The organism is Aurantibrevibacter litoralis (assembly GCF_034651555.1).
GTDB lineage: Bacteria > Bacteroidota > Bacteroidia > Flavobacteriales > Flavobacteriaceae > Aurantibrevibacter > Aurantibrevibacter litoralis.
This window is the reverse complement of record NZ_JAYEEQ010000011.1, coordinates 1-115343: the sequence shown is the minus strand read 5'-3', so window position 1 is coordinate 115343 and position 115343 is coordinate 1. Positions and strand designations below refer to the sequence as shown.

The following is a 115343-nucleotide window of genomic DNA, read 5'->3' as shown; positions in this document are numbered from 1 at the left end:
CCTTGCGATGTTTTTAAAGCTTCAACAGCCGATTTAAGGGTATAGAAAACCCCGGTTAAATTCGTGTTTATCATATCGTGCCATTGCCCCTCTGTAAGCTCATCTACAGCCGCAAAATGTCCAACACCAGCATTGGCCAAAACAGCATCAAGTTGCCCCCATTGGTTCAAAATTGCCTTTACAGCGGCGATTTCATCACCCAAAACAGTAACATCAGAGACCAAAGGAAGTATATTTTCACCACCGCCTAATGCCTTGGCAGCTTTGGAAATGGTCTCTTGGTTTCGGCCACTAATGGCCACTTTCATGCCGGCATCTAGTAGCGATTTCGCTACACCAAATCCAATCCCCATGGAGCCTCCGGTAATATAGGCTACTTTTCCTTTTACATCCATAATTATCTAAATTTTAGGTGAAATTAGCGGGATAAATGCAAATTTAAAAGTATAAATCGTTATTGTTTTCCTAAATTGTAAGGAGGCTATTGTTTTGATTGTTGGTACAGGGAGGCTAGATCAATTCGGACTATGTGCTAAAAAGATTTTGATCTATTCCTACTATATTTTGGGTGCAATTCCCTTGGCCGTACCTAGCTCTTAGTGCAAATTTTATACTGTTTTAAATGCTCATGAAGAACTTTTAAGTTTATTTTTATAAAAATTAGATTTGTGGAAAAAATAATAGAGATCACCTTAAAAAATCGGAGTCGCTTCGCACAGGTACTACAGGAAACCCCCAAAGCACAACTCCTTGAAATTCCGGAAGGTTTTAACAACAGTATTTTATGGAATGTAGCTCATTTGGTAGTTGTACAACAATTGTTGGTCTATACCCGCAGCAAACTCCAAACCAAGATTAGCGATGAATTGATACAAATGTATCGGGGAGGTACCTTCCCTGCCGATACGGTATCGGATGCCGAACTACAACTAATAACCCATTTGTTGTTAGATACCATAGTGCAAACTCAGAAAGACTATCGAAAAGGTATTTTTACGGTCTATCAGGAATTTACAACCATGTCAGGAGCCATTCTCAAAGACGTGGACGATGCCATTGCGTTTAACCTTTTTCACGAAGGGCTGCATTGGGGTGCCGTTTTGGCGTTACAAAAAAAAGTGCGCAAGGCTTAGGTTTATTCTTGTACTAAGGGCAGGCTAAGATAAGGTTGCACTTCCTTGTAGGGAAGCACCAACGAAACAGGGCCGTCTGCGTAAGAAGCAATTTCATATTGTTCGTAAATAAGTTGTATGCCTTTTTTAGTATACCCTATGGTTTCGGGAAGGTAAAAGGTAGCTTCTTCAAACATAAATCCGGTACTGTTTATGGAGGCTCCGGCAGGAATACCCTCTTGCAATCGAAATTTTTGTTCTACATAGCTCAGAAAGCCTTCACTTTCCTTAAAAAGTTCCCAAGTGCTCAATTGAACCCCCTTTTTTTTGTCGAAATTTAAAAAACGTGTAGTCGATTGTCCATGGGCACCTCCCGTAAAGAGGTACGCATCTATTTTAATGGAAAGCACGTTCTGATCTTCATAACTAGGCGTGCTCACTATTTGCGCCTCCCAACCTAAAGATTCATCGGGATACATTTTTTTCAATTCCAAAAAACCGTTTTTAAAAGAGGCCATGGCTTCTTCTGGCGTTCTAATGCCTAAGGAATCGTCATAAATCAATTCTAAAATTACAGCTTGTGTAACCGCTTCGTTAATAAGATTCCCGAGTTCTGAATCTTCCACTACCTGAGGCATTTCTATAAAGATGGATGGGCAATGCTGGCAGGGCTCTGTTTGGTACGTTTTGGTCGTAAACGAAAGCTGCTTTTTTTCGTCGCTACCACAGCTGGCAAGAAGGCCCACTATCAAAATAAAAATGCCCAAATACTTCATATTATTCGTGTTAAAATTCGTTGTGCAAAGGTAGGCTTTCATTGGTATCTCCAAAAGATAACGATACATTTGTAGGCGAAAGTGCTAAGCATGGAAAAAAGGAATCTAAAATTTAACAGTAAGACCATACACGGGGGTCAGGCGCCCGATAAGGCCTACGGAGCCGTTATGCCACCCATTTATCAAACATCTACCTACGCACAAACCACCCCGGGAAAGCACCAAGGCTACGAGTATTCCCGCAGTGCGAATCCGACTCGAACAGCGCTGGAAAATGCTTTGGCAAGCATAGAGAATGGTAACTATGGTCTGGCATTTGCCAGCGGTCTTGCGGCCATAGATGCAGTGATTAAACTACTCTCGCCGGGTGATGAGGTAGTTTCTACCAACGATTTGTATGGGGGTAGCTACCGATTGTTCAAGCAAATTTTTGAAAAATACGGTATTATATTTCATTTCGTCGGCATGCAAGACATCCGCAGTATAGAAAGTTATGTAAACCAGCGTACGAAACTTATATGGGTAGAAACACCTACCAATCCTATGATGAATATCATCGATATTGAAGCCGTAGCTGCAATAGCCAAACACCACCGCCTACTTTTAGCGGTAGATAATACCTTTGCGACGCCTTTTTTGCAAACACCCTTAGATTTGGGTGCCGATATTGTGATGCATTCAGCAACGAAATATTTGGGAGGTCATAGCGACGTGGTATTGGGCGCATTGGTGGTAAAGGACAAGATTTTAGCCGATAAATTATATTTTATTCAAAATGCCAGTGGTGCAGTCTGTGGCCCAATGGACAGTTTTTTGGTACTACGCGGTATAAAGACATTGCATGTGCGCATGCAACGGCATTGCGAAAATGGAAATGCCATTGCCCATTATTTAAGAAATCACCCTAAAATCGAAAAGGTATATTGGCCCGGATTTCAGGATCATCCTAATTACGAGGTGGCAAAAAGGCAAATGAAAGATTTTGGAGGAATGATTTCTTTTGTCCCTAAAGGAGCCAATTTCGCAAATGCTATAGCCATTGTAGAACACCTAAAGCTATTTACCTTAGCGGAATCTTTAGGTGGCGTAGAAAGTTTGGCAGGACATCCGGCGAGTATGACTCACGCCAGTATCCCCAAAGAAGAACGAGTAAAAAGTGGCGTGGTAGATGCCTTAATTCGTTTAAGTGTAGGTATTGAAGATGAGACCGATCTTATTGCCGACTTAGCACAGGCTATTGGCAAATAATTAGATCTAATTTAAGGTGAAAACCTGTTCGCATAGGTAAAATAACATAATTTTACCGTTATGTTAAAATATTTTAAATTTCATCAATATTTGAATGTTTATGGAAGCAGAGATTAATGCATTTATGGAAAAGGTGAAGGTTCGTAATGGACATGAACCCGAATTTATCCAAGCAGTTCATGAGGTGGCCGAAACGGTAATACCTTATATTGTTAAGCACAAAATATATAAGGGCAAAAATATTTTGTCGCGTATGGTAGAGCCAGAACGTTTAATTTCGTTTCGGATCTGTTGGGTTGCAGATAACGGAGAAATTCAGGTAAACAGAGGCTACCGCATTCAAATGAACTCTGCCATTGGCCCCTACAAAGGAGGTTTGCGTTTTCACCCATCCGTAAATGCCAGCATTTTAAAATTTTTAGCTTTTGAACAGGTGTTTAAAAACAGCCTAACGACGCTGCCAATGGGAGGTGGCAAAGGAGGCGCTGATTTTGATCCCAAAGGCAAATCCGACGATGAAATCATGCGATTTTGCCATGCGTTTATGATAGAGTTATGCCGGCATATTGGCCCTAATACCGATGTGCCAGCCGGAGATATCGGCGTGGGCGCTCGGGAAATAGGGTATCTTTTTGGGATGTATAAAAAAATACGAAATGAATTTACCGGGGTGCTTACCGGAAAAGGCTTGTCCTGGGGTGGTTCATTGATTAGGCCCGAAGCTACAGGATACGGTACTGTTTATTTTGCGCAAAGCATGCTAGAAACCAAAAAACAGGAGTTATCAGGAAAACAGGTGGTTATTTCAGGATCCGGAAATGTTGCCCAATACGCGGCCGAAAAAGCACTTCAATTAGGAGCCAACGTACTTACAATGTCAGATTCTGAAGGCTATGTGTACGATAAGGAAGGTATTGATGAAAAAAAACTAAGCTTTGTAATGGATCTAAAAAACAATAAACGAGGTCGAATTTCAGAGTATATTAAAAAATATCCCTCGGCAACCTTCCACAAAGGCCAAACACCTTGGAGTATTCCTTGCGATATAGCCCTGCCCTGTGCTACCCAGAACGAATTAGATGGGGAAGGCGCAAAACAATTGATTAAAAATGGATGTATGTGTGTGGCAGAAGGAGCCAATATGCCGGCTACTCCAGAAGCCATACATGAATTTCATCACGCTAAAATACTGTTCTCGCCGGGCAAAGCTTCAAATGCTGGAGGTGTAGCCACTTCGGGTTTGGAAATGTCCCAAAATTCCTTGCGTATTAGTTGGACAAGGGAAGAGGTAGATGAACGATTAAAGGGGATTATGGAAGATATTCACAATTCTTGCATAACGTATGGTAAAGAAAAGGATGGGTATTGCAATTATGTCAAAGGTGCTAATATTGCGGGTTTTGTGAAGGTGGCCGATGCCATGTTGGCACAGGGCATTATTTAACTTAGCCGTTGTGAATTTTGATTATTTAGTGCTTATTTGATACTAAAATCTTCATTAGTTGCCCCGAACCTGAAGGAAGTAATGAAGGTTTCTTCGATGTGTGTCCTTTAGACGAAGGCAAAAATTGAAGAAATCAAGTCAAAATGAACAACAGGTGAACATTGTTTTTCCTTTAGAGCATGTGCCGTCTCCTTTTGAAACTTTTGGAGCCTAGTCAAGTAGGCTTTACCCTATCTTTGTGTGTTTCTAAGCTAAACCATGCAAGTTACTACCAAAGCCATAGTATTTTCGTCACTTAAGTTTGGAGATACCAGTTTAATCGTAAAAGCATTTACTGCTTCAGACGGATTAAAATCCTATTTACTTAAGGGCATTTTAGCCTCGAAAAAGGGAAAATTAAAGGTCGCATATTTCCAACCACTTACGCAATTAGAATTGGTTGCCTTACATAGAAACAAAGGCACTTTGGAGACCATTAAAGAAGCAAAAATACAGTATGCATATGTTTCAATACACTGTAATTTGGCTAAGAATGCCCTTGTGCTTTTTTTAGCCGAACTGTTGGGGAACGCTATTCAGGAAGAAGAACGCAATCCCGAGTTGTTCCAATTTATGGAGTCCGCTTTTCAATGGTTGGACCTAAATACGGAAGTGGCCAACTTTCACTTGGTTTTTTTGCTGAGACTAACCCAATTTCTGGGCTTTTATCCCGAAACTTCTGAAATAGCGGGTGCTTACTTTGATTTGGAGGAAGGCAGATTTACCGATAGCCCTACACTGTACACACAAATTAAAGGGGATAATTTGACGCATTTTAAACTTTTTTTAGGCACAGATTTTGATACAATGAACACCATAGGAATGTCCAAATACAGTAGGCAAGAGCTCCTTAAAAGTATAATGCTGTACTATGAGTTACATATTCATGGATTTAGAAACCCTAAGTCGCTGGCTATTTTGAACGAGGTATTCAGTTAGGATGCAAAAGATTTTTTTTAGTGTTTTTTTTCTTTTTTTCGGATTTGTATGGAGCCAGCAGTGCTTGTTGTTAGATGCGGAGACTGGCATGCCCATTTCCGATGCGGCTATTTATGTAAAAGACAGGTCCAAAATGGTACTTACCGACGGTTTTGGAAGGGCAGATCTTTCCATTTTTAAACGTAATGAGGAAATAATTATCAATCATATCGGCTATGAATTGTATATAACCAACCGCAACAAGATTAGTAGAAGTAAAGGTATTGTATATCTTACCTTAAAACCGGAGGTGTTAAATGAGGTAGTGTTGTCTGTCTCTAAGTGGGAGCAACAACGAAAAAACATTCCTCAAAAAATAGGGACTATTGAAGCGCGTGACGCAAGCTTTGGAAGCCCCCAAACAGCAGCAGATTTGCTTCAAAACAGCGGAAAAGTCTTCGTTCAAAGGAGCCAATTGGGTGGCGGAAGCCCTATGATTAGGGGGTTTTCTACCAATAGATTGCTAATTGCAGTAGATGGAGTACGCATGAATAATGCAATCTTTAGAGGAGGAAATCTTCATAATGTGATTTCCATAGATCCCTTTACCATAAAAAAAACTGAAATTATTTTTGGCCCCGGATCGGTAATCTATGGAAGCGATGCCATTGGCGGTGTAATGAATTTTTATACGCAAACACCTCAATTTTCAAGAACAGACAGTCTTGTTTTCTCCGGAAATTCCACGTACCGATTTGCGTCGGCTAATTCGGAAAACACTGTGCATTTGGATTTTAATTTTGGATGGAAAAAATGGGCTCTTCTAAGTCATATTTCCTACACTAATTTTGAGGACTTAAGGATGGGAAAACATGGCCCACAAGAGTATCTAAGAAAAAACTATGTACTTACCCAAAACGGAGTCGATATTTTGGCCGAAAACAAGAATCCCAGAGTTCAGGTACCTAGTGGGTACAATCAAATTAACCTGCTGCAAAAACTATCCTTTAAACCCAATAATGCTTGGAATTATAATTTGGGACTGCATTATTCGGAAACTTCCGATTTTTCAAGATATGATCGTCTAATCCGTCCAGACAGGGAAGGAACAGGACTGCGTTCCGCAGAATGGAATTACGGCCCGCAGAAATGGTTCTTGGGAAATTTGCAGATCGTGGGAAAGAACCGAGGGAATTTTTATGATGGGGTAAAACTAACCACAGCCTATCAAAGGTTTGAAGAAAGCAGGATGGAGCGCAATTTTCAAGACCCAAACCGCCTAATAACCCGTGAAAAAGTTGATGCGATTTCTACGAATATCGATTTTGAAAATAAAAGAACAGGAAATTTCCGATTCTACTACGGAGGGGAATATATTTTTAATAAAGTGAGTTCTGAAGGACTGCAACGCAATATAACTACAGGGCAGCAATCCGGCGCAGCTTCGCGCTACCCCGATGGTGCCACATGGCAAACAATGGCCGCCTATCTCAATACAGAATATTCAGCCAAACCCAACCTCACTTTTTTGTCGGGTGTGCGCTATAGTCATGTTTTTATTGATGCCACTTTTGACAAGACCTTTTTCCCTTTGCCTTTTGACAACGCCAATTTAAGTACTGGCGCTTTTACGGGGAGTATAGGGCTAAGCTGGTTTCCTACTGCTGATCTTCAGATTACGTGGAATGGTGCTACCGGATTTAGAGCACCAAACATTGATGATGTGGGAAAAATATTCGATTCTGAGCCAGGTGCAGTGGTGGTGCCCAACCCTAATTTAGAGCCCGAATATGCGTATACTACAGAGTTAGGCGTGCGTAAAAATTTTAAAGACAAAGTGGTAGTCAAGGGAACTGTTTTTTATACCTATTTAGTGGATGCCTTGGTTCGACGCGATTTTCAGCTCAATGGCCAAAACGAAATACAGTTTAACGGGGAATTAAGTCGGGTACAAGCCATTCAAAATCTGGCTAATGCCTACGTGTACGGCTTGGAGTTTGGTATGGATGTTTTTCTTTCGGAGCATCTTTCCGTAGCATCTAATATTACCATTACACAAGGTGAAGAGGAAGAGGAAGACGGCACAGACTCACCGGGTAGGCATGTGGCTCCCACCTTTGCCGACCTACACCTCATTTGGAAGAATCAAAAATTAAAAGCCGATATTTTTTTGAATTACAATGGAGAAATTTCATTTGAAAATATGGCGGCATCAGAACGAAGTAAGCCCTATATCTATGCCATAAACGCCGATGGCAATCCGTATTCTCCTTCTTGGTATACCCTAAACTTCAGATCCCAATATCAAATTTCAAATGCACTTAGGAGCACTGTTAGTCTAGAAAATTTAACCAGCCAGCGCTACCGGCCGTATTCTTCGGGAATTGTTTCTCCGGGGACTAATCTTATCTTAGGTATCGCCTATCGCTTTTAAAAAAGTAAAGTAAAAGATGGAAATGCTAGTGGCGTTTCTCCGCATTGGGTACAATAGCACCTCATGGATCAGACAACTATCCTTTGTAACGCTAAAGGAGCATTTTATTTACTGTCTGTGAAGAAATATGTGATGAGGATTTCGCTATGCTTACATCGACAGCGTAGTGTTGCAAGTCCTTTTTTAGGCTTCTTTTAGAGCCACCTTCTATTTGGCAGAAATACCCACCGCTAATTCAATCTAAATTTATAATTTTGCAGCCTTTAATATTAGGAATTAAGCGGTTACTATGAAGTTTGCGGAATACAAAGGTTTGGATTTGCCCAAGGTAGCAGATGAAATTCTTGCCTATTGGAAGGAAAATCATATTTTTGAGAAAAGTGTATCCAGCAGAGAGGGTAAAGAAAGCTATGTGTTCTACGAAGGCCCTCCGTCTGCCAATGGGATGCCGGGCATTCATCATGTAATGGCTCGCACCATAAAAGATATCTTTCCCAGATATAAAACCATGAAAGGGCTTCAGGTAAAACGAAAAGCCGGATGGGATACGCATGGCTTACCCATAGAACTTGGCGTAGAAAAGGAATTAGGGATTACCAAAGAAGATATTGGCACCAAAATTTCGGTGGCCGAATATAACGAAGCTTGCAAAAAGGCAGTGATGCGCTACACCGATGTATGGAACGCAATGACGGAAAAAGTAGGCTATTGGGTTGATATGGAGAATCCGTATATCACCTATAAATCAAAATATATGGAATCTGTTTGGTGGCTACTAAAACAGATTTACAACAAAGGTCTTATGTACAAGGGCTATACCATACAGCCCTATTCACCAAAGGCCGGTACTGGTCTAAGTTCGCATGAGCTAAACCAACCGGGTACCTACCAAGACACCACCGACACTACCGTTGTGGCTCAGTTTAAGGCCATAAAGGCAAGCCTGCCCACAGCGTTAGCGGCATTAGAAGGCGATATTTATTTCTTAGCCTGGACAACTACTCCATGGACTTTGCCCAGCAATACGGCCCTTACGGTAGGGTTAAAGATAGATTATGTGGCAGTAAAAACGTATAACCAATATACTTTTGAGCCGGTTACCGTTATTCTGGCCAAAGATTTGGTTGCGAAAGTGCTGGATGGAAAATTTGTTGCGGTAGAAAATGAGGCTGCGTTGGCCCACTACCAAGCTGGTGATAAGAAAATACCATTTGTTCTGTTGAATGCGTATCTTGGCAAAGAATTGATAGGTGCCCGATACGAGCAACTACTGAAGTACGCATTGCCCTATCAAAATCCTGAAAATGCCTTTCGGATTATTGCTGGCGATTTTGTAACTACAGAAGATGGTACCGGAATAGTACACACAGCGCCCACCTTTGGTGCAGATGATGCTTTTGTGGCCAAACAAGCCATTCCGGAAGTGCCTCCAATGTTAGTGTTAGATGAACATGCCAATCCCGTGCCTTTGGTAGATCTTCAAGGAAAATTTCGCCCCGAACTTAACGAATTGGGCGGAAAATATGTTAAGAATGAATACTACGAGGAAGGTGAGGCTCCCGAGAAATCGGTCGATGTAGAAATCGCCATCAACCTAAAGGAGGAAAACAAGGCGTTTAAGGTAGAAAAGTATGTCCACAGTTACCCCAATTGCTGGCGTACAGACAAACCTATTTTATATTATCCTTTAGACTCGTGGTTTATAAAAGTTACCGATATTAAAGATCGGATGTTTGCCTTGAATCAGACCATTAACTGGAAACCCAAAGCTACCGGAGAAGGGCGTTTTGGCAATTGGTTGGCAAATGCGAACGATTGGAATCTTTCTCGCTCTCGGTATTGGGGCATTCCCTTGCCCATTTGGCGGACTGCCGATGGCAAAGAAGAGATCATAATTGGCTCGGTAGCCGAATTAAAGGCAGCGATAGAAAAATCGATAGCGGCCGGAATGCTTTCAAGCGATATATTTAAAGATTTTGTAGTGGGCGATATGAGCGAAGCGAACTATGAAACCATAGATCTACATAAAAATATCGTAGACCAAATAGTTCTAGTTTCGCCTTCGGGAAAAATGATGACCAGAGAAGCCGATTTAATCGATGTTTGGTTTGACAGCGGTGCCATGCCCTATGCCCAATGGCACTACCCCTTTGAAAACAAAGAATTGATAGATAATGGAACAACGTTTCCGGCACACTTTATAGCCGAAGGTGTAGACCAAACACGAGGCTGGTTTTATACCTTACATGCCATCGCAACGATCGTTTTCGATTCGGTAGCTTATAAAAACGTTGTATCTAACGGCTTAGTACTAGACAAAGAAGGGAAAAAAATGTCCAAGCGCTTGGGCAATGCCGTAGATCCTTTTGAGACCATTGCCCAGCATGGCCCCGATGCCACGCGTTGGTACATGATTTCCAATGCCAACCCTTGGGATAATCTTAAATTTGATGACGAAGGTATTCAAGAAGTAAAGCGCAAGTTTTTTGGCACTTTATACAATACGTATTCCTTTTTTGCCTTATACACCAATATTGATGGGTTTGCGTACCGGGAGGCAGACATCCCCCTTGCGGAACGCCCCGAACTGGATCAATGGATACTTTCCGAATTGCATAGCCTTATTGCCCGTGTAGACGAGGCCTATGCCGATTATGAGCCTACCAAGGCCACAAGAGCGATTTCCGAGTTTGTACAAGAAAATCTCAGCAATTGGTACGTGCGTTTAAGCCGAAGAAGATTCTGGAAAGGAGACTATCAGAAAGATAAATTGGCCGCCTATCAAACCTTATACACCTGTTTAAGTACCGTAGCTAAACTATCGGCTCCGGTGGCTCCGTTTTATATGGATCGGCTTTACAAAGATTTAACAAGCCACACCAATAAAGAATTATTTGAAAGTGTACATTTGTCTGATTTTCCGGAATATGACAGTACTTTTGTAAATAAACCTTTGCAAAGTAAAATGGAAAAGGCGCAACTAATTTCTTCTTTAGTGCTGTCTATTCGTCAAAAGGAAAAGATAAAAGTGCGGCAACCCTTGCAGAAAATTATAATACCCGTCTTAGACGAGGAGCAGCGAAAGGAGTTGGAGGCTGTAACAGATTTAATAAAGTCCGAAGTAAATGTAAAGGAAGTAGAACTCCTAAACGACGCCTCCGGAATTTTGGTAAAACAAATAAAACCAAATTATAGGGTTTTAGGCCCTCGATTTGGACAGGATATGAAACGAGTCGCAAAGGCCATTGAGGCGTTTGGGCAAGAAGACATCAAGAAAATAGAACAACAGGGCGAAATTTCGTTACAATTAGAAAATAAAAGTATTATCTTACAGTTACAAGATGTGGAAATCATGTCGCAAGACATCGAAGGGTGGCTGGTGGCCAGTTCAGGTTCGCTGACGGTTGCCCTAGATATTACCCTAAATGATGATCTTGTAAAGGAAGGAATTGCAAGAGAATTGGTAAATAGGATACAAAATCTAAGAAAGGATTCCGGCTTTGAGGTTACCGATAAAATTGACATTAAAATTTTAAAAGACGGCATGGTAGAAGCCGCAGTACAAAGTAATTTAGAGTACATTAAAACGGAAACATTGACTGCTGATCTCAGTTTTGAAGAAGCTTTAGAGCAGGGCAACGACATAGTCTTTGACAGCATCAATACAAAATTATGGATACAAAAACACTAAAATTATGGCCGAGGATTTAAAAATAAGGTACTCCGATAAGGATCTAGAAGAATTTAAAGCACTCATCGAAGATAAAATAGAGAAGGCAAAAAATCATTTGGAACTCTTGAGAAGTTCGTATATGAACGATGGTAATAATGGCACCGACGACACTTCGCCTACGTTTAAGGCTTTTGAAGAAGGTTCTGAAACCATGAGTAAAGAGGCTAATACCCAATTGGCTATTCGTCAAGAAAAATTTATCAGGGATTTAAAAAGTGCACTTATGCGTATAGAGAATAAAACGTATGGCATTTGTAGGGTAACCGGGAAACTTATCAATAAGGAGCGCTTAAAACTGGTGCCTCATGCTACCTTGAGTATCGAGGCCAAGAATATGCAAAAATAATTGCGGTACCAACCGTGTCTTTCGGGTCTGTTGGAACTATAAACCAACAGACCTTTTTTATAGCCCGTATGACTACAAACAATACCAGAACAACAAGGAATTGCAGTAACGACAAGGGCGTTATATTCTTTCGCGGTAGCATGCAATGCAATGTTGTTCTGGGGTGCTTTTTGTGGGTCACATACCTAGTTTCATACGGGCAAAAAATTACACATAAAACTCTTATAGATCCCGAAACCACCAGCATACACCTTAATGCTGCGAACGTGTATCAGGTACAATTGGCTACAAGGGAGACTAAGGAAATGAACATAGAAGCCTTCATTGACGGTGAATATAGTGGTGAACAGCTAGTACAAATAACCAAGAACGGAGGCACTTCGGTGGTGAGTGTCGAATTTCAGCCCAATTTTGAAATGCCAAATGATAAACTAAGTGCGCACAAAGTGCTCTCGGTAGCCTTAAAAATTGAAGTGCCACAAGGTAAAAGGTTCTATCTATATGGTTCCGAAGCCAATGTAAGTATTACAGGCGTATACAGTCATTTAAAAGTGGTACTCAATGATGGAAACTGTACGTTATACCATGTTCAGGCGCCGGTAGTGGTACAAACCCAATCCGGAGTTATTACAACAAAAGGGGCTTATGCAACCATAGAGGCATTCAGTAAATATGGAGCCGTGTTCGGCGAAGCACATACATCGGGTAAATATTCGTATCACCTTAGCACTGTAACCGGAAACATCTACCTTAACAAAACCGAATAATATCCTTATTTTTGCCCAAATTATATTTTTTAAAATGAATTTAAAGAAGTCGTTACTGCTTATTTTGGCGATATTAGCGGTTGATCAAATTAGTAAAATATACATAAAAACCCATTTTGAATATCAGGATTCGGTAGAAGTTTTCAGTTGGTTCAAAATTCTTTTTATAGAGAATGAAGGCGCCGCATGGGGAACAAAACTAAGTGATATCCTTCCCGTGTCTGATGCGGTTGGAAAACTGGTGTTAACCATTTTTAGGCTATTTGCTATTTTCGGGATAGGGTATTGGCTTTATGATACCATTAAAAAGGAAGCTTCAAAAACGTTAATTGTAGCTGTTTCCCTAATTTTTGCAGGCGCATTAGGCAACATAATAGATTCTGTTTTTTACGGTATTATTTTTAACGATAGTTATAATCAGGTGGCTACATTATTCTCTTCGGAGCCTTATGGTAAATTGTTCTACGGCAAAGTGGTAGATATGTTGTACTTTCCACTAATAGACACCACCTGGCCGGCTTGGGTTCCCTATGTGGGAGGCAACCAATTTCGCTTTTTTGAGCCCATTTTTAATATAGCAGATACGGCGATTAGTACCGGAGTGGGTATTTTAATTGTATTTAACAAAAGCGCTTTGGGTAAAAAGCAAATAGCCGAACAGGAAATGGATACAGAAGAACAAGAGCAACAAAATGATCAGGATCAAAATGTATAGATTTTGTCTGGAGTAACACCGTAATCCAAAGGAATATCCCCTCCCCTTAGATCACTAATTAAGGGTTCTGCTGCAAAGAATGAAAGGCCTATTTTTAATACAGAGGGGTTGCATTGCTGCAAAAAATTATCGTAATATCCTTTACCATAACCAACGCGGTTACCGTAAATATCAAAAGCTAACAATGGCAAAAAAACAACTTCAATGTGCTGCGTTGGCACCTCAATACCCTCAATAGGCTCTGGAATACCCCATTGGTTTTCTTTAAATAGGATGGTATCTGTAAGCAAGTAATTTAGAAAGGAATGGTCGGTAGCCACTTTGGGGACAACCACATTTTTGTCCTTACCCTGCAGTATAGACAAGATAAAAGAAGTGTCGATTTCATTTTTTGTAGTGGCAGATAAAAATATATGGTAATAGCTGTAGGACCAAATCGGAATTTCTAGAAGTTTATTAGAAATCGTAAGGCTTAATGCTTGTACTTGTTCGGATGAAAGGTTATTTCTAAGGGCTTTGTATTTGGTGCGTAATGCTTGTTTTAACATTAACTAGGATTCCTTATTTTTGATGAAGAGGATTTCTTTATCAACTTATTCCTTAGAAGCTACGGCATAGTATATCTTAAAGAATAACATCAATATTAAATAGGTTCCTAAAGTGATGATATAATTTTCCATGCCAACAGTTATTTTTGATTTTTTAAATATAAAAAATATTTTGTTCATATTTTCTATGAATGGATGCATTTTATCGGTGAAATACGCATTTTTAGTTAAAAATTAACATTTATGCCCGCACTAAAAATTGTTTTCAGAAGCATGTTTTACATATAAAATATTGATAATGAATTTATTACACCTAAATTATTGATGAAATCTGGTATCTAGGAAAAAGGTATACAAAGCCTTAGATTATAACAAAGTTTAAATTTTAATACGTTTTTTTATCAAAAAATTGTTTTTCGGGGCATTATGTTACGACTTATACGACAACAGACAACCGGTTAACAAATAGTTTAGACACAGTTTGTACCTATTAACAAGTTAGAAATTATAAAAAAATTCATTTTTAAGACCTAAAAGAATTCTAATTTTTGGGTAGCTTTAACCAAAACGATGTAATTTAACATTGAAATTAAATCACATAAAATTAGACCCCTCAGTAATGTCAGAAGTGCCCATTGAAATTCAATTACGTGGTTTACCATCGCAACCTGGGGTATATCAGTTTTATGACCAAACTAAAAAACTGTTATACGTAGGGAAGGCCAAAAACATAAAGAAAAGAGTATCTTCTTATTTTTCAAAGAACCACGAAAATGGGAAAACTAGGGTACTTGTAAAAAAAATAAAGCATATTGAACACATCGTGGTGGCTACCGAATCGGATGCACTGCTTTTAGAGAATAATCTCATAAAAAAGCATCAACCAAGATACAATGTATTGTTAAAGGATGATAAGTCGTATCCGTGGATTTGTATAAAGAATGAACCTTTTCCCAGAATTTTCCCAACCCGTCGCTTTATAAAAGACGGCTCCGAATATTATGGCCCCTATACCAATATGAAAACTGTTTGGACACTATTAGAGCTCATAAAAAGTGTATATGCTCTTAGAACTTGCAATTATGACCTATCGTCCGATAAAATTAAATCTGGTAAATACAATGTGTGTTTAGAATACCATTTAAAGAACTGTAAAGGGCCTTGCGCCGATCATCAAGGGGCCGAGGAATATATGGCGCATATTGCCGAGATTAGAGAGATCATAAAAGGCAATTTTAAATTGGCGATACACTATTTTAAAAATCAAATGAAATTGCTTGCCAACGCCCTTCGTTTTGAAGAAGCGCAATTAATTAAAGAAAAATTAGAAATACTGGAAAACTATCAGGCGAAATCAATGGTTGTACACCCCAAAATTACCAATGTCGATGTTTTTTCAATACTTTCTGATGAAACCTATGCCTATGTTAATTTTTTGCAGATTTCGCATGGTGCTATCGTTTGCGGCCATACCATAGAAATTAAGAAAAAATTGAATGAGTCCAACAAGGATCTTTTGCAGCTTGCCATTGTAGAAATAAGGCAGCGATTTAAGTCGCAATCGAACGAAGTTTATGCGCCCTTTGAACTTACCCTCGAAGAAGGATTAAAACTTACCGTGCCTAAGTTAGGGGATAAACGGAAATTAGTGGAGCTTTCGGAGCGCAATGCCAAATACTACCGCCAAGAACAACTCAACCAAATCAAAATAACCGATCCGGAAAGACACAATAACAGAATATTGTTGCAGATGAAAAAAGATTTGCGGCTTTCGGAAATACCCACCCACATTGAATGTTTTGACAATTCCAATATACAAGGCACACATCCCGTGGCAGCCTGTGTCGTTTTTAAAGACAGCAAACCTTCTAAGAAGGAGTATCGCCATTATAACATAAAAACCGTAGAAGGACCAGACGATTTTGCCTCGATGGAGGAAGTGGTCTACAGACGCTATGCGCGCTTGCTGAATGAAAATGAAGCGTTGCCCCAACTTATTGTAGTAGACGGCGGGAAAGGGCAACTGTCATCGGCCTTAAAAAGTCTTGAAAAATTAAACTTACGCGGGAAAATTGCCATTATCGGAATTGCCAAACGACTTGAAGAAATCTATTATCCCAATGACCCAATCCCGCTATATTTAGACAAAAAATCGGAAACCCTTAAAGTGCTTCAGCAGTTGCGAAATGAAGCCCATCGCTTTGGAATAACATTTCATCGCAACAAGAGAAGTAAAGCTGCAATTCATTCAGAATTGGAGGCCATAGCCGGCATTGGATCAAAAACTTCGGCCGAATTATTGAAGACTTTTAAATCGGTAAAACGCATTAAAGAAGCCAACATAGACGATCTCGCAAAGACCGTGGGAATAGTAAGAGCTAAAAAAATATTTGAAAACTTTCGTTAAAAGTGGACCCTAACCCTATGCAGAAATTTATTGTTTTCTTTTGTGTTGCATTACTTCCATTGTTCGGAATTTCGCAAGACCCTATTACACAAGACAAAGACGTAAAGGTGGGTCTAGTGCTAAGTGGTGGCGGAGCTAAAGGGTTGGCACATATTGGTGCTTTAAAAATAATTGAATCTAAAGGCATAAAGATCGATTATATAGGCGGCACCAGTATGGGTGCCATTATTGGCGGCCTTTATGCCGCGGGGTATTCGGCCAATGAGCTCGATTCTATTTTTCGCAATAAAAATCTTTCCGAACTTATACAAGATAACCTGCCGAGAGGTGCAAAATCATTTTATGAAAAGGAAGACTCGGAGCGGTATGCCTTGTCGTTACCGTTTACCAATTTCAAGGTCTCGGTACCCCAGTCCTTTTCCAGCGGTCAGGATATTTATAATGAATTATTGCGACTGCTCTATCACGTAAGGGATGTAGATGATTTCAACTATTTGCCAATTCCCTTTTTGTGTATGGCCACCGACATAGAAACAGGGCAGGCTGTTTTGTTGAACAAGGGCTACTTGCCAGAGGCTATTTTGGCCAGCGGCACCTTACCTTCGCTCTTTGGGCCGGTGGAAATAGACGACCGGGTATTAATTGATGGAGGAGTGGTAAATAATTACCCGGTAGAAGAAGTACGTAAACTTGGTGCAGACGTAATTATTGGGGTCGATGTGCAACACGAACTTCGTGACCGTACATCCCTGAATACGGCCACTGAGATTTTACTTCAGATCAACAATTTTAGAACGGCCGAAAATATGAAGCTTAAATCTAAATTGACCGACATTTACATTCAACCAGACGTTGAAAATTATTCTGTAATTAGTTTTAACCTAACCAATGAGATTATTTTGGCAGGGGAAGTTGCTGCCATTAGCAAATTTGATGAATTAGATGCCTTAGCCATACAGCAAAAGGCAGTGTTTACCAAAACCGCACCCATTAAAACCCAGGATTCCTTAACCATTAATCAATTAATTATTAAAGGAAACAGCAACTATTCCAGAGGATATATAAAAGGGAAAATAAGACTTAATTTAGACAAGAAAACCACCTTCGAAAAATTAGAACAAGGCATAGGCAATTTGTCCGGTACAGGGAACTTTCAAGCCATACGCTACAGATTAATATCTTCCGAAGAAGGCGTGGATTTGGTGTTAGATTTAAAAGAGAATCCCACAAAAACATTACTTCGTTTGGGGGCTCATTACGACGATTTGTACAAAAGTGCTGCCCTGATAAATTTCACCAAAAAAAACATCTTTGTAAAGGACGACGTAGGATCAATAGATTTTATGATAGGCGATAATTTAAGGTATGATTTTCAGTATTATGTCGATAAGGGTTTGTATTGGAGTTTTGGTGTAAATTCACGATTCAACGATTTTGAAAAAGAAGTTGATTTTGAGTTATTGCGATCCAATTTCGGATTTTTAGGAAACGATAACATCAAAAACATCAATTTTTCGGTAGTAGACTTTACCAATCAATTGTACCTTCAAACGGTAGTAAAAGAAGAATTTGCTTTTATTTTAGGGGTAGAGCATAAGTTTTTAAAGTATAGTTCAAGAACTTTTTCAGAACTAATAGATCCGAACGACCCCTCTTTAAACAGTGAAGAAACGGAGCGAACCCTATTTGAAAAAAGCAATTATCTAAGTACCTATGGCAGGCTTGTTTTAGACACCTATGACGACAAGTACTTTCCTTCAAAAGGACTACTTTTTGATGGCGATTTTCACCTATACCTACTGTCCTCAGATTTTAACAATAATTTTCAAGAATTTGCCATTGCTAAGGCGAGAATGGGTGCTGCGTTTCCTCTTAGCCGCAATGTATTTCTTAATTTGGAAACAGAAGGCGGTTTTAAACTTGGGGTTTCGCAAGTTGCTTCCTTCGATTTTGTCTTGGGCGGTTTTGGTACTGATCTTATCAATAATTTTATTCCCTTTTTTGGGTATGATTTTTTGGGACTTCCGGGGAATAGTTATGTAAAAGCCTACAGTAGGGTAGATTATGAATTTTCTCCTAAAAATCACCTCCTATTTTCAGTGAACTTTGCCAATGTAGCCGATGATATTTTTAGAACCGGTGAGTGGTTTACGTCGCCTGATTTTTCAGGCTACGGAATTGGCTACGGTTGGGAATCATTTTTAGGTCCCATTCAAGTGCATTATTCATGGTCTCCGGAACGAAGTAAAGGAGAACTGTTTTTTAGTGTGGGATACTGGTTTTAATGTGATAAAGTAAATGTATCTAAACCCGTTGTGCATTTTGATTATGTAGTGCTTATTTGACACTAAAAGCTTCATTATTTGCCTCGATCCTGAAGGACGCAATGAAGATTTCTTCGATTTACCCCTAATGCAGTGTAAAAATTGACGAAATCAAGTCAAAATGAAAAACGAGGTATCTAAATATGTTGCTATTGTACACAGCAAGAAGGTATTAGGCCCATTGAATACCAAAAGCGACTTATTTTTACGATATTTGTATACACAGTGTGAACTTCGGATTATGCAAGGAACAAACTCATTAGGGGTAGCAGGTATTGCCATTCTTTAAGGATAGAAGGTATATTTTCAGGTTTACGATAAACACGTTGTTATGGACGCATTAGATAAAACGTCATTACGCTTGCCCAAGGAGAATAGATCTGCCGAGGACTTTTTGCCGTTATTGGGCACCGATTATGTAGAACTCTATGTGGGTAATGCAAAACAAGCTGCCTATTATTATATGGCGGCTTGGGGTTTTCAAGCAGTGGCTTATGCCGGTTTAGAAACGGGCCTTCAGGACAAAGTCTCCTACGTGCTCCAACAAGGTAAAATTAGGCTGGTACTTACATCACCACTTAAGGCAGGGGGTGCTATCAATGCACATATAGAGGCACACGGAGATGGTGTAAAAGCTATTGCACTCTGGGTAGACGATGCCTCTAAAAGTTACAAGGAGACTACAAAAAGAGGCGCCCAAGGATATTTGGAACCCCAAATACGTAAAGACGATGACGGAGAAGTTGTTATTTCAGGGATACATACCTACGGAGAAACCGTGCATCTCTTTGTAGAACGTCATAATTATAAAGGCGTTTTTTTGCCCGGGTATCGGCCGTGGCAACCTTTTTATCAACCCGAATCGGTAGGTTTAAAATTCATAGACCATATCGTAGGGAATGTGGGTTGGAATGAAATGAATAAGTGGTGTACCTTTTATGCCAAAGTCATGGGATTTGCCCAAATCGTTTCCTTTGATGATAAAGACATTTCTACCGACTATACTGCCTTGATGAGCAAGGTAATGAGTAATGGAAATGGGCGCATTAAATTTCCGATAAATGAGCCTGCAAAAGGCAAACGAAAATCCCAAATCGAGGAATATATCGAATTTTATAACGGTGCAGGTGTACAACACATGGCCTTGGCGACCGATAATATTATTGAAACGGTAACCGCTTTAAAAAACAGAGGTGTAGATTTTTTGACCGTACCCGCCAGTTATTACGATAATGTATTAGAAAGAGTTGGCGAAATAGATGAGGAATTAACCCCTTTAAAAAATCTTGGAATTTTGGTGGATAGGGACGAGGAAGGATATTTGTTACAAATATTTACAAAACCGGTTTTAGATAGGCCTACTATGTTTATAGAAATTATCCAAAGAAAGGGCGCCAAATCGTTTGGAAAGGGCAATTTCAAGGCGCTTTTTGAAGCTATAGAGCGCGAACAATTGGCTCGAGGAACCTTATAATGCTTGATTTTCTTAAGGATGTATTAATTCGGAGCCGACCCCTAAATTACTGTTAAGAGTATAGTTAAAGTACGTTAAAATGAAAAAAAGATCCTGAAAACCGTGGTATATTTGTTCCCAGTAAGGGGTGGTTCCCTTACAACTTTAAGTATTGGTTTTTCATAATTTAAAGTTTGGTTGGTTATTTAGGAAAGCCCAGTTTTAGAACTGGGCTTTTTTTTGTGCGCTACCCATTTCATATATCTGCCTATACCCTGAGTTCGATTAATCCAAAATGGGTGTCTCAAGTGATCCCTAACTCGGGATTAAACTGGTTCGCCAACAAAGTACAAAAAAACAGTATTTTGGATTTAAAAAATCAAACCAATGGCCAGTAACGCCGGCAATGCCTGCACAAAGAAAATTTTTTTGTCGGCTGTAAGCGCCCCATAGATACCGGCAATAGCTACACATCCTAAAAAGAAAAGCGAAATATTGGTTTTCCAAATAGGGTCTTCTATGAACAAAGTCCAAAGTAGCCCACCTGCTAAAAATCCATTGTATAGGCCCTGATTTGCAGCCAGTTTTCGTGTGGGCACAAACAATTCTGGCGGAAATTTTTTAAAAACCTTAGGTCCCCTAGTCGTCCAAGCAAACATTTCCAACCAAAGAAAATAGAGATGTAGCAATGCCACAAACCCTACTAAAAAAGCCACCACAACTTCCATATACTATGTTCTTAATTTATGTAATCTTGTGCTTGGAGACCTTCTTACTCCTTGGCAATAAATCGTTCATCTGTGGGCATTACGGTACCGCAATTGTCGCATGTTCTTAAATTTTCAGAACTGTAAAAGGTCTTAAAATGGTCTAAAAAATCCTTCTCAATATCGTTTAATGTAAAATAAGCCTCGTAAAGTTTGTGGTTACAATGATCGCAAAACCATAGCAAACCATCATCTACGTTCATACCGGCTCTTTTTCGTTCTACAACCAACCCTATAGAGCCTTCATGCCGTACGGGAGAATGCGGAATTTTAGCCGGGTGCAGGTACATATCACCGGGGCCTAGCGTAAATGTTTTCTTTTTACCCTCGTCTTGAATATGTATTTCAATAGTACCTTCTAATTGATAAAACAGCTCTTCGGTTTCGTTATAGTGATAGTCTTTACGCGCATTAGAACCCGCAACAACCATAACGATATAATCGCCGGCATCTTTGTACAAATTCTTGTTGCCTACCGGAGGTTTTAGAAGGGATCTGTGTTCGTTAATCCACTGTATAAGGTTAAAGGGTGGTTGTACCGGCATTCTTAAAAATTTTTGATATTGGCTTACGCTTATGACCTAGAATACAGCCCATAAGGCGATGGCATTGATTCCCTCAAATGTAAGAAAACAAATGTAGACCTAAAATTTATCGATAGAACAATTGGGTAAAATAGAAATTTCCCTCAGCGTCTTTCTTTATACTCACCGCCGTATGCGTAAACTGACCTTCTATGGCCTTTCGGTGACTGGGACTGTTCATCCAATTGGTGAAGGCTTCTACTGCAGAATCGTAATCTTTGGCCACATTTTCAGAAACTTCAGATGCATGTACCTCAGCAGTTAAGTCCTCGGCTCTTGAATTAAAGTTATCATGACTAATACTGCCTCTAGAAATCATATAATCGGTATGCGCACTAGCGTATTCATAAGCCGTGGCACTAAAGGTTAATGCTTGAACTCCGGAGGACACTCTATGCATATTAACGATATCTAACAATTCCTTTTCCACATCGGGAGCACTCACGGCCGTAAGGGTCGCAACAGATTCTACAGGTTCTGTGCTACAGGAACCAAACATAAAAAAAATCATTAAAGATAAAATATGCCTTACAACTTTCATACAGTGTTCTTAACTGCATGTAGGCTAAGCGGAAGAATGGGGGATTCTTATGGGGTCGATCTTTGGGAAATCAACATGTAATATTAGAAAATATGGTGCCTTCAAGCCTTGTTAAAATTTCCTTATTCGACAAATGGTTTCATATATCAGATCAATTGCCGTATATGACCTAAAAACAGCCTAAAAAGTACAACTAATGAACTGCCAAAAGAGCTTTTTTTTATCCAAAAAAGGTATATTTACATCAATTATACATACCATCCATGCGCTCTAAATACCCTCTACTGTTTGTTTTTATAATTTTTTTTGCTGCCTGCAACCCAAAGACGAACAACGAAGCGTTTAGTAATCTAAATCTGTATCAGGAATATATTTCTGAGGTGTCGCAGGGTATTATTTCTGCCAAAGGAGATATTCGGGTGGTACTTCAGCAACCTATTGAAGCTTGGGGTAACGAAATGCAATTGCCCCATAGTTTTCTAGAGATTTCCCCCACCGCCAAAGGCAAGGTAGTTGCACTGAACCAAAGAACCCTTGCTTTTGTTCCGGACGAAGGTTTTGATCAAGATACACCCTATAAAATTACGGTACGCTTAGATCAGATAGTAAAAGACTTGCCAAAGGAATTACGCAGTTTCACTTTTGGGGTGAAGACCTTAAAACAAGAATTATCTATCCATACCAACCCATTGCAATCCTATGCGCAAGGAATGCCTTACATAGAAGGGCAACTATACAGTGCGGATGTAGTAGCGCTTTCAACTATTAAAAACATAGTTGCCGCAAACCAGAATGGAAAATCGGTTGCCCTTAGCTTCGATGAATCGGTAAAAGAAGGAACACAATTTCAATTTAAAATTGATAGTATTCAACGCTATTCTGAAGATACGAACCTTACTATTTTATGGGACGGAACAAAAAATAAGATTGATAGCAAAGGTCAGAACGCCATAGTAATTCCCGGAATCAACAATTTTGTGGTGCTCCATGTGCGTACAGAAACAACAGACAACCAAGTGCTACGCATCAGTTTTTCGGATCCCATAAAGAAAGGTCAAGATTTAAAGGGATTGGTCGTTTTAGAAGGCGATAACGCACCAAAATTTTCAGTAGATGGCAATACCCTAAAAATGTATCCTTCCATAGAGGTCTCCGGAGTGCGGACTATTGAAGTGTTTCAAGGCATTGAAAGTGCCGATGGTCGTAAATTAAAAGCGTCATTTACAGAGCGTATCGCTTTTGAAGATCCAAAACCAGAAGTACGCCTTCTTTCTAATGGAACCATTCTTCCGTCTTCAGAAAATTTGAAAATTAATTTTGAAACCGTGAATTTAAAAGCCGTAGATGTGGCGGTCTACAAAATTTACAAGAATAATGTTCTTCAATTTTTACAGCAAAATAATTTAGATGGGGACTATGATCTCAGAAGTGTGGCTCGACCCATTGCTACGAAAAAGATTGAATTTGTACATGCAGGAGCGCCCTATAATAGAAAATGGACGGCTCATGCCTTAGATCTTAAAACCCTGATAAGTCCGGAAGTCGGTGCTATGTACCGGGTAGAACTTAGTTACAAACCAACCTATAGCCTTTACCAATGTGAAAGTACCAATTTTACAGAAGCCATTGACGCCAACGAACACTATGATACCGATCAGGAAAGCAGTGCATGGGATGGTGTAGAAGGGTATTACGACTATGTTGACTACTACAATTACGACTGGACCGAACGCGAAAATCCCTGCCATACCTCATATTACTTAGATACTAAAGTGGCCATTAATGTACTAGCCTCCAATCTTGGGGTCATCATTAAAAAAGGACTACGCAACACCTACTTTGTAGCTATTAACGATATTGTAAGCACACTACCAATTGCTGGAGCCAAGGTGAGCTTTTACAATTTTCAACAGCAAGAGCTGGGAAGTACCGTTACCTCAGCGAGTGGTACAGCTAGCTTTTCGTCCGAAGATCCGGCCTATTTTGCAGTTGCAGATTATAACGGCCAAAACACCTATGTGCGCTTAAACGATGGCAATGTTTTGTCGGTTAGCAAATTCAACGTTTCCGGGGTACAACTGCAAAAGGGAATTAAGGGATATCTCTATGGTGAGCGGGGGGTTTGGCGTCCCGGAGATATGCTTCATTTGTTTTTCGTATTAAATGACAATGCCCATACCTTGCCCGAAAATCATCCGGTAAAATTAGAACTACTAGATCCTTACAACAAAATAATCCATCGAGAGATAAAAACTACCGGAAGCAACAATTTCTACGATTTTAAGCTCAAAACCGATGAAAATGCCCCCACGGGCAATTGGATGGCAAAAGTTTCGGTTGGCGGCGCATCCTTTACAAAAACGATAAAAATTGAAACGATAAAGCCCAACCGACTTAAGATTAATACCCGCTTCGAAGATGAAATTTTATCGGGTTTCAATCCCATAAAAGCCGAAATGGAAGTAAAATGGTTGCACGGCGCCGTGGCAAAAAATTTAAAGGCAGACGTAACCGCTAAATTCAGCCCAAAAAACACCACATTTAAAACCTTTCCAAATTATGTTTTTGATGATCCTACGCGGCTAGTTTCAATAGAAGACCAAATCGTTTTCAATGGGAGGGTAAATGAAGAGGGTAAAACCACTTTTCGTATAAATCCGCAGCTGAACACTAAAGCCCCCGGAATGCTCACTACCGCCTTTGTAGCAAAAGTGTACGAAAATGGCGGTGATTTTAGTACGGATGTCTTTACCAAAACGTATTCGCCTTATACAACCTATGTGGGGATCAATGTGCCCAAAGGCGATGCCGCAAGAGGGATGTTGTTAACCGATGTAAAACATAAATTTGAAGTAGCCACCGTAGATGACAAAGGAAACCCAAAAGCCACGGCAAATCTTAAGGTAGTGGTTCACAAGATACATTGGAGGTGGTGGTGGGAAACTTCTGCAGACAACCTTTCGACCTACAGCAGCAGTAATTACCGAGAAAAGGTATACGAAGAAACTATAAACACCAACACCGAAGGAAAAGGTTCCTTTACATTCGAGTTAAAGTACCCCGACTGGGGCAGGTATTTGGTTTCTGTAGAAGATCCTAATGGGGGGCACGCTACCGGAAAAGATGTGTATTTCGATTGGCCGGGCTGGGCCGGAAAATCGCAAAAAAATGATCCATCGGCGGCTACGATGTTAGTTTTTTCAACAGATAAGGAAACCTATACTGTAGGCGAAACCGCAACGGTTACCTTTCCAAGTTCTGAAGGTGGCAGGGCATTGGTAACGCTTGAGAATGGTAGTGAAGTTTTAGAATCCCTTTGGGTAGAAACCACAATGGGAGAAACTATCTTTACATTACCCATTAAGGAAACCTATACACCGAACGTATACCTCACCCTATCTTTGCTGCAACCACATGCCTCTACTTTAAATGATTCTCCTGTTCGCTTGTATGGTATGGTGCCCCTTTTAGTGGAAAACCCTGCAACAAAACTTCAGCCCGAAATTGAGATGCCCAAGGTGCTGCGACCACAAGAATCTATCACTGTCAAGATAAAAGAGAAAAAGGGCAAACCTATGACCTATAGCATAGCCATAGTAGATGAAGGACTTTTAGATCTTACGCGATTCAAAACTCCTAATCCTTGGGATGCTTTCTTTGCCAGAGAAGCCTTAGGTGTTAAAACCTGGGATGTTTATGACGATGTTATAGGGGCTTTTGGCGGACGCATAAACCAAGTATTTGCCATTGGTGGCGATGATGATTTGGCAGGAGCCAAAAACAAAAAGGCTAACCGTTTTGAACCTATGGTAGTGGTACTGGGGCCTTTTAGCTTAAAATCCGGAGAAACCAAATCGCATAAAATAGAAATTCCTAAATATGTAGGAGCCGTGCGCACCATGGTTATTGCCGGAGATCCACAAAACGACGCTTATGGGATGGCAGAAAATACTACCCCGGTGCGCAAACCCCTAATGGTGTTGGCTTCCCTTCCGCGAAAAATTACCCCCGGTGAAAAAGTAACGCTTCCTGTAACGGTTTTTGCAATGGAGGACAACGTAAAAAATGTGAGCATCACCCTAAAGCCAGATAACGCCTTTAAAATAAGTAGTGCTGCTACGCAACATATTACGTTTTCTGAACCAGATGAAAAAATGGTGTATTTTAATTTGGAAGTGGCCGATTTTGAAGGAATTGGCAACGTTATAGTGGAAGCCAAAGGCAATGGGGAAACGGCCTCTTTTGACATACCGATAGACATCTTCAATCCCAACCCGGTAACCACTACAATTCAGGATCTTGTTTTGGAACCAAATGGGAGTAAGACCCTAAATCTGGAACCCTTTGGCATTGCCGGCAGCAATATGGCACAGATAGAATTGTCTACCCTACCCCCAATGAATTTTAATGGAAGAATGCAATATCTCATTCAATATCCGCATGGGTGTGTGGAACAGACCACAGCAGCGGCTTTCCCACAATTATTTCTTACACGTATTTTTGATGTTCCTTCTAATAAGAAAGCAGAAATTCAACAACATATTCAAAATGCGGTACGTAGGATAGGAAGTCATCAATTGCCCAATGGGGGATTCTCTTATTGGCAGGGCGAAAATTGGGCGAATGATTGGGGCACCTCTTTTGCTGGTCATTTTTTATTGGAAGCAGAAAAGCAGGGGTACGTGTTGCCAATTGGTTTTAAATCGGGGTGGATACGTTTTCAGCAAAATAATGCCAAACAATGGCGTGCAGGAAGCGAAAATTCGGACTTGGCACAAGCCTATCGCTTGTATACCCTAGCTCTTTCCGGCAACGCAGATATGGCCTCGATGAATCGTTTACGGGAAACAACAAATATTTCTAACGAAGCCAAATTCCGATTGGCAGCTACCTACGCCTTGGTAGGGCAGCCTTCTGCGGCACAACAGCTGCTAAATAGTAGTTCTTTAAATTTTAAAAGTCAGAAGGCGGACTACCAAACCTACGGGTCGGAAGATCGAAACAGGGCAATGGCGCTGGAAACCTATGTCTTGTTACAGGATAAATCCAAAGCTCAGGAAATAGCGAAGACCGTCGCACAACAACTGGCATCCAGCGAATGGATGAGTACACAAACTACCTCGTATAGCTTGTTGGCCATGGCCAAATTTGCAGAAATGATTGGAGGTAAAGGTATCAAGGCAAGCATTACCCTAAATGGAAAAACCGAATTGGTAAGTACCGAAAAAACGCTTGCAAACCAAGCGCTCGCCATCAAAAATGGAAGTAATACCCTTCAAGTTAAAAATGAAGAGGCCAATACGGTATACGTGAGCATCATTAACAGCGGTATTTTGCCTGTGGGCTCAGAAAAAGAGGTGCAACGCAATTTATCTGCTCATATACGCTATAAAGGGCGTGATGGCTCCACCATGGATATAACAAATCTAGCTCAAGGCACTGACTTTGTAGCCGAAGTAACGCTGACCAACACCACCGGAAATGACAGTAAGGATATTGCCTTACAGCAGATTTTTCCTAGTGGCTGGGAAATTGTAAACACCCGTTTTACCGATTTTGGTGAATATGCCCAGAACGACGTTACCTATACCGATGTGCGAGACGATCGCGCCAATTTCTATTTTGATTTGAAAAAGAATGAGTCGAAAACCTTACGCATCTTGCTGAATGCATCCTATTTGGGTCGCTATTATTTACCCGGCATTCAAGCGGAGGCGATGTATGACAATGATTATATTGTTCGTACAGGTGGACAATGGGTTGAGGTGAGGCAATAAGTACTGAGTATTCAGTTTTACGTTTTTTAAGGTGTGCAAATGTATAAACAATGAAACGAATCGTACTATTGGTTGGTATTGGATTAGCTGCTTTAAGTTGTTCGGACAAAAATGACGCACAAATCACAAATGTGAAATCCATACTTGTGCAACAATTAAAAAATACCCATACAAATCAAGATTGGTTTGTACCTACTAAAATTGCGATTGAAGGGCTTACTTTTGACCAAGCGAACTGGAAAGACAGTGCAGAAAATCATTCTATTGGGGAATTGGTATCTCATTTGGTTTTTTGGAACGAGATGAATTTAAAAGCATTTAAAGGAGAAAAAACGACAGAGGTTACTATTGATAACAAAGAAACTTTTGCAATGAACAGTACAAAAGAATGGATAAGTGCGGTCGAAAAATTAGATAGTATTCAAAACGAGTGGGAACAACTGACACAAAAAGCATCCAATCAAAAGCTATTGGATTGGAGTACCGAGATTGCAAACATGACAGCGCATACGGCGTACCATACAGGGCAAATTATGTACATTAGAAAACGAAATGGATGGTGGAAGTAAGTAGTAGGTATAAGAGATATACAAAACATCTTCGGCTTCACTAAATAAAAAAGACAAACTATTCTTGCTCCCTTTCTTCAAAATCTCCTCGTAACACCTTACTAAATACCAATGCCCCAATGGCTTTAATGGGTTTATAGAGTTTGGAGGCTTGCAGCGTTTCCTGAGGTACAAAATCCAACCTTCTGTTGCTTCGCTCCATAAAAATTAAGACTGCGCCTAGGAGTACCGCAACTTTTAGAATACCAAACAGGCTTCCTGCAATTTTATTTAAAAGACCCAGCATGGCGAAATCGGCAATTTTTGTCAGGAGCTTTCCAGCCAGTGAAACGACAATGACAATAAGGATAAAGGTGATGATAAAGGCTGAAAGATTCATATAGGCATAATCCCACTGCATTGTATTGGAAAGGTAATCACCGGTAATGTACGAGAAATGAATGGCGCCATAAAGTCCGGCGATCAAGGCAACAAGAGATGCAATTTCTACAAAAAGTCCATTACTTAGACCTTTAAAAAGACCATATAACAAGAGAAGCCCTATGATGATATCTACGACATTCATGGTGGTGTATTTTCACAAATATAGTACTTTGATTTGTACCTTTGGTTTTTTAGAAACCCGACGGGTTTTTTAAAACGCAACACACAACACTTAAATTTGAACCATGTCTAGAGATGTACTTTTAAAAGAGCGTTGGAAAGAATTGATAGCGAAATTATCTGCTCAGTTTTCAGACGGGGATCCATTAGATTTGGATGCGATAATTTATTTGGTAGGGGTGCAAGAATTAGGACAATACCACAGAACGTACAAAAAGGATGAGAAGATTAACCTGATGCATATTGCTATTTGTCGCTTGCTGGAACCTTATGGGTATTATGAATTTCATTATTTTGACGATGAAGGCTGGCCGCACTACACCATAAAAGAAGCCTTGCCACCGCTTAAAGCCGGAGAACAATCCGTGTTGATGAAAGAGGCCATTGTAAGCTATTTTTTAGAAAAGGAATATATTTCCTAAGCCGAAACCTTTGATTATTTTCCCATTTCAAAACTCCTTTACTTCAATAACCTATTTGGAACGGAAGCGGTCTATATACCGTATTTCAAAATTCCGTTGGGTTTTTTATGGCTTAATCTGGCATTGTCGTATAGAAAAAGAACGTGTGCGCTCGTGGTTTAGCATTTGATTTTCCTTATAGAATGCCATGATAGTACACTTTGGCTGCAATTGCCAAATAGAGAACGCATAAAATATCCTTTACAGTAATACCGTTGTTCTTAAGTGATACTATATCATCAAAACAATACTACCATTATAACCGCTCAAGACCCGTTAAAAAACTATGATGTTATTGATTTAATCTTTATCTCAAGCTCCTTGTAATAAGACCTAAGGGTACACTTTTTCATACCTTCATAAAAAAATACAACCATAGGAAATCCCTGTTTCTGATGTGTTTCCAGTGACGTAACTACAATAGTCATCCGTTTTTTAATCACACTAATAGGACAGTGCTATTCCAAAAAGGCAAGAATCTCGTCGCCACTTCAAAAAACTAATACATTCTATCTATTACAAGTATTAACGACATTCTCTGAATGCAATGACGGCTTCATTTGCCACAATTTCAATACTAAAATACTCATTATTAATAGGCTATATGACTTATATCATGAAGTACAACCTAATTTGATCGGAACTTGCAGCTATAAAACAGTACCCTTTTGGTACACATGAAACAAAACTTAAATACAAGTATATATGAAAACAACAGGAAAACCAATCGCCTTTTTAATAGTAGGACTTCTACTTATGGGTGCCCAAAGCTGTACCCATGATGATCGTGAATTTGTAGATATTGTCCAGGAAAATGAAAATCAAATTGCGTACGATGCAGCCGATGTTATCGTTGGCAGTATGCTTTATAATGATTTTACGCTGACCCCGGGCTTTGATGGCCCAAATGACCCTTCGGTAGATATTGCCAATATTACAGGATTTAAAGATTTTTACAGATGCAAACAATGCCACGCATGGGATCAAAAAGCGAAGTTTGCTTCTTATATTAACAGGGCACCCCGTGTAAATAGGCCCGATGTTTCCGGAGCTCAACTCACCAATCTTAAGTTTGCAGACATCAGTATTTTGTTTGATAAAATTAAAAATACCGGCGGTGGTGCGGTAGATCCTGCAAGAACAGCAGATGGCACCAATCCTGCCTTAGGAGGCAATGACCATCCCGATTACGGAACCATACTTACCGATGCTCAAATTTGGGATTTGGTAAAATTCCTAAGAGAAGGAGCACTAGATACGGATGAATTATACGCCATAACCACTGTAGGCAGTTATCCCACGGGATCCCGCACCTATTCCGATCTTGGTCGTAATGGAAACGCTGCGGCAGGTGATGTCTTTTACACCTCCAAATGTGCCTCATGCCATGGTGCAGATGGGAGCAATATTCCCTTAGGTGGCAATACATTAGGAAAATTTACTAGAGATAATCCGCATGAAGTTCAGCATAAAATCGTTTCCGGACAGTTAGGTTCATCCATGGGGCCAACCCCAGCAACATTGGAGGATATGAAAAATTTCTATAAAGCAATTAATGACACCATTAAATATCCAAATTAAGGATTTCAATAAAATCTTTGGATAGGTTATTTGCTTTCTTTCAATCTATTTTAATGATGATTTTAAAAAAACCATCCGAAGATTTTACTGGCAAAAAGGATGAGAAGTGCCGACATAACCGTAGTGTTCATTGGCGAATTACATCGAACCACCTAAAACACCTAAATATAAACTGATGAAAAAAATTCAAAAATATATTATAGCATTGGCCTTGGGTATTGTGAGCTACTCTTGCTACTATGACCAGCTACCTGATGAGGACACCATACCACTACCTACAAATGTTTCATTTCAAGGTCAAGTACAGCCCATATTTAATAGAGCTTGCGTAAGTTGTCATGGCGGTAGTTTGGCGCCAGATCTTAGAGGCAGTAATGCTTTCAATGCATTGCTGAACGGAAACTTTGTGATCCCCAACAATGCAGAAGAAAGCACTTTGTTCAAAACCTTACTTGGGCAAGGTGCCCCTTTGATGCCGCCCGGCACTCCTCTAAACCTAACGGATATTAATGTAATCCGACAATGGATTAACGAAGGCGCACTTAATAACTAATTAAAAATGATCGACATGAAACTATATCCATATCTTTTGAGTCTCGTATTTGCGCTTCCAAATATGGCACTATCTCAGGAAGAAACTGATGGCAGCACCGAACCACAAGAAATTAAATTAGAGCGCGAGGCCTTTGAAAGTACGGCTCTTATTGAAAACCAGACCAATGTACTTAATTCTAAAGGTACCTTAGAAATGATCATGAACCACCGCTTCGGTGTGGTCAATGCCGGGCCGGAATCTAATGATCTTATTGGCCTTTGGGGGCCCGCAAACATTCGTGTAGCACTTACCTATGCCTTGCACGACAGGATAACTGTGGGCGCAGGAACTACCAAAGATAGCCGTTTACAGGATTTTAGCCTAAAAGGTGCCATTCTAAGGCAGACCAGAGAAAATGAAATGCCGGTGAGCGTTACCTATTATGGAAACTTTACGGTGGATGCCCGACGAAAAGAAAACTTTCAATATACCGAAGATCGCTATTCTTATTTTAACCAAATTATCATTGCTCGCAGGTTTAGCAGAAACCTCTCCTTTCAAATTGCGCCTAGTTTATCGCATTTTAACCTTGTAAAAAGCAATATGAAGAATGACATGTTTGCGGTGGCTTTTGGAGGAAGGGCAAAAATAACACCCACAATATCCATGATCGCAGATTACAGTCAGCCAATTACCAGCTTTTCATCGGGCACGCCTGATCCGGGCGTAAGCATTGGGCTAGAATTTTCTACAGGTTCGCATGCATTTCAGGTATTCATCACCAATTACAAAGGAATTGTACAACAACAGAATTATATGTTCAATCAAAACAATTTTTTTAGTGGCGATTTCTTAATTGGGTTTAATATTACCAGATTATGGCATCTTTAAAAAAGCTGGTGAAAGACCAAAATGGGAATTAAAAAAGGAGAAAACTCTACATGCCGACACCATGTGATCGGCAAGATATACCACAAGTAGTAACCAATGTTTTGTAAATAGTAGCAGCGATGAAAAAAAGAACTAAAAAAGAAAATGTTACAACAGGTCGAAGAAAATTTTTTCCCATACTTGGAACTGGGCTATTGCTCCCCTTAATGGGCTTTGGAAAACCGCTCCCTACGCCACTAGAAGAACCTGAGGACGCCTACCAGACCCTTTTAAAACCCGATGGCACCACAGTAAAAGTTAAAAAAAGTGTCGTGGCTAAGGCCAAGGTGGTTGAAAAAAACATATCGAACATCTCTTTTTTAAAGTGGTTGAATAAAGCGAAATAAAAAATTATGATTGAAGATAAAAAAACAACGAGACGTAATTTTTTCGATATAGGAATCAAATTCGGGCTTTTCGCAACGGTAGGCACCGTTGCCGCCGTAAAAGCCCTCGAAAAAGAACCGAGTCCTTCGGGCATGGTAGAACTGATGTCTACCGACGGAAACATTGTGCAGGTACCCGCCTCGGAGGTACATGAATATCATCATACCCCGGTAGGCTATGACCCCCGGGAAGGGTTTCCCAATAAAAAATTTGTAATGGTTGTAGATTTGGCCAAGTGCAAAAATGCCCTTAAATGTCAATCAGCTTGTAACAAAGGACATTATATTACCGGCGACAATGCCTGGCTAAAGGTGTATAAAATGCAGGAATCGGAAAAAACGGCACCCTATTTTATGCCCACCCAATGCCAGCACTGCGATAAGCCTCCCTGTGTAAAAGTCTGTCCGGTAGATGCTACTTTTAAACGAAAAGACGGCATCGTACTCATAGATAATGAACGCTGTATAGGCTGTCGATTTTGTATGGCCGCATGTCCCTATTCCACTAGAGTCTTTAATTGGAACGAACCCGAACAGCCTGAAATGGTACAAGAAGAACCCTATACTCCGGATTATTGTGGCAAACCCAGTATAAAAGGCACGGTTGATAAATGTGATTTTTGTCCGCACCAAACCCTGAAAGGAGAACTCCCCTTTTGCGTTTCTGCCTGCCCTAATGATGTTTTTTCGTTTGGAGATCTTTATGAAGATGTTGTAACGAATGGCAGTGGGCAAACGGTTAAGCTGAGTACACTGCTAAAAGATAGAGCCGGACACCGTTTACTGGAAAGCCTCGGGACAGAACCTAGTGTTTATTATTTACCGCCCGTTGATCGGTTGGTAGAATTTGAGGAGGGAATGGAAAACTACAACGAATTTCAGTCTGTTGACAAAACCGAAACATTATGAGCGCCTACGATAAATTAGTACAAGATTTAGCGCCTCGCAAATTTGGTAAACTTGGCGTTATATGGATGAGTTTCCTAGTGGTTATCATTGTTGCAGCCCTTTATGCATATATTCAGCAATTGGATAAAGGCCTAGTTATTACCGGTATGCGCGACTATGCCCTATGGGGAGTGTATATCTCCAACTTTGTGTTCTTTGTGGCCATTAGCTTGGTAGGATCCCTTGTTACTGCTATTTTGCGCTTATCTGGTGTAAAATGGAGCACACCTCTTACCCGAATTTCAGAAGTAATCGCCGTGGCTGCGATTATTATGGCGGGGCTTACTATCATCATAGATATGGGTCGTCCGGAGCGCCTTTATTATTTGTTCATGCACGGTCGATTACAATCGCCAATAATTTGGGATGTATTGGTTATTACGACCTATTTGTTCATTAGTTTGTTGTTGCTATACTATCCTTTACTACCCGATTTTGCTATCTTGAAAAAACACTTTAAAGCCAAGCCTAAACTAGAGAAATGGTATGGCAAATTGTCGTTGAACTGGTCTGGCTCCCCAAAACAGAAAGAGTTGTACCAAAAATCGATAAAAGCACTTTCAGTTATGATTATTCCGGTGGCCTTTGGTATTCATACGGTAACGGCATGGTTATTTGCCACAACGTATAGGCCCGGCTGGGATAGTTCTAACTTTGGCCCTTATTTTATAGCAGGAGCCTTTGTAGCAGGGGCAGGAGCTGTTGTTGTTATTATGTATGTTCTGCGAAAGGTATATCATTTGCAAGGGTATATTACCGACATGCATTTTGATAAAATGGCAAAATTATTGGTTTTGCTTTGCTTAGTTTATTTATACTTTAATGTGAATGAATATTTAGTACCCGCATATAAAACCACTGCTGATGAAGCAGCACATTTGGAAGGCATGTTCACCGGTAGTTACGCGCCCTTATTTTGGACGGTTATTGTAGGAGGATTAATCGTTCCTGTACTTGTATTATTATTTCCCAAGGGAAGAAAACCTTTACCCCTGTTTATAATGGGGTTGCTGGTAGTTATTGGCGCTTGGTGGAAACGCTATCTCATTGTAACCCCAACCTTGCTTCACCCATTTTTACCTATTCAAGGAGCTCCGGAAAGTTGGCATCAATATTTTCCTACTGCTTTAGAGTGGATCATAACTTTCGGTACTTTAGCATCCGCCTTACTTATTATGACCCTCTTATTTCGGTATTTGCCCATAATTCCCATAGAAGAAACTGCCGAGGAACGAGGTATTATAGAAACCCATAAAACAGAAAAATTATGAAAATGCCGATGTATCCTATAAAGATGTTGTTGTGTGCTTTTGGACTGTTGGGCGCACTTAATCTTCAGGGACAAGAAAAATTAAGTGCCCGAATAACTGTTGAATATGTTAAGGTAATGCAGCAGCACAGTTTTCTAAAGCTGTCTGCCATATATCGTGGTGAAAGTGGTTTTGAACCCTGCAAAAATTTAACATTCAATATCTATAAGGTAATCGAGGATACCTCTACTGAGGAAGTCTCAGAACTAAAACTGGGATCGGCAAATACGAATGAAAATGGGAATACAACCTTTACCTTACCACAAAAATACATTTCAAACGAAAACGAGTTTCTCGTGAAAATTGAAAATAGTGAGGTCTATGAGGAAGGCGAAGAATCCATTTCGGTAACCGATGCACTATTGGAAGCTTCAATTGTGACAATAGACAGTCTGCATACTATTAATGCCCAACTACTGTCTGCTACCAATGAGCCCATTCCAGAACAAGAATTACTGGTAGGGCTTAAAAGACTTTTTGGGAATTTAGCCGTCGGTGACGAGGATGCCTATGAAACTGACGATGAAGGCGCTATTGCAGTTGCACTCACAGAACCCTATTCCGGTGTTGACGGAAAGCTGCTTTTTGAAATTTCATTAAAGGATAGCGATGTCTTTGGCACAATTATAGCACCTGTAATAGCGGATATGGGCGTACCTATTGTTGACACCTCTACGTTTGACCAACGAACTATGTGGTCGCCACCAAACAAAACACCACTGTTTTTATGGATAGTACCCAATATCATCTTAATTGGTATTTGGTCTGTACTGGTGGTATTAGTGCTTAATCTATTCAAAATCTTTAAATCTTAAATACAAACATTATGAAAACGTTAAATTATGTATCACTTATAGGAATTGTAGCCTTGGTTACCCTTTCTTTTACCCCTTCAGTTCAAGAGGAATGGGTAGTTCCTGCGAAATTTAAAACCATGAAAAATCCGACGGATGCAAAAGATAAAGAAAATCTAGCTATTGGAAAAGCGTTGTATGCAAAACAATGTGCTTCATGTCATGGCAAAAAGGGTTGGGGAGATGGCCCTAAAGCAAAAGAAATGAAAGGGGATTTAGGGGATTTTTCTGCGGCTTCCACCCAAAAACAAACCGACGGAGAGTTATACTATAAAATAACAGAAGGTAGAGATGATATGCCCGGCTTTACAAAAAAAATACCTTCAGAAGAAGATCGCTGGCTTGTGGTAAATTATATGCGTACACTAGCAAAATAACCCTTACGTTTCATCTAAAAATGGGACTATAACCTATAGCCCCATTTTTTATTTGAAGCCAATTACTCCACCATAGTGGCGCCTTGGGGCGGATCAAAATAGCGCTGATCTATTCCTTGATCAAAGGAAACCTCACTCAGTGTTATGGAGGTGATATATTCCCCAGGTAAATCCTTGTCAGAAAGCCAATGCGTTTTATAGCTTTCAGGAAGTGTAATACCCGCTACGGTTTGTTCCCCAAAAAGATCCATAAATTTTTCGGGCATGTGGCCACCCTCAGGAAAATAAGCGGGATAAGAAACAATATATCGTATAACTCCCATTTTATGTGTGGCGGCATGAAAGTATAGAATGTAATAGTCATCAGGAGCATCGCCCGTACCTGAAGCAAAAGTTACCTTAACCACATCCCAATTTTCATTCTTATATTGCGTTTGCGGCAAAAGCTGTAATTGTACCCCGGCACCATCCAAAACAAAGGGTAATCCAGCAAAATAAAAGGGTGTTAGCGCCCAAAATTTGGTGTCGTAGGCAATGGAAGTGCTATCCCTTACGAGTTTCCAATGTTCCTTCCCGTTCCATCCGTATTGTAAGGTGGTGTCTAAGGCCTCCTTCTGCCTTACCTTATTGCGCCACGTATCTACCGTATTATATGTATTTCTCGGTGTTCCTTCTCCCAAAGGTTGATAGTTAAAATGAAACGAAAAAAATCCGTTAGAAAACCATTTTTCCAAACCGCCGTGTGCCTCCATAGCATTCCAAACAACCGTTCCTGCCTCCGATGCTTGCAACTGTTCCTTTGCCTTTGTTACCCTACTTTGTATCCATGATGCCGGAACCATTGTGCCGGCTGTGGCCTCTGCATTCGTAGGTGCAGCCGCCTTCTCTTGCGCTTTTTCTTTACAGGCTAAAAAAAATAGTACTACGCCAAATATGGCATACAATTTTGTTCTCATATCTATTTATTTATTATTCTTTTATTTGTCAGACCTGCCTTTATCGAAAGGCAAATCGAATTCGCTAATGTGTTTAAAGACTATTTTAATGATGTCGGATTCCTTTGTGTTTTTATTGGTATTTCCGAGGATCAAAAAATGCTTTGAAGAGGCTGTACCGATTTTTTGTTATGCCTTGTTTCTAGGGTAAAGTTACAAAAATTACTCCTAGGGTCGTATTACTCTATAACGCATCCGTTTTGAAAGCAGGAAATTGAACGTAAAAAACCGATGCGAGGCACATCGGTTTTAACTAAACAAACTCAAACTCAGCTAACTCAAACTACTCTGACAAAGATCGAACTCTTTTTACGTAAGCGTGTTAAGGCAACTTCAATAAAACCTTAGTTAATTCCTATTTTGAATTGATTTTTAAAGGATTGGTATCAAATGATGTTGTATCGAATTCCACATGAAGCACTTGTAAAACTGTCGGCGCAATCTGATTGGCATATAGTTGTTCGTTCGTAGTCGCTTCTCCCAAAGGCTTTACGCCATTACCAAAAGCAACCAGCCACACCTGATCGGACCCTTCAATACTACTTCCATGACTTCGCCATGTATCTAAAGGTAGGGTACCCCGTCCATGGTCTGTAGTTATAATAAAGGTAGTCTGGTCTTTGTAAAAGGGATCGTTTTGCGCTTTATTCCATAAATCTTTAATAAAAGCATCTGTGGTCTGGGCAGATGTCAGATACGCATCGTAGTCACCATCATGCGCAAAATCGTCGGTTTCTCCATAGGCGATATATACCAATCTTGGTTGTGCCTTTTTCATATACTCTAACGTATAGTGATGGGTAAAAGCATCTAAGCGAACGGTACTCCAAGGGCTTGGGATTTGAGACTGTAGTTCATTTAAAAATTGTTCCCGTTCAGATAGGGTATCCCCCAACGCATTTTCGAAACCTGCATTTACAGGGACGCCAGAACGTTCCTCATTTACAATATAGGGAAATACATCCCAGCTGCCAAAAGCAGCTACTTTGCCTTCAAAACCGGGTTGTTGATTTACCAATTCTAAAATGGTTTTGTTAGGATTATTCATTTTGTCATTGCTGGTAATATGTTCATCATCAGCCTTGCCTGTGAGAATCTCATTGTATCCCGGATACGAAAACCGCATGGTGTTGGTTAGGTTCATCTGGCTTCCAAGATTCCGGTTTCCATTCAATTGTCCTATTTCTTGTACTTTACTCCAAAAAAAAGGCATCAAGACTTTCCGGCGTTCTTCAGGAGAATTCCGCCAAAATTTTTGCTTTAAATCCGTGGTATCGCTTACATAATCTTTGTTAGAGACCAAAAGGGAATCGGCTCCCGTAAACAATTCTTGCCACCGCAGACCATCCACAGTAATCAAAATCACCTTAGGCGCAAAGGTTTCCGAAACTGGGGTTGCGACTTCCTGTTTTGGGTTGCAGGAAGTTAATAGAAAAAAAAGGAAAGTGCCATTTAAAAGAGTGTTTTTCATCGTATTTTAATTTTGATTAGTTATGAGTTTGAAATTGTGCGGTTGCAGACCAATCGCTCCAATGCAAGTTTTGATCCCGGTAACGGACGCGCCAAAAATAGGTAGTGTTGGGTTTTAGTCGTTCTGTTGGTTCATCCGTAAGATCATCGCCTTTTTGTCTGTTTTCTAAATAATACCAATTCTCATGTTGCTTCCATCGATCTAAAATTGGTTTTTCAAAACTTTCTGTTTCCGAAATCTGCCAGTGCGATGCGGCATGAAAGGCATTTTTATAGCTGCTGCTAAAAGCTGCGGCTTTCAACATGGTACCCGTAATGGCTACTGTATTATTATTGGGTGATATGGTTTTTGGAGTAGCGGGTTTTCGTTCGTTCTTGTAAATGGTAATGCTATCGGTAATTTTATTCTCATGTGTATTTAAATCATTACCTCTACTGATGCGTTTAACGGTGAATTTAGGATCATTAACATCTGCATCTACCTCAACCAACACAAAACCATAATCGTCTTGGGTAACGGTAAACTCGTCATAATCCCTGCCTTCAAATTCACCCCAATTATCAATGGCTCCCCCGGCAGATGCTACATTAATCCATAAATGTTTATGGTCTTTAGATTGTCCTCTGGAATAGCCATGAGTATGGCCAAAAAAATGCAGACTTGGTTTTCCGGATACCAAACTAAATTTTTCTAATAATTGCACCACTTTCCCGGTGCTTTCTTCTTCCCCGGGAATCCATAATTCCGATTTATGAGGATGGTGCAATTGTGCAAATACAAAATCAATATTGGGATTTGCAGCCGTTTCTTCCAAGACCTTTTCCAGCCATTGGTACTGTTCTTTAAGATCTCTGTATCCCGAATTGGAATCGAGTCCAATAATTCTTGTATTGCCGTAATCTTTGTACCACCAATGTTCAGCGTAGGCCGGCGTTCCGTTTTCCGGCAGACTAAAATAATTAAAGTAAAACTGGGAGTTTTTTTCATGGTTTCCCGGAGTAGGATATAAAGGGACCTGTGAAAACAAATTTTCGGCCGGATTAAAAAAATCATTTTTCCACTGCTCGTATTTGGTGCCGTTTTCTACCAGATCTCCCGGAATCATTATTAATGCCAAATGGTCCGAAAGTGTTCCGTCATTGTTGTTTTTTAGATACGCTATTACGCCCTCGTTGGCTATCTCGTGCCATTTATCGGGTTGGTTGTGATCCTTTTGCATATCGCTCATAGCAACGATATTAAACGACTCATGATCATCTGCAAAAGGTGGGGTTTTAAATTGAAATACCTCGGAAACAGCTTTTCCGGTTTTAACCCTGTAATAGTAGGTAGTAAAACGTTGTAACCCTTCCAATTTTACCTCATGGATTCGGGAAGCGGTAAAATTGATGCCATAAGCTATTCCCTGTGCTTTCTTTCCTAATTTTGTGGTGAGGCCATATTCTACCAGACTTTCTTCTCCTGAGCTGGTCTCCCACATAATTTTAATAGAATTTGGGGTAGCATCCTGTAAATAAGGCTGTATCAAAATATTTGGTAAACCCTCCTGAGCTATAAGTCCGGTCGCTAAACCAAAAAAAAGTAATACTGTAACCGTGTGTGTTTTCATTTCAATGGATGATTGGTGGATACTTTTATAAGACTGTCTTCTAGTATTTGAAGAGCCGTGTTCAATTCGGTTCGTGAAATGGTCAAAGCGGGTGAAAGCTGTAAAACGTTACCGGCGGAGACTTTAAAACTGAGCCCTTGTTTAAGACAGGCGTACATCACTTTTTCTGCCTCATCTACTGCCATTTCTTTGGTCATTCTGTCTTTGACTAATTCTACTCCCCATAGCAGCCCTTCTCCTCTTACATCTCCTATAATTTGATGCTTTTGCTTCATCTTTTCAAGTGCTGTCATCAGGTACAAACCGTCGATATTTGCTTTTTCCAGAAGTTTTTCTTCTTCAATAATTTGCAACGTAGCTAGTCCTGCTGCGGCTCCAAGCGGACTTTTTTCATGGGTGTAGTGGCCCAGAGAAATATCCCCGAACCGATCGTATTCTTCCCGTGCAACGATGGCTGCTTGTGGTATAATGCCTCCGCCTAATCCTTTACCCAAACAAAGCATATCGGGTTCAATACCATAATGCTCATAAGCAAACATCGTTCCTGTTCTGCCTAGGGCAATTGGAATTTCGTCTAGGATTAAAATGACCCCATGCCGGTCACAAATCTCACGAGCCGATCTCCAAAAGCTTTTAGAGGGAATCTGTACATCCGTATTTCGTATCGTTTCTGCCAGAAAGGCACCGATATCCCCTTCTTTTTTTATAACGTATTCTAAATACTCCAAACATTTGTCTTCATCGCCTTCAAAAATTCCGCGATAGGTTATGGGGGGCGGAATACGCTCAACCCCGGGCATCATTGGCCCCATATACTCACGGAAAACGGCCTCTCCGCCAGCACTAATGGCATCCAAAGAAGCTCCGTGAAAGGCATCCCAAAAAGAAATCACCTTAAACTTTTTTGAAACGGCTCGCGCCAATTTTAAAGCGATACCAATGGCGGAACTACCATTGGGCGTCATTAAAATCTTATTCAGCCCCGGAGGTGTCAGCGATGTTAGTTTTTCAGCAAAGGCTATAGCGGTCTCATTGGTATAGCGTCGTGTAGAAAAGGTAAGCCCTTGTAACTGTTCAGTAAGGGCTTGTATTACTTTTGGATGGGAAAACCCGATTTGATGCACATTATTGCCGTGAAAATCGAGGTATTTCTTGCCGGAAAGATTCTCAATATAAGCCCCTTCACAGGTTTTTAAAACGTCTAAACAAGGGGTAGAAAGTGCCTGATGCAGGAAGTATTTTGCGTCTTTTTCTAAGATTTTTTTTGTGTACTCATCTACTTCATGATTGTTCCATTCCTTTCTTGCTGCGGTAAAATTGATGTCGCCTTCTACCTTCTTGGAAAAAGACTTCTGATCTGTGTTATCGTGATACATAGGGCCCAAATTTAGCTATGACCTCTCGCTTCTCAGATTGATCATTAAGTACATAAATATCGTACTTTTTCCCTGAATCGTACACGCGAACTACAATATGCCCTTGCTGACTTTTATATCGATTGGTAAGTCCGCCGATAACCGAGATATTGGGTTGTAACAACGCGGTTGCAAAAATATCCCGGGATCCCGGATAGAGTTCCTCTGAGAGAATGCGTCGTAACACATTGTTATCCGGATGATCCGAGGACCAGCTTTGACCAATCCATACTTTTGGGCGCAGCGTTCTCACATAAAAAGTGTTTTGGGAATCTCGGTTGCCATGGTGGTTTAGCGTTGCTACATCTACGGAGCCAACTACAGGAGCAATATGCGATTCTACGAAATTAAAATCGCTTTCGCCGAAGCCATTTACGCCACTGATGTCGCCACCGGTAAAATAATCGAAATCACCATAAGATATTTTAATACAAGCACTTAAAGGGTTTTCACCGGGATATTGCTCTTTTTTAAAAAGTGAAAAATTTTCTTCACCTTCTCCAGTCCAAACTTCTCCGTTTACTGCAATATTCTGGACATAAAAATTTGGAAATTTCTCAGGAAAATTTGTCAATCGGATTTGATTTAAAGCACCTGGCAGCAATGCTTCATGTACCAGTCCGTTTTGTTTGGATTGATAGGCAATAAAATTCCAGTAATTCTTTAAGGTGGCGATCATGCCATAGGCATCGTCTTTATTCAAAGCGAATTGAATTTTGGCATCTTTTAGGTCGATGGGATAGGTGCTGCCCCTGTCTATCATTTTTTTGATAGGCAATTTATCCCCTACGGCTGTAATTCCTGTTAAAAAATAATCTCCATGAACTGCCTTTATTCTAGTGGAGTCCATTTCCCCAAAATGATCATCGTGATAATGGGTAATAAGGGCGTAATCTAAGTGCTGTGACTGCTTTTTTGGTAAAAATTGATCTATATAATCTACTATCCACTCCGGTGCTGTTTTCCTACGGTTTGGTGTTAATTTAGTATTTCTATCAGATAGGGTTCTGGGATGCGTTTCCGACATATCGCCCGCATCAATAAGGATGGTAGTGCCATCCGGGAAAATACCAAAAGCGGCATTGCCTCTACCTGTTGCGATATGATGTAGCTCTAACACCCCTTCTTCCCAAGCAGGAAAAACGTCCTGTTGGGAATAAAGAAGTGCCCTTGAACTAATGAAACAAAACAGAAAAAAAACCTTAAAAAACATTTATTGTAATCGTGTTGTTGGTAAAATTTGTTTAGGCATACCTTCGGTTTTATAAAATACATCTAACCAGCCTTCCCCGCCTCCATTAAACCAAACAACTTCCAAAGGATAGGTGCCGGGCAATAAACGAATACTTCCCTCCTTTTCAAGGACCCCATGGTCCCCATCATTGTCTACCACAAGGGTATTATTGATCGAGAGCTTGCTACCGTCGTCGGATCGGGTGTAAAAATGATATTTTCCTTCAGTTTCGATAACCAAGTTGGTTCTAAAGCGAACCACTGTATTATTTTTAATTTCTTCTTTTACCTCATCGGAGGTAATTTCAAAAGAATTTCCTTTGGCATTTGCCGTTTTCCCTTCCAATACAGGGATATTTTGGAGGTTGTTCAAATAGAAAACCTCGTACTGCACCGGAGCTTTTTTTGCATTTTTCTTTACTCGTATATAGGCGTCACTAATGTTACTGGCCACCTGCCCATCGATAAAAACAGCGCTTCGTATCACCGCGTTTTTATCTAAACCCACAACATTTTCAGCCAGTTCAGAGTTGGCATTGGGCATAGAACCATCTACCGTAAACCGAATTTCTCCGTTGGGATTTGGGTTTTCAAAGCGAATGGTGGCTGAATCAGTAAATAATCCTCCTGCTTTTTTATACCCCTCCGCTTTTGGAAATAGTACAGGTTTTTCTACCCGCTCTACGATAGGATAGGCGTCTATAATTTCAAAGCCTTCGAAAGCAGTTTTTACCGGTTTTCCAATCCATGCTAAAGGCATGTCCAAACCTAAGGCAAATGCTACCGTTGCGGCATTATCGTACTGATAAACCGGGTATTTTACCCTTTGTCCCTTTTTTATTGATTTTCCCCATAAAATAAAGGGGATTTCCATTTCCTGCAGGGATTCTCCTCCATGGCCTTTTCCCATCCCACCATGATCTGAGCTTAGGATCACCAAGGTCTCCTGTGCAATGCCTGCTTTTTCTATAGCTTGCATGAGTTGTCCAAGAAGCGTATCACCCGTTTCTACAGCATCAAAATATTCCTTTGTACCATGCCCAAACTCATGCCCGGCATGATCTATATGATCTAAGTGAATAAATGTGAAATGTGGTTTTTTGTCCTGGATGTAAGCACTTGCCAAGGCAGCTGTTTCTTCTTCCGTGTCGGGGCTCACATCGTAATCTACGGCACTTTTTTCGAACAATCGGCCAAAACCGCCCCAATGATATATGGCTCCAATTTCGGCATTGGGTATTTGGTTATCAATGAGATGAAAAATAGTGGGAAACAAAAAGTCTTCCTTTTGGGAGATGGTGGGAAGTATAAAATTATCTCTTTCCCAGGCATTAGAAGTAATTCCATGCTGCTCCGGCCCTGCTCCCATAATCATAGAAGCCCAGTTTGGACTGGAGGATGTAGGCATCACAGATCGGGCATGGAATGTATAGGATCCCTCAGCTATTAATTTATCAAAATTTGGCGTCGAGGCGTTTTGTAAGCCATCCGGACTTAATCCATCAAAACCAATAACAACGACATGTTTTATGCCTAAATCATTTTGTGGCTTCTGCTCAAAACAAGACCACAGGGAGCACATCCCTATGGTCATGAGTACATAAAAAAGTAGGCTGTATTTCATTTTAATATCTGGTATAACCGTTTATTGCTCCCACCAGCCCTTTATATTAATATCATTGCCTCCAATTTTGGAGACTACTGCCTCAAAATTTTGACTATTAAGGGTTTGTTCCGAATCGGGATACAGGAAACGCACCGGCACACGATCATCATTAACATTGTCAGAGCCGGGAACGATAAAGGATGGCAATCCGGTTCGTCTAAAATCGTACCAACCCTCGAATCCTACCAGAAATGAGGCCAGCCATTTTTGCGTTATAATGGTTTCCAATTGGCCATCGTAGGCAACCCCGTTCTGGGACAGGTACGCACCCAAATCCTGAGTAATATCCCAATACTCAAAAGAAAGTCGTATCCCTTCGTTGTAAAGCGTTTCCGCATCTCCGGAAATAAGACCGCGTTGCATGGCCTCAGCAAAAATAAAATGAACTTCGGCGCTTTGAAGTATGGCTGCCTTAACGGAGTTGGGCGAGTCAAAGAAAAACGATTGCCTAAGGCGAGACACATTACTTGCACCACCATTAAAATTGGATGCATTGTCCTCACTTAAACCATTAGGTAAACCAACAAAAAGATTAGGATCGTCTGATGGGTTGTCTGTAGGTTGAAACCACTTTTGTAAACGATTGTCATTAAACCCTTTCAGTACGGACTCAATAGTTTCGCTCATCCTAAACTCGTCAAAACTGCCGACCCGACCGCGACTTACAGGCCAAGAATCGATCAGGGTCGTTGCCGGATAGATCATAACCGCATTGTCTTGGTTGGTGGCAAAAAAGACGCCGCTATTAAAAATAGCCTGAATGTCGGCAGAAACATCTCTTCTTCCGGAAATTCTCAAAAGAAAACGTAATCGCAAGGAGTTTGCAAATTTTCGCCACTTCTCGGTGTTGCCACCATAAATAAGATCGCCACCAAAGACCGGATCTCCTGCTCTTAGGAGTACTTCTGCGGTTTCCAAATCATTTATAATGGCATTGTAAATAACCTCCTGATCATCATAGGCCGGTGTGAAATTACCATTGATACCGTCTATTGCTTCTAAAAATGGAACATCTCCCCAATTGTCTGTAAGAACCGAAAAAACATAAGATCGCATAATAAGCGCAATACCTTCGTACGAACTGTTCTTGGTTGTTTCAGCTCTGGCCGATTCAAGTATGATATCTATTTCTGGAAGAATTCCGTAATGTTCGTTCCAAATACCAGATTCTGAACCCCAATCATAACGGTCGAAACCAGTGAAATTAATTTTTGCCGTAAGTTGCGCAACTATATTCCCGTTTCCCCAACCTGTTGTTACGGCACTATTTGCCACGGTGCTCAAAACGGTGGCAAGCAACAAATCTGAGCTAACTTCCTCCGGTTGGTTCGGGTTGGTGTTGGTTTCCTCAAAGCCTTCGGTGCAACCCATTAAAGTCGTTACTATAATACTACTGAGTAAAATAAATCTTTTCATTTCCGTAAAATTTAGAATGTTACATTAATATTGAAACCTACGCTTCGAGAACTTGGCGTTGCCATATCTTCTACACCGGGAACAATGGTGCCCCCACTAAAGGATAACGTTTCGGGATCGAAATGAGGGTTTTCTGTCCAAAGTGCAAGATTTCTTCCTACTAACGATAGATTTAGCGTTCTTATAAACGTATTCTTCAACATCTTGGAGGGGAAATTATAACCTAAACGCACCTCTCTAAGCTTTAAAAAAGACGCATCGAACATCCCTATTTCTTCATTTGTACGGTTGAATTTCCACCAGTAAAAATCCCTCCCGCTAAGGCGTACATCATTGGGTCTAAAACTGCCATCAGGATTTTGAATAACCCCTTCTGAAATGATTCCTTCTTCCCTGCCTACGGCGGTAAAATCCATTAATCCAGACGTTCCACCAATAAGAACAGTTCTAGAATTAACCACTCCGCCATGTCGCCAATCAAAAAGCACACCTAGATTAAAACCCTTATAGGTAAATGTATTTTGCCAACCTACCATAAAATCAGGATTGTAGTTTCCTAATTTTTTAAGTTCCGGATCACGTATAGAGAATCCGTCCGAATTATGTATAACTTGTCCAAAAAATGGACTATTCGGATCATCTACAGTAAGCAAACCTGTTCCGTAAACATCGCCCATTCTTCCGCCTACTTTGGCAAGAACGTTAATGTAATTCGATGATATCTCTAGGGTTTCTAGCCCATCAATCAAAGATTTAACTTCACCTCGGGCAGCGGTAAAATTAACATCGCTATTCCACGTAAACCCTCCCTTGGTTTTAACGGGTACCGTATTTAATACTACTTCTATACCGTAATTCCGTATTTCACCTGCATTAATAATTCGTGAATTAAATCCGGACGTATTAGACACCGGAAGGGTAATAATCTGATTCTCTACGGTAGAATTATAGTAGGTAACATCGAGTCCCAATCGATTATTAAAAAATCGCAAATCGGCACCCACTTCAATAGAGGTAGCCTCTTCGGGTTTTAAGTTTTCGTTCTTCAATACATTAGAGGCACTTACCCTTTGGGAGTTGCCAAAAGGCTCATTGAAAGAAAATGTGTTGCGAAGCGCAAAAGGATCGGTATCGTTCCCTACAACGGCCCAACCTCCACGCAATTTAAGGAAGGATACGGGGCCGCCCATCTGAAACATGTCGGAAAGTACTGCACTTACCCCCACGGAGGGATAAAAATAAGAATTGTTTTCTCTAGGCAAGGTACTAGACCAATCGTTTCGACCCGTAACGTCTAGAAACAAATAGTTTTTGTAAGATAGGTTGGCAAAGGCATAGAGGGAGTTTACTTTTCTACCATCTATAAACTGTGTTTTAGACAATGGTTCTGCCGAATTTTCAAAACTAAAAATTCCTGGAATAGACAATGAATTAGCACTAATACGCTTATAGCGATTCTCCTCGTCCCTTAAATTTCCTCCGAAGGAAAATCCTAAACTAACATCTTTATTTACGTCTTTATTGTATTGAAAAAGAAAATCAGTGTTTTGTTCCTTAAAGAAAATATCGTCCTCTCTATATTGTCCTCTGGCAAATCGCTGCGAACTGAAAGCTCGTTTCCCGATTCTTAATTCATTGAAGTAATCGATACCTGTCCGTACCATTAAGGATAAATCCTTGGTTAGGTTCATATCTACTCGGGCATTGCCAAAAATTCGATGCTTGTCGAAAGCATTGGTATTCTCGAACATGGTAAAAAACGGATTGTCGTGCCAGTTATAGTTAAAATTGAACTGTTGCCGTCCTTCTAAACCGGGCTGCCAATAGTCGCGTAGCGAATTCATATTAATTTGACGACCAAACCAAACCCATAAGTACATGATATTCTCTGTGCCGTAAGAATTATTGGGTCTGTTATTACTACTGCTGTTTACATAATTAAGGGAGGAAGACACCTTTAACCAATCGCTTAACTTGTAGGAACCACTAAGGGCATAGGTTTTTCGATCAAAATCGGCATTGGGTAAAATACCTTCGCTTGTAAGGTTGGTTAACGAAAGTCGCAAATCGCCAAATTCATTGCCTCCGGTAACAGAAATGTTGGTTGTACTGGTGGTGCCGGTTCTAAAAAAATCTTCTATGTTACCGGGTTGTGGTTCCCAAGGTGTCGGAATAATTTCATCCGCAAAAGTGCCATCGGCATTTCTTGGACGTACAGCAAAATCGGCCGCCCTAAATCCACTGGTTGTTGGGCTATCGTGTTGTGCTATTAATCTGCCGTCTAGCAATGGCCCCCAGCTCTCATCAATATTATCATTAATTCCGCCCCCAAAACCATCTAAAAAGGCAAATTCCCCGCCGGCACCTTGTCCGTATTGGTTTTGATATCTAGGAATCCGCAAGGGATCTTCAAAGGTCATGTTTTGTGTTATACTTACTCCAAGACCCTTGTTGTTCTTTCCCGTTTTAGTAGTTACCAAAACAACACCGTTCATACCCCGCGAGCCATACAAAGCGGTTGCGTTGGGCCCTTTTAAAATTGATATAGATTCTACATCATCGGGATTAATATCTTGTGCGCCATTTCCAAAATCGGTTTCTAAATTTCCTTCCACAGAATTACTGACGGTACGATTGTTAATAGGTATGCCATCTACCACAAAAAGCGGTGAATTGTTTCCGGGAATTAATGATCCTTCTCCCCTAATAACGATCAATGAGGTAGATCCTACCCCCGAACTGCCGCCGGTTACTTGCACACCGGCAGCCCTACCTGCTAGTGAATTGGTTACATTGGTTTCCCTGGCCGTTACCAAATCGTCTCCTTTTACCTCCTGTACCGCATAGCCCAAACGCTTCTTTTCCTTTTTAATGCCTAAAGCGGTAACCACTACCTCATCCAATTGTTGCGAATCGGGTTGCAATACAACAACCAAATTGTCTTGAATGCTTGCACTGATTTCTTTGGAAAGGTATCCTATATAAGATACCACCAAATTTTCGGTTGAATTGGAAATTGAAATTGCGAAATTTCCGTCGAAATCCGTAGCCACACCTGTGCTACTTCCTTTTATAACCACAGATGCCCCGGGCAACGGTATGTTATTTTCATCTAAGACCTTTCCACTAATTGTATTTTGGGAATGGCCTATGGCACATACCAAAAAAGCAAATACCGTGATTAACAGTTTTTCTTTCGTTTTCATATTTGTAAACTTTGGTTAATTATTACTTGGCAAATATCTATTGAATAGATTAAGTTATGCCAATAGAAATATTACCATATTGTAATAATTACATTATGTACATTATGAAAAAGTTAACAACATAAGTTTACAAATAATCAAAAATAATTTTTTTTGAAAGTTCCTATAAAAATGGTGTAGGTCTTGATGTAAATTGAAAGTTGCCTCTAAAAAATAGTAAAAATAAAATGTTCTATTTCGGTTTATTGGTATGTTTGTAACAGACTTAAAAGTATGCAAGACTATCTTATAGGTATAGGGAAACGAATTAAGGAAATTCGGAAAGAAAATAAAAAGACAATCAATGAAATTGCCCAAAAAGCGGCAGTTACCGGTGGTCTCATTTCACGCATTGAGAATGGCAGAACCATTCCGTCTTTGCCCGTTCTCTTAAAAATCATAATGGCGCTAGAGGCAGAGGTGGTCGATTTTTTTGGAGGAATGCCGCAAGTAAATGGTGCCAATTTTATAGTAGCCCGAAAAGAGGAAAATACACTTATTGAGAAAGAAGATGATGCCGAAGGCTTTGTGTATAATTACATTTTTGGAAAACAACTCTCCTGTTTGGGATTTGAGGCGGTTTTATTGGAGGTAAAACCGAACTCTAAACGAGAAAAAGTAACTACAGACGCATTTGAGTTTAAATATATAATTTCAGGAGAATGCTATTACAGTATTGGAGAGGAAGAGGTTTTGCTCAAAGAAGGCGATGCTATTTTCTTTGATGGGAGAATTTCACATGTGCCCATCAATAGAAGTAGTGCCTCATCAAAAATGCTCGTCTTGTATTTCTTTTTATAACACTACTTTTTCCCAAGCAAAATAGCTTTTAAATCGAATAAGCTATTGAGAACATAGGTGGGTTTTGCCGAAGCAAGCTGTTCTCTGGTATGGGCACCGGTGGTAACACCAACCGTAATTCCACAATTGGCATTTTTTCCCTCTTCAATGTCAATAATGGAATCACCGGCTTTTAGCACATGAGTGGGATCCGATACTTTAAGAAATTCCATAGCCTCAAAAATCATATCCGGATGCGGTCTGCCTCGTTTTACATCATCAGCCGTTATTAGAGCATCATAATGCACTCCTAATTTCCATTTCATCTTATATAGCAATAGTTGCGCGGTGTTATTATCGTAACCTGTGTTTAGCGCTACTTTAATTCCGGATTTTCGCAATGCAGTTATTAAATCTTCTACGCCGGAATAGGTGGTCACCTCCAAAGCTTGATATTCCTGTTCTAAAAGTTGTTTGAAATCTTGAAAAATTTCATTGGTCAATGCGGATATATAAGATCCCTCTTCTTCGGTGAGAATGTCTTTTATTGCTTGGTGTTTTTCCTTTCCAGCTCCGTGTTCCAGAACAAAATCTAAGGTGAGTAAGTACCCTTTATTATTGATGGCTTTTTGTAAGGTTTTATAGACTACATTATTTTCGTTTACTACGGTTCCGGCCATATCAAAAACCACCAGTTCTATATTACGCATGCTTAAAAATTAAAAATTGATTGTATATTGTGTTTCGAAAATCCGGCACTTCCCGTCATACCTTTACCGCCTATACCTGTAATAATATGTATATTACTGTCTATGGTATGTTGGTATAGGTCTGAGTTTTCGCATTGGGAATACATTCCAAACCACCTTTTTTTTATAGTATAATTAGGCAATTCTACGATTCTTTTTGCTTCTTCTAAAATAAAGTCATCCACCTCCATATGAAGGTCAAAACCCAGCGTATCACTATTTTTTACTGCAGCATACTCATGAGAATCTCCTATAATTACCGAACCATCTACGGCTTGCTTAAATAAAATGTGAATCCCCCATTGTTTTACAAAACTGTGCTGCGGTTCATTTTGCTTTATGGAAGCAAAAGAAGGGCATTCTTGAAAGGCCTCATACCTGCGGATAGAGAGCCCTGTTAAAACGGATCCTTTCAACATATAATTTTTTTGAGGTGCCGTTTGCATCATTTGCAATTTAGAAACCACCAGATCACTTTCATTAAAAAGCTTAGGAAATAAGGTTTTAAATTCACTGCCATTGCAAATAAGCACTTTTTTAGCCGAAAACGATTGATTTTTAGCGGTGTGCACTACCACATCATTTACTAGAGCATGGCATTCTAATATCGCAGTGTCCATAAATATAGCTACACCTAAATGCCTTAAATACCCATGAACCTTAGTGATCATTATTCTAGGTTCTACCATTACTTCCTCAGGAAAAAACAAGCCCATTTTTACATACTCTCTTTTTAATCCCGAATATTGCTTTAAACATTCGGACTTTGTCAGTAAATGGGAAGGATATTCATTGGCTTTATTTATTAACGCCAATTCTTCGAGCAATTGAACTTCCTCCTGATTAGAAGCAATGTACACAGAACCTTCTTGACGTACTGAAATATCGAATTGGGCTTGAATTTCCTTATAAATCCTTAAACTTTCCCGGCCATAGGTTTGCCATTTGGCGTTCATGCCTGAAGGAACAACCTGCCCAAAATTGCGAACGGTAGCCCCTTGGGGTTGTTTGTTTTTTTCGAATAAAGCCACCTTTAGTCCTTTTTTAACGGCATGATATGCATGAAATGTGCCTAAAACACCCCCTCCAACAACAATTAAATCGTACGTATCTTTCATGGTTTCATGGTGAGCATAGTTGGTTCCAAAACAGCTTGCTCTTTCTTATATTTTCTCTTAAAATAAATAAGGGACATGATTGCTATTCCACATCCGAAAATCGAAATTACATAGGTGCCAAGGATAAAAAAGTGTAGCCAAGACAAACTTCCTTGCCCAAAATTTTTGTAAAGCAATACCGCTACACTAGCCAAATAACCGAAGGCATCGGCGATATAAATAAGGTATCCCGCATTGCCACTAATCCGAAAAGTGGCAATCATACGGTCAAAAAAGATACCATTAAAAGGAACGTAACAGACATAAAGACCAAACCCTACCACCACCATCCACAACATCGGGGAAATAAGCTGTGCTTGATATAGCAATGTGCCCAAACCAATAAGAATGGCACCAAGGATAAGCAAATAATGATACGAAATAAATGCTTTCTGGTTATTCTTTATAAACCCCATAGAACCTACCAAACAAAGCACCAAAATAGCTATCGGAACTTCGGAGAGGGTGTACACGGAGGCATTTCCCTCAAAGCCCACCGCATCCCAAATTTCTCTTGAAAAATTATCTCTAAAATCGCGCATTGCCGTAAGTCCCATATAAAAGAACACTAGAATCAGGATGGGGAACATAAAGGTTAAAAACACTTTCTTTCGTTCTACTCCTGTCATTGGCTTTCGTTCCTTTCTTAATATTTTATCTTCAGCGGTTGGTACCGGCATTTTTTCCAAAAGCCAGGCAAAAACTGTAAATGGCACTAAAAAGATAGCCCCCGTAGCGGCAGGCATCCAAAACTCTGAGATACTGAGATACTCCATCACCACTAACCCAACCGATTTTACTGCGCCACTGGAAAGTATAAAACTGGAACATAAAGCGATGCTTAAAATTTCTGTAAACTTACGCCCCTCAACATATGAAAAAACAATACCCCAAATCATCCCTAAAGAAAGCCCATTGACAAACAGGAACATAAAATTATACGGTATCGCTACTAGACCGAAGAGCACTAAACTGATTTCTGCGACAAAAATCATTGATAATAGATTCCTTAATCTGCGGTGATGTTTTAATTCGGATATCCATTTAATACCAATAAATTTGGAAAGCATATAGCCCAGTACCTGTGCTATAATTAGCATAATTTTATAATCTACCCCAAAAACAGTAAGATTTTCAAACGTACCCACCGCAAAGGGCTTACGAAAAGCATACATACAAAAATAGGTTCCAAAGGAGACAAAGGAGCCATAGAGCAAAAAGCGAATATCTTTCTTTGAGATGGTCAAAACTATCTTTTGTTTACAAATAGTAATTATTAAAAGCAATATTAGGGCTATTTTGATTACAAATAATCAAAATATGTTTATTTGATGGTTACGAAACGTTTAAGAAACACTAACAACTTACTCCTTTTTTTTCCTATTTCATTTTCTCTCTCTTTCAAATATAACCGATTGTTTTTAATCGTAACAAACGTATATATGTCCTTATTCTTTCTTTTTAAAACATTTATGTAGTATGCCAACGGATTCAACTGTTTTTTATCGACAAACACGGCATTTCAACTAATTTAATAACAATAGATTAACTTAAGGTTAAAGCTTTCCTTACACCTATGAAAATTATAAATTATAATCTTTGTATACTTCAATTTTCTATTGAATGAAAATGATTCCGATATTACGGTATACAGTAATCCTTTATCCCTTATTAGGCCTTTTAGGCAGGGTCTTTTCGCCCTTATTGTGTAAACGATTTCAAACCAACTTATACGCTCATGCAGTATGAAAAAAAGACCGGTTGATATTGTCGTGATTTCCGATGTTCACTTGGGAACGTATGGCTGTCACGCCAAAGAACTTATCAAATATCTGAAATCAATAGAGCCAAAAAAAGTCATCCTAAACGGAGATATTATTGATGTCTGGCAATTTAGCAAACGGTATTGGCCCAAATCGCACATGAAAGTTATTAAGCTCATCATGGAATGGGTGTCTAATGGTGTTCGGGTGTATTATGTTACGGGAAATCATGATGAAATGCTGCGGAAATTTGTGGGTTTTAAAATGGGTTCTTTCAGTATTGTAAATAAGGTAGTCCTCAATGTAAAGGGACAAAAAGCATGGTTTTTTCATGGTGATGTATTTGATGTTACCATGAAGCATTCTAAATGGATCGCCAAACTGGGTGCTGTAGGGTACGATTTCCTGATTGTTTTGAACAGGGTGATAAACTTTTTCAGTATTAAAATGGGAAAAGAGCCTATTTCCATGTCAAAAAAAATAAAGAATGGCGTAAAATCGGCCATCAAATTTATTCATAATTTTGAACATGTGGCTGCCGATATCGCCATCCAAAACAACTATGATTTTGTGGTATGCGGCCACATTCATCAACCAGAAATAAAAACAATTTCTAGGCTAGAAGGGACGGTAGTGTACCTAAATTCGGGCGATTGGGTAGAGAACCTTACCGCGTTGGAATATTATAGTGGTCATTGGCATTTGTACCAATATGCAGACGACCTTGTAACAAAAAATACTATGGAAGAATCTCCGGAAAAAGAAGATGTTTTAGAAACCAGTATTCTTTTTCAAAATTTGGTAAAGGAATTCCAAATGGGAGGTATCATACAAGGAAAACCGTATACGGAATCCTAAATTTCCAGTTTATAACGCACATTTACGAATGAAAATATTGTATGCCATTCAAGGAACGGGCAACGGCCACCTTAGCCGCGCCCGGGACATTATCCCATTATTGCAGAAAAAGAACATTTCGCTAGACCTTTTGGTAAGTGGTACACAAGCAGACGTTCAACTGCCCTATCCCATAAAATATCAGCTAAAAGGACTTAGTTTTATGTTTGGAAAAAAAGGAGGCGTAAACATGTGGCGTACCTATGTAAAAGCGAATACCTTACAGCTCCAAAAGGAAATAAAAAGCCTTCCTATTCACGACTACGATCTTATACTGAATGATTTTGAACCGGTTTCGGCTTGGGCTTGCAAGTTGCAGCACAAGCCTTGTGTTGGTTTAAGTCACCAAGCTGCCGTACTATCTCCTTATGCCCCAAAACCTAAAGAAAGTGATCTTTTAGGGCAGTTTATCCTAAAGAATTATGCCCCTACTACCCGTCAATATGGGTTTCACTTTAAACAGTATCATACCCACATATTTACCCCGGTTGTGAGGCAAGATATTCGAAATAGCGTCTGTACTACAGGCGATTACTATACGGTATACCTCCCCTCTTATAGTGACGAAAAAATACTACAGATGCTCTCTAAGGTTAAAAATGTACGCTGGGAAGTTTTTTCCAAGCACAATAAAAAGTCTTTTTTTGAAAAAAATATATCTATACAACCCATTACCAATGAAGCCTTTGTAAATAGTATGGCCGGGAGTAGCGGAATTTTATGCGGTGCCGGATTTGAAACCCCTGCAGAGGCCCTTTTTATGAACAAAAAGGTGATGGTAATTCCTATGAAAGGACAGTACGAACAACAATGCAATACCGCAGCCTTGCGGGAAATGGGTGTTCCTGTTATGAAATCCTTAAAAAAGAAGCATCTAAATGACCTCATCCAATGGGTAGAAAGTACAACGGTAATCCCTGTGGATTATCCTGATATTACGGAACGTATTATTGATCAGGTAATCGAGGAAACCGTAGCACTGCAAGCCCTTTGAGTAGCATGGAGGGCCACAATATGAGTTCAAAATTTAAGTTGCGCAAAGACGATTTCGGGGCCGATTTTGTTTGGGGTGTTTCTACAGCAGCCTACCAAATTGAAGGCGGTTACAACGCAGCAGACAAAGGGCCTTCCATTTGGGATACGTTTGTATCTAAAAAGGGCACCATTTTTAAAGACCAGCATGGGGAGGTGGCCTGCGATTTTTACCACCGGTATAGGGAGGATATTTTGCTCATGAAATCCATGAACATTCCTCATTTTCGGTTCTCTCTGTCGTGGTCCCGATTAATTCCAGAAGGAATTGGTACGCCGAGCGAAGAAGGAATTGCCTTCTATAATAAGGTAATCGATTTTTGCTTAGAGTGCGGCATTACGCCGTGGGTAACCCTATATCACTGGGATCTTCCGCAGGCCTTGGAAGACAAAGGAGGTTGGACCAACCGCGACATTAGGTTATGGTTTGAAGCCTATGCCACCTTATGTGCTACCCAATTTGGCGATCGGGTAACACATTGGATGGTCTTAAACGAACCTATGGTTTTTACAGGAGCGGGCTATTTTCTAGGAATACATGCCCCTGGCCGTAAAGGGTTAAAAAATTTTATTCCCGCAGTACACCACGCCGTTCTATGCCAAGCATTGGGCGGAAAAATCTTGCGCAAACTGGTTTCTAATGCTTTTATAGGCACCACTTTCTCATGTTCTCAAATAAGTCCTTATAGCAAAAAACATAAGGATAAAATAGCCGCCAAAAAAGTAGAAGCATTGTTGAATCGCTTGTTCATTGAACCCGCCTTAGGGATGGGTTATCCTCTAAAAACCCTTCCTATTCTACACCGAATTGAAAAATATATAATCCCCGGAGATTTGGATGATGCGGCATTCGATTTTGATTTTATTGGAATACAGAATTACACAAGGGAAGTAGTAAAACACAGTTATTTTGTGCCTTATGTACAGGCTAAAATCATAAAAGCATCAGAGCGAAAGGTGAAAACCACCTTAATGGACTGGGAAGTACACCCTCCCAGTATTTATAAAATAATTAAGCATTTTAATGCCTATACTAAAATTCCGAAACTAATTATTACTGAAAATGGTGCCGCTTTCCCAGATATCCTTCAAAACGATGAGGTAAAGGATACCGACCGTAAAAGCTATATTCAAGAACATCTTAGGCAAGTGTACCGAGCCAAACAAAAAGGGCTGCGCATAGACGGGTATTTTGTGTGGACCTTTACCGATAATTTTGAATGGGCAGAAGGATACAATCCCAGATTTGGACTTGTTTATGTGGATTTTCCCTCCCAAAAAAGAATTATAAAATCTTCCGGAAAATGGTATCGGAATTTTTTGAAGTAAACTACCTAGGAGCAAGCCCACGAGGTATTGAAAAGAACCTTTACATTAAATTTCGACGCAAGCGTGGTAGCATTTAAATCTCGATTATCGAGTAAACCGTTGGATTTCGAAAATGGAAAATTTCTGGGTTTCAGGTTTGAAAGATTTCCTATAAATTCTACACCTTAGAAGCTTCCACCAACCAACAACGATCTATCAACAACGATCAGCTAAAATCACTCCAAAATAGGTAGTTTTGAAAGATGGAGCAAAAGGAAATAAAAAAGAAATAGCTCACGGAATTAGCCAGAACAGAGGAGCAAGATATAGCTATTGGCAGGGTTTCCCGAATGGATACTATAAACAACAAAGGTGTTCTGGAAATGACTCTTCGACAATCAGAAGGGAAACTGAACAACCTTAAAACGGTTCTTTCCAAGCAAGATAGTCCCTAATTTGAAATTTGCTTAAAATACAAAAGTCCAATTCCGGTAGGGGTAGTTTGATACGACCCGAAAGCCGATTGTGTGTAAAATGTGCGCAATAGGTTGTGCTACTGTACTTTTAGCTGCATAAAATAATGCCATGCAGTATAAAAACGCATGGCATTATCAATAAAAAATTTCTTGAAACTGACTATCCCCGAGGTAAGCCATAGGGTATTTCGCCAGTTTCATTTTGGCCTTTGGGCCAAAAACCGAAATTTTGTATTTCACCTCACCCGGAACTGCAAAAAGACAGTTCCGACCTCTCCAAAGGAGCGATAAATAGGAAACCCCGACCCAAGGGTCGGGGAATCTTTAGATAAAAGCCGATAGCAAAAAACCTACATGCCCTAGTTTGCTTTTGTAAGCTGAATTTGGGGTACGTTTGCGGGCGGATTGGTATCTTCCGGCTCAGAAGAAGACCTAGGTTCGGGGGCGTTTTGAAAAAGATATAGCGCTTCTTGATCTATACTTTGGGCATCCAAAATGGTAATTGTAACACGGGGCAAATCGGAATCGGAGCCATTGTTTCGTCTGGAAACGGAAACCACTTTAAAGGCAACAATTCCTAAATTAGCACCTTGCAGATTGGCTTGTATGGGGCTATAATTAGTGCTAATATCACTATCATAAACTACAGCGTAGACTGTTTCTCCTGTTAACATAGTTAGTGCCGTTGCTCTCAGGGGGATTACATTTCTAATGTCATCCAAAAGCGCTTCTTTATCGTCTTCACCTCCACCGAGTCCCGGACCGGGAACAAGATAGTTCAAAAGGCCATTATTTGTGGGCCCAGTGTTTATCCAAGTATTCGGGATCGTCTTCGGTGCATGCCATCCTTCATCACCCACTTGACCGGTAAATAAATCTATGGTTTGGCCTACGTTTTGTTCAAAAAAACGAAGTTGCCTTCGTTGCCCTACTGTGGCCAAATTGTCGTTTACATCTGTCTCCGAAAAATTATTGGGTTCGTTGCCATTGTCTATGCTGTCTTCATCAATAAATAAGAAAATGGCAGCGTTATCCCCCAAAGAACCCGTACCATTAACGTTTTCGCCCATTTCATCGTCTAAGGAATCTGAATCTGTGCTGCATGAACCCAAGGCAATGAGGAAACCCATGAGCCAAAACAGTGCGCTTAATTGTCGAAATTTTTTTTGATTCTTCATATAATTACAGTTTTGTATGATTTTTAAACCTTTAAAAAAGCCCTTCTTTAAATTGTGCTTTACATCCTTAAGACAGGTATTAGCGTGTTTTACCCAACCCCCAATGTTGCTTTTTTTTATTTTGTGATGTTTCCCCGAAGAGATTATACGCAGCATGGTAGCGGCATATGTTAGTTTGAGCTAAAGCCTTAGGTTGCACCAAGAAAATTAACCCATGCCTAAAGCATCTTTGTGTACGGCGATCATTAAAAACCCAAAACGAATGCGCTAATTTCTAACATTGCTCAGCTTGTAAGATGATTTAGAAATCGGTTTTGCACAAAGGATTGAGAATTGTTCCTGTAGTGCAATACCTCATCGCATGCACAACCTCCCATTCTTTGGTATATTTCGATTTATAGGAGTACCCCTCTGTGTCCTCAAACCAGATTATTCAGAGGGGACATCTACTTCTTCTTAGGAACTTTTGGTTCGTAAAACTAATCGTCCAAAAGATCGATATAGTCTTTAATACGATTCTTGATCTGATTAGCAAGCAAGCGGTTACCATCATTATCTCTGGGGTTTATTTCTATAATGCCATCATTGTTTCCATCTCTTGCAGTGCTGAAATCTACCCCATTCAATATTCCGGTGATATTAAAATTGATGGTGATATCATTATTATTTTCGGTGATAATAATATCATTGTTGTCGTCTTCAAAATCGATCTCTACATCCTCTTCAAAATCATGCCAAAATTCAAAAGGAACGCCTTCAATAGCACCCCGAATCAAAATAGTTTTCCCGAATAGTTCACTAGAAGCATTTCGGCTTTTATCAAAATCGAACTCCAATTCTTCATACCGTGCTTGCGGAAGGTCTACAAAAGCAAAAGTAATTTCACCCGCTAACAAATCGAGCTCAAAGGGTCCTTTTAGTTCAATTTCATCATCAGAATCATAAAAATTTTTGCCATTACGATCATCGTCATCAAATTCTAATTCTACCTCTTTAATGTTTACCAAAAAATCGGATATTTCCAAATTGGCATTGTTTGTTTTCAGCGCAATACCTTTTCCTGTGGCACTATTATAGGTTCCTTTTGCCTTTAAATTTACTTTAGCTAATGCTGAATTATTCGGATTTATATCGTCTTCACTGTCCGTTGAACAAGAAATAAACAACAAACTGCTTCCTAGCGCAATACCAAATACGGATTTAAAAAAATTTGTTTTCATGGATATCTAATTTATGTGTTATATATCTAGAACATGCTAAATTTCTTTTACCCAACCCCCTTCGATGCTTTTTTATTTTCTATTTTTAGGCTAAAATTGCTAACCGCCTTAAATACTACCTAATTGTTAGGTCTGTTGCGCTTCATGAAAGAGCCAATAAAATCTGTTTGTAACCGCACGCATTTCAATGCGCTTTTTGATGAGCATGCAGAGGCGCTTCGCAACTTTTTATACTACCGTTGCGGCGACTTATACCAGGCTGAAGATCTTACCCAAGATGCTTTTGTGAAACTTTGGGATAACTGTAAAAAGGTGATTTACGAAAAAGCGAAAGGATTTTTATATGCGGTAGCCAAAAATAAATTCTTGAATGAAGTGGCGCACAAGAAAGTAGTGCTTGCTTATGCCAATCTGCCTCAACAACACATAGATAATGAAACCCCTCACTTCCAAATGGAAGGAAATGAATTTATGACGCAGTTGCAAAATGCCATAAACCAACTACCAGAAGGGCAGCGGGAAGTTTTTCTGCTCAATAGAGTTGATAAAAAAACATTTTCTGAAATCGCTGTAATGACGGGCGTTTCACAAACTGCTGTAGAAAAAAAAATGCAAAAGGCGTTACTTAAAATTCGGAAAATAATTAAAAATATATAATTGGGGGATGGGTATATTGGAGTGTCAACTGTTTTCTACTAAAGGGACGTACCATGCTTGAAGAACAAGACGAAACTCTGCTGGCACGCTGGCTGTCGGGCACACTAACGCCTGAAGAACAGCAAGCCCTAGAAACATCCGAGGCTTTTTCGGATTACCTCCGTATTGTACAAAGTGCGGACAGGTTTCAAAAACCTTCCTTTAACAAAGACGCCTTTAAAGCCAAACTCCTTTCACAATTAGACACCCCTAAAAAAGGAAGAGTAATCCCTCTAAAAACCTGGTACTATGCCGCAGCCGCCACGGTGCTTATCTTACTCTCTTTAGGCTTGTTTTTTAACGAAGTTACCTATACTACTGCTGCCGGCGAACAACAAACCGTTGCTTTGCCCGATGGCTCTACAGTACACCTTAATGCCGATTCGCACCTAAATCGATCGCGATTCTTTTGGTTGTCTGATAGAAAACTTCACCTCGTACATGGGGAAGGATTTTTTGAAGTAACCCAAGGCGACGGGTTTGAAGTAGCCACCGCATCGGGTATTGTACGCGTATTGGGCACAACGTTTAATATTAAAACCAGACCTTCGGTTTTTGAAGTGAGCTGTTTTGAGGGCAAAGTGCAATTTGAAGAAGCCAATTCCGAAAACAAAATTATCCTTACCCAAGGACAAGAGCTAAGACAAACGGAGGAATCCTTTAATCGGGATACGATAGTGGATACAGCCCCTGCTTGGCTAAAAGGACAAAGCATTTTTAGAAACGCCCCTTTGTTTTCTGTATTACAAGAGTTAGAAATACAGTTCGGAATTAAAATTGAAGCCGGAAACATTCCTACAACTTCAAACTTTACCGGTGGTTTTATACATACCGATTTAGAAACTGCCCTAACCGCTGTCTTAGTTCCCATGGGTATAGCATATACCCTGAGCGATGATAAAAAAACAGTGATCCTAACGGTAACTAAATAACGACAAGGAATGAGAAAATTATGTTGCCTCATGGGTTTGTTTTTCTTCGTATGCCTAAATGCGCAAGAACGCATTACCCTAAATCATGACCAAAGTCCGTTGCGTTTGGTATTACAAGATATTGAGTCTAAAACCGGCATTCTATTTTCGTTTAGTGAGGAGGTTGTAAAAAATCTTTCGGTAACCATTTTGCAAACTAATATTACCCTTACCGATGCCCTAAATCGCATCGAAGCACAAACCAACTTAGTTTTGGAACGTATTTCGGATCAGCAAGTAATCCTAAGAAAAAAAATGACCGTAACTTCCATTTGCGGTTATGTCATTGATGGCGGCAGCGGAGAAATTTTGGAAGCTGCAACGGTACTTCTGGAAAATGGCGCTAAAGGAACCACTACAAATAGTGAGGGCTATTTTAAAATAGAAAATATGCCTCTAGATGCTGTACTTCGCATTCAGTATATTGGTTTTAAAGATATGCTTGTGCCTGTAGCGGACCATACCGACAAGAATTGCGAAAACATTCCTTTAATTCCGGAGACTCAAACCTTAGATGAAGTTATTGTTTTGGGCTATCTCACCACAGGGGTTCATAAAAATGCCGATGGTTCTTTTACCCTAGTCAAGGATGATTTGGGTATTTTTCCCGGCTTAGTAGAACCAGATGTATTAGAAAGTATTCAATTTGCGCCGGGAATAAGCAGTTTAGACGAATCCGCTTCCGGAATTCAGATTCGGGGCGGTTCCCCTGATCAAAATCTTATTTTTTTCGACGGTGTAAAAATGTACAATACAGGGCATTTTTTCGGAATGATTTCTGCTTTTAATCCGTATATTGTAGAAAGTGCCAAAATATATAAAGGCGGTGCCAGTCCGAAATACGGCGACCGTATTTCCGGTGTTATTGATATCTCTAGTGGCGCCAAAGTGGCGGACAAAGTGAGCGGCGGTTTTGGGGTGAATGGCACTCATGCAGACGTCTTTGTAAAAGCGCCGTTAAGCGAACATGTTGGAATTATTGTTTCAGGAAGACGCTCGTATGTAGATTTATTAAAAACACCCACTTTTGATGCACTGTCCGAAAAAGTATTTCAAAATACCACCTTGGCTACCAACACAGAGGGACAATTTTTAGATGACGACGACGATGATGACCTTATTGGTCGTGAGGATTTCCTTTTTTATGATACGAATGCAAAAATAATTATTCAACCTACAACCACAGATCGTATTACTGTAAGTGCATTATATACCAAAAATGAATTGGATTTTTCCGTTCGGGATGATGAAGATATTGTGGCCGATGTATTCAACATCGAAAATAAAGGAGCGAGCTTCTCTTATGAAGGTTCAACCAAAAAAAAATGGTTCTACGGTCTTAAAGGGTACTATTCAGCGCTAGATTCTCGTTATGAAAATAACACCTCGGAAGATAACGAATTAGAAGCGTTAACATTACGCCGAAATACGGTTGAAGATATAGGCGCAGATATACACCTTGCTTATGCGTTTTTACCGCAACAACAAATACAGATCGGCTATCAGTATTCTAAACTCGATGTTTTTTTTCAACTTTTTTATAGTAATGACCTTGACGATGACGATGACTTTCAAAGTCGAAACTTTGATGTCGTTCGCAATGGTGAAAACACCGCACACTCCATCTACACCGAATATACCTATCGCTTTAAAAATAAGGGCTTCTTTAGTTTAGGAGCCAGAGCCTCACGCTATTCGGTCGTAAACAACGATAATTTTATAGAACCCAGAGCTAATCTAGAACTGCCTATTACCCCTAAAATTCGATTCAAAGGAACTTTTGAAAAAAGATATCAACCCGTAAGTCAGTTAGTGGAATTTGAGGATATACAATTGCGTTTAGAAAATAATATTTGGACGGTATCTAATGGTACCGATATCCCTATTTTGCAAAGTAATCAATACTCTGCCGGAATATTAGTGAATACACAAGGGTGGACATTGGATGTGGATGCCTACCAAAAGAATATTTCCGGATTAACCTCCTTTACTAATGGTTTTACGACGACGCCCACCAATTTAACAACAGGGGAAAGTACCATTACCGGTGTGGATGTATTACTACGAAAAAAATGGAATGCGTACACCACTTGGGTAGGTTACACTTTTAATGATGTAGCATATACCTTTTCCAGTTTGCAAACCGGTGCCTTTCCCGGTAATAATGACATTACCCATAACCTGAGTCTTGCCAATACCTACGAAACGGATATATGGCAATTTTCATTGGGATGGAATTATAGAACGGGTAGTCCGTTTACCCCTGTAACCAATTTTAACCCGAACACCAATTTTATTACCTATGGTTCTATTAATAGCGAACGCTTGCCAGATTATCATCGTTTAGACGGCTCAGTGCTTTATAAATTTACAAGTTCTTCAGCCGGTTTTAGAGGTGCACTGGGTATCGCCGTTAAAAATATCTACGCCAGACAGGAACCTATCTCCATTTTCTATAGACTAGATCCTAATGTAAATACCGGAAATACAGAACTCAACCAAATACGACAGTTGTCGCAAGGCATAACCCCAAACTTTGTACTGCGCTTTTATTTTTAGAGCCCCTTAGCCCTAGGACTTCCACACCAATCTGCACTAAAAAATGAAATAAAAAGATGTTTCTTCGGGTTCCGAGCGCACTTTTATACTACCACCATGCACGTGCATAATCTGCTTAGACAAGCTTAATCCTATTCCGGTACCCTTTTTTTTGGTCGTAAAAAACGGAACAAAAATCTCATCGATCAGTTCGGGAGCAATACCCGGACCATTATCTTTAACTTCAATGTACTTTTTGCCTTGAAGATTTTGACCCGCACTAAGTTGTATTTTTCCCCCTTCTTGCTCCGACATTGCTTGAAACGCATTTTTTACTACGTTTATCAACACCTGCAAAATTTGCTTCTCATCTATAAAAAGCTCGAGATTGGTAGGCGTTACATCTACCTCTAGGGTTATGGTGTTATTTGTGCCTTTTTCCTGACCCATTAACACTTTTACTTTTTCCAGTAAATTAAGCACATGAACTATCGTCTTATCGGGTTTGGGAACATTTAGAAAACTGCGATACGACTGTACAAAATCCATTAAGTTAATGCCTTGTTCTTTAATAACCTCCAATCCCTTTACGGTATTCTGAAGCTGTCCTGGGCCAAAATCATTGGTAGGCGAACCATCTTCCTTCGTTTTAAAATAGCGTAAAATGGAATCTGAAATTGAAGTAATGGGGGTAATTGAATTCATAATCTCGTGGGTAAGTACACGTATTAACCGCACCCAGGAATCTGTTTCATTCTCGTCTAATTCCTGATGTATGTCTTGTGCCACCACCAATAAAAGCGTTTCATTATGTAAGGTTATCTCTGTGGTTTTTATCGCAATTTGCTTTTTGTCGCGTTCGTTGGTTAGTTTTATCAACTTACGTTCAAAAGGTTTTAAATCGGCAAATAGGGTGTACAAATCATTGTCTACCTTGGCCAATTGTTTAATATGATTTAACGGAGCGTAATTCAATAATTCTTCCATTTTTGGATTGGCATAGAGCATATGTCCCTTTGCGTTTACGGTTACTATTCCAATATCTGCCTGTCGGATAATTTCTAGATAATACTGCTCTTGCGCCAAATTTTTAAGATGCACTTGCTGTATCATGCCGTTCAGCATATTGAGACTATGATTCAATTCTTTTAATGACTTTACATTTGCCTCCTCTGGAAACCGCAGAGTAAAATCTTCATTTTTGATCGATTCAAAAAAGTATGCAATTTTCCGATTGGTATGGTTTACGAATTTAATCAGGTAAATCGTCTGAAGTACTAGCCCTAGAAATAGAAGACTTGCGCCTAAATAATACGCTTTAAGGAATGCAAAAGCAAACCCCAATGCCAGAAGTACAATAAAAACAACACGAATAATTAATTGCGTATAAAAGTTTTTGCTGACCATTATTTACCCAATTTTTTCAATTTATTGTACAATGTTTGTCTGGATATACCCAGTTGCTCCGCCGCTGCACTATAGTTATGATCATGCTGCTCTAAGGCCTTATGAATCATTTGCAGTTCCATCTCTTCTAAGGTTTGGGCTGCTATATCCTGCGCCATGACCACCTTGGAATGAAGTGCAAGATCATCCGGTTTTAGTACTTGGCTCTCAGAAAGAATCACTGCACGTTCTATGGCATGTTGTAGCTCTCTTATATTTCCAGGCCAATTATAGTGCATCAGTTTTTCTTGTGCCTGTTGGTTAATACGCAATCCCGGTTTTCCATATTTTGTGGCATATCGGTTCATGTAAAAATCTGCGAGTACTAGTACGTCTTCTCCTCTTTCTCTAAGTGGCGGCACCTCAATACGTATGGTATTTATACGATACAATAAATCTTCGCGAAATAGACCCTCGACCACCATTTTATCTAAATTACAATTGGTAGCGCAGATCAATCGTATATCAACGGGGATTGGTTTATTAGATCCTACGCTTACAATGATTCTATTTTGTATGGCAGATAATAACTTGGCTTGTGTCTGTAGCGAGAGGTTCCCAATTTCATCTAAAAACAATGTGCCATTATGGGCGGCTTCAAATTTACCTACCCGATCTTCTTTGGCATCGGTAAACGCCCCTTTAACGTAACCGAAAAGTTCGCTTTCAAAAAGACTTTCTGAGAGTGCGCCCATATCTACGCTTATAAACACCTCATCTTTTCGATGAGATATACGATGAAGTTCCCGGGCAATTAATTCCTTTCCTGTGCCATTTTCTCCAGTGATTAAGACGTTGGCATCCGTTTTGGCAACTTTTTGTGTTAAATGCAACACTGAATTCAGCGCTTTGGAGTTTCCAATGATGTAATTTTTGTTATGGTTAATGAGTTGCTTTAGATTACTTTCCTGTTGTTTTAGCTGTTTAATTTCCTTTTGGGATCTTCGCAGTTCGTAGGCCGATTTTACCGTAGCCAATAGCTTGTCGTTATTCCATGGTTTCAATATAAAATCGGTTGCGCCTTCCTTTAAAGCCTGCACGGCCAAATCTATAGCGCCGAATGCCGTCATCATAACCACAGAAATATAAGGAGCTCTTTTCTTAATTTCTTTTAACCAAAAAAGGCCTTCATTTCCGGTATTTATTCCGGCCGAGAAATTCATATCCAACAGAACCACATCAAAATCTGACAGTCCCGGAAAGGAAGTGATTTGATTGGGATTTAAAATGCTTGTTACCTCTTTATATTCAAATTGCAAAAGGATTTCTAGAGCGCTTAAAACGCTCTTTGTATCATCGACTATTAAAATTTTTCCCTGTATCATAATGCTAACCCAAGAAAGCTTTTAATTCGTTTCACTTTTTTTATATTCATACGACCTCACCAATTGGCGCAATGCCTGGTAGTCCGCAGCATTGGCGGAAACGATTCAACCCTGGGTTTTATAGTACCGTTTACCTGCCCCCTCCAAAGCTACAACTTGGATGGCACTAAATATGCAATGTGTCCATTTTTTTGACAGAATATGTATAATTATTTTACATAAAATACATAGTTCTTATTTCTTATTATTGTAAAGTTCATTATTTCAATACCTTACATTTATGGCACAACAATAGCTTATCGTTTGGCATACTAAAATAATCTATGCGCATTATAGCCAAAATAGTACTCCTTTTTTTAATCAGCATCTCGATGCGATTGTCGGCACAACAAGTGTGGACTTTAGAGGATTGTGTAACCTATGCCCTTGCGCATAATTTACAACTAAACGATTTTACCTATACGATGCAGTCTAACCGAGAAACGTATCGCCAGTCTGTTCGAAACCTATTACCAACAGTTAATGGATTCTCTGATTACAATATCCGTTTTGGACGCTCTGTTGACCCCAATGACAACTCCATTGTAACGACCGACTTCTTTTCCAATAACTATTCATTGGAAGGCTCCATCGACTTGTTTCAAGGGTTTCAAAAAATAAATACCATTAAAGCGTCGAAATTTTTGCACAAGGCAACACAACAAGAAACGTTGCAACAAAAATATTTACTGGCCTTTCGAGTAATGTCGGCCTTTTACGATATTCAATTTTTTGAGGGCTTGGTTGCCATTTCCGAAGAACAATTACAGGTATCAGAATCAAACTACACCTTGGTGCAAAAGCAAATTGAATTGGGGCTTAAAGCCGGGGCAGATTTGTATGAAGCGGAATCTATTCTGTTTACCGATAAATTGAATGTAACACAAAGCAAGAATCAATTACGTACAGCCAAACTTAGGTTAACACAGGAAATGAATCTAAAAGATGTAGCCGATATTCGCATACAAGCCCAATTGCAGGAAAAAGAAGAAACAGTTCCGGGTACAAGTGAACTTTCCGAATCTATTTACGCAGAAGCGATTGGGTTTTTACCCATTATAAGAGCACAGGAATTTCGTACCAAAGCTGCACGAAAACAAATTGCCTCGGCGCGTGGAGCGCTATACCCTTCACTCTCCTTGTTTGGCGGCTATGGCACAGGTTTTTTTGAAACCACAAGAGATTCCCTAGGCGGTACAATTCCGTTTCGGAAACAGTTTAGAGACAATACGTTTCAGTTTGTTGGGGTATCTTTACGCGTTCCCATAAGCAACGGATGGTCCGCCCGATCTAAAGTAAAGCAACAAAAAATTGAATTGTTGCGTGCCCAAAACAATCTCGATATTCAAGAACAGGAATTATGGCAAACCATACAGCAATTGGTACAGGAATACACCTCGCTGCAAGTAGAATACGAACAAAGCAATCAAAAAATGGAAGCACAAAATCTAGCCTTTAAAATTGCACAAAAACGCTATGAAAAAGGCTTAATAAATGCATTGGAGTTATTCACCGCAAAAAACCTGTTGGCTAGTGCGCAAAACGAAAATTTACAGGTGCGACTTCGGTCAGAAATTAATAAGAGTACAATCAATTTTTACCGGGGATTACCTGTTTTTGAGATAAAATAAAAAAATCGAAGGTTGAAAATAGGAATCAGTTGTTGGTTGACAGACATAGAAAATAGAGAAAAAACAGAACCTAATCAAAATACTCATTACTCATTACTCATTACTCATTACTCATTACTCATTACTTATTACTCATTACTTAATACTCATTACTTAATACTAATTACCCACTATAACAAATGGATATACAACTAGAAAAGAAAAAAGGATTACGGCCAAAACACTATGGCTATATTGCACTGGGACTGTTGGTGTCATTTTTTATTTGGAAAATAGCCTTTAGCACCTCGGTTTCTACCTTTAGAACAGATAGGGATAAACTCACTGTGGCAGATGTTACTCAAGGTAAATTTGATGATTACATTACCATCAATGGGTTTGTTGCCCCTATTACAACCATATATATGGATGCCTACGAAGGTGGAAGAGTCACAGAAAAATTGATCGAAGAAGGTGCCATGGTCAAAAAAGGAGATATCATTCTGACATTGGAGAATATGAACCTCTATGAACAAATTTTGGCCAGTGAAAGTAATTTGGCCTTAAAACAAAATGACCTTCGCTCCACAAAATTGACGTTCGATTCCAGGCAGGTTGAGGGTAAAAAATCATTGGCAACGGCTAGTAACGACTTGCAACGCGCTAAACGCAATTTTGAGCAAAACAAAGCCTTATATGACGAAGAATTGATTTCCAAAGAGGATTATCTTATATCCAAAGAAACCTATGAACTTTCCCAAAAACAATATGATATTGTAAAAATCCAGACCGAAAATGATGATGAATTACGAAAAACATCACTGACCGGTCTTGATGCAGATTTGGCCCGTATGCAAAAGACCCTGGGCATGGTGTATCAAAGGCTAGATCATTTGAACGTTAGGGCTCCGGCTGATGGGCAGTTGGGCTTTTTGGATGCTGAAATTGGCCAAAGTATCGCTCCGGGAGAACGTATTGGCCAAATTAATGTACTGACCGATTATAAGATTGAAGCCTCCATAGACGAGCATTATATAGATCGTGTACAACGAGATTTGACAGCTATTTTAGAACGAAACGGTAATGAATATACGCTTAGATTGCGTAAGGTGTACCCTGAAGTTCGAAGTGGAAAATTTAAGGTAGATCTCGTCTTTACAGAAGACCAGCCGGAAACCATTAGAGCAGGACAGAGCTACAATATAAAATTGCAACTAGGGGAATCATCCGATGCGCTTTTGTTACCCAAAGGAAGCTTCTTTCAAAGCACAGGCGGACAATGGATTTTTGTAGTAGCACCTAATGGAGATGAAGCCACTAAACGAAACATCCGCATCGGGAAACAGAACGCCAGATACTATGAAGTGCTGGAAGGCCTGGAAGCAGGAGAAAAAGTAATAACAAGCAATTATGACAATTTTGGGGAGGCCCAACGGATTATTCTAAAATAAAGCTCCCCCTTTTAGGAAAGGGAGGCCAGCCGCTTTAGCAGGTCGGAGGGATTATGTGAAGGAAGTTTGTTAGCAATTAGGGTAATAAAAACTAGAAGTATAGAGAACAAGAAAAAAATAGAGAAAGACATAACAGATTTAAAATAAAACAAAAACAACGAACAAATGATAACAATTAAAGGTTTAAAAAAGAGCTTTAGGGCAGATGAGGTAGAAACCTTGGAAGCCTCCCCTAGCCCCTCCGGAGGAGGGGGATCCAGTATGGGTATTTATATTTTGAACACTTTAAACGGCCTTAAGAAATGATAACGATTAAAAACCTAAAAAAGAGCTTTAGAACAGAGGAAGTAGAAACGCTGGCGTTAAACAATGTTACGCTAAACGTAGCTGAGGGCGAATTTGTAGCCATCATGGGGCCTTCCGGTTGCGGAAAATCGACCTTATTGAACATTATTGGCATGCTGGACAACCCCACGGACGGCAGCTACAAATTTGCCGGCCATGAGGTGGGTGGCTTAAAAGAAAGTCAGCGTACCCAATTGCGTAAAGGAAACCTGGGCTTTGTGTTCCAAAGTTTTAATCTGATAGACGAACTTACCGTCTACGAAAATGTGGAATTGCCCCTCATTTATCTTAAAATGAGCAAAACCGAGCGTAAAGAAAAAGTAAAAAAGGTTCTGGAGCGCATGAAAATTGCCCACCGGGAAAAGCATTTCCCACAACAACTTTCGGGCGGACAGCAACAGCGTGTGGCCATTTCTAGAGCAGTAGTCACCAACCCAAAATTAATACTGGCAGATGAGCCTACCGGAAACCTCGATTCCAAAAACGGAATTGAGGTAATGAACCTGTTGACCGAATTGAACCAGGAAGGAACCACCATCGTAATGGTAACCCACTCCGATCGCGATTCGCATTATGCCCACCGGGTAGTGAATTTGTTCGACGGACAGATTGTGACCGAAAGCCATAACCGGGCTTTGGGGGCAACAAATTAAATAAGACTCCTCCCTTTGGCAAAGGGAGGTGGCCCCGCTTTTACGGGTCGGAGGGATTAGATTAAAACCTTTGGGTAAAAAAGGTATTTTGGGGGCAGAATCTCCCCGTCCGCCAAAGGCGGACACCCCTCTTTAGAAAAGAGGGGAGCTTTAAAAAAAGTAAACAAAAAAACATAAATAGACGAACCGTTCCCCTTCCTTGGGAGGGGTTAGGGGGAGGTCAAAAACCAATCATTATGCTTAAAAACAATTTAAAAATCGCCTGTCGAAGTCTTTGGAAGAACAAAGGCTACAGCGCTCTTAACATTTTCGGGCTAGCCATTGGGATAACCTGTGCTGGTTTGATATTCCTTTGGGTAGAGGACGAAGTGAATTTCGATAGTGCTTTTCCCAAACAAGACCTTGTTTACTTTGTACCTACAAACCAGAAATATGAAGGAGAGTGGCGCACATTTTATTCAACCCCAGGGCCTTTAGCAAAAGACTTAAAGGATGAAATACCTGAAATCACGAGGACTGCCACTACATGGAGCGGAGAAATTTTAATTACTGAAGGTGATAAAGGAATTAATAGAAGGGGGAGGTATGCCGAGCCTGACTTTCTGGAAATTTTTAGCCTCCGGTTTGTGGAAGGAAGTGCAAAAAATGCACTTAACAGGCCAGACGCCATTGTTTTGACACAAAGAACAGCTACGGCCCTCTTTGGAAAAAATACAAACGCACTGAACCGTGTATTGAGAATTGACAATACGTATAATTTTACGGTTACGGGCGTTGTAGCGGATTTACCGAATAACGTCTCCTTTGGATTTGACTGGTTGTTGCCATTTGAGCGCTTTCAATTAGGGGAAGAGGACGTGTCATGGGCAAAAGAGTACGGAAATAATTTTGCGGACACTTTTGTGGAACTTGCCCCTGATGCAGATTTTAAGGCGGTCGATGCAAAAGTTCAAAAGATAATTCCTGCAAAAACAGAAGACCCCAACACCTATGCTTTTTTACATTCAATAAAGGATTGGCACCTTAGGTCCGAGTTTAAAGGCGGAAAAATTGTAGGCGGCCAAATCACCTTTGTACGATTATTTTCCATTATCGCCCTTATCATACTTCTCATCGCTTGTATCAACTTCATGAACCTGTCTACCGCCAGAAGTGAAAAAAGAGCCAAAGAAGTGGGCATACGTAAAGTACTGGGTTCGGGTAAAAACAGATTGATCTCCCAGTTTATTGCCGAGGCATTGATTACGGCTAGTTTGGCGACCATGGTAAGTGTGGTTTTGCTTTTGATACTGTTACCTCAATTTAATATTCTTGCGGAAAAACAATTGGAACTTCGGCTTTTTGACCCTATACATGTGTTTGCCCTTATAGGAATTACCTTGATATGCGGTCTTCTTGCGGGATGGTATCCTGCGTTTTACCTATCCTCCTTCAAACCCGTCAAAGTCATTAAAGGGGTACAAGTCCGGGAGAACAGCGCTACTTATATTCGCAAGGGACTGGTTGTTGCCCAATTTGCAGTTTCCATTGTATTTATAATCAGCACTATTATAGTCTATCAACAAGTGCAGCATGTAAAAAGTCGTGATTTGGGATACCAAAAGGAGAATCTCATTAAAATAAATGTAAATGGGGATATGATTAAAAATTTTAATCCCATTAGACAAGACATGATAGCTTCGGGTCTGATAGAAAATTTAGCACTCAACAATTCTGATATCCTTTATGGCGGGAACAATGGGTCAGGTTTTGAATGGCAAGGGGGTACGGATACCAAAGAGGTGTTAATTTCATTTAGGCATATCAGTCCAAGTTTCCTGGAAACAGCAGGAATGAAAATCATTGACGGTAGGGGATTTAGCGAGAATCAGGCACCAGACAGTACCTCTGTTATGGTCTCCCAATCACTTGCCAAAATGATGGGAGACGGAAGTGCTGTTGGCAAGACGATAACGCGAGGTGAGACCTATACCATTATCGGCGTGGTACAAGATTATTTATACGGCGACATGTATGGCACGAGCGATCCGGTCCTGTTTTTTAACAATCCTGACGCTGCAAATTACATGTATGTAAAAATCAAACTGGGCAATGATTTATCGGAAGCTCTGGCCTTTACGGAAAGTGTTATGAAAAAACATAATCCTGCCTTTCCGTTCGAATATGAATTTGTGGACGATGCCTTTAATGCGATGTTCAGAAGTGAAAAACTAGTAGGTAACCTTTCCAAAATCTTCGCTTTGCTCGCTATCATCATTTCTTGTTTGGGTTTGTTTGGGCTTTCGGCGTATACTGCAGAACAACGCCGCAAGGAAATTGGCATACGCAAGGTTTTGGGCTCCAACGTTTCAGGCATTGTAAGATTATTGTCAAAAGATTTTATGGGTTTGGTGCTGGTTGCTATTCTACTTGCCATTCCATTGGCTTGGTGGGCTATGCAAAACTGGTTAGAGCGTTTTGCTTATCGTATTGACATCCCTTGGTGGGTTTTTCCGATTGCTGGTGTCATAGCTATAGTTATTGCTTTAATTACAGTTAGTTTTCAATCCATTAGGGTGGCATTGTTAAACCCTGTAAAAAGTTTACGGACGGAATAAAAAAAGCTCCTCCCTTTTTCAAAGGGAGGTGGCCCCGCTTTAGTGGGGTCGGAGGGATTAGATTAAAACCTTTGGGTAAAAAACAAATGTATATAAAGGGGGCAAAATCTCCCCCGTCCGCCAAAGGCGGACACCCCTCTTTAGAAAAGAGGGGAGCTTTAAAAAAAAGTAAACAAAAAAACATAAATAGACGAACCGTTCCCCTTCCTTGGGAGGGGGTTAGGGGGAGGTCAAAAACCAATCATTATGCTTAAAAACAATTTAAAAATCGCCTGGCGAAGTATAAAAAAGCAACCCTTTTTTACGTTTCTCAACACCTTTGGCCTATCTGTTGGTATGGCCGGTGCGCTACTCATTTCATTATATATCTATGACGAATTACAGTTCGATACGATGTTCCCGGATGCAGATCGTATTTATAGGATAAATTCCGATATAAAATTTGGTGGCGATGCAAGGAAATTTGCGGTAAGTCCGGCGCCCATGGCCGAGGCGCTGAAAAGCGATTTTTCAGAAGTTGAACTGGTAACTCGTTTTAGAACACAGGGCAGTGCATTGGTAAGAAAAGTAGACGCCAAAGCCAATGTGAAGGAAGAGCAGACTACCTATGTAGACCCCACATTTTTTGAGATGTTTGGAATTTCCTTGCTCGCCGGAGATTCAAAAACGGCATTACAAAATCCCAACACGCTGGTAATAACCAAAACTGCGGCAGAGAAGCATTTTGGAATTTCGAACGCCGTTGGCCAAAGTCTATTATTAAATAATGAAGAAACCTACACCGTCACGGGTGTAATAGATGATTTGCCAAAAAATTCATTTTTAAGGGAGTATACCCTTTTTAAGTCCATGGAAGGGTTTGCCGATGCTAAAGTGGTGAATTGGGGCAGTAATAACTATAACACTTTTTTTAAGCTTATCCCCACTGCTGAGGTAGCAGATATGCAAAAACCTTTGGAGGGCTTTTTAGGGAAATATGTAATCCCCGGGGTACAACAATTTTTGCCCGGTATTACGGAACAAGAATTTAAAGCAGCCGGCAACCATCTCATATATAGCACTATGCTCTTAAGCGATATCCATCTAAACTCCAATTTGGTAGCGGAAATGAGTGCCAACAATGACAGGCAAAGTATTTATATCCTTTCTTTTATAGCCATTTTCCTCATTGTTTTGGCTAGTGTTAATTTTATGAATTTGTCTACGGCACATTCCTTAAAAAGAGCCAAAGAAGTTGGGGTGCGCAAAACCTTGGGTTCTAATAAGAATGATTTGATACGGCAGTTTTTGGTAGAATCGGGATTAATTTCCCTATTATCTATGATACTGGCATTACTTATTGCTGTTTTGGTGCTACCCTTGTTTAATACCATAGCGGCAAAAGAAATAGCTATCCCTTTTGTCAATCCGCTCTTTTGGTTGATAATCCTGAGTTCGGTCGTCTTACTGGGATTGTTTTCCGGAAGTTACCCCGCTTTTTTCATGTCTCGCTTTATGCCAGTAAAGGTTTTAAAAGGTGGGGGGCCAAGCAGCGCCGGTGGCGGAAACATTAGAAATTCACTCGTTGTTTTTCAGTTTGCCATTTCCGTGTTTTTAATTGTAAGCACCTTGGTAGTTTATCAACAGTTAAGCTACATTCAAGGAAAAGATCTCGGTTTTTCCAAAGACCAAATCCTAATTGTAAAAGATGTGTACACAGCTGGTAAAAAGGTAGGTTCTCTAAAAGAACAGGTAACACAATTAGGATTTGTAAAAAATGCCACATTAAGTAGTTTTTTTCCGACTCCATCCAACAGAAGCGATTCTACTTTTAGACCCAAGGGAGGGCTCACCAGTCAGGAAAACGCCTTAAGTATCCAAACTTGGGGGGTAGATTATGACTACGCCTCCACTATGGATTTCAAATTTGTAGCCGGCCGTGATTTTGATAAAAATTTCGGAAGTGACTCCACCGCCATAATTGTGAACGAAACAGCGGTAAAATTAATGAAGACCACCCCTAAAGAAGCAATAGGACTTCAGTATTCTAATGATTTTGATTCAGACAGTCCGGACTTTTACACGATTATTGGGGTAGTTAAGGATTTTCATTTCGATTCTTTTAAAGAAGAAATCGATGCCCTAAGCATGCGTTTGTCCGCTAATGCAAATGCTATGGCTGTAAAGTTAGAAGCTGGAAATTTTGAAAATTCCATTTCGCGCATCGAAGAAATTTGGAATACCATTGTTCCGGGGGAGCCATTTAATTATTATTTCATGGAAGATTCCTTTAATGACACCTACCAAAGCGAACAGCGATTGGGGAATATATTTATCATTTTTACCCTACTTTCCTTACTTATTGCCTGCCTAGGATTATTTGGATTAGCTGCCTTTAATGCAGAAAAGCGGGTGAAAGAAATAGGGGTCCGAAAGGTATTAGGAGCCAGCGTCAGTCAGATTTCAATGAAACTTACACTGGATTTCTTAAAACTGGTGGGTATTGCCATTTTAATTTCATTACCTGTTGGCTGGTACGTCATGAACAAATGGCTGGAGGATTTCTCTTATCGCATAGACATTCCATGGTGGATATTTGTGCTGGCTGCTTTTTTGGCCATACTCATCTCGGTGATTACGGTGAGTTACCAAAGTATAAAGGCGGCCATTGTAAATCCGGTAAAAAGTTTGCGGTCAGAATAAACAATTAAAATGAGAAAATATGATTAGGAACTATCTGAAATTGGCAATAAGAAATTTAGTCAGAAGAAAAGGGTATACCCTTATCAATATTGGGGGGTTGGCCTTAGGTATTTCGGTTTGTTTAATCATATTTATTGTGATTCAATTCGAATTAAGTTTTGATGATTATCATAGTAAAAAAGACCGTATCTATCGTGTATTGACAGAGTATCATCATCCGAACACCGAAGTATTTTATGCGTCCTCCTCGGCATATGCGCTGCCAGAAGGCATTAAAAATTCGCTTCCCCAAGTAGAAAAGGTCGCAGCCATTTATAAGGAAAACAACACTCAAATAGCTGTTTTAGACAAGAATGGAAATCTGGCTAAAAGGTTTAAGGAAAAGGAAGGTGTCTTTATTTCGGAACCCAATTTATTTGACATTTTTGACTTTACATGGCTTGCGGGTACGCCTGCAACTTTAAAAGACCTAAATACTGTTGTACTATCCAAAGAAATAGCGGAGAAGTATTTTGGCACTTGGGAAGAGGCGATGGGCGCAACCGTTAAATGGAACAATAACGAGATTCTAAAGGTTACTGGTATTTTGGCGGAGGTTCCAAAGAACACCGATCTTCAAATTAAGCTGTTGATTTCTTACGGTACAGGCTACACCTCACAGTTTTTAAATTCCGATAACTGGGATGGGACCGATGGCAATTTTGGGTGCTTCGTTTTATTGCCAAGCAATGTATCGACTTCTTCCGTAAATGATCAACTGAAAGCACTTTCAGTTCAAAATAAAGTGACCGATAATGAAGATACGCATATTTTACAATCATTGGACCAAATTCACTTTGATACCGAATCTGGAAATTTTAGTGGCAAAAGCATAAGCCCTAAAATGATCAATGTATTATGGATTGTGGCTGGATTTATTTTACTTATTGCATGCGTCAATTTCATTAATTTATCAACGGCACAAACAGTAGATCGTTCCAAAGAAATAGGCATACGCAAAGTATTGGGGGGCAATAAGCTACAATTAAAAGTGCAGTTCCTTTCTGAAACCTTTATGATAGTAATCTTAGCTGTGATATTGGCCTTGCTAGTATCATTTGTTTCATTAAAATGGTTGGCGACATTGATAGACCTACCCCTATCTTTTGGTATGGTGAATTGGATGGAAATAGCATTGTTTTTGGTCGTGATCGCGATCACAGTTACATTTTTGGCAGGGTTTTATCCATCCATTGTGCTTTCTAGGTTTAACCCAATCAATGCTTTAAAAAGTAAAGTGACTACGGTAAGCTCAGGAGGAATTTCAATGCGGCGCGGTCTTGTGATCTTTCAATTTATAATAGCCCAAACCTTAATTATAGGTACCATTGTAGTAGTACAACAAATGGATTACTTCATGAGCCAACCATTGGGTTTTAGTAAGGATGCGGTGGTTAATGTGTCCATTCCTACCGATAGTATTTCAATAGAAAAAATTGATTATTTGCGAAATGCATTGACCGCTATTTCTGGAGTGGAAAGTACAAGTTTTAGTTCTAGCACCCCTATGGAAATAGGAAATTCTTGGGGGAAATTTACATTTGATAATGCTACTGAAGAAAATGATTTCTATTCCATTCGTAAGCGAATAGACCCGGAGTTTTTAAATACGTATAAACTGGAATTGGTCGCAGGGCGTAATTTGATAGAATCGGACAGTATTTTAGAGTTTATAATTAACGAAACATTAGCCAAAAAATTGGGTATAAGTAACCCATCGGATGCATTGAATAAAAAAGTAGATCTTGGTGATGCAAATGGTTTAGTAGTTGGTATTGTGAAGGATTTTCACAGTGTTTCTTTAAAAGACGGCATACCAGGTGTTTTTATGTTCGCTCAAAAAACGAGATATGGTATAGCTGGAATCAAAATCAATTCACATAGGGCAATGGCATCCATAAAAGCTATTGAAACATTATGGAACAACACTTTTCCGGATTATGTTTTTGAATATGAATTTTTGGATGACAAGATTGCCGCTTATTATGAAGGTGAAAAACGTTTGTCCAAAATGTATAAACTATCTGCCGCCATTGCCATATTCTTGAGTTGTTTAGGATTGTACGGTTTGGCTTCTTTTATGGTCATGAAACGATTAAAGGAAGCGGGTATTCGCAAAGTAATGGGTGCAACAAGAAACAACATTGTTTTTCTATTCTCTAAAGAATTTATACTACTGATATCCATAGCCTTTTTAATTGCAGCCCCTATAGCCGGATATTTTATGGGGCACTGGCTTGAAAATTATGAATTTCACATCAATATAACTTGGGTAGTATTTCTTATTGGGGGTTTAACAACGATGATTATTGCCTTGACCACGGTTGGGTATCAAGCAATTAAAGCGGCATTAGCCAACCCTGTCAAAAGTTTACGCACGGAATAACCCCAGCCCAGCCCTTCCCCAAGGGGAGAGAGAAGAGGAAGGAATTAAATTGAAACAAAAAACAGAAATAGGCAGACCGTTCCCCCTCCTTGGGAGGGGGTTAGGGGGAGGTCAAAAACAAAATCATCAATCAAAAAAATCAATCATTATGTTTAAAAACTATTTTAAAATCGCCTGGCGGAACTTAAAGAACAACAAAGGCTATTCGGTCATTAACATTGGAGGTCTTGCTCTGGGCATGGCCGTTACCCTTTTAATCGGACTTTGGATGGTGGACGAATTATCGTACAACAATTACTTTAGCAAAAAGGAGAGAATCGCCCAAGTGTTTCAATCCCAAACTTTTAATGGAAATACCGGTACAGGTCCTGCCATCCCTCGTCCTTTAGAAAAGGCTATGAGAGACGGGTATGCAGATAATTTCAAACACCTTGTCATGTCTTCCTGGAACAACTCCAGATATCTTAAATACAAGGACAAAAGCCTTTCGAAAACAGGGAATTTCATGCAACAAGCCGGTCCTGAACTATTGGACTTGAAAATTTTAAAAGGGGAAAAAGACGGTTTGAGGGAGTTAAATTCCGTGATGCTTTCTGAGTCCGTGGCAAATGCGCTTTTCGGAGCAGAAGAACCCATAGGAAAGACCCTTAAAGTGAATAATCAGTACGATGTTATGGTCAGTGCAGTATATGAGGACATCCCATTTAATAACTCCTTCCACGATGCGGAGTTTTTAATGCCATGGGACAAACTCATTGCCACTCAGGAATGGATGAAAAATGCCGAAGACCAATGGGGCAATAACTCCTTCCAGATGTTTGTGGAGATTGCGGACAATACCACAATGGAAAAGATTACGGATGTCATTCGCAATGTAAAAAAGGATTTAAATCAGGATACCGCCGAATTCAACCCGCAAATATTTCTCTTTCCCATGAAAGAGTGGTATCTGCGCGGTAATTTTGAAAACGGCAAACAGGTTGGGGGACGTATAAAGTATGTGTGGCTTTTTGGGATTATTGGGGCATTTGTATTGCTTTTGGCTTGTATTAACTTTATGAACCTAAGTACGGCACGGTCCGAAAAAAGAGCCAAGGAAGTCGGCATACGAAAATCGATTGGTTCACAAAGAAACCAATTAATCAACCAGTTTTTGAGTGAATCTTTTTTGGTTGTCGTATTCGCCTTCATTCTTGCAGTAGGGATAGTACTCATTTCTTTAAGCGGCTTTAATGAGCTCTCTAAAAAAGAAATTTCTTTTCCCTGGGCCAGTAGCATTTTTTGGCTTAGTTCGCTGGCCTTTATTGTATTCACCGCCCTAGTGGCTGGAAGCTACCCCGCATTGTACCTCTCGTCTTTTAAACCTGTGGATGTTCTTAAAGGCACCTTTAAGGCAGGCCGATATGCCGGGCTACCTAGAAAAATTTTAGTGGTAGTACAGTTTACGGTTTCAGTGGCTTTCATTATCGGTACTGTGATTGTGATGCAGCAAATTAACCATGCCAAGAACCGTCCTGTGGGATATGAAAAAGAGGGCCTTATTCAAATCCCCACCTTTAGTCAAGATTTTGAAGGAAAGTATGACTTGATGCGTACTGAGTTTATTAACTCTAATGCAGTTCTAGAAATGTCTTCTTCCAGTGCCCCGACCACCGAAATCTGGTCCAATCGTGGTGGTTTTGAATGGGAAGGAAAACCGGAAGGATTTCAGGAAGATTTGGCGTGGACAGAAGTATCTACGGAATATGCAAAGTCTTTAGGAATGAAAATTGTTGAAGGCCGGGATTTTTCACGGGAGTTCGCAACGGACTCCAATGCGGTGCTGATTAATCAAACTGCAGTAAAATACATGGGACTTCAAAATCCGATAGGGAAATTAATCAAAGACGATGATGAGGAAGATCCGAATCCACCGTTGACGATTATTGGGGTGGTAGAGGATATGATTACTCAATCGCCCTATGAACCGGTAAAACAAGGTGTATATGTCTTTGATAAATTCAATAATTCCAGTTACTACAATCTGCGCCTAAATCCCAATCAAAGTGCAAGTCAGAACATTGCGGTCATAGAAAGGGTATTTAAAGAACACTTTCCGGATCTTCCTTTTGATTATGATTTTGTAGATGCTGAATATGGAGAAAAGTTTGCCTCTGAGGAACGCATTGGCACCCTATCCGGAATTTTCACGGCCCTGGCCATTTTAATCAGCTGTTTGGGGTTGTTCGGACTCACCTCTTTTGTGGCCGAACAACGCACCAAGGAAATAGGGGTACGGAAAGTATTGGGAGCAACCGTATTTAATGTATGGAACATGCTTTCCAAGGACTTTTTAAAACTGGTGGTTATCTCCTGCTTTATCGCCGTGCCCATTGCCTATTATATCATGAACGGCTGGTTGCAGGATTATCCGTATCATATTCTATTGGAGTGGTGGATTTTTGCCTTGGCGGTAATCGGCGCCATGCTGGTCACGGTTATTACAGTAAGTTTCCAGGCGATAAAAGCGGCTAATGCCAATCCGGTGAAAAGCTTAAGGACGGAATAATACAGCTCCTCCCTTTCCCAAAGGGAGGTGGCTTCGCCGCAGCGAAGACGTAGGGATTAGAGAACATGTTTGCAAGAAGAATCTCCCCTTTCTCCGCCACAGGCGGATTCATTCCCCTCTTTTTTAAAGAGGGGAGTATGTTCGAAGAAATAAAAAGGAATATGGTGAAGGCATAGAAATTGGCAAAAAACAGCTCCTCCCTTTACCAAAGGGAGGTGGCCCGCCAAGGGCGGGTCGGAGGGATTAGAGAACATGTTTGCAAGAAAAATCTCCCCTTTCTCCGCCACAGGCAGATTCATTCCCCTCTTTTTTAAAGAGGGGAGTTTAAGGGGAAGACTAAAAAAGTTGTTAAGTGAAAATAAGATGTTATGAGCAAAAAACGGCTCCGCCATAGCGATTCCGATAGGTATTGGAAAAGGGTGTTGTAAAAACATTCAATAAGTGATGTAGTAATTCTAAAGAACAAAGTATTATGTTAAAACAACATTTAAAGCTCTTTCTAAGAAACGTCCAGAAGAACAAGGTAACGTTTTTGATCAACACGGTGGGACTAGGCATTGGCATAGCCTCCTTTTTAGTATTGGCGCTGTATGTGTACAATGATGTAACGTACAATCATTTCAACACTAATCTGGCCAATATATATCGGATACAGGAGATATATCAAGATGGTGATGGTACTGCCACCAAAGGGCTTGTACTGCCTAAAATGATGGAAGAAATACCAGAAGTCGTCAACGGAACGAGGGTTTTTAATTGGGACGGTCATCGATTGAGCCATGGCAATGTAGCCTTTCCTGAACAGGTATTTTATGCCGACAAAGGTTTTTTCTCGGTATTTACCTTTCCTTTTGTGGAAGGTGATGCAAAGAATATCTTGGATAATAAGTTTAGTGTCGTCATAAGTAAACCCATAGCCGAAAAGTACTTTGGTACCGCCTCGGCCATTGGCAAGGAATTGCAGGTAGGGTTTTCTGAAAACTATTTGGTCGTGAAAGGGGTCGTTGATATTCCTGAAAATTCTTCGGTAAAATTTGATGTGATAGCTTCCTATGAAACCGGCGAAACCCTTTCCCCCTGGATAGTGGAAGTTCATGACTGGTATAATACGTTTTCAGAATCCTATGTGGTTTTGCAGGATGGCATCGACCCAGATGTAATATCGGACAAACTTGAGCGAATCGTAAAAGAAAATTTCCTTCCGGTGGGGGAAAGCACTACAAAACTGAGTTTATTGCCTTTTGCAGATTATCATGCCAAGATTGAGTCCAACCAAACATTAATTATCATACTGGCTTTTATCGCTTTGGGAGTTTTGGGCATTGCCATTGTCAATTTTATCAATTTAACGGTTACCAATTCTTTGTCCCGAACTAAGGAAATTGGAATCAAAAAAGTACACGGGGCAACAAAAAAGCATATTGTACGTCAGATTATGGTGGAATCTTTGGTGGTAGGTCTCATTTCATTGGCCTTTGGATTATTGCTTATGAGCGGTTTATTGCTACCTTCTTTTAATAATTTGTTTGAAACCAATCTTTCCATTGGCTCGTATGACCCCATATTTTTAGGGACATTAGTATTAGGTATTTGGGCCATTGTAGGTCTCTTTTCGGGCTTGGTACCCTCTTTTTTGTGGTCTAGAAGTAAATTGGTCGAAAACCTGCATGGAAAAGTTACGGCCCAACACAAGCCCGGTTTCTCCAAGTACGCTTCCATCGTTGTTCAGTTTGTCATTGCCATAATGTTGATCTCAGGAACCTTAATTGTTCGAAAACAGATTGATTTTATGATCGAAAAAGACCCGAAATTCGACGCAGAAAATACGATAGTCTTGCAGACGGACTATTGGCAATATCCCGATACGGAAGCGGCATCCCAAAAACTAAAAGTCTTGGCGCAGGAATTGGAAGCTAGTCCGTTGGTTTCTTCGGTAAGTTTTACAGGAAGTGTTCCCGGGGATTATGATGAAAATTACAATACATTTTATGTAGAAGGCAAATCTTCTCAGACTACGATTTACCTAAGAAAATCCTATGTGGGAGAGAACTACTTCAAGACTATGGGTATCCCCGTTAAAAATGGCCAAGGATTTGAGAAAGACGGGCTTCTATTGGAGAATACCATTGTTCTCAATAAAACCGCCATGGATAAATTAGGTTTTGATACGGCACAGGAACAGATTTTAAGGGAAGGAAGTGAAAATGGACAGGCCTATAGGGTTATTGGGACTATAGATGATTTCACTTATCAAGGAGTGCAGAACAACATGCAGCCTTTGGCCCATTTTTATGCGCAGCAGGAGAATTACACCGATTGGGATTATTTGGCCATAAGGGCTCAGAAAGGGGCTTCCCTTCAAGCAATCGAGTTATTGAAGGCAAAATGGCAATCCTTGTTGCCCGATGCCACTTTGACCCACTTTTATGCAGATGAAAAACTGAATGCCTATTATAAGGAATACGAACGGGTGAATACGTTGATCACTTGGTTTTCCCTATTGGCAGTACTTCTATCATGTATAGGTCTCCTGGCCCTAGCTTCATTTGCCATGGCGAAAAGAACCAAGGAAATAGGAATACGGAAAGTAAACGGGGCAAAGGTCTCTCAAATTTTAAATCTACTGAATAAGGACTTTCTAAAATGGGTGCTTACCGCCTTTATCATTGCAGTGCCATTTACCTATTATGGCGCCCAAAAGTGGTTGGAAGGTTTTGCCTACAGAACGGAAATTAGTTGGTGGGTCTTTGCCTTGGCAGGAGTTATAACGTTAGTAATAGCTTTATTAACGGTAAGTTGGCAGAGTTTAAAAGCAGCCAAGGCAAACCCCGTAAAAAGTTTACGGACGGAATAACGTTGAATTAAAAATAACCTTATGTACGTACTATTCTTAAAAATCGCAACAAGGTATTTGCTCAAGAACAAACTGTACTCTTTTATCAATATTTTTGGACTTGCTGTGGGTGTGGCCTCTTTTGTACTAATTATGTTGTATGTGAATTATGAACGTAGTTATGATAAATTCGAAGGTTCGGAGAATGTGTATCGGGTTTATATGGATTATCTGGAAGGTGGTGAATATGTTCCAGGAGATGCCAATGCCTATATAGTAAGTGGGCCAACATTGAAAGAGGAGTTTCCTGAGATTTTAGATTTTACTAGATTTCGACGTAGGCAGGGCATGGTTCTTTTATACAATAACATGGTTTTTGATCAAAATACTGGTGCATTGACCGACCCATCATTCTTTGATATTTTTGACCGTAAATTAGAAAAAGGCGATGTGGGTACAGCTTTGAACGAGCCTTATTCCATAGTTTTGAGTACTTCTTTGTCCAAAAAGATTTTTGGTGACGAGGACCCGATGGGCAAAACTCTTAAAATTGCAGGCACTGATGACTCCACTTTCAAGGTTACCGGAATCATGGCCAAGAATAACCCAAACACGCATTTAAAAAATGATTTTCTTATTTCTTTCCAAACTTTTTATTCATGGAAGCTATTCCAAAATGATTGGGAGTTTACTTGGAACCAAAATGAATACTATACCTACATCAAGTTAGATGAAAATGCTGAGATTGATTTGCTCAATCAAAAGGTAATGGCTTTTAGTCCTGAAGGTCTAAAAAATGAAAGGCACCATTTAGAACCCTTGGAAGATATTCATTTGAATTCTAATAAACCATATGAAGCCGAGACTAATGGCAGTGCCAATGCAATCAAACTTTTAGCTATTATTGCCTTTATTACCCTATTATTAAGTTGGATGAATTACATGAGTCTTTCTAGCAGTAAATCTTTGGAACGGGCTAAGGAAATTGGAATCCGTAAGGTGGTAGGGGCAAAAAGACCACAACTTATCTTACAATTTTTGATAGAGTCCGCCTTGTTGAATTTTATGGCTATTATATTGGCGATAATTGCTGTTTATATCTTACTCCCGAGTTTCAGTAGATTCGTAGAACAGGACTTAGGATTCGATAGCAACCAGTTACATGGCATTATTCCCTATTGTGGAATGCTCTTATTGGGTGCTTCAATAGCTGCTTTTTATCCGGCATTTGTATTAAGCAGATATAGCCCAACAAAAGTATTGAAAGGAAAGTTACAGACTTCAAAAAACGGGCTTAATTTTAGAAAAGTACTAATCATAGGGCAGTTTATCGCAACCATTGCCCTGCTGACCGGAACTTTTGTTGCAAATAAACAAATACGCTTTCTAAAAGATAGGCCTATTGGGGTTAATCTCAACCAGCTAGTAGCACTGAACGGCCAAATACTGACTAATGAAGCAGACTCTCTATTTGAAAATAAGTATGAAACACTTATGGAGGAACTAAGAAAAAGTCCATATGTAGCTGAAGTGGCAGGAGCAGGGACTTATCCAGGCGATGACTTTTCAAATATGAACTCAAATATTGGTATAACTTTTCCCAATGGAAGAGAAGATGTCAAACGCATTTGGTATAACTATGGTGTCCACCCGGAATATTTTAATTTGATAGGAATGGAATTTGTTGCCGGGGAAAGCTTTAAACGAACGTCTCAGACATCGAGTCCAAATGTTGTCATTAATGAAAAAATGGCTCATTTTATGGGCATTGTTGATATGAAAGATGTAATTGGGAAAACTATAAAATTCTGGAATGTGGATTGGATCGTTACCGGAGTAGTTACGGATTATAACCATTTCGGATTAAAGTCTCCCGTGGAACCCATTATAATCAGGCAAAGCAGAAATACAAGTAAGATTATAGTGAAATTCAACAAACAGGTTGAGTCTATTGCCATGACTTCGGTAGCTCTGGAAGAATTGAACAAAATTTGGCATCAAGTATTTCCAGAGAGTACTTATAACTACACCTTTCTAGATCAAAAATTTGAAGCTCAATACAATGAAGACCGAAAATTCGCAAAAGCATTTCAAGTATTTACAATTCTTGCCATTCTAATTGCCTCGCTGGGTCTTTTTGGACTTACCTCATATACCGTGGTGCAACGAAAAAAAGAAATTGGCATCCGAAAAGTTAACGGGGCAACTATTGGACAAATTTTATCCATTTTAAATAAAGACTTTGTGAAATGGATTGGACTGGCATTTATTATTGCCGTCCCCATCTCTTGGTATGCCATGAACAAGTGGTTGGAAGGCTTTGCTTATAAAACAAGCATGAGTTGGTGGGTTTTTGCTTTGGCGGGGATTAGTGCCTTGACAATAGCCTTGATCACAGTTAGTTGGCAGAGTTTTAGAGCAGCTACAGCCAACCCGGTGGATGCACTTAGGGACGAATAAAAAAAAGCCCCTCCCTTTTTTAAAGGGAGGTGGCTTCACCACAGCGAAGACGGAGGGATCAGAGAGCATGTTTGCAAGAAGAATCTCCCCTTTCTCCGCCACAGGTGGATTCATTCCCCTCTTTAAAAAAGAGGGGAGTATGTTTGAAGAAATAAAAAGGAATATGGTGAAGGCATAGAAATTGGTAAAAAAAAGCTCCTCCCTTTACCAAAGGGAGGTGGCTTCGCCACAGCGAAGACGGAGGGATTAGAGAACATGTTTGCAGTAGAAATCTCCCCTTTCTCCGCCACGGGCGGATTCATTCCCCTCTTTTGAAAAGAGGGGAGCTTGAGGGATGAACCAAAAAAAGGATAGTGAAAATATAAGCGGTATTGGCAAAAAACAGCTCCTCCCTTTAGTAAAGGCAGGTGGCTCAAACTTGGCGGGGATGAGGGCCTTGTCTTTAGCGTTGCTAACAGTAAGCCGGTAAAGTTTTAGGGCGGCAATGGCCAATCCGGTAGACGCGTTGCGTGAGGAATAGCAATACTCCCTAGAAATACCTAATACAAAAAGAATTATGATGCTTTTAAAATTTGCACTAAGAAACATAAAGAAAAGACCGTTTTTAAACTTGATAAAAGTTACGGGGCTTTATCTCGGTCTCATAGGGGTAGTATTCATTGCCCTATTTCTAAAAAATGAACTCAGTTACGACCATTTTTATGCAAAGTCCGAGCGGATTTTTAGACTGACCACCACAGACCCGACAGCCTTTGAAGATGCTCATTTTGCCCGAATCTTTAATTCGGAAGAAGTCTTGGATTGGACTGCCCAGGTTCCGGAAATTGCGTCATTTGTACGACTTTCTCCTTATAGAGGTGGTTTGCTAATGCATGAAAATCAGTTCTACGAAATACAGCAGGCATTTTGGAGTGACAGCACTTTTTTTAAAATTTTTGATACCGAATTAGTGAAGGGCGACAAAGCTTCTGTCTTTTCGGATCCTGGAGCTGTGGTCATTTCCGAGTCTTTTGCGCAAAAAATATTTGGAGATTCCGATCCAATTGGAGGGATTATCACCATCCCTGAAGGTCACTTTAACAATGAAAAAAATGATTTTATAATCAAAGGTGTTATAAGAGATTTTCCACAGAACAGTCATTTTCATCCGGATGTTTTGCTTGCTCCCGGAAGTGATAAGATTGGGGGTTGGGCCTATACGTATCTTTTATTACGCGACAATGCCAATGCACAAAGTGTAGCCGCAACCTTATCGCAACTCATGACAGCGCGCAAGAATGAAGCTGCGGAAACGAATACCTTTGCCCACCTTCAAAACGTAAAAGATATCCACTTACATTCCAATTTGTTCCGTGAAATAGAACCCAACGGATCTATGACTACGCTTTATGCTTTTTCATTGGCTGCATTGATATTATTGTTTATTGCATTGAGTAATTATGCAAGCTTAAATCTGGGCATGGCCGGTTTCTATACTCGGTTTATGGCCCTAAACAGAATATTGGGGTCGTCAAAACGTATAAATTTCAACTATTTTCTCACCGAAAGCCTCATTGTTGTGCTACTTGCAATTGCTATCGGAGCATTGACCATAGGTATAATCAATAACATGGTTTTAGAACGCTATCACATAAATCTTCTAAAAGGAAACGGTACTTTTGTCCTAGGCCTTTTTTTTGTGTTTGGCTTTTTAAGTATTATTACCGGTGTTCAATCCCTCCTAAGGCAACGCATAAATCGGTTTCCTTTAAGTCAATCCCTAAAGACAAAGGGTACCATTAAATCACATAAAAAAATAGTAATTGCGCAATATGCCTTCGCGATGATGCTGCTGGTTGCCGTAATTGTCATTTCAAAACAGAATACATTTGCCCTAAAATATGCCATGGGTGCAGCGCAGGGTAACATTATTAGCATCGGACCCGTGCATACTGATATACAAAAGGATTTCCCTTTATTCAAATCAGAACTTTTACAACGAAGTACGATAAAATCGGTTTCTGCCATGATGGATGCCCCAGGAGGTGAAACCCATGATATGTTTTTGTTCCAAATGGAGGGGCAACCCAAAGATGAAGACCATCTAAAACCCATTGGTGTTTTTGCTTGTGATTATTCTTTTGCCCATGTTTTTGACCTTACATTTCTAAGTGGCGCAAACTTTTCAGAAAAAAATAAGGACGAGGAAGGTAATGGCGAGTACATTTTAAATGAAACGGCCATACCTTATTTGGGGTACCAAGATTCTGATGACCTAATTGGGAAACGTTTTAAACTCCTCTCTCCAGTTGAAGGAGTAGATTTACCTGACGGTAAAATAGTAGGGGTAGTAAAGGATTTTCACTTGTCTGGAGTGCACCTTAAAGTAGAACCCTTAGTGCTATTCAAAAGAGAAAACAGTTGGCTATCCAATATTGTAGTATCTTATACCCCTCAGATGGAGAAAGAAGCCATTGCCTATATTCAAAAGGTTTGGACAGGTATGTTTCCTAACTATCCGTTTTCCTATGATTATGTTGATGCCATGTACCAAAAAGTATATAAAACGGAAATGATACAAGCCAATTTATTAACCTTGTTCACTATAATTTCTTTGTTTATTTGTTCTATAGGTCTGTTGGGAATCTCATTACTGGTGTCGCAAAGCAAGGTTAAGGAAATAGGTATCCGCAAGGTCAATGGTGCTACAATTCCAGAAATACTGATAATGCTCAATAGAGATTTTATAAAATGGGTGTTCATTGCTTTTGTAGTGGCTACTCCATTTACCTATTATGCCATGTACCAGTGGCTCCAAGGATTTGCCTACAAAATTGATATTAGTTGGTGGATGTTTATTATCGCCGGTGGTGTAACTCTTTTCATTTCCTTGGTTACCGTTAGCTGGCAAAGTTTTAGGGCGGCTATGGCCAACCCCGTAGATGCACTTAGGGACGAATAAAAAAACTCCTCCCTTTCCCAAAGGGAGGTGGCTCCGCTTGCGGAGACGGAGGGATTAGAGAACATGTTTGCAGTAGAAATCTCCCCTTTCTCCGCCACAGGCGGATTCATTCCCCTCTTTGGAAAAGAGGGGAGTATGTTTGAAGAAATAAAAAGGAATATGGTGAAGACATAGAAATTGGCAAAAAAAAGCTCCTCCCTTTCCCAAAGGGAGGTGGCTTCGCCGCGGCGAAGACGGAGGGATTAAGAAGGGGACTGGGAACATGTTTACAGTAAGAATCTCCCCTTTCTCCGCCACAGGCGGATTCATTCCCCTCTTTGGAAAAGAGGGGAGCTTTAGGAAAGAAGCAAAAAGAAGTATAACGAAAACATACGTGTTATAGATAAAGAAAAGCTCGTTCCTTTCTAAAAGAGGGGAGCCTTAAAAATGAAAAAACACAATGAAAAAAATACAGCTCCATAACAAAAAAGAATTCTTAGAATCTCGAAGGGAACTCAGGAAAAACCTGACGCCTGCAGAAGCATTTCTTTGGGAACAATTAAAAGGGAAACAACTGGATGGAAAAAAGTTTGCCAAGCAACATAGTATCGGAAATTATATTGTCGATTTCTATTTGGCTTCCGATCAACTGATTATTGAACTCGATGGGGAAGTCCATCAAAACGCAACCGCTGCGGAGTATGACGAAAAACGAACGGATTATTTACAACGTTTAGGTTTCATAGTTATTCGGTTCGAGAACAAAATGGTATTTGATAATTTAAGTTCTGTTCTTATGGAAATAAGGGAGAATTTTAAGGAGAATAAATGCACAAACGAATAAACAGCTCCTCCCTTTTTTAAAGGGAGGTGTCCCCTTGCGGAGACGGAGGTATCAGAGAGCATGTTTGAAGCAGAAATCTCCCCTTTCTCCGCCACAGGCGGATTCATTCCCCTCTTTATTAAAAGAGGGGAGCTTGAGGGATGAACCAAAAAAAGGACAGTGAAAATATAAACGGTATTGGCAAAAAAAAGCTCCTCCCTTTCCCAAAGGGAGGTGGCTCAGCTTGCGGAGACGGAGGGATTGAATGCGCAGGCGTTTGGTAGGAAACCTTAGTTGGGGAAATAAGGGGAGCTTAAAAAATAAACTATAAAACTATGCTACTACAATTAAACAACATCTTTAAATGGGTCAACTCAGGTGGGCAACGTATCTTTTTGTTAAAGGACATTAATCTTCAAGTGGAAGAAGGCAACTTTATCTCCATTATGGGGCCTTCCGGTTCAGGAAAATCTACGTTACTGAATGTTATCGGGATGCTCGATACTTTTGATGAAGGGGAATACCATTTCCTGCATGAATCGGTTCATGACTTAAAAGAAAAACACCGGTCCAGCCTGTACAAAGAATATATAGGTTTTGTGTTTCAATCCTATCATTTGTTGGATGAATTAACTGTTCAGGAAAATCTGGAAATGCCCCTTTTGTATAAAAAATTCAAGGGAGCCGAACGAAAAGCTATGGTAGCCGATATGCTAGATCGGTTCAATATTGTCGGGAAAAAAGATCTGTTTCCGGCACAACTCAGTGGTGGGCAACAACAGTTGGTAGGGGTTGCACGAGCCTTAATTGCAAATCCAAAATTGATTCTGGCCGATGAACCCACGGGAAATCTGAATTCCAAACAAAGTGAAGAAATTATGGAGTTATTTGGTCAATTAAACCGTGAGGGGGTTACCATTATTCAGGTTACACATTCAGAACAAAACGCCACATACGGATCAAAAGTAATCCATCTTTTAGATGGTAGAATAGTGTGATACATCAAAAAAACCCGTCAAAAAAAGTGACAGGTTTTTAATGGTACCTTGGGTGGGAATCGAACCCACACTCCGAAGAACTGGATTTTGAATCCAGCGCGTCTACCAGTTCCGCCACCAAGGCATTTTTGTATGGCCACCACACTCCATTTCGGCGTCGTAATTTTCAACCCTAAGGTCTTATAGAGGGCTTGCAAAATTAAAAAATATTTTCATTGTTTCGTTTAAAAATAAAAAGATTTATCCTTGAGCAAGCCAAATAAATTTCTAAATTTGCACCTCCTTAGACCAAAGAGGTGTCAAGAAACTAGTTAACAACGCATTACGTATGTCTTATTCCGTTCCCGAACCGAAAATTTTTACGTGTACACAGAGTGCTGCATTGTCCGAAAAAATAGCTAAGTCTTTTGGTGCGGAGTTGGGCAAGGTCGATTTCTCTAGATACAGCGATGGAGAATTTCAACCTTCATTTGAAGAATCGGTGCGGGGTGCCAGGGTTTTTTTAATAGGATCTACCAATCCAAGTTCTGAAAATCTTATGGAATTATTGTTGATGTTGGACGCTGCCAAAAGAGCCTCAGCGAGGCATATTACCGCAGTAATTCCCTATTTTGGTTGGGCAAGACAGGATAGAAAAGACAAACCCCGAGTGCCCATTGCGGCAAAACTGGTAGCGAAAATGCTGGAAGCTGCCGGCGCAACCCGTATTATTACTATGGATTTGCACGCAGATCAAATTCAGGGATTTTTTGAAAAACCTGTAGATCATTTGTTTGCCTCTACCCTATTTCTGCCTTATCTAAAAGGTTTACAACTAGATAATCTAACTATAGCATCACCGGATATGGGTGGTTCTAAGCGCGCCTATGCCTATTCAAAGGCCTTAGAATGCGATGTGGTTATCTGTTACAAACAACGGGAAAAAGCAAACGTAATCTCTGTGATGGAACTTATAGGCGATGTGCAAGGAAAAAATGTGGTTTTAGTTGATGATATGGTGGACACCGCCGGCACACTCACCAAAGCGGCAGATCTTATGATAGAAAGAGGGGCACTAAGTGTTAGAGCCATCACAACGCATGGGCTTCTTTCCGGAGATGCCTATGAGAAAATTGAAAAATCGAAATTAACCGAATTGATTATTACCGATTCTATCCCCAGTAGAAAGGATAGTTCGAAAGTAAAAGTATTGAGTTGTGCCGATTTGTTTGCCGATGTCATGCACCGCGTACACCACAATACCTCTATAAGTTCTAAGTTTTTAATGTAGTCTTTGGAGGTTTCAAATATGTATTAGTTATTAATAGTTAAATAAAAACAATGAAATCAATTACAATTAAAGGATCAGAAAGAGAAAGCGTGGGCAAAAAAGCAGCAAAAGCCTTACGTAATGCTGGAAAGGTTCCTTGCGTACTGTACGGAGGGGATAAACCATTACACTTTTCAGCAGATGAAATTGCATTTAAAGATTTAGTGTACACCCCAAACGCACATACGGCGACAATTGATTTGGAAGGTGGAAAAAAATTAAATGCGGTGTTGCAAGATATTCAGTTTCATCCCGTTACCGACAAAATTATTCATGCCGATTTTTATCAGTTATTTAGCGATAAACCGGTAACGATGGATATTCCTGTAAAATTGGAAGGGAACTCGCCCGGTGTAAGAAACGGTGGCCGATTATTGTTTAGAAAGCGTAAACTAACCATAAAGGCTTTACCAGACAACTTACCCGATTTCTTTAATGTGAATATTTCAAAATTAAAGATTGGCGGGCATATCGCCGTAAGTACCTTGTTAAATGATGCCTTCACCATTTTGCATCCGGATAACACTGTGGTTGTACAGGTGAAAGCAGCACGTAACGCTGTTTTAACAGATGATGAAGATGAAGTAGAAGAAGGTGCTGAAGCGGTTGCCACAGAAACTGCGGCAGAAGCAACCGAGTAAAAAATAATGAATTTTTTAAAAAAGCATCTGCCAAACGGTAGATGCTTTTGTATTTTTAAGAAATATAACAGGTAGTGTCCTTTAGTACAGGTTGAGGTATGGCTTTAAGGTCTAGCTCCAACTTTAGAAATCTGAGCAACGGAATACTATAAAATGCGGCGCTATGTGCTGATTAAATAGACATTACACTAATTATTTTCTTTATTTTCTGAAGTACATGTACGGTATGTTGCCATTCCTAAAATCAATTTTTAATACGAGTGCTATAGATTCAGAAGAAACAAATCCTATGAAAAAATTCTTACTAGTTGGTCTTGGAAATATTGGTTTGGAATATTCCGAAACAAGGCATAATATTGGTTTTAAAGTGGCCGATGCGTTATCGGAGCATTTCAAGTTTATTTTTGAAACCCAGAAATTAGGTGCGGTAGGCTCCTTTAAGATAAAAGGAAAGACTGTGCTGGCTCTTAAGCCCTCAACCTATATGAACCTGAGTGGAAAGGCGCTGAAATATTGGATGGACAAAGAGCGAATTCTGTTAGAAAATGTGCTGGTGATTACCGATGACATCAACCTTCCATTTGGCACGTTACGATTAAAAACAAAGGGGAGTGATGGAGGACATAATGGGTTAAAAGACATACAGCAGCAGTTGCAAACCACCTCCTACAATCGTCTTCGTTTCGGGGTAGGTGCTAATTTCGATGTCGGAAAACAGGTAAATTACGTCCTTAGTGAATGGAATGAGGAAGAGAAAATAGCATTACCTGAACGTTTGCAAAAATGTGTAGCTCTTATTGATTCCTTTGTGCATTCTGGCGTTCAACGCACCATGAACCAATTTAATGGCACTTAATTTACAATACTTTAAATACAAAAACACCGGAATTAGAGGTGTTCCCTACAGCGTCTTTACTAACAATTCGCCAATAGTAGCTGGTTTGTGCCGCTACACTAACTCGGAGTTGGGAGTTGGTCGCCGTGGTGCTTCCCACCAAAGTCTCCGGCGGGTTGCTTTCTGAAAAATACACCTCGTACTCGGTAATATCATTTTCTACATCGGCTCCTTCCCAATTTAGCAAAACTTCGTTGTTAATGTCCTTCGCTACTGTAGCACCTGATGTCGGCGCAAGGGCAGCCGCCGGAAAAGGAGGGTAATTGGTTTGGAAACCCGCATTATAAAAAAGCCACGTTTCACTACTTACCGATGCTGTAGTACTCGCATTTCTGGTAATTACGGAATAGGAATAAGGAGCTCCTTTCATTAGCGGTAACTTCGCCGCCGTGGCTGCCACATTAATAGTTTGCGTTGTATTGGTTTGCAAATTTGTAGCTCTTAATTCATAACTGTCTGCGTGGTTGGCGGCAGACCATCGAAATTCTACCAAACTAGTATTAATCAGATTTGTTTCTTCGCCCGTTGTACATTCCGAATTTTTTAAGGGAAATACCAACAGGGCACTTTCCGGTTCCTTCGGAGGCGAATCTTTGCCACAACCAAAGATTACCAACATCAAAAAAAGGATTAAAAATGGTCTCATAAGTTTCATTTTTTAGTGTTTACACAGTGCTCAGCTATACGCAGGCAGGGATTTCAAGGCACATCACTATCAAACAGCTACGTTGTTTCGTAGCTGTATTAAAGTATAAATTTACTAAATTGCCCCCGCATTACGTGTATTTATGGTTGTGCGTAAGTGCCTTTTATTTGTTCATAAGGCCTTTTAAATCTTTTAGCAATTCAATTGATGCTTCAATTTCATCCTTTCTGATTGCTACACTCTCAATATTAAATCCAATCGGAATATTTTTAGTTTTACTGTAATCAATTATCTCTGTAGCTATTGATTTACACACATTAATGGAATCTGATAAAATGTCTTTCGCATTTTTTAAATCGTTATGCAACCATTTAGGAATATCAATCCCTAACCATTTCATAAACTCTAGGGTTTTTAAAGAACCGCATGGTGTTAGTGTAAAAATTATTGGGACTAAATCCGCATTTCGCTCTGCGGAAAGATAGTAATAATCTGACAGGAAATCTTTTGTATTATTTATGCTATACACACATTGTGATATAAAAAAGCTGCATCCATTGTCAATTTTATTTAAAAGGCGAATATGTTCATCTCCTTTTTTGTAGTGTCGCTCAGGTATTGTAACTCCACCCATTAAAAGTGTTGCATCTAAATCTTGCCGTATCTTATAGGCTTCATTAAGCGAAAGGCGCGAATCTTGAATCTTAGAGGGAGAACCAACAAAAACGGAACAAGCAATTTTATTATTAGCATTATGTATCCAGTCCTTAAATCCAGATGAAGAATACTTTCCAACACTTTTATATATAATTTTAGGGATATTTAAATCCCTTAAATATGTATCACTATAATAATCAGGGGATAACGTTGGCACAAAGGGAAATGGTCTTGGTGCGTTTGTTCTGGATGATTCATCCTGAATATCATATAAAACTAATCCGTCGATTTCAATTCCTTCTAATCGAGAAATCTGTTTGTCGGCAATTGTTCTCATCTTCTGTTTATCCACATTTTCCTTTGGTGGTGTTACTCCATAGAACAACAGTCCTGTTTCTTTATTCTTAATCTTACTGTGCAACATAATTATCTTTCAAAATTTAATAGCACCGTATGCCCCAAGTTTTCACAGTTTTTAAGGCATGACCCATAACAGTTCTCGGCTATACGTAGGCAGGGATTTTTAGGAGTGATTCCCACAAACTACACAGTTTCCTTCTGTTCTTTGTTGTTTTGCCCATTCGTAGCTTTTAAGTACGACTTCTATCGGGTATTTTCTGAAACTGAGAAAGCCTTTCGTGTGATGTTTCAATAGCTCCGAGTTTCCGAAATATTCCATTGATCAAAATTTATTTGTCATTCCCTCAATTACTCCCTCATTGAGCCCTTTAGTCATTATGATTTTAGTTCATGGTGAGCACTTCCGTAAATTGAAAATGAAGATGCCCAAGATGTTTCGGTTAGGTATCCTTTTCATTTTTTTAGGCGCAACCCCAAAAGCCATATTGTACAAAGGATTATCGTTTTATAATTTTATACGTTTCATTAATGCCCGTGCCTTTTAGGGTTATAAGATACATGCCCGCAGGCAACTCACTTACGTCCAGTACCGTTTCCCTGCCAAAATTTACCTTTTTTTCGGTGCGAAGCAACCGACCTTCATTGGTAAAAACACGAACGGTAATTTCTTCGGTAACCACAGTATTGAACTGTATTCTGGCCAAATTAGTCACAGAATTAGGATATATAATGGGCTTAAGAGATATAAATATAGACTCTTCAAAACTTCCTTGACAAAGAAGATCTGTAGTTACTTTTAGCGTATTTAGCCCTTCTTTTAAGTCCAGTGTAATTTGGGACGTTTGGGTCTGTGTTGTAATTCCATTTAAGCCAACATTATAAATACTGGCCCCGTTTAAACTCAGGGTTAGTTGCCTATTTTCGGTAGAAAGTGCGGTAAATACGCTCAGCGGGTCGGGTTCTCGAATGTTAGCTTCTAGGCAAACTTCCTCGTATTGTGTAATGCCGTCCGTGGCTAGGATACAAATGGCATAATTGCCCGCCGATAAATTCTCTAAGCGGTAATTTTCAGTAAAATCGGCATTTACTGTATTTCCGTTGCCCGTAATAGTCACGGTATAGGCTAATACCTGCGCTGCTGCAATACTTATAATTCCGTTATTGCTGCTTCTACAGGATTCGCTTTGTACTGAAATTAAAAAGTTATCTACAGGCAATCGAAACACGGGGCAACCTTGCAAATTTACCTCCGTACCTTCAGGAGTGCCCAAACACAAATCATCGCCATCATCAAAAACGCCATCATTATCCGCATCGGGTCTAAAATTTCCTTCTACACAAATATCCAAAGAAAAAGAATTAATCGTGCCGCCATCGGCCGGAGCGGTATCCGAAACTTCCAATATCCATTCGCCCTGTGTAGATTCACCATTAAAAGAAGCTAAAGATCCTAGTGGCTTTAAAACACCTGAAATGCCGGGGGTAGTTCCACAAACAAAGGCAATGCCCTCATCATCAAAAAGCACATTAATATCCCTGAGATCACCACAAGAATTTGAGATAAGCGTTACGGTTGTTCCTTCTGGAGAAGTTAAGGTGACGACTAAATCGGCCAAAAATGAATGGGTAATATCCAAACTGACATTTACATCTGCCACCGGTAAATCATCCAAAACCATTATTTTAGAAACTACCCTAGGTGTCCCTATAGAAGATATACTACGAGGCACTTCGGTAGAGGTAACAGTCTTGCAATTAATAGCGACCGTTGTAAATTGAGACGGCGACCCAAAACTACCCTCCCCACAGGCATTTTTTGGTTTTACACGCCAATAATAGGTAGTGTTTTCGGAGAGGTTTACCGGCGTGTACGAATTAAAAAGTACCGTAGCGGCTTCTATAACCGTTGTAAAGGCCATGTCCATTGCCAACTCAATGTCATAGGCGGTGTACAGCGGATTTGCCTCCCATTCCAGAATTTGTTGCACAGAAATGCCTGTAGCGCCATCTGCCGGCAAAAGCAAGGGTACATCCAAGAAATTAGATTCTGACACTGTTACATTCAGTAGTACTTCTTTAACAACAGTGGCACCTTCAGCTCTTACAATAATTGGATACACGCCCGGTGCTACGGTTTCCGGGGAAGATAACGTAAGAAGTACTTCCGTATTGGATACGGTGGTAGTTACGGGCGAAAAGTTGGCACTGAGTCCAACGGGCAATCCTAAAGCCGAAAAGGAAATTGCTTCATTGAACCCGTCAAAAGCAGTGAACAAAAATGGCAGAACAAGGTCGTTGGGCTGACACAGGGTATGGGTTAGGGACTCAAAACCTAACACGATTTCTGAATCAACAATACTAAAAGCAGCGGCATTTACCGCAAAAAAGATGTTGTTGTGTCCTTTTACCATGATCCTGCCTGCCGTTGTTGGTATGCCGGGAAGGAGTACCGAATGGCTGCCGTCATTAGGAACATTTTCCACTAAAAGAATTGGAAATGACAGACCTCCGTCCACAGACAAAAAAATATCTACTGTTTGGGTATTTACCGGCGCATTTTGGGTATTGGCCACCTCCCACTGTATTTCTTGGACAGATCCGGTTTCATAACTGATGCCCTCGGTATTTTGAGAATTAACCAAGAACGGGCCTGCACCATTGACTACGGAAACACCCACCAAATCTGAAGTCACTTGGCCGCCCCCAATAGCATTATCCCTAACGGTAAGAGCAAAATTTAGTTGGCGTTCTACCGTAGACACCGTTTCCCAAGCAGATCCTTTTGCAGGATTCGTCTGCGTTAAATTGCCCTGAAGCACTCTAGATAGTCGGGGGAAATAGCGCTGCGGACTTGTGGACGGTTTTAACGACCTAAAATTAGCTCCACTGGGGCGGGTAGGTCCAAAGGTAGATTGGGTAACAATACCGTTATCTATTTGTTCCCATGCGTAAGTAAGCACATCGTCTACATCCGGATCAGTAGCACTTCCGGTAAGCACAAAGGCAGTGCCTTTAGGAATCACATAATCTCCGCTAGGAGTAATAACCGGAGTGCTATTAATCCGAGGTATGGTTTCCCCACAAGCTGCGGTAGACAAATAGGCAGCCATCTGAACTATACTGAAATAATGAAAATAATCATCTCCATTAGAAGCCACATCGTTAATTCCCGTAATTCCGGCATAGCCCATAACCGTAGTGCCACTAGCCGGTTCTACTTGAACCAAGGTGCCTTCGGACTCGAAAGACCAGGTGTGGTTAGCACCAAATTGATGCCCTATCTCATGTGCTGCAAAATCGAGATCGAAAATATCTCCTTCCGGATTTACTCCGGAAGCAAAGGCACTTCCTTTTAAATTATCGACACAAACGGTTCCAATAGCTCCTGCATTACCATTATTTGTGCCTTGATGAAACAAATGGCCAATATCGTAATTGGCTTCACCAATACTATTCGTTAAGGTATTCTGAGCCTGCGCATTTAAATTAGTGGTATACGGATCGGTGGCAGGATCCGTAAAAATGACCAAATCGGTATTTTCTACTAATTCCAAAGTTACCCCTAAGTCGGTTTCAAAGACTTCGTTAATTCGGGTTATACTGGCATTAATAGCTGCCAATGCACCCTCTACGGTGCCCCCGTGATACACCGTATATTCGCCAGATGCAGAAATCGCAATTCTAAATTTACGCAGTGCCTGATCTTCCACTAGTTTTGCGGAAGCCGAACCTTCTCTTTGCCGAAATTTGGCTTCGGTGCTGCATAAAAAGGAATCCTTATCTACACTACCGTCGTGTTTCCTATACACCACATAATCACCTCCTGTGTTAGAGGCTCTCTGCATAAACGTATTGGCCCCGTGGTCTGCATGCACCATCATACTTTGGATGCCTCGTGGCGAAACGCTAAACCGTATCTTTTGCTTGCTATTACCTAAACCGTAGCCGGTGTACGAGCGTATTTGCGGATATTTGGCAGCCAATGCCGGAGCCATTACCGGAGTTTCTACCACATGAAATGGGATTAAAACCCCATCTGCATTCGGAAAATAAAGGGTCTTGGTCGATTCCTTTGCGGTACCTACGCCCTTTAAGGCTCCTAAAAATTGAGTTTCCTGAAACGCAAACACCGTTGCGTTTGTACCCTCTAAATGGGCTAAGTGCGGGGTGAATACTACCGAATTTACATTCTTTTTTTGCCAGTAGCTCACCTGCGAAAAACCGTAAAAGGAAACAAAAAATATGGTAATTGAAAAAACAAGCCGTAATTTTGAGCTCATAAAGTACATTTAGAACAAACTCAAATATAAGCCTTTTTATTTTTTATTTAAGTGATTACAGTTCAAGGTATTTCCGAACATGACAATAAATTCCCCATCGCCATTACCATTGGCACTTTTGACGGAGTCCATATTGGCCATCGGAAGATTTTAGACCGACTCATATCAGAATCGAAATTACTGGGTCTAAAATCGATGGTGCTCACGTTTTTTCCGCATCCAAGAATGGTGCTTCAAAAAGACGCAGAACTAAAACTTTTGAATACCTTAGAAGAAAAAAAACAAATTTTGCACGCTTTGGGGTTAGACTACCTCCTGATACATCCGTTTACCAAAGCATTCTCCCGATTAACTGCCGATGAATTTGTTGAAGATATTTTATCTCGTGGGCTCAATACCAAAAGAATAATTATTGGTTACGACCATCGTTTTGGGCGCAACAGAAATGCGGACATCAACGACTTAAAAGCCTTCGGAAAAACCTTTAAATTTGATGTAGAAGAAATATCGGCTCAAGAAATTGATGAAGTTGCCGTAAGTTCTACCAAAATAAGGTTGGCCTTAGAACAGGGCGATATAAAAACAGCCAACCGCTATCTGGGGTATGCCTATATGCTTAGCGGCATTGTAACCAGAGGTAAGGGTCTTGGTAGGCAACTACATTTTCCCACGGCCAACCTCGCCATTCCGGAACCTTATAAACTCATTCCCAAAAATGGCGTGTATGTAGTGCGCGCCGAAATTCAGCAACAACAGGTGTACGGCATGATGAATATTGGATTTAACCCAACCGTTGCGGGCACAGAAAAGACCATTGAAATTCATTTTTTTGGAATCGACGAAGATTTGTATAACCGCAAACTACAAATCCAAATACTAGATCGGATACGAGACGAACACCGTTTTGAATCGGTAGAAGCCTTGAAAAAACAACTCGCAAAAGATAAGAAAACAGCCCTATCTTTACTAGAAAAATAAATGCTAAACCGTTTGTTATTTACAAAGATGGACAATGCGCCCTTAGTTATATTTAGGGTGTTTTTTGGTATTTTAGTAAGTTTAGAATGTTACGGTGCCATCTTAACCGGATGGGTAAAACGAATTCTGATAGATCCCCAATTTACGTTTACATTTATTGGCTTTGAATGGCTACAGCCCTTACCGGGCAACGGCATGTATTTTTATTTTTTTTTGATGGGTAGCTTGGGCGTATGTATGGCATTGGGTTACAAATACCGCCTTAGTGCCATAGCCTTTTTGCTCCTGTGGTCCGGCGTTTATTTTATGCAAAAATCGGCCTACAACAACCATTATTACTTATTGGTACTTATAGCCGGTTTTATGGCGCTTTTCCCAGCCCATAAAAGCTGTTCTATTGATGCCCGCCAACGCCCGTCTATCCGTTCAGAGGCCATGTACAGCTATGTCAAATGGATTGTGGTAGCTCAATTACTTATCGTTTATACCTATGCTTCAATAGCCAAATTATATGCGGATTGGTTAGATTTTGGGATCATCAGAATATTGATGCAAAACAAGGCGCATTATGTACTTATAGGCGATCTATTACAAGAGCCTTGGGTACATAAAACCATCGGTGTTTTTGGGATTCTTTTTGATCTGCTTATAGTACCGGCATTACTTTGGAAACCCACTCGAAAAATAGCGTTTAGTATTTCCATATTCTTCCATGTATTTAATTCTTTGGTTTTTCAAATAGGAATTTTTCCCTATCTATCGCTCGCCTTTAGTGTATTCTTCTTTGAACCGGAAATTATTCGCAACATCTTCCTTAAACGAAAAAAATCATACACCTTAAATAAAGTCATCGTTCCGGGGTATAAAAACGTATTACTAACGTGTTTAGGGCTGTATTTCGTCATCCAAATAGGGTTGCCCCTACGCCACCATTTTTTTACGGACCATGTGTTATGGACCGAGGAAGGGCATCGACTGAGTTGGCGTATGATGCTGCGCAGTAGGGCCGGCGATACCCGGTTTTATGTCGTCGATAAAAATACTGAAACACAAACTTTAGTGCACCTAAAGGACTACCTCACCGAAAAACAGATAGCGCGGCTAAGTTCCTATCCCGATTTTATGTGGCAGTTTGCCCAATATCTAAAAAAAGAATACCGAAAGGTAGGCCAAGAAGTGGCTGTTTACGTAGTTTCAGACGTAAGTATTAACGGAAAACCTGCACGAACTTTTATTGATCCTAAAGTAGATTTGGCTTCGGTGCCCTGGCATCATTTTAAACATAACGATTGGATTTTGCCCTCAGAAAAAATGGAACTTCAAAAATCACAACAATAAAATAGCCTTACCACTTGTGGGTACGCTGGCACAACTGCAACGGCATGCCCCAAGGATCGCGTAACATGACTAAACAACTGCCATCTTCTTTCCTTATTTCTTCAAAAAATGTAGCACCCTGTTGTTGTAATCTGTGACTGTCTGCCTGGGCCTTTTCCGAAACAAAAGCCAGGTGAAATACAAGCGGATGCTGTTGCGAAAAATCCGTTAGTGGGGCATCTGCCCTATGATATACCTCTAACACCACCCGGCCGGAGGTGTCTGCCAAAAAGGTCATATGCGGTGCTTCGGGTTGCGCGCTTACCACTTTTAGCCCTATATTTTCTACATACCACTGCACCCTTTCACGTACCTTATCTACATTAACCGCAAAATGTTCAAAAATCATAGTATTGGTATTATTAAAATTTAGTCTGCGCTATGCACGGCCACTTTGGCTGTTTTTTATTCGGCCCTACATGCTTTTATAGCATCCTAAGAAGGCAGTGCTTACGCTATATACCACCAACTCCTAAAGCTACGAATTTGGTTTTGTTTTTAAGTGGATATACTGTTGCTCTAATTTCTGCCAATTGGCTCTATGCATTGCAGAAAACAAGAAATACATACAGCTAACACCCATTTTTTTAACCCTATTTTGTCTTTTTAGTTTGGCCGTAATTTTATGGAAAAGCCATTGTGCATCAAAGCCCGTCCAGACACCGGCTATGCCCAATAGATTGGCATACAACACGGGGAAAACTTCATATTTATCTATTATCTTCACCTCGTGAAATGTGAATGGGCTATCCCGTATACTATGAGCAATGTGCTGAAAATCTGATTCTTGGAGTTCCGTGTCCAAATACAATGCCGACAATGCGAGCCAAATGGGTTCTCGTTCTTTCAGGTCTTTGGGACAATTCATTTAAAAAGTATCATATTTGCATTTCAAAAGCTACAAAATAATTTTCCTTCTTTTGCAGAATGTTTTTGCTTTTTTTGAGGAATGAATTCCTAAAATACACAAAAAACAGTAAATTCCTTTGTTTCGAGTATATCTATCACTATGTATATGATTTCAGCATGCAGCATGTTATGATGTGCCAAAGAAAGAATAATTCCTTTAAGATCACTTTTGCTTTTTACTATAGAAGTGTCAATATTAGTGTAAATTTGCGCCATTAAAAAAACAAATCAATGTTGCAATTGCACACCATTCGAGAAGATAAAGAAGGCATTATCAGTGCCCTTGCCAACCGAAATATCGATGCTCGTACTTTAATTGAAGAAGTGCTTGCGTTAGATGAAAAGCGCAGGGAAACACAAACTAAATTAGATGCTACTTTAGCGGAGGCCAACAAACGATCTAAAGAAATTGGCGAATTATTTAAGAGCGGCAAAACCAAAGAAGCCAATGTTTTAAAGGAGCAAACCGGAAATTTAAAAGAAATTTCTAAAGAACTAAGTGATGTTCTTGCTCATACGGCAGAGGCACTTCAGCAAAAGCTTTACCAAATTCCAAATACACCCCATGCCTCTGTTTCACACGGTAAAGATGCCGAAGATAATGAAGAAATTTTTAAAGATGGGGTTATTCCTAAATTAAACGAACGCGCACTTCCCCACTGGGAATTGGCCAAAAAATATGACCTTATTGATTTTGAATTAGGGGTAAAAATTACAGGTGCCGGTTTTCCGGTATACAAGGGAAAAGGTGCCCGATTGCAACGTGCTTTAATCAACTATTTTTTAGATAAAAACACAAAAGCCGGTTATACCGAAGTTCAGGTACCACACCTCGTAAATGAAGCTTCCGGTTTTGGCACCGGACAATTGCCCGATAAAGAAGGACAGATGTATTATGTAGGTGAAGATAATTTATATCTTATTCCTACAGCAGAAGTACCGGTTACCAATTTATATCGAGATGTACTTTTGCATGAAACCGATTTTCCTATTTGCCTTACGGCCTATACGCCTTGTTTTAGGCGAGAAGCCGGGAGTTATGGTGCCCATGTACGTGGCCTAAACCGATTACACCAATTTGATAAAGTAGAAATTGTTCGCATAGCACATCCCGATACGTCGTATGAGGCATTAGAAGAAATGGTAGCCCATGTAAAAGATATCCTAAATGAACTAAAACTTCCTTATAGAATTCTACGCCTTTGTGGAGGCGATATGGGTTTTACTGCGGCTCTTACGTTTGATTTTGAAGTGTTTTCTACGGCTCAAGATCGCTGGTTAGAAATAAGCTCTGTCTCAAATTTTGAAACATTTCAAGCCAATAGGCTAAAATTGAGATATAAAGATAAATTAGGTAAGAACCAATTGGCGCATACCTTAAATGGCAGTGCTTTGGCCTTGCCCCGTGTACTAGCCGCTATTTTAGAAAATTGCCAAACCCCGGACGGTATTAGTATCCCTAAAGTTTTAGTGCCCTATTGTGGCTTTGATACGATTCATTAAGGGGAACGCACTACATACTGCACTTAATACGGAGCACTACGTCATTTGTTTTTAAGCAAATGTTTCGCCATTAGGCTTGTACTTTGGTGTTGCATTGCCCATAAACACCCTATCTTTTGCCACGCACTACGGCCCATTTTAGTATGCTTTTAAGAGCTTCTTGCTGCTTTCTGTGTATATTTGACAGAAAAGATGCAAAACCCAGACATCGGGATTTTGGAGAACAAAACGAATGCCTACTGCGGTACGAAATACAACGATCAAACCAATGTAAGACAACATCGACGCATACATTAAACGTATATACCATTTGAAATGAACTACTTAATATAAACTCTTGTTCCAGTGAAACTACTGCTATTTTTTATTGCTTTTTCGGTTGCCCAGAGTGCCTTTAGTCAAGATGATTTTCTGGCAAAGCACTATTTTAATGATGGTGACTTTAAAAAAGCGGTTGTTTTTTATGAAAAATTGGCAGAAAAAAACCCTCGGAGAACAGATTATCTGGAAAATCTGATTAGCTGTTACCAACAACTGGAACGCTACACGGATGCCGAAGCATGGCTACAAAAAAAAACCGCCGAAAAAAACACCTTACCAACATGGTACATTCATTTGGGATACAATTATATGCTTCAAAAACAACCGGAGCTAGCCAACCTAAATTACGATAAAGCCATTCGTGCGATTGAGGAAAATCCGAATTTTGGGTATGCTATCGGGTTCCAATTTCAAAAATACACCTTGCTGGATTATGCTATTAAGGCGTATGCTACGGCAATGGATCTTAATCCGCAATTGGACTATAACTTTCAAATGGCGCGCATTTATGGCGAACAAGGTAACATCGAAAAAATGTACGAAGCCTACCTTAGGCTTATTGCAGAAGACAGAACGCCACAATCAAATGTGTTGCGCAGTATCAACGATTTTGTGACGGAAGATGCGGAAAACGAAAACAATATCAAACTAAAAAAATTATTGCTTAAAAATGCCCAGCGAAATCCGGATCTTATTTGGAACGAGCTTTTGAGCTGGCTTTTTGTAAAGCAAAAAGATTTTGGCAATGCGTTTATCCAAGAAAAAGCCATTTACAAGAGAGATCCTGATAATGCACTATTGCGTATGGAAGCCTTGGGCGAAATGGCTATGGACGCCAATGAAAACCAAGCAGCCCGAACTATTTTTACGTATATACAGGCCAATTGTTCGGACATGGAATTAGCACTGAAATCGCAACTTCATATCATAGATATTGATCTTTTGGATGCGGATCCTAAAAAATTAAACGACCTCCAAAAAACCTTCGAAAGTTTAATGGATATGTATGGGTATCAGCCCAAAACCGTTGTCCTTCAAATTGCCTATGCCCATTTTCTCACCTTTAAAAGGGATGCGCCGGAAAAGGCCATAGCAATACTAAAAAGAGGGTTAGAACTCCCTTTAAGCAAATTTGGGGAAGCTTCTCTAAAAATGGGGCTGGGCGATATTTTAGTATACGATCAAAAATTTAATCAGGCTCTTATCTATTTTTCACAAGTACAAAAAGATTTAAAGAATGATGTTTTAGGGCAAAATGCTCGTTTTAAGGTAGCCCAGACCAGTTTTTATAAAGGCGATTTTGATTGGGCCTTAACACAACTTAAAGTACTCCGTAGTTCTACTTCGCAACTTATTGCCAATGATGCCATGGATTTGAGTTTGGTAATCTCCGATAATTCTCAGGAAGATTCCACGCAAACCGCCCTTAAAAAATACGCGCGTGCCGATCTCTTGGCCTACCAGAACAAAACCCGGGAGGCTATTTCTCTTTTAGACGAAATTTTAATAGCTCATAAAGGAGAAAAAATTGAAGATGAAGCGTTGCTGAAACAGGCTCAACTTCTGGAAAGTCTTAAAGATTATAAAACGGCAGCGTTTAACTACATTAAAATTATCAATTTTTACGGTCACGATATTTTAGCAGATGACGCCTATTTTGCGCTGGCGGAATTGTATCGGACTGTTTTCAACGAACCCGAAAAGGCCATGGAACATTACGAGAAAATTATTTATAATTACCAAGACAGTTACTTTTTCCCTGAAGCCAGGAGAAACTTTAGAAGGCTTAGAGGCGATGCCATAAATTAAAGGTTTATAGGCTTGCGCACGATTTCTGAACAAAATAAAACGCCCTAAAAAGAAACACAGTAAGAACCTTTGGATCCTTGTTTAGCATTGTGAAGGCAACATCCTAACCGCATTAGAAAATCAAGGCATGAAACCCGTGTACACCTAAACATCCGAAAAGCGACCACTATAATTTTATACCCTCACCTATGTACATTTATAACGTTACCATAAACATCGAGGAATCGGCACACGACCAATGGCTACTATGGATGAAGCAAACCCATATCCCAAATATGCTGGCCACAGGTAAATTTGCACAGGCGCGGATGTGCAGAGTGCTGGTTGAAGAAGAAATGGGGGGCATTACCTATTCCGTACAATACTTTACAAAAGATAAACGCACACTAGAAGCCTATTACAAAGAAGATGCCTCACGTTTACGCAACGAGGCGCAATCACTATTTGCCAATAAATTTGTGGCTTTCCGAACCGAATTAGAGATTATTAACGAGCAATAGGAAGTATATGGCCTTTCTTTTTACCTATGGTACTTTGCAAGAAGAACACATACAAATGACTCTTTTTAAACGAAAATTAAATGGGGCACCGGATACACTCTTTGGGTATGCCCTTTCGGAGCAGAAAATAGCCGGTCGTTACCCTATTATTTGCAAGTCTGTACTCCACAACAACCCCTTGAACGGTATCGTTTATGAGATCACCGAAGTAGATCTACAAAAAGCTGATGCCTACGAAGGGGACGATTATCTAAGAACGGAAGTAGTGTTAGCCTCGGGCACAAAAGCGTGGGTATATACTGAAAAATAAGTCTTACGATCTCATATTTACCCAAGTAATCCCTAAATTGCTACTCTTTAATAACAGGGTGAAAACCTTTATTGCCATGTCTAAAAAAGCCAAAAAAAAATACGATTCCCATAAAAAAAATCGCTCAGAAGCTTCCACTTCGGAAAGTCCCGTAAAAGCCAAAAAACATTTAGGTCAACATTTTTTAAAGGATGAAGTCATTGCTCAAAAGATTGCGGAAACCTTATCCCTCAGAGGATATCGGGATGTGATAGAAATTGGCCCCGGAACAGGGGTGTTAACCAAATACCTTCTGGAGCGCGATATGGATTTAGTGGCTATGGATTTAGATGCCGATTCCATTATTTATCTGAATCATAGTTTCTCATTAGAGCATCCGCAATTGAGGCAACGCAACGCAACGTTTAAAGTGATAGAAGCCGATTTTTTAAATTACGACCTCATCACTCTATTTAAGAATGAGCCCTTTGCTATAACCGGTAATTTTCCGTATAATATTTCTACGCAAATCGTGTTTAAATTACTTCAATTGAAAGAATATGTGCCCGAGTTTACAGGCATGTTTCAAAAAGAAGTAGCGCAGCGCATTTGCGAAAAAGAGGGTAGTAAGGTCTATGGCATTCTGTCTGTACTAGTACAGGCATTTTATAATGCCGAATATTTATTTTCGGTACCGCCCCAAGTTTTTGATCCACCCCCAAAAGTGCAATCCGGAGTGCTTCGGTTGACACGAAAAAACGATTTAAACCTTGGCTGTGATGAAAACCTATTCCGAAAAGTGGTTAAAGCGGCCTTCAACCAACGGCGAAAGACACTGCGCAACAGTTTAAAATCCTTCGCCATTTCTGATATTCTAAAAGAAGATGCTATCTTTGACAAGCGTCCCGAACAGCTTTCTGTAGCCCATTTTATTGACCTGACCACGAAGATAGCGCATGATACCGTTTAAACTCACATACGAGTTAGTAGCTGAAATTGAACAGCTCATAGAAAGCCAAAAGGATCAAGAACTTTTGACCCTATTGCAAGATGTGCATTATGCAGATGTGGCCGAAGTAATAAATGAGCTTAATGAAGATGAAGCTACCTATCTTATTAAACTTTTAGATAGCGATAAGACATCGGATGTACTTACAGAGCTCGATGAAGATATTCGGGAACGTATTTTAAGAAATTTATCTGCAAAGGAAATTGCTACTGAACTAGGTGAGCTAGATACCGATGATGCCGCCGACATTATTGCCGAACTTCCAAAAGGCATCGTTCAACAAGTTATCTCCGAAATTGAGGATAGAGACCACGCTAAGGATATTGTAGACCTTTTGCGCTATGATGAAAACTCGGCAGGCGGACTCATGGCAAAAGAGTTGGTAAAAGTAAATGAAAATTGGAATGTGCTTACTTGCGTTAAAGAAATGCGGGCGCAGGCCGAAAATGTAACCCGTGTACATTCCATTTATGTGGTAGACGATGAGGGACTTCTTAAAGGCCGATTGTCGTTAAAGGATTTACTTACAGCATCTACCAAAACCCACATTAGCGAAATTTATATCCCCAAGGTAGATTTCGTAAACGTAAATGAAAAACCGGAAGAGGTAGCCAAAATAATGTCGAAATACGATTTGGAAGCCATTCCGGTCGTAGACGAAATTGGCCGTTTAGTTGGCAGAATAACCATCGATGACATTGTAGATGTTATAAAAGAAGAAGCCGAAAAAGATTACCAATTGGCAGCCGGTATCTCTAGAGATGTAGAAGCCGATGACAGCATTCTAAAACTAACCCGTGCACGATTGCCATGGCTAATTATTGGTATGTTTGGAGGTATAGGGGCAGCGAGTATCATTAATAGTTTTCAAACCGTAATGACAGAGTTTCCAATTCTGCTCATTTTTGTGCCTCTAATACAGGCTACCGCAGGGAACGTCGGGGTACAATCCTCTGCTATAATGGTGCAAGGGTTGGCCAATGACTCGGTGAAAGGAGAAATCATTAAGCGTTTGGTAAAGGAATTTTTACTTGGGCTGATCAATGGTTTAGTCATTGCTGCAATCGTTCTTCTTATTAGCCATTTTATCTTCCATACCTCCTATGCCGTCTCTGCCACCATTTGCATTGCCTTAATTGTAGTCATCATTATAGCGGCGCTTATAGGTACCTTTATTCCCATTTTTCTAGATCATCGAGGCATAGACCCCGCAGTGGCCACAGGGCCTTTTATTACCACAGGTAATGATATTTTTGGTATTCTCATTTATTTTTCCATCGCAAAAATTGTCTTGGGAATTTAACATCAAATTCCATAAGAATAACCGGTAGTTACATAAAATGAACCAGGTACAAACCGCTATACGCACCACTTATTTTAGCATTGCCAGCAACCTTTGCTTGGCGGTTGTAAAAGGGTTGGCCGGATTTTTTGGAAATTCGTATGCCCTAATTGCCGATGCCATTGAATCGACCACCGATATTTTCTCCTCTCTTTTTGTACTCTTAGGTCTCCACTATGCACGTAGGCCTGCCGATAAAAATCATCCTTACGGCCACGGTAAAATAGAGCCTCTAATTACATTTATTGTGGTTGCCTTTCTGGTAACCTCGGCTACTATAATTGCGTATGAAAGTGTTCAACATATCCTTACCCCGCACAAAACCCCTAAACCATGGACACTCATGGTGCTTGGAAGCATTATACTTTGGAAGGAACTATCCTATCGACTGGTGTTAAAAAAAGGCATAGAAACCAATAGTTCCTCATTAAAAGCAGATGCTTGGCACCATAGAAGTGACGCCATAACCTCTGTAATGGCCTTTATTGGCATTAGCATTGCTTTACTCTTTGGCGAAGGGTACGAGAAGGCAGATGATTGGGCGGCCCTACTGGCAGCCGGATTTATCTATTACAACAGTTACCTCATTTTTAGACCGGCCCTTGGTGAGGTTATGGATGAACATCGCTATGACACCTTAATTGATGAAATTAGAGTCGTTGCCCTGTCTGTACCGGGCATTCTTGGTACCGAAAAATGCTTTGTACGAAAAACAGGAATGAAATATCATGTAGATCTTCATGCCCATGTAAACGGCAAAATTACGGTTACAGAAGGCCATTACCTGTCGCATCAACTTAAAGATACCCTAAAAGCTAAAATTCCAGATCTTGGTCAGGTATTGATCCATATAGAACCAAGCAACTAAAAATCCTATGATAGAATAACACAGCTAAATGCATTAAATTACTATCTTAGTTTTAACGGAATGTCAACATCAAGGCTATCATCCTGTTATTTTGGCTAAGTGATGGTGCATTTCATATGTATCAAATAACCATTTAAAACTAAAAATTATGAAAAAATTAGTTGCAGAGTTTATTGGAACCCTTTGGTTGGTTCTGGGTGGTTGCGGTAGTGCGGTTCTCGCTGCCGGCTATCCCGAACTGGGAATTGGATTTGTAGGCGTAGCGATTGCCTTTGGCTTAACTGTAGTGACTATGGCCTACGCTATAGGTCATATTTCTGGATGTCATTTAAATCCGGCCGTCTCCATTGGGTTATGGATGGGTGGTCGGTTTAACCAAAAAGAATTATTGCCTTATATTATTGCTCAGGTTTTGGGCGGTATCGCCGGGGCTGCCATTTTGTACACCATTGCAACAGGAAAAGCCGGGTTCGAAATTGGTGGCTTTGCAGCCAATGGTTATGGGGAACATTCTCCCGACGGCTACAATATGGTAGCCGCATTGGTTACGGAGGTTGTTCTTACCTTTATGTTTCTCATTATTATTTTGGGAGCTACGCATTCCAAAGCTCCCAAAGGTTTTGCCGGGCTGGCCATTGGTCTGGGATTAACCCTTATACATCTCATTAGCATCCCGGTAACCAATACCTCTGTAAACCCTGCAAGAAGTACCAGTCAGGCACTCTTTGCCGGGGGTTGGGCCTTAGAACAATTATGGCTGTTTTGGGTAGCACCCATAGTTGGCGCCCTGTTAGCCGGACTCGTTTATAAATATTTGTCACCCGAAAAAGCATAGGACGTACCTTTTACAACGGCTATAGTTTGTGCCAGGATTCTTTTATAATGGGCACGTGCCCTTCTAGCTTTTTGTGCTGAACATACAGATTGTTACCACGCCGGTATGATTAAAATTATAGGTATTCCGTTCGATGAAAAATCGTCCTTTCAAAAAGGTACACGTCTTGCGCCACCCTTAATTCGAAAGGCGTTGCACAGTGGTGCTATGAATCTTTATTCCGAATCTGGGTTTTCATTAGAAAATAACATTCTAAAAGATGCGGGCGATTTTAAAGTAAGCTCCTATTTCGAGATCGAGAAAATAAGCGCTGCGCAACTTCAAGGCTCCACTAAAATTGTAACGTTGGGTGGCGATCATTCCATTACTTTCCCAGTTATAAAAGCCTTTTACCATAAGTATGGGCCAATGGACCTTCTTCATATCGATGCCCACGCCGACTTGTACGACGTTTTTGAAGGAGATCGGTTTTCGCATGCCTGTCCTTTTGCGAGAATTATGGAAAATGGCTTTGCAAATCGATTAGTCCAAATTGGCATTCGCACTCTAAATCCGGAACAACGTACTCAGGCTCAAAAATTTAATGTGGAAGTACATGAAATGCGCCATTTGGATCTTTCTGCCTTGCCTAAGTTTCAAAAACCTGTTTATATTTCTTTAGACATGGATGCATTTGACCCCGCATTTGCACCTGGTGTATCGCACCACGAACCGGGCGGACTCACCTCAAGAGAAGTTATAACCTTATTACAAAATTTAGATGGGGATGTTTTGGGTGCTGATATTGTAGAATATAATCCTTTACGAGATTTTCAGGAAATGACGGCGTATTTGGCTGCCAAAATGCTGAAGGAAATAGTATCAAAAATGGCAGAAAATGAATGAAAAGCTACGCGATTAGAGCAATGATTCATTTACGAAATGTAGCGTACTTTATACGTTTTATGTACCTTTAAAAAATAGGACTAAAAAAACTTCGATGATGCGATTCCCGCTTTTATTTCTGTTGGCAACTGTGCTTTCATTTTCTTGCTATCCGGTAAAATCAAATAAATCAGATGCCATAGGAACGTGGCAGCAACTCTTTAATGGCAAAGATTTGAACGATTGGACTATTAAAATAGCAAAACACGAGCTACATGAAAATTATGCCAATACGTTTCGGGTAGCCAACGGTTTAATGCAAGTACGTTATGATGGTTATGACACTTTTGACCAACAATACGGGCATATTTTCTACAACACCCCTTTTTCGTATTACCTTTTGCGCGTAGAATATCGATTTGTGGGCGAGCAAGCCAAGGGCGGTGAAGGTTGGGCACTGCGGAATTCCGGCGCCATGCTTCATGGCCAAGATCCTAAAACCATGTTGAAAGATCAAGACTTCCCTATTTCTATCGAAGGTCAATTATTGGGTGGTAATGGTGTAGATGAGCGAACGACCAGCAACTTATGCACCCCGGGTACCCATGTCGTTATTAATGAAGAATTGTTTACGCCGCACTGTCTCAATGCTACCTCCAAAACCTATCATGGCGAGCAATGGGTTACCGCTTATTTTTTAGTGCTTGGCGATTCTATTGTATATCATATTGTAGAAAAAGACACCGTACTCACCTACTTTAAACCCCAAATTGGTGGAGGTAATGTAACCCCTTCAGATCCTAATGTGAAGGTAGATGGTACTCCCTTAAAATCGGGCTATATTTCCCTGCAAAGTGAAAGCCACCCTATTGATTTTAGAAAAGTAGCCTTATTCAATTTGGAGTCTTACCAAAGCAATCCTACCAAGCTAAAGGAAGTATTAAAAAAACTGAGTTCAGAATAGCCTATGCACGCATTTTAAGGATCTTCTAGAAATCAAACAAATGAGGTATAGCGCCAAAATGTGGGCGTATTGCCAGGTTAGCGACTATTTAAAAGTGTAAAATAAATTTGGCCTTACCAATGGCGCAAGCGTCATGCTCGTGCCCAACCTGCTAAATAACTCCTCATAATTGAACATCACTTAAGGATACTAAACCGTTTTTTACCTCGAAAACGCAGTACGAAGTTGAAAACTTGGCACAGCGAGATTTTGAAATTTGTATTTTCTGCTCATACGACTCTAAAAATACGAAAACCAAGATATTTATTTCGTGGCTTATTGCTTATTCATATTTCTAGATTCTTGTCGCTCACTCTTGATGGCACGAGCAGAAAGATGCTCGCGCTAGCGGGGGATACATTTCGGGCTGGTCGGCAAGTATGTCCGTGCTCTCGAAGATTTCCCTTGCCAACCTATTGGCACTTTTTAGGGATTTGCTGACGTTGAGTATCGCTTTTCGGGCATCGGTCAACTGCTCCAATGCCTCGGGAGACCAGACTACTCCTTTTCCCATTCCTCAATGGTTTGGCGTACTTGTTCCTGAGTGTAGAACTCCCCACGTTCAATCTGCGCCTCGGAAGCTTCCAATTCCTTATTGTACTGTTCTACGCTGATGCGCTCGGCATCGTCATAGTAGGTTTCTACCAATGCCTTTATCATTTTCAATAATCTATCGTCCGCCGTATCTACGTAGTTCTGTACGCTCTGTCTTAAATCCAAGGTTGCCATTTCTCTTTCGATTTTGTGGAAAGTAAAGATACAATTTTCGTTCCATAGGTTCTATTTTAATCGCTTTGATAAACTCAGCACAGGGGATGAAAGGTGTTTATGATCTGCTGCAACTGTTTCAGGTCTTCCTGTACATATCTTTCGGAAGTGCTTATTCTTCGATGCCCTGCCATGACCCGATAGCGCAGATTTGCAATCCGTGCCCACAAAGCATATCAAAACAAATTCTGTACTAAGACCTCAATTTCATAACCTAATTCCGCATAGTTTCTTGCCGAACTAAAATAATAGTCTTCCGGCATTACAATTATTTTTCTTTGAAAGGATGGTTATTGAGTTAATAAAATAGGCTTCCCCTGTCGTTGTTGCTTTGTACTTTGTCGACACTCGTCAAAAAATAATAAATCAACGACTTTTTATAGTTGTTTTTTGTTATGGCCAACTTTCTTCGTTTCATGGCACGGATTGCAACCATAAATCCGCATGTCTTTAAAAATAAGGTTATTTCGCCATTCTCATTGTTCAAATTTGACCGGTTGAGGCAAAGCTTCATTTCTCTGATTGACAGATTTAGGGGAATGCATCGATTTATCTGGATTTAGCCCAGGACAAAGCAATTGTTGGTCTGTCCAATATGCTTGGATCAGTTGGTTTTCGGGACTGTTTTTTTGTTTTATTAGGGGGCATCTAAGTTTTAAAATGCAATTTACCATATACCCTTAATTTGTACTGCCTTGCATTTTTAATCCATTTAGCAGGGAT

The 115343-nt window shown here is 40.1% G+C and carries 88 protein-coding genes and 1 tRNA gene (1 of these 89 running past the window's edge); 58 read left to right on the top strand and 31 right to left on the bottom strand.

The genetic code is table 11. The features are described 5' to 3' along the window. Positions 1-395, bottom strand: the 5' portion of a protein-coding gene (locus U1E44_RS10715; protein ID WP_322931081.1) for an SDR family oxidoreductase. It extends 316 nt beyond the left edge of the window; the window shows 395 of its 711 coding nt (coding positions 1-395); its start codon is at positions 393-395; its stop codon lies off the left edge, out of view. Positions 396-668: 273 nt separating this feature from the next. Here U1E44_RS10715 and U1E44_RS10710 point away from each other — a divergent pair, with 273 nt between their 5' ends. Then, on the top strand, positions 669-1133 hold the full coding sequence (locus U1E44_RS10710; RefSeq protein ID WP_322931080.1) for a DinB family protein: 465 nt from the start codon (positions 669-671) through the stop codon (positions 1131-1133). A gap of 2 nt (positions 1134-1135) precedes the next feature. On the opposite strand, the gene U1E44_RS10705 is transcribed toward U1E44_RS10710, so the two are convergent. Further along, positions 1136-1888 (bottom strand): DUF3298 and DUF4163 domain-containing protein, encoded by a 753-nt coding sequence (locus U1E44_RS10705; RefSeq protein WP_322931079.1) that lies wholly within the window; start codon positions 1886-1888, stop codon positions 1136-1138. Positions 1889-1978: 90 nt separating this feature from the next. Here U1E44_RS10705 and U1E44_RS10700 point away from each other — a divergent pair, with 90 nt between their 5' ends. The 8 genes from U1E44_RS10700 to U1E44_RS10665 all read left to right on the top strand — a co-directional run bounded on the left by U1E44_RS10700 (position 1979) and on the right by U1E44_RS10665 (position 13532). Further along, positions 1979-3136, top strand: coding sequence for a cystathionine gamma-synthase (locus tag U1E44_RS10700; protein WP_322931078.1), 1158 nt, complete (start codon positions 1979-1981; stop codon positions 3134-3136). Positions 3137-3236: 100 nt separating this feature from the next. After that, positions 3237-4580 carry an NADP-specific glutamate dehydrogenase gene (gene gdhA / locus U1E44_RS10695; RefSeq protein ID WP_322931077.1) on the top strand — a complete coding sequence of 448 codons (1344 nt, stop codon included), beginning with the start codon at positions 3237-3239 and terminating at the stop codon, positions 4578-4580. A gap of 258 nt (positions 4581-4838) precedes the next feature. Beyond that, positions 4839-5558: a DNA repair protein RecO gene (gene recO / locus U1E44_RS10690; RefSeq protein WP_322931076.1), complete on the top strand. Its 720-nt coding sequence runs from the start codon at positions 4839-4841 to the stop codon at positions 5556-5558. A 1-nt stretch (position 5559) separates the two neighbouring features. Next, a complete protein-coding gene (locus U1E44_RS10685) occupies positions 5560-7971 on the top strand; it encodes a TonB-dependent receptor (RefSeq protein ID WP_322931075.1) in 2412 nt (803 codons plus the stop codon). A gap of 289 nt (positions 7972-8260) precedes the next feature. After that, entirely contained in the window at positions 8261-11662 is a 3402-nt protein-coding gene (gene ileS, locus U1E44_RS10680; protein WP_322931074.1) for an isoleucine--tRNA ligase, read from the top strand. 4 nt (positions 11663-11666) lie between these two features. Continuing rightward, a complete protein-coding gene (locus U1E44_RS10675; protein WP_322931073.1) occupies positions 11667-12050 on the top strand; it encodes a TraR/DksA family transcriptional regulator in 384 nt (127 codons plus the stop codon). 68 nt (positions 12051-12118) lie between these two features. Continuing rightward, on the top strand, positions 12119-12817 hold the full coding sequence (locus U1E44_RS10670; protein WP_322931072.1) for a hypothetical protein: 699 nt from the start codon (positions 12119-12121) through the stop codon (positions 12815-12817). 34 nt (positions 12818-12851) lie between these two features. After that, complete coding sequence (locus U1E44_RS10665; protein ID WP_322931071.1) at positions 12852-13532, top strand: lipoprotein signal peptidase; 681 nt, start codon at positions 12852-12854, stop codon at positions 13530-13532. Here U1E44_RS10665 and U1E44_RS10660 read toward each other — a convergent pair. Next, a complete protein-coding gene (locus tag U1E44_RS10660) occupies positions 13520-14080 on the bottom strand; it encodes a 5-formyltetrahydrofolate cyclo-ligase (protein ID WP_322931070.1) in 561 nt (186 codons plus the stop codon). The two genes, U1E44_RS10665 and U1E44_RS10660, sit on opposite strands and share 13 nt — an antisense overlap. A 619-nt stretch (positions 14081-14699) precedes the next feature. Between U1E44_RS10660 and uvrC the strand changes: the two genes are divergently transcribed. From uvrC to hppD, 3 genes are all read left to right on the top strand, one after another. After that, positions 14700-16487, top strand: a complete 1788-nt coding sequence (gene uvrC / locus U1E44_RS10655; protein WP_322931069.1) for an excinuclease ABC subunit UvrC — start codon at positions 14700-14702, stop codon at positions 16485-16487. 17 nt (positions 16488-16504) lie between these two features. Beyond that, on the top strand, positions 16505-18772 hold the full coding sequence (locus U1E44_RS10650; RefSeq protein ID WP_322931068.1) for a patatin-like phospholipase family protein: 2268 nt from the start codon (positions 16505-16507) through the stop codon (positions 18770-18772). 370 nt (positions 18773-19142) lie between these two features. After that, positions 19143-20285 (top strand): 4-hydroxyphenylpyruvate dioxygenase, encoded by a 1143-nt coding sequence (hppD, locus tag U1E44_RS10645; protein ID WP_322931067.1) that lies wholly within the window; start codon positions 19143-19145, stop codon positions 20283-20285. Positions 20286-20635: 350 nt separating this feature from the next. Here the strand turns inward: hppD and U1E44_RS10640 are convergent, their stop codons facing one another. From U1E44_RS10640 to U1E44_RS10630, 3 genes are all read right to left on the bottom strand, one after another. Further along, on the bottom strand, positions 20636-20992 hold the full coding sequence (locus U1E44_RS10640) for a DUF1304 domain-containing protein (RefSeq protein ID WP_322931066.1): 357 nt from the start codon (positions 20990-20992) through the stop codon (positions 20636-20638). 44 nt (positions 20993-21036) lie between these two features. Continuing rightward, positions 21037-21576, bottom strand: coding sequence for a 3-hydroxyanthranilate 3,4-dioxygenase (locus U1E44_RS10635; protein ID WP_322931065.1), 540 nt, complete (start codon positions 21574-21576; stop codon positions 21037-21039). 106 nt (positions 21577-21682) lie between these two features. Then, the gene (locus U1E44_RS10630) at positions 21683-22156 is read right to left on the bottom strand and encodes a CAP domain-containing protein (RefSeq protein WP_322931064.1); all 474 of its coding nucleotides are present in this window, start codon (positions 22154-22156) and stop codon (positions 21683-21685) included. Between the two features lie 263 nt (positions 22157-22419). Here U1E44_RS10630 and U1E44_RS10625 point away from each other — a divergent pair, with 263 nt between their 5' ends. Together U1E44_RS10625 and U1E44_RS10620 are read left to right on the top strand one after the other, a co-directional pair. Continuing rightward, the gene (locus tag U1E44_RS10625) at positions 22420-27933 is read left to right on the top strand and encodes an alpha-2-macroglobulin family protein (protein WP_322931063.1); all 5514 of its coding nucleotides are present in this window, start codon (positions 22420-22422) and stop codon (positions 27931-27933) included. 50 nt (positions 27934-27983) lie between these two features. Next, a complete protein-coding gene (locus tag U1E44_RS10620) occupies positions 27984-28502 on the top strand; it encodes a DinB family protein (protein ID WP_322931062.1) in 519 nt (172 codons plus the stop codon). A 58-nt stretch (positions 28503-28560) separates the two neighbouring features. Here U1E44_RS10620 and U1E44_RS10615 read toward each other — a convergent pair whose 3' ends face one another. Beyond that, positions 28561-29067: a CvpA family protein gene (locus U1E44_RS10615; RefSeq protein WP_322931061.1), complete on the bottom strand. Its 507-nt coding sequence runs from the start codon at positions 29065-29067 to the stop codon at positions 28561-28563. 103 nt (positions 29068-29170) lie between these two features. On the opposite strand from U1E44_RS10615, the gene U1E44_RS10610 reads away from it, so the two are divergent. From U1E44_RS10610 to U1E44_RS10570, 9 genes are all read left to right on the top strand, one after another. Then, the gene (locus U1E44_RS10610; RefSeq protein WP_322931060.1) at positions 29171-29527 is read left to right on the top strand and encodes a hypothetical protein; all 357 of its coding nucleotides are present in this window, start codon (positions 29171-29173) and stop codon (positions 29525-29527) included. A 744-nt stretch (positions 29528-30271) separates the two neighbouring features. Continuing rightward, positions 30272-31147: a c-type cytochrome gene (locus U1E44_RS10605; RefSeq protein WP_322931059.1), complete on the top strand. Its 876-nt coding sequence runs from the start codon at positions 30272-30274 to the stop codon at positions 31145-31147. Positions 31148-31322: 175 nt separating this feature from the next. Further along, positions 31323-31700 carry a c-type cytochrome gene (locus U1E44_RS10600; RefSeq protein ID WP_322931058.1) on the top strand — a complete coding sequence of 126 codons (378 nt, stop codon included), beginning with the start codon at positions 31323-31325 and terminating at the stop codon, positions 31698-31700. Positions 31701-31715: 15 nt separating this feature from the next. Further along, complete coding sequence (locus U1E44_RS10595; RefSeq protein WP_322931057.1) at positions 31716-32573, top strand: DUF5777 family beta-barrel protein; 858 nt, start codon at positions 31716-31718, stop codon at positions 32571-32573. 119 nt (positions 32574-32692) lie between these two features. Then, a complete protein-coding gene (locus U1E44_RS10590) occupies positions 32693-32959 on the top strand; it encodes a hypothetical protein (RefSeq protein ID WP_322931056.1) in 267 nt (88 codons plus the stop codon). Positions 32960-32965: 6 nt separating this feature from the next. Next, entirely contained in the window at positions 32966-33907 is a 942-nt protein-coding gene (locus U1E44_RS10585) for a 4Fe-4S dicluster domain-containing protein (protein WP_322931055.1), read from the top strand. Beyond that, complete coding sequence (gene nrfD / locus U1E44_RS10580) at positions 33904-35217, top strand: NrfD/PsrC family molybdoenzyme membrane anchor subunit (protein WP_322931054.1); 1314 nt, start codon at positions 33904-33906, stop codon at positions 35215-35217. Before U1E44_RS10585 ends, nrfD begins: the two co-directional genes overlap by 4 nt. Beyond that, positions 35214-36071, top strand: a complete 858-nt coding sequence (locus U1E44_RS10575; RefSeq protein ID WP_322931053.1) for a hypothetical protein — start codon at positions 35214-35216, stop codon at positions 36069-36071. Before nrfD ends, U1E44_RS10575 begins: the two co-directional genes overlap by 4 nt. 11 nt (positions 36072-36082) lie before the next feature. Further along, on the top strand, positions 36083-36487 hold the full coding sequence (locus U1E44_RS10570; protein WP_322931052.1) for a c-type cytochrome: 405 nt from the start codon (positions 36083-36085) through the stop codon (positions 36485-36487). Positions 36488-36549: 62 nt separating this feature from the next. On the opposite strand, the gene U1E44_RS10565 is transcribed toward U1E44_RS10570, so the two are convergent. The 8 genes from U1E44_RS10565 to U1E44_RS10530 all read right to left on the bottom strand — a co-directional run bounded on the left by U1E44_RS10565 (position 36550) and on the right by U1E44_RS10530 (position 49498). After that, positions 36550-37443 carry a hypothetical protein gene (locus U1E44_RS10565; protein ID WP_322931051.1) on the bottom strand — a complete coding sequence of 298 codons (894 nt, stop codon included), beginning with the start codon at positions 37441-37443 and terminating at the stop codon, positions 36550-36552. 394 nt (positions 37444-37837) lie between these two features. Then, a complete protein-coding gene (locus U1E44_RS10560; protein ID WP_322931050.1) occupies positions 37838-38953 on the bottom strand; it encodes an alkaline phosphatase family protein in 1116 nt (371 codons plus the stop codon). Positions 38954-38969: 16 nt separating this feature from the next. Further along, positions 38970-40562: a fibronectin type III domain-containing protein gene (locus U1E44_RS10555; protein WP_322931049.1), complete on the bottom strand. Its 1593-nt coding sequence runs from the start codon at positions 40560-40562 to the stop codon at positions 38970-38972. Continuing rightward, a complete protein-coding gene (gene pbfA, locus U1E44_RS10550; protein ID WP_322931048.1) occupies positions 40559-41938 on the bottom strand; it encodes a (R)-1-hydroxy-2-aminoethylphosphonate ammonia-lyase in 1380 nt (459 codons plus the stop codon). The genes U1E44_RS10555 and pbfA overlap by 4 nt, the downstream gene beginning before the upstream one ends. Then, positions 41925-43190, bottom strand: coding sequence for a ComEC/Rec2 family competence protein (locus tag U1E44_RS10545; protein ID WP_322931047.1), 1266 nt, complete (start codon positions 43188-43190; stop codon positions 41925-41927). The genes pbfA and U1E44_RS10545 overlap by 14 nt, the downstream gene beginning before the upstream one ends. Further along, on the bottom strand, positions 43191-44834 hold the full coding sequence (locus U1E44_RS10540; RefSeq protein WP_322931046.1) for an alkaline phosphatase family protein: 1644 nt from the start codon (positions 44832-44834) through the stop codon (positions 43191-43193). A gap of 21 nt (positions 44835-44855) precedes the next feature. Next, entirely contained in the window at positions 44856-46292 is a 1437-nt protein-coding gene (locus tag U1E44_RS10535) for a SusD/RagB family nutrient-binding outer membrane lipoprotein (RefSeq protein WP_322931045.1), read from the bottom strand. 11 nt (positions 46293-46303) lie between these two features. Continuing rightward, complete coding sequence (locus tag U1E44_RS10530; protein WP_322931044.1) at positions 46304-49498, bottom strand: SusC/RagA family TonB-linked outer membrane protein; 3195 nt, start codon at positions 49496-49498, stop codon at positions 46304-46306. A gap of 273 nt (positions 49499-49771) precedes the next feature. Here U1E44_RS10530 and U1E44_RS10525 point away from each other — a divergent pair, with 273 nt between their 5' ends. Continuing rightward, a complete protein-coding gene (locus tag U1E44_RS10525) occupies positions 49772-50338 on the top strand; it encodes a helix-turn-helix domain-containing protein (protein WP_322931043.1) in 567 nt (188 codons plus the stop codon). A gap of 2 nt (positions 50339-50340) precedes the next feature. Here the strand turns inward: U1E44_RS10525 and U1E44_RS10520 are convergent, their stop codons facing one another. From U1E44_RS10520 to U1E44_RS10510, 3 genes are read right to left on the bottom strand one after another with little or no spacing between them, the layout of a single operon-like run. Next, complete coding sequence (locus U1E44_RS10520) at positions 50341-51027, bottom strand: phosphonatase-like hydrolase (RefSeq protein WP_322931042.1); 687 nt, start codon at positions 51025-51027, stop codon at positions 50341-50343. 2 nt (positions 51028-51029) lie between these two features. Continuing rightward, entirely contained in the window at positions 51030-52184 is a 1155-nt protein-coding gene (locus tag U1E44_RS10515) for a TIGR03364 family FAD-dependent oxidoreductase (RefSeq protein WP_322931041.1), read from the bottom strand. Next, on the bottom strand, positions 52181-53470 hold the full coding sequence (locus U1E44_RS10510) for a DUF5690 family protein (RefSeq protein ID WP_322931040.1): 1290 nt from the start codon (positions 53468-53470) through the stop codon (positions 52181-52183). Before U1E44_RS10510 ends, U1E44_RS10515 begins: the two co-directional genes overlap by 4 nt. Positions 53471-53968: 498 nt before the next feature. On the opposite strand from U1E44_RS10510, the gene U1E44_RS10505 reads away from it, so the two are divergent. Genes U1E44_RS10505 through U1E44_RS10495 form a run of 3 tightly spaced genes read left to right on the top strand, consistent with a single transcriptional unit; the run spans position 53969 to position 57244 of the window. Continuing rightward, a complete protein-coding gene (locus U1E44_RS10505; protein ID WP_322931039.1) occupies positions 53969-54844 on the top strand; it encodes a UDP-2,3-diacylglucosamine diphosphatase in 876 nt (291 codons plus the stop codon). Positions 54845-54872: 28 nt separating this feature from the next. Beyond that, positions 54873-55877: a glycosyltransferase family protein gene (locus U1E44_RS10500; RefSeq protein WP_322931038.1), complete on the top strand. Its 1005-nt coding sequence runs from the start codon at positions 54873-54875 to the stop codon at positions 55875-55877. Between the two features lie 20 nt (positions 55878-55897). Next, positions 55898-57244 carry a GH1 family beta-glucosidase gene (locus U1E44_RS10495; protein ID WP_322931037.1) on the top strand — a complete coding sequence of 449 codons (1347 nt, stop codon included), beginning with the start codon at positions 55898-55900 and terminating at the stop codon, positions 57242-57244. An 814-nt stretch (positions 57245-58058) separates the two neighbouring features. On the opposite strand, the gene U1E44_RS10490 is transcribed toward U1E44_RS10495, so the two are convergent. Next, positions 58059-58877, bottom strand: a complete 819-nt coding sequence (locus U1E44_RS10490) for a hypothetical protein (RefSeq protein ID WP_322931036.1) — start codon at positions 58875-58877, stop codon at positions 58059-58061. A 479-nt stretch (positions 58878-59356) separates the two neighbouring features. Further along, positions 59357-60097, bottom strand: a complete 741-nt coding sequence (locus U1E44_RS10485; protein WP_322931035.1) for a hypothetical protein — start codon at positions 60095-60097, stop codon at positions 59357-59359. Positions 60098-60241: 144 nt separating this feature from the next. Between U1E44_RS10485 and U1E44_RS10480 the strand changes: the two genes are divergently transcribed. From U1E44_RS10480 to U1E44_RS10470, 3 genes are read left to right on the top strand one after another with little or no spacing between them, the layout of a single operon-like run. Next, positions 60242-60754 carry an RNA polymerase sigma factor gene (locus U1E44_RS10480; protein ID WP_322931034.1) on the top strand — a complete coding sequence of 171 codons (513 nt, stop codon included), beginning with the start codon at positions 60242-60244 and terminating at the stop codon, positions 60752-60754. Between the two features lie 53 nt (positions 60755-60807). Next, positions 60808-61725, top strand: a complete 918-nt coding sequence (locus tag U1E44_RS10475) for a FecR family protein (RefSeq protein WP_322931033.1) — start codon at positions 60808-60810, stop codon at positions 61723-61725. 9 nt (positions 61726-61734) lie between these two features. Then, positions 61735-64323, top strand: a complete 2589-nt coding sequence (locus U1E44_RS10470) for a TonB-dependent receptor (RefSeq protein ID WP_322931032.1) — start codon at positions 61735-61737, stop codon at positions 64321-64323. A gap of 36 nt (positions 64324-64359) precedes the next feature. Here the strand turns inward: U1E44_RS10470 and U1E44_RS10465 are convergent, their stop codons facing one another. Continuing rightward, entirely contained in the window at positions 64360-65709 is a 1350-nt protein-coding gene (locus tag U1E44_RS10465; protein ID WP_322931031.1) for a sensor histidine kinase, read from the bottom strand. Then, positions 65709-67073: a sigma-54-dependent transcriptional regulator gene (locus U1E44_RS10460; RefSeq protein WP_322931030.1), complete on the bottom strand. Its 1365-nt coding sequence runs from the start codon at positions 67071-67073 to the stop codon at positions 65709-65711. Before U1E44_RS10460 ends, U1E44_RS10465 begins: the two co-directional genes overlap by 1 nt. A 323-nt stretch (positions 67074-67396) precedes the next feature. On the opposite strand from U1E44_RS10460, the gene U1E44_RS10455 reads away from it, so the two are divergent. From U1E44_RS10455 to U1E44_RS10420, 8 genes are all read left to right on the top strand, one after another. Next, complete coding sequence (locus tag U1E44_RS10455; RefSeq protein ID WP_322931029.1) at positions 67397-68743, top strand: TolC family protein; 1347 nt, start codon at positions 67397-67399, stop codon at positions 68741-68743. A gap of 179 nt (positions 68744-68922) precedes the next feature. After that, positions 68923-70173 carry an efflux RND transporter periplasmic adaptor subunit gene (locus tag U1E44_RS10450; protein ID WP_322931028.1) on the top strand — a complete coding sequence of 417 codons (1251 nt, stop codon included), beginning with the start codon at positions 68923-68925 and terminating at the stop codon, positions 70171-70173. A gap of 165 nt (positions 70174-70338) precedes the next feature. Continuing rightward, positions 70339-70479, top strand: a complete 141-nt coding sequence (locus U1E44_RS10445) for a hypothetical protein (protein WP_322931027.1) — start codon at positions 70339-70341, stop codon at positions 70477-70479. Then, positions 70476-71171, top strand: a complete 696-nt coding sequence (locus U1E44_RS10440; RefSeq protein WP_322931026.1) for an ABC transporter ATP-binding protein — start codon at positions 70476-70478, stop codon at positions 71169-71171. The genes U1E44_RS10445 and U1E44_RS10440 overlap by 4 nt, the downstream gene beginning before the upstream one ends. Positions 71172-71407: 236 nt before the next feature. Then, a complete protein-coding gene (locus U1E44_RS10435; protein ID WP_322931025.1) occupies positions 71408-73768 on the top strand; it encodes an ABC transporter permease in 2361 nt (786 codons plus the stop codon). A gap of 246 nt (positions 73769-74014) precedes the next feature. After that, the gene (locus U1E44_RS10430; RefSeq protein ID WP_322931024.1) at positions 74015-76450 is read left to right on the top strand and encodes an ABC transporter permease; all 2436 of its coding nucleotides are present in this window, start codon (positions 74015-74017) and stop codon (positions 76448-76450) included. Between the two features lie 19 nt (positions 76451-76469). After that, the gene (locus U1E44_RS10425) at positions 76470-78875 is read left to right on the top strand and encodes an ABC transporter permease (protein WP_322931023.1); all 2406 of its coding nucleotides are present in this window, start codon (positions 76470-76472) and stop codon (positions 78873-78875) included. A gap of 148 nt (positions 78876-79023) precedes the next feature. Then, positions 79024-81423, top strand: a complete 2400-nt coding sequence (locus tag U1E44_RS10420) for an ABC transporter permease (protein WP_322931022.1) — start codon at positions 79024-79026, stop codon at positions 81421-81423. A gap of 56 nt (positions 81424-81479) precedes the next feature. On the opposite strand, the gene U1E44_RS10415 is transcribed toward U1E44_RS10420, so the two are convergent. Beyond that, entirely contained in the window at positions 81480-81857 is a 378-nt protein-coding gene (locus tag U1E44_RS10415) for a hypothetical protein (protein WP_322931021.1), read from the bottom strand. Positions 81858-81895: 38 nt separating this feature from the next. On the opposite strand from U1E44_RS10415, the gene U1E44_RS10410 reads away from it, so the two are divergent. From U1E44_RS10410 to U1E44_RS10390, 5 genes are all read left to right on the top strand, one after another. Further along, the gene (locus U1E44_RS10410; RefSeq protein ID WP_322931020.1) at positions 81896-84277 is read left to right on the top strand and encodes an ABC transporter permease; all 2382 of its coding nucleotides are present in this window, start codon (positions 81896-81898) and stop codon (positions 84275-84277) included. Positions 84278-84298: 21 nt separating this feature from the next. After that, positions 84299-86716 (top strand): ABC transporter permease, encoded by a 2418-nt coding sequence (locus U1E44_RS10405; protein ID WP_322931019.1) that lies wholly within the window; start codon positions 84299-84301, stop codon positions 86714-86716. Positions 86717-87272: 556 nt separating this feature from the next. Next, positions 87273-89657, top strand: a complete 2385-nt coding sequence (locus U1E44_RS10400; protein WP_322931018.1) for an ABC transporter permease — start codon at positions 87273-87275, stop codon at positions 89655-89657. A gap of 439 nt (positions 89658-90096) precedes the next feature. After that, the gene (locus U1E44_RS10395; protein ID WP_322931017.1) at positions 90097-90480 is read left to right on the top strand and encodes an endonuclease domain-containing protein; all 384 of its coding nucleotides are present in this window, start codon (positions 90097-90099) and stop codon (positions 90478-90480) included. A 314-nt stretch (positions 90481-90794) separates the two neighbouring features. Further along, positions 90795-91457: an ABC transporter ATP-binding protein gene (locus U1E44_RS10390; protein WP_322931016.1), complete on the top strand. Its 663-nt coding sequence runs from the start codon at positions 90795-90797 to the stop codon at positions 91455-91457. 41 nt (positions 91458-91498) lie between these two features. Here the strand turns inward: U1E44_RS10390 and U1E44_RS10385 are convergent. Continuing rightward, a tRNA-Leu gene (locus U1E44_RS10385) sits at positions 91499-91581 on the bottom strand. 204 nt (positions 91582-91785) lie between these two features. On the opposite strand from U1E44_RS10385, the gene U1E44_RS10380 reads away from it, so the two are divergent. The 3 genes from U1E44_RS10380 to pth all read left to right on the top strand — a co-directional run bounded on the left by U1E44_RS10380 (position 91786) and on the right by pth (position 94263). Beyond that, positions 91786-92727: a ribose-phosphate pyrophosphokinase gene (locus U1E44_RS10380; RefSeq protein WP_322931015.1), complete on the top strand. Its 942-nt coding sequence runs from the start codon at positions 91786-91788 to the stop codon at positions 92725-92727. Positions 92728-92777: 50 nt separating this feature from the next. Then, positions 92778-93407 (top strand): 50S ribosomal protein L25/general stress protein Ctc, encoded by a 630-nt coding sequence (locus tag U1E44_RS10375; RefSeq protein WP_322931014.1) that lies wholly within the window; start codon positions 92778-92780, stop codon positions 93405-93407. A gap of 226 nt (positions 93408-93633) precedes the next feature. Then, positions 93634-94263 carry an aminoacyl-tRNA hydrolase gene (gene pth, locus U1E44_RS10370; protein ID WP_323673880.1) on the top strand — a complete coding sequence of 210 codons (630 nt, stop codon included), beginning with the start codon at positions 93634-93636 and terminating at the stop codon, positions 94261-94263. Between the two features lies 1 nt (position 94264). Here the strand turns inward: pth and U1E44_RS10365 are convergent, their stop codons facing one another. From U1E44_RS10365 to U1E44_RS10355, 3 genes are all read right to left on the bottom strand, one after another. After that, positions 94265-94948, bottom strand: a complete 684-nt coding sequence (locus U1E44_RS10365; protein ID WP_322931012.1) for a hypothetical protein — start codon at positions 94946-94948, stop codon at positions 94265-94267. Positions 94949-95111: 163 nt separating this feature from the next. Next, entirely contained in the window at positions 95112-96029 is a 918-nt protein-coding gene (locus U1E44_RS10360) for a methylenetetrahydrofolate reductase (RefSeq protein ID WP_322931011.1), read from the bottom strand. 433 nt (positions 96030-96462) lie between these two features. Continuing rightward, the gene (locus tag U1E44_RS10355) at positions 96463-100245 is read right to left on the bottom strand and encodes a zinc-dependent metalloprotease (protein ID WP_322931010.1); all 3783 of its coding nucleotides are present in this window, start codon (positions 100243-100245) and stop codon (positions 96463-96465) included. 51 nt (positions 100246-100296) lie between these two features. On the opposite strand from U1E44_RS10355, the gene U1E44_RS10350 reads away from it, so the two are divergent. Both U1E44_RS10350 and U1E44_RS10345 read left to right on the top strand, forming a co-directional pair. Next, on the top strand, positions 100297-101223 hold the full coding sequence (locus U1E44_RS10350) for a bifunctional riboflavin kinase/FAD synthetase (RefSeq protein ID WP_322931009.1): 927 nt from the start codon (positions 100297-100299) through the stop codon (positions 101221-101223). Then, positions 101224-102561: an HTTM domain-containing protein gene (locus tag U1E44_RS10345; protein ID WP_323673879.1), complete on the top strand. Its 1338-nt coding sequence runs from the start codon at positions 101224-101226 to the stop codon at positions 102559-102561. A gap of 7 nt (positions 102562-102568) precedes the next feature. Here U1E44_RS10345 and U1E44_RS10340 read toward each other — a convergent pair whose 3' ends face one another. After that, positions 102569-102949, bottom strand: a complete 381-nt coding sequence (locus tag U1E44_RS10340) for a VOC family protein (RefSeq protein WP_322931007.1) — start codon at positions 102947-102949, stop codon at positions 102569-102571. Positions 102950-103078: 129 nt separating this feature from the next. After that, positions 103079-103468, bottom strand: coding sequence for a DUF7079 family protein (locus U1E44_RS10335; RefSeq protein WP_322931006.1), 390 nt, complete (start codon positions 103466-103468; stop codon positions 103079-103081). A 272-nt stretch (positions 103469-103740) separates the two neighbouring features. On the opposite strand from U1E44_RS10335, the gene serS reads away from it, so the two are divergent. From serS to U1E44_RS10285, 10 genes are all read left to right on the top strand, one after another. Beyond that, a complete protein-coding gene (gene serS, locus U1E44_RS10330) occupies positions 103741-105012 on the top strand; it encodes a serine--tRNA ligase (RefSeq protein ID WP_322931005.1) in 1272 nt (423 codons plus the stop codon). Between the two features lie 345 nt (positions 105013-105357). Next, positions 105358-107142 (top strand): tetratricopeptide repeat protein, encoded by a 1785-nt coding sequence (locus U1E44_RS10325; RefSeq protein ID WP_322931004.1) that lies wholly within the window; start codon positions 105358-105360, stop codon positions 107140-107142. Positions 107143-107330: 188 nt separating this feature from the next. Further along, positions 107331-107642 (top strand): DUF4286 family protein, encoded by a 312-nt coding sequence (locus U1E44_RS10320; RefSeq protein ID WP_322931003.1) that lies wholly within the window; start codon positions 107331-107333, stop codon positions 107640-107642. A 7-nt stretch (positions 107643-107649) separates the two neighbouring features. Further along, positions 107650-107952 (top strand): gamma-glutamylcyclotransferase family protein, encoded by a 303-nt coding sequence (locus U1E44_RS10315; RefSeq protein ID WP_322931002.1) that lies wholly within the window; start codon positions 107650-107652, stop codon positions 107950-107952. Positions 107953-108028: 76 nt separating this feature from the next. Continuing rightward, positions 108029-108901 carry a 16S rRNA (adenine(1518)-N(6)/adenine(1519)-N(6))-dimethyltransferase RsmA gene (gene rsmA, locus U1E44_RS10310; RefSeq protein ID WP_322931001.1) on the top strand — a complete coding sequence of 291 codons (873 nt, stop codon included), beginning with the start codon at positions 108029-108031 and terminating at the stop codon, positions 108899-108901. Then, positions 108888-110243 carry a magnesium transporter gene (mgtE, locus tag U1E44_RS10305; protein ID WP_322931000.1) on the top strand — a complete coding sequence of 452 codons (1356 nt, stop codon included), beginning with the start codon at positions 108888-108890 and terminating at the stop codon, positions 110241-110243. The genes rsmA and mgtE overlap by 14 nt, the downstream gene beginning before the upstream one ends. Before the next feature lie 37 nt (positions 110244-110280). Continuing rightward, positions 110281-111150 (top strand): cation diffusion facilitator family transporter, encoded by an 870-nt coding sequence (locus U1E44_RS10300; RefSeq protein WP_322930999.1) that lies wholly within the window; start codon positions 110281-110283, stop codon positions 111148-111150. A 148-nt stretch (positions 111151-111298) separates the two neighbouring features. Beyond that, positions 111299-111985, top strand: coding sequence for an aquaporin Z (gene aqpZ, locus U1E44_RS10295; protein ID WP_322930998.1), 687 nt, complete (start codon positions 111299-111301; stop codon positions 111983-111985). 105 nt (positions 111986-112090) lie between these two features. Further along, positions 112091-112870: an agmatinase gene (gene speB, locus U1E44_RS10290; RefSeq protein WP_322930997.1), complete on the top strand. Its 780-nt coding sequence runs from the start codon at positions 112091-112093 to the stop codon at positions 112868-112870. 94 nt (positions 112871-112964) lie between these two features. Continuing rightward, entirely contained in the window at positions 112965-113813 is an 849-nt protein-coding gene (locus tag U1E44_RS10285) for a 3-keto-disaccharide hydrolase (RefSeq protein ID WP_322930996.1), read from the top strand. Positions 113814-114162: 349 nt separating this feature from the next. Here the strand turns inward: U1E44_RS10285 and U1E44_RS10280 are convergent, their stop codons facing one another. After that, complete coding sequence (locus U1E44_RS10280; protein ID WP_322930995.1) at positions 114163-114366, bottom strand: type II toxin-antitoxin system RelE/ParE family toxin; 204 nt, start codon at positions 114364-114366, stop codon at positions 114163-114165. Next, the gene (locus tag U1E44_RS10275) at positions 114351-114581 is read right to left on the bottom strand and encodes a hypothetical protein (protein ID WP_322930994.1); all 231 of its coding nucleotides are present in this window, start codon (positions 114579-114581) and stop codon (positions 114351-114353) included. The genes U1E44_RS10280 and U1E44_RS10275 overlap by 16 nt, the downstream gene beginning before the upstream one ends. Between the last annotated feature and the right edge of the window lie 762 nt (positions 114582-115343).

Excerpts from the sequence above, each read along its gene's own strand:
- U1E44_RS10705 (WP_322931079.1), bottom strand. The coding sequence starts at position 1,888 with ATGAAGTATTTGGGCATTTTTATTTTGATAGTGGGCCTTCTTGCCAGC.
- U1E44_RS10700 (WP_322931078.1), top strand. The coding sequence starts at position 1,979 with ATGGAAAAAAGGAATCTAAAATTTAACAGTAAGACCATACACGGGGGT.
- gdhA (WP_322931077.1), top strand. The coding sequence starts at position 3,237 with ATGGAAGCAGAGATTAATGCATTTATGGAAAAGGTGAAGGTTCGTAAT.
- recO (WP_322931076.1), top strand. The coding sequence starts at position 4,839 with ATGCAAGTTACTACCAAAGCCATAGTATTTTCGTCACTTAAGTTTGGA.
- U1E44_RS10685 (WP_322931075.1), top strand. The coding sequence starts at position 5,560 with ATGCAAAAGATTTTTTTTAGTGTTTTTTTTCTTTTTTTCGGATTTGTA.
- ileS (WP_322931074.1), top strand. The coding sequence starts at position 8,261 with ATGAAGTTTGCGGAATACAAAGGTTTGGATTTGCCCAAGGTAGCAGAT.
- U1E44_RS10675 (WP_322931073.1), top strand. The coding sequence starts at position 11,667 with ATGGCCGAGGATTTAAAAATAAGGTACTCCGATAAGGATCTAGAAGAA.
- U1E44_RS10670 (WP_322931072.1), top strand. The coding sequence starts at position 12,119 with ATGACTACAAACAATACCAGAACAACAAGGAATTGCAGTAACGACAAG.
- U1E44_RS10665 (WP_322931071.1), top strand. The coding sequence starts at position 12,852 with ATGAATTTAAAGAAGTCGTTACTGCTTATTTTGGCGATATTAGCGGTT.
- U1E44_RS10660 (WP_322931070.1), bottom strand. The coding sequence starts at position 14,080 with ATGTTAAAACAAGCATTACGCACCAAATACAAAGCCCTTAGAAATAAC.
- uvrC (WP_322931069.1), top strand. The coding sequence starts at position 14,700 with ATGTCAGAAGTGCCCATTGAAATTCAATTACGTGGTTTACCATCGCAA.
- U1E44_RS10650 (WP_322931068.1), top strand. The coding sequence starts at position 16,505 with ATGCAGAAATTTATTGTTTTCTTTTGTGTTGCATTACTTCCATTGTTC.
- hppD (WP_322931067.1), top strand. The coding sequence starts at position 19,143 with ATGGACGCATTAGATAAAACGTCATTACGCTTGCCCAAGGAGAATAGA.
- U1E44_RS10640 (WP_322931066.1), bottom strand. The coding sequence starts at position 20,992 with ATGGAAGTTGTGGTGGCTTTTTTAGTAGGGTTTGTGGCATTGCTACAT.
- U1E44_RS10635 (WP_322931065.1), bottom strand. The coding sequence starts at position 21,576 with ATGCCGGTACAACCACCCTTTAACCTTATACAGTGGATTAACGAACAC.
- U1E44_RS10630 (WP_322931064.1), bottom strand. The coding sequence starts at position 22,156 with ATGAAAGTTGTAAGGCATATTTTATCTTTAATGATTTTTTTTATGTTT.
- U1E44_RS10625 (WP_322931063.1), top strand. The coding sequence starts at position 22,420 with ATGCGCTCTAAATACCCTCTACTGTTTGTTTTTATAATTTTTTTTGCT.
- U1E44_RS10620 (WP_322931062.1), top strand. The coding sequence starts at position 27,984 with ATGAAACGAATCGTACTATTGGTTGGTATTGGATTAGCTGCTTTAAGT.
- U1E44_RS10615 (WP_322931061.1), bottom strand. The coding sequence starts at position 29,067 with ATGAATGTCGTAGATATCATCATAGGGCTTCTCTTGTTATATGGTCTT.
- U1E44_RS10610 (WP_322931060.1), top strand. The coding sequence starts at position 29,171 with ATGTCTAGAGATGTACTTTTAAAAGAGCGTTGGAAAGAATTGATAGCG.
- U1E44_RS10605 (WP_322931059.1), top strand. The coding sequence starts at position 30,272 with ATGAAAACAACAGGAAAACCAATCGCCTTTTTAATAGTAGGACTTCTA.
- U1E44_RS10600 (WP_322931058.1), top strand. The coding sequence starts at position 31,323 with ATGAAAAAAATTCAAAAATATATTATAGCATTGGCCTTGGGTATTGTG.
- U1E44_RS10595 (WP_322931057.1), top strand. The coding sequence starts at position 31,716 with ATGAAACTATATCCATATCTTTTGAGTCTCGTATTTGCGCTTCCAAAT.
- U1E44_RS10590 (WP_322931056.1), top strand. The coding sequence starts at position 32,693 with ATGAAAAAAAGAACTAAAAAAGAAAATGTTACAACAGGTCGAAGAAAA.
- U1E44_RS10585 (WP_322931055.1), top strand. The coding sequence starts at position 32,966 with ATGATTGAAGATAAAAAAACAACGAGACGTAATTTTTTCGATATAGGA.
- nrfD (WP_322931054.1), top strand. The coding sequence starts at position 33,904 with ATGAGCGCCTACGATAAATTAGTACAAGATTTAGCGCCTCGCAAATTT.
- U1E44_RS10575 (WP_322931053.1), top strand. The coding sequence starts at position 35,214 with ATGAAAATGCCGATGTATCCTATAAAGATGTTGTTGTGTGCTTTTGGA.
- U1E44_RS10570 (WP_322931052.1), top strand. The coding sequence starts at position 36,083 with ATGAAAACGTTAAATTATGTATCACTTATAGGAATTGTAGCCTTGGTT.
- U1E44_RS10565 (WP_322931051.1), bottom strand. The coding sequence starts at position 37,443 with ATGAGAACAAAATTGTATGCCATATTTGGCGTAGTACTATTTTTTTTA.
- U1E44_RS10560 (WP_322931050.1), bottom strand. The coding sequence starts at position 38,953 with ATGAAAAACACTCTTTTAAATGGCACTTTCCTTTTTTTTCTATTAACT.
- U1E44_RS10555 (WP_322931049.1), bottom strand. The coding sequence starts at position 40,562 with ATGAAAACACACACGGTTACAGTATTACTTTTTTTTGGTTTAGCGACC.
- pbfA (WP_322931048.1), bottom strand. The coding sequence starts at position 41,938 with ATGTATCACGATAACACAGATCAGAAGTCTTTTTCCAAGAAGGTAGAA.
- U1E44_RS10545 (WP_322931047.1), bottom strand. The coding sequence starts at position 43,190 with ATGTTTTTTAAGGTTTTTTTTCTGTTTTGTTTCATTAGTTCAAGGGCA.
- U1E44_RS10540 (WP_322931046.1), bottom strand. The coding sequence starts at position 44,834 with ATGAAATACAGCCTACTTTTTTATGTACTCATGACCATAGGGATGTGC.
- U1E44_RS10535 (WP_322931045.1), bottom strand. The coding sequence starts at position 46,292 with ATGAAAAGATTTATTTTACTCAGTAGTATTATAGTAACGACTTTAATG.
- U1E44_RS10530 (WP_322931044.1), bottom strand. The coding sequence starts at position 49,498 with ATGAAAACGAAAGAAAAACTGTTAATCACGGTATTTGCTTTTTTGGTA.
- U1E44_RS10525 (WP_322931043.1), top strand. The coding sequence starts at position 49,772 with ATGCAAGACTATCTTATAGGTATAGGGAAACGAATTAAGGAAATTCGG.
- U1E44_RS10520 (WP_322931042.1), bottom strand. The coding sequence starts at position 51,027 with ATGCGTAATATAGAACTGGTGGTTTTTGATATGGCCGGAACCGTAGTA.
- U1E44_RS10515 (WP_322931041.1), bottom strand. The coding sequence starts at position 52,184 with ATGAAAGATACGTACGATTTAATTGTTGTTGGAGGGGGTGTTTTAGGC.
- U1E44_RS10505 (WP_322931039.1), top strand. The coding sequence starts at position 53,969 with ATGAAAAAAAGACCGGTTGATATTGTCGTGATTTCCGATGTTCACTTG.
- U1E44_RS10500 (WP_322931038.1), top strand. The coding sequence starts at position 54,873 with ATGAAAATATTGTATGCCATTCAAGGAACGGGCAACGGCCACCTTAGC.
- U1E44_RS10495 (WP_322931037.1), top strand. The coding sequence starts at position 55,898 with ATGAGTTCAAAATTTAAGTTGCGCAAAGACGATTTCGGGGCCGATTTT.
- U1E44_RS10490 (WP_322931036.1), bottom strand. The coding sequence starts at position 58,877 with ATGAAGAATCAAAAAAAATTTCGACAATTAAGCGCACTGTTTTGGCTC.
- U1E44_RS10485 (WP_322931035.1), bottom strand. The coding sequence starts at position 60,097 with ATGAAAACAAATTTTTTTAAATCCGTATTTGGTATTGCGCTAGGAAGC.
- U1E44_RS10480 (WP_322931034.1), top strand. The coding sequence starts at position 60,242 with ATGAAAGAGCCAATAAAATCTGTTTGTAACCGCACGCATTTCAATGCG.
- U1E44_RS10475 (WP_322931033.1), top strand. The coding sequence starts at position 60,808 with ATGCTTGAAGAACAAGACGAAACTCTGCTGGCACGCTGGCTGTCGGGC.
- U1E44_RS10470 (WP_322931032.1), top strand. The coding sequence starts at position 61,735 with ATGAGAAAATTATGTTGCCTCATGGGTTTGTTTTTCTTCGTATGCCTA.
- U1E44_RS10465 (WP_322931031.1), bottom strand. The coding sequence starts at position 65,709 with ATGGTCAGCAAAAACTTTTATACGCAATTAATTATTCGTGTTGTTTTT.
- U1E44_RS10460 (WP_322931030.1), bottom strand. The coding sequence starts at position 67,073 with ATGATACAGGGAAAAATTTTAATAGTCGATGATACAAAGAGCGTTTTA.
- U1E44_RS10455 (WP_322931029.1), top strand. The coding sequence starts at position 67,397 with ATGCGCATTATAGCCAAAATAGTACTCCTTTTTTTAATCAGCATCTCG.
- U1E44_RS10450 (WP_322931028.1), top strand. The coding sequence starts at position 68,923 with ATGGATATACAACTAGAAAAGAAAAAAGGATTACGGCCAAAACACTAT.
- U1E44_RS10445 (WP_322931027.1), top strand. The coding sequence starts at position 70,339 with ATGATAACAATTAAAGGTTTAAAAAAGAGCTTTAGGGCAGATGAGGTA.
- U1E44_RS10440 (WP_322931026.1), top strand. The coding sequence starts at position 70,476 with ATGATAACGATTAAAAACCTAAAAAAGAGCTTTAGAACAGAGGAAGTA.
- U1E44_RS10435 (WP_322931025.1), top strand. The coding sequence starts at position 71,408 with ATGCTTAAAAACAATTTAAAAATCGCCTGTCGAAGTCTTTGGAAGAAC.
- U1E44_RS10430 (WP_322931024.1), top strand. The coding sequence starts at position 74,015 with ATGCTTAAAAACAATTTAAAAATCGCCTGGCGAAGTATAAAAAAGCAA.
- U1E44_RS10425 (WP_322931023.1), top strand. The coding sequence starts at position 76,470 with ATGATTAGGAACTATCTGAAATTGGCAATAAGAAATTTAGTCAGAAGA.
- U1E44_RS10420 (WP_322931022.1), top strand. The coding sequence starts at position 79,024 with ATGTTTAAAAACTATTTTAAAATCGCCTGGCGGAACTTAAAGAACAAC.
- U1E44_RS10415 (WP_322931021.1), bottom strand. The coding sequence starts at position 81,857 with ATGTTTTTACAACACCCTTTTCCAATACCTATCGGAATCGCTATGGCG.
- U1E44_RS10410 (WP_322931020.1), top strand. The coding sequence starts at position 81,896 with ATGTTAAAACAACATTTAAAGCTCTTTCTAAGAAACGTCCAGAAGAAC.
- U1E44_RS10405 (WP_322931019.1), top strand. The coding sequence starts at position 84,299 with ATGTACGTACTATTCTTAAAAATCGCAACAAGGTATTTGCTCAAGAAC.
- U1E44_RS10400 (WP_322931018.1), top strand. The coding sequence starts at position 87,273 with ATGATGCTTTTAAAATTTGCACTAAGAAACATAAAGAAAAGACCGTTT.
- U1E44_RS10395 (WP_322931017.1), top strand. The coding sequence starts at position 90,097 with ATGAAAAAAATACAGCTCCATAACAAAAAAGAATTCTTAGAATCTCGA.
- U1E44_RS10390 (WP_322931016.1), top strand. The coding sequence starts at position 90,795 with ATGCTACTACAATTAAACAACATCTTTAAATGGGTCAACTCAGGTGGG.
- U1E44_RS10380 (WP_322931015.1), top strand. The coding sequence starts at position 91,786 with ATGTCTTATTCCGTTCCCGAACCGAAAATTTTTACGTGTACACAGAGT.
- U1E44_RS10375 (WP_322931014.1), top strand. The coding sequence starts at position 92,778 with ATGAAATCAATTACAATTAAAGGATCAGAAAGAGAAAGCGTGGGCAAA.
- pth (WP_323673880.1), top strand. The coding sequence starts at position 93,634 with ATGTTGCCATTCCTAAAATCAATTTTTAATACGAGTGCTATAGATTCA.
- U1E44_RS10365 (WP_322931012.1), bottom strand. The coding sequence starts at position 94,948 with ATGAGACCATTTTTAATCCTTTTTTTGATGTTGGTAATCTTTGGTTGT.
- U1E44_RS10360 (WP_322931011.1), bottom strand. The coding sequence starts at position 96,029 with ATGTTGCACAGTAAGATTAAGAATAAAGAAACAGGACTGTTGTTCTAT.
- U1E44_RS10355 (WP_322931010.1), bottom strand. The coding sequence starts at position 100,245 with ATGAGCTCAAAATTACGGCTTGTTTTTTCAATTACCATATTTTTTGTT.
- U1E44_RS10345 (WP_323673879.1), top strand. The coding sequence starts at position 101,224 with ATGCTAAACCGTTTGTTATTTACAAAGATGGACAATGCGCCCTTAGTT.
- U1E44_RS10340 (WP_322931007.1), bottom strand. The coding sequence starts at position 102,949 with ATGATTTTTGAACATTTTGCGGTTAATGTAGATAAGGTACGTGAAAGG.
- U1E44_RS10335 (WP_322931006.1), bottom strand. The coding sequence starts at position 103,468 with ATGAATTGTCCCAAAGACCTGAAAGAACGAGAACCCATTTGGCTCGCA.
- serS (WP_322931005.1), top strand. The coding sequence starts at position 103,741 with ATGTTGCAATTGCACACCATTCGAGAAGATAAAGAAGGCATTATCAGT.
- U1E44_RS10320 (WP_322931003.1), top strand. The coding sequence starts at position 107,331 with ATGTACATTTATAACGTTACCATAAACATCGAGGAATCGGCACACGAC.
- U1E44_RS10315 (WP_322931002.1), top strand. The coding sequence starts at position 107,650 with ATGGCCTTTCTTTTTACCTATGGTACTTTGCAAGAAGAACACATACAA.
- rsmA (WP_322931001.1), top strand. The coding sequence starts at position 108,029 with ATGTCTAAAAAAGCCAAAAAAAAATACGATTCCCATAAAAAAAATCGC.
- mgtE (WP_322931000.1), top strand. The coding sequence starts at position 108,888 with ATGATACCGTTTAAACTCACATACGAGTTAGTAGCTGAAATTGAACAG.
- U1E44_RS10300 (WP_322930999.1), top strand. The coding sequence starts at position 110,281 with ATGAACCAGGTACAAACCGCTATACGCACCACTTATTTTAGCATTGCC.
- aqpZ (WP_322930998.1), top strand. The coding sequence starts at position 111,299 with ATGAAAAAATTAGTTGCAGAGTTTATTGGAACCCTTTGGTTGGTTCTG.
- speB (WP_322930997.1), top strand. The coding sequence starts at position 112,091 with ATGATTAAAATTATAGGTATTCCGTTCGATGAAAAATCGTCCTTTCAA.
- U1E44_RS10285 (WP_322930996.1), top strand. The coding sequence starts at position 112,965 with ATGATGCGATTCCCGCTTTTATTTCTGTTGGCAACTGTGCTTTCATTT.
- U1E44_RS10280 (WP_322930995.1), bottom strand. The coding sequence starts at position 114,366 with ATGGGAAAAGGAGTAGTCTGGTCTCCCGAGGCATTGGAGCAGTTGACC.
- U1E44_RS10275 (WP_322930994.1), bottom strand. The coding sequence starts at position 114,581 with ATGGCAACCTTGGATTTAAGACAGAGCGTACAGAACTACGTAGATACG.